The sequence below is a fragment of the Jiulongibacter sediminis genome (assembly GCF_001306455.1).
Classification (GTDB): Bacteria; Bacteroidota; Bacteroidia; order Cytophagales; family Spirosomataceae; genus Jiulongibacter; species Jiulongibacter sediminis.
The window spans coordinates 1-115,343 of sequence record NZ_LGTQ01000006.1 but is presented as its reverse complement, the minus strand read 5'-3'; the positions used below and the strand labels follow the sequence as shown (position 1 = coordinate 115,343).

Genomic DNA, 115,343 nt, shown 5'->3' with positions numbered 1-115,343 from the left:
GATTTATTTCCCGGACTTCAGGGCCGCCGAGCGGGCGTTTCAGATGATTACACAAGTCAGTGGCCGTGCGGGTAGAAAAGAAAAGCCAGGAACGGTGTTTATTCAAACCGGTGGGCCAGATCATAGTGTGCTGAAGTATGTTTTAGAGAATGATTTCATCGGGTTTTATGACAAAGAAATTCATGAGCGTGAAGGCTTCAATTATCCTCCTTTCTCACGTGTGATCAGTATTACCACAAAGCATATCATGCGAAATGTATCGCATCAGGCGGCAGGAAAACTGGCTGCTGTTCTGAAAAAATACCTGGGGCCTCAGCGGGTATTGGGGCCTGAAAAGGCTTTAGTGGAGCGGGTAAGAAACCAATATCTCTTTGAGGTATGGGTAAAGCTGGAAAAAGACAAGCTCAATATGAAGGCTGTAAAGGCTTATATTGCAGAGCAAATCACCGAAATCAACACAGAGAAGGAGTTCAAAAGTGTTAGGTTTGTGGTGAATGTGGATGTGGTCTGATTATTAAGACAAAAGATTTAAGACGCAAGACAAAAGACTCTATCAACAACGAGTGTTTTTTATCTTATGTTGGATTGCTCAAAACATTAACTAAAGATGGGCTTAAAAAATTCTCTTTCTGATTTATTCAAGCTTGGTGAGATCAAGGACAGTGTGATCAAGCTTATTGAGGCGAAATTTGAGTTGAAAAAACTGGAAATTCAGGAGAAAATTGAACGGGCTGTAGCGGATGCCGTATTCCGCTTCATCTTTTTGGTATTAGCCTCGGTAGCCATGGTTTTTCTCCTCATGATTGCCGCCTGGGGGCTGAATCAATGGCTGGGAACTCCTTGGGGATATGTTATTATTTTTGCCGTTCTTTTGATATCTCTGGCAATTATATATTCCAAAAGAGATACTATTAAAACAGCGATCCGGGAGGTCATCCAGAAAGAAATGGATGCAATGGATAGTTAGGTTGGGCCCAAGGGTGTTTCCATTTTCTACGATACAGGCCTCGAAGGTTTCCAAAACTAATCAAGTTCTACGATATACGAAACCCCAAAGGTCTTCAAGAACTTCGGGGTTTAATATTATCGACGAATACGTTTACTCCTTTATTTCCTTCTTTCCCCACCAGCTGGCGAGTAGAGAGCCGGTAACGTTCATCAGCGGTCCGAATATGGCTGAAGCCAGTCCGACGGTTGCCACTTTGCCCATTTCTACGGCCAGTGCAGATGCCAAGCCGCCGTTTTGCATGCCTACTTCAATGGAAATAGTTCGGCTGTCGCGTTCGTCCATGCCTATTCCGCGGGCGGCGAAATAACCGAAAACGTAACCACCGACATTATGAATCAAAACGGCTAGAAACAAAATGGCTCCTACGGTAGAGAGTGAGTCATGACCTGCAGCGGTAACGGTTCCTATTACATAGGCGATACCGGCCATAGAGAACAGCGGTAAAATCTTTTTGATGGAGGCTACAAATTTTGGTGTATAGCGGTTTAAAAGAAAACCAAAAGCTACCGGAATGATCACCATTTTACACATACTCCACATCATGCCCAGAAAGTCAACGTCAATGAACTCACCACCCAGATATTGCATCAATGTAGGAGTCATAATCGGAGCCAGCATGGTAGCGAAAGTAGTCAGCGTAATTGATAAGGCAACATTGGCTTTTGCCAACATGGCTATTACATTAGAAGCCAAACCACTCGGGCTACTACCAATTAAGATAATACCAGCAGCGATTTCAGGCGGAAATCCAAAGGCATAGGCAATTCCAAAGCCCCAGAAAGGCATAACCAAAAACTGCAAAACTACTCCTATGATTACCTTTTTTGGTGTTTTTACGATACCCACGAAATCATTGAGAGTAATGGTGGTGCCCATACCAAACATAATAATCTGTAAGACGGGGGTAATGAGTGAAGTAAGTTTTACATCGCCTACTTCAATGAAGTATTGTGGGAAATTGTACGTAATAATCACCACCAGAATAATGACGATGGTGTAAATGTTATTTCTCATTGGTCAGGGTTAAATTTCAATATGGTTGAGGTCTGAAACCAGGAAAAGCACCCGATTTCAGACCAATTTTATTCATTATTCAATGATTATCAAAAGAATTAGCTCCAGGTTCTGTCCCAGCTGTCAATTTCATTCCATTCTTCGGTTGGAGCAAAATAGAGTGTCCCGTCTTTGAGGTGCTCTTTGACTACTTTTTCGTTGAGATCAATACCCAGACCTGGCGTTTCCGGTACTTTGACGAAACCATCCTTGTAGATTGGCTTTTCAATGCCGGTTACCATGTCTTCCCACCAAGGAACGTCAAAACTATGATGCTCCAGAGCTACGAAATTCTCGGTAGCAGCAGCACAGTGCACGTTTGCCATGAAAGAAACCGGTGTGCCTGCAAAGTGCATGGCCATTGGAATTCCTCTTTCTTCAGCATAATCACCGATTTTTTTGGTTTCAATTAAACCTCCGGAACTCGCCAGGTCAGGTTGTACCATGTCCACTGCACGGGCGTCGATTAACTTGATAAACTCTTCTTTCAGGAAGATATCCTCCCCTGTTAGTGTTGGAGTATTTACAGCTTCTGTGATTTGCTTCCACTGATCTGTGTAAAACCACGGAACCATATCTTCAAGCCAGGCCAGGCGATATTTCTCAATAGCGTTTGCAAGTCTGATAGCGGTATTTACTCCAAAATGCCCGAAATGATCAGCCGCGAGAGGTACCTCATAGCCCACAGACTTTCTAACTTCATGTACGAAATTGGCCATGATCTCAATTCCTTCATCGGTAATTTGAATTCCGCTGAAAGGGTGCTTGGTTTGCGAGTAGCTTCTGGCGTTTCCTTTCATTTTCGGTGGATCTCCCCATTGACGAGTGTAGTCAGTGTTTAATCCTCCCACAACGGTATGTGGATGGTTTTTCAACAGACCAACACCAAAGTCCATTTTCAGGAAGGTCAGTCCCAGGTCTTGTCGCTCCTTCATTTTTTTCGCAAACTCTACCGGATCAGGAAGCGTAGGAGTATCGCCATAAATTCTTACATAGTCGCGGTACTTGCCTCCCAACATTTGATAGGCCGGCACGCCATAGGCTTTGCCGGCCAGGTCCATAAGGGCCATTTCTACACCACAAACACCCCCGGCAGCACGGCCGTGGCCACCAAACTGTTTGATGTCTTTGAAAAGCATTTCAGGGGTACACGGGTTTTTGCCGAGCAATCTGCTTTTTAGGAATAATCCGTACTTCGCTGAAGCTCCATCCCTGATTTCACCATATCCACTGATGCCTTGGTTGGTATCAATTCTAATGATCGGGCAGGTCATTGGGGCTCTTACAACAGTCGCAATTCTGAGGTCAGTAATTTTGAGATCAGAAGGACTACTGGAGCGTTTAACTTTTTGAGAAAGAAATTCTACCTCTTTTGCCGGGTTACCGTTAAACATCATTCCCAACGAGAGTCCACCAAGTGCCGATTTTCTTAGAAAGTCCCGGCGATTATCACCGGTAGCGTTGTGTTCTTTAAGCATCTGCTCACCCTTTTCAGTGAGCTCCGGTTTTACAGGGATTTCCCCTTTATATTTTAATCTGTCAAAAATGTTCTTGTTCATTTTTCAATAGGTTTATTGGTTGAATTTTATTAGTTCAATTGGCTTATAATCAAGTGTATAATGGATTTTCGTGATAAAAAAATCACCAGTTTCTTTCCTTCATATAATCATCAAATTCTTTTGGTGTCATTTGAAGTTTTTCAGGGTGAGCTTTTATCCAGGCTAAGAAATCCTGCTTAATGTTGTCAGTCCATCGGCGATCAATTTCTCCCGGAGTATATTTCCCTTCACGAAGTCGCATATGTCCAAACTCATCACGTAAAGCGACAAATTCGGCGTTCATAATCAGGTCCTGAGCATACATAGCAGGTATGAAAATGACGCCTTCTTTTTTGCCCAAAACCAGATCGCCGGGCATTACCGTGGCTCTGCCAATTCTGATAGGGCAGTTAATACAGGTCATCATCATTCCCTGAATATAACTTGGGTCAAGCCCGCGGACGAAACCGGTAAAACCTTTAATTCTTTCCAGTCCTTCCACATCACGGGCTCCGGCATCAAATACTACTCCGGTTCCAGATTTTGCATAAATGGCGTTACCAAGATTATCACCGATAAGTGTACCATCTACCACTTTCCCGAAACCATCTGCCACATAAACGTCGCCATGAGTAAGTACATCAATAGGCCAGGAGTTTGGAGCTCCTATACGACCCTCCGCTTCTCCCTGAGCTTTTATTTTTTCATCGACATCTGGTCTTAATGGCATGTATTGAGAGGTAACTGCTCTACCGACTAGCACTCCGTCGCCAATAATTGTCCAGCCCGCGTCAAACTGGTTATGGTAGCCTTTGTTTCGTAGGAAACCCCAGGCTTCTTCAATGGAGATATTTGCAAGTCGTTTAATCAGGTTATCCGAGATCATAGGCCGGCCGTCGGCAGATCGCGGACCTGTATAACCTTCGGAGTAGGCTTTAATTTGTTCTGGAGTCCACTCTATTTGTTGAGCTGAAGCAATTGCCGAGCTGCAGAACAGCACGGTTAATAATTGAATAATTTTTCTTTTCATTGGGTTGAAATCTTGATTGAGATGTAAGCTTAAATTCAGCAAAAAAAGGGAATCAATTGGATAGAATAGTCTAGCGATTAGATTGAATCGACCAAAAAAGGCCACCTTTTGAACGTAGGTGGCCTTTAGTGATTTACAGGTCATTTACTATTTATCCCACCATACTTTCGTATCAAGGTTATCTGCCCCCTGTCTTGAGATTGCAGCCTGAACATTCTCTGAATTTACAGAGATTTCAGAGTTCGGATACGTAATCCTGTTGATGAAATCTCCAGAGATATCTTTCAGCGGGAAAGGGTTTGGTGCAAGGTTAGGATAGCCTGTTCTTCTGAAGTTCGCGAATGCTTCCGGTCCGTTCATAAGAGAGGCAATCCAATACTGGGTTCCGATATCGGCCATTGCGTTTGAGCTCAAAGGATTGGCATCAAGAAAAGCCTGAATATCAGCCTCCGCAATTGCAGAGCTTTCACCATAAGAAGCCATTTGCTCCATGTGGGCTCTTATTCCACGGGCATAATAGCCGGCTGCATCACCACTTGTCCATCCTCTTGAGGCAGCCTCAGCAAGAAGAAGTTGTGTTTGAGCATACGTTAAGAAGTACATTGGAGCTGTATTTTTAGCGATACGCGTTCTATCAAGCTGAGAATAGGCATAGAAACTGGCTAGTCCATCCGCATTTGCTGCGGCTACTGCTCCGGCGTTATCATTACCCATCGGTATTCCTATTTGTACTGAAGGGTCACGATTGGCTACGGCTTCGGTTTGACCTGAACCTGAAGCGGCTCCCACGTATCTGACAGCAATGGCAGCCAGCCTTGGGTCATTGGTATTGTTCAGCTGATCAATAAAAGGCTTAGGAATAAAGAAGTTATTTGCCTCAGTTGAGTTTAACATTCCACCAATAGGGTTTTGGTAATTGGCATCATGTCTCAGGACAAAATTGTCGTCATTCGATGTCATCAGTCCACCAGAAACAGCATCTGAAACAGCGGCCTGAGCAGCTGTTGGGTTAGCCTCGCTTAAACGCATACCGGCTCTCAGAAGCAATGAGTAACCCAGTTTTTTCCATTTGGCAACATCTCCACCATACAAGATTTCAGCACCCTCTACTCTGCCACTCGTGCTCAAGGCTGCGGAGGCTTCTTTGAGTTCTTTGATGATATCCTGATAGATAACTTCCTGGCTGTCATACTTTGGTAAAACAACCCCATCGGTAAAGCCAATACCAGCTTCAGAATAAGGGATGTCTCCATATCTGTCAGTTAAAACCATAAAGGCATGAGCCTGAACGATACGTGCCATTTGTAGCAAGTTATTACGGTTCCCGGCCTCTGAAGTCTGAAGAATAACATCCTTGGAGTTACGTATAACATTTTGATAATACTGTGGCCATAGTTGCCCAAAAACAGTGCGGTTTTCCTGATTGAAATTTGCACCGGTCAATACCCCGGAGTTCGGTGAAATTACCTGCTGTACCACACCCATATCAAACACTGCAGTCTCTGTGGGGTATGAGGTACTGATCAGGGCCTGATTGAGAATAAAGACGGGGTCAATAGCCGTTACCGCAATACTGTTCGTATTCAGCTCATCAAAACCATCATCACAAGATGACACTGTAATGACACCTACGGCCAGAAATATATATTTTAGTATTCTTTTCATTTTATTTCTCGATTAGAATTTAACATTTAGGTTAAAGCCAAGGCTTCTTGTAGTGGGTACACCTGTAGACTCCAGACCAACGATGTTATCTGAAGTATAGCCAAATGAATCAGGGTCAATATTTGGCACCCATTTTTTCAACATCGCTACATTATTGGCGACAATGCTCAGCTTAACGGAGTTAATCGGTACGTTTTCAGGTATGTGCTTTGTAAAGTCATACCCAGCGGTAATTTGACGTAATTTCCAGAAGCCTGCATTATAAATAATAGGCTCTACCAAAGCCTGAGAGCGAATAACCTCCCAGTATCTCTGAGATTCGGCAGCTACTGTATTTGGCTCCCCTGATTCGTTAACTCCTTCACCAATTACACCGGTGTCTCTACCTGGTAGGGTCTGCTTATGAAGTCCGTGACGAGTCAGGTTAAAGTTGGTTCCTGACATCATATTTCCACCCAGTTTGAAGTCGATCAAAGCAGAAACACTCACACCTTTATAGTTTAAGGCGTTGTTGATACCACCAATCCAGTTAGGAAGAGCAGAACCGAAACTAATCAGATCCGGAGTTCTTAACGGAATTCCGTTAGCTCCGAAAATCATGCGTCCCTGATCATCTCTGCGGAAACCAAAGCCGTAAAGCTGACCAAGTTCCTCACCTACTACCTGACGAAGTTCACCGTTGAAAACGTGAGTGCCAGTGGTAATTCTTTCACCAGGAGTATCAGTCAAAAGACTAAGAAGTTTGGTTTTATTGTAAGTTCCATTAAATGTAATATCCCATCTGAAATCAGCGGTTCTTACAGGATTAATAGAAAGTAACCATTCTGCACCTCTGGTTTGACTTTCACCGCTGTTAATCAATGTGGTGGTAAAGCCTGAAGCGTCTGAAATCTGAGCAGATACAATCTGATCTGATGTAAGTTTCTCATAGACTGCGAAGTCAAGTCCTACCCGGTTTTGGAAGAGTTTCAATTCTAAACCAGCCTCTTTTTCGGCCACCCTCATTGGCTTAAGGTTAGCGTTTGGCACGGTACCACCCTGAGAAGAACCTACCGGCTGACCATTAAACAAGTTAGCATTGATGCCATAGAAAAGAGCGTTTGAGTACGGAGATACATCGGTATCTGAACCCACTTCGGCATAAGCCAAACGAAGTTTACCAAAAGAGAGCCATGAAGGAGCAGAATTCATAGCTTGTGAGAATACAAAGCTACCCGAAACTGAAGGGTAAAGAATACTTCTGTTTGCCGGAGACAGGGTTGAGAACCAGTCGTTTCTGGCGGTACCATTTACAAAAAGGAATCCTTTGTATGACAATTCTGCCGCACCATAAACTGAGTTGACAGCTCTTTCTGAAAGAGCATAGAACGGATCCTTCACACGTCCATTGGCAATGGTGTATAGGTCTCTTACCACAAAGTCAGTTACCTGAGCAGAGTTAAGGTCTGATCGACGATACATTTGGTTACCTCCAAGGTTTACGTCAAGACCAATATCGCCAAACTCACGGCTTGCAGAGATTAAGATATCTTTATTAAGCTCTCTGAATCTTCTTGATTCCTGAGTGTAAACCCCGTTTACGAAACCTGCTGGTGCCGGACCTCTTGAAGCCTGGCCTGTTGGGAAGTTGTTATAGTCATCGTCTCTTGACCAGTAATCCTGACCGACACGTGCCTGAACAAACATCCAATCTGTCAGATTGTATTTCAAAGCTATATTTCCGAAAATACGATCTCTACGCACGTTACGGAATTGCTCTGCAAGTGTAAAGTAAGGGTTCGTACGGTTTCTGAAGCGGGAGTACACGAACTCGTTTCCGTTAGCGTCGTATTTCTTTTCATCAAGTAAATCCCATGGCATTGAGTTGGCCATGATGGCTACTGAAGTCGGAATCGAGTTGTCCTGGTTAGCAATATTCGGCGGATTTTTATTGTACTCGTTTGAGTAGTTGATATTGGCCGAAACATTAAACTTCTTTGACAAATCATAAGCTACACCCAGGTTGATGGTTTTACGATTGAAAGAGTTATTTGGCACAATACCTTTACTATCAAGGTTTGAGATTGAAAGGTTAAAACCACCTTTAGCATCAGCACCTGAAAGAGATAAGGTGTTTGTCCAGTTCTGACCATTTCTGTAGAAAATATCATAGCGGTTACGAATTGGCTCATAAGGTACTGTTACACCATCAAAAAGTACTTGTGTCATTCCTGGCTCAAATTTCTCACCAAAAGACCACTGACCAGAGGTAGGGTTTGCCGATGTTGGTCTTACGCCGTTCTCGCCTTGTCCGTACTCATATTGATAATCGGTAAAGTCAAGAGGTTGCTCATTTGTATAGTTGGTATTAAAAGTAACACCAATGCCTTTGCCTTCGCCTTTGGTTTTGGTGGTAATCATGATAACGCCATCCTTGGCACGAGAACCATAAAGGGCAGCTGCGGTAGCACCTTTAAGAATGGTCATGCTTTCGATATCATCCGGGTTTACGGAACTAAGACCATCACCACCGTCAGAGAACACACCTCCACCGCGTACGCCAATAGAGTTGTCTGATCCCTGATTGTTCTGATTTGTACCGAAGTTTGTATTATCAATAGGAACACCATTAATTACAATAAGTGGTGAGTTTTGACCTGAAATAGAAGACTGACCACGAATTCTGATTTTGGAGCTACCGCCCGGTCCTGTCCCTAATGATTGAACATTCACCCCTGCAACTTTACCCTGCAAGGCGTTCATAAAGTTAGGTTGCCTGTTTTCTGTTAGGGCTTCAGAGTTTACAGTAGATGTAGCATAGCCAAGTTTCTTTGCGTCTTTCTTAATTCCCAGAGCAGTTACGACTACTTCTTCAAGACTTTGGGAGTCTTCTTCCAGACTAATATTTATGGTACTTCGGTTCCCTATTTGAGTTTCTTGCGAAACGAAGCCTACAAAGCTGAAAACCAATGTAGAACCGGAGTTCGCATTAAGGGTGTATTGGCCGTTTGCATCAGTAGATGTTCCCTGAGTAGTTCCTTTCACAAGAACCGTAACTCCGGGAAGCGGAGAGCTGTCTTTAGCGGCCCTGACGGTACCGCTGATTTGTTGGGCTATGGAGCTAAAACCTAGCAACATAATGCCCAATAAAATGGGTAATTTAATTTTCATATTTCAATAGTTTAAGGTTGAATAAATTAGAAATGGTCAGGCCAAAGATTCTGATTTATGAGTGGATATACTTTCAAATTCATTCGACGAAAGATTTTGTAATTGCTTGAAGTAGAGCAAGTTTTGTATACCAACCATTTTGAAATAATATGCCACCGAAAACCTTCCTGAAGGGAAGCAGTCCTATATTGGATAGCCTCCCGTTTCTACACGGCCTTGAAAGTTTAAGACATAAGGCGAACCTCTGTGCCGAAGAAATCAACACCACTATTACAGAACTTACGTTTATATATATACGTGAAGGAAAATTCACATGGAAAATCAACGGAAAGAGCTTTATCTTACTTACAGAAGACCTTCTGTTTCTCAGACCTGGTGATACTTTTTGTACCCACAAAAGAATGTTGGAACAGGGGCAGTTACAGACCCTTCATTTAGAAGGAGAATGCCTGCAGGATTATCTTGACCTTTACAGCCAGATGGAGGCTTCTGATCGGTCTCTTATCTGCTCCATTTTTCAAACACCCGAGCCTGCGGTGGTGCAGGGTTTTAAAAGTGGAAAGTTTATTTTTGATAATCTGATACATGAGCTTGAAGATCATGAGCTTGGTTATAAGACGAGAATTCTCGGTCTAATTGATGAACTTTTGATTTCTTCGGCCCGGTCGGTAACTTCTCAGGCCGTAAACCCTCACGATTTCCCGAGTTTGTTTGAAAAACTTGATACCAGATTAAGAGAAAACCTCTCTCATCCCTGGACGGTAAAAGAAATGGCTTCCGGTGTTGGGCTTCGTGCCACCGCTTTTACAGAGAAGCTGAAATTTTTCACGGGTTTTGCCCCGTTACAGTACCTGATAAACCTTCGGGTTTCAGAGTCTATGAACCAGCTTGGAGGTACAAATCACTCCTTGACCCAAATCGCCCTCGAAACCGGCTTTTACAGTTCTCAGCACTTTTCATCAACCTTTAAAAAGGTTACGGGTTATTCACCCAGTAAGTTCAGGCTGAAGAAGCATCGGAAAATGTTAAAAAAGCAGGCCTGATTTTTCCCTTTTACTGATCTGCTCCTTAAATTGTTTGCCAAACTAAAAACTCCTAACCCTAAACCATGAAAGAAAGACTTGTATCCGTTGATGTCTTCAGGGGCCTCACCATTATGTTGATGACCATCGTCAATAACCCGGGCGACTGGGGAAATGTTTATGCACCATTATTGCACGCAGATTGGCATGGTTGCACACCAACCGATCTTGTTTTCCCGTTTTTCCTGTTTATTGTTGGTGTTTCTATTGTGTTGGCCTCGCCAAGTGAAGCTGGTCGTCAAACTAGTTTCTCCAAAATTGCCACCCGCTCTTTGCGGATTTTCGGGCTGGGTTTGTTTCTCAATTTCTTCTCAAAAATTCAGCTGTTTGGTTTGGAAGGCTATGCTCTTCTAACCGTCAGGTTATTGATCACGGCCGTGGTGGTTTGGCTTTTGTTGACAAAGTATGATCCGAAAAAACAGTTGATTGCGGCCATAGCCATCGTTGTTTTGATGTTTATTCTGGCCTACTCTACTGAAATGTTCAGTGATGTTCGTATCCCGGGTGTATTACAACGTATCGCTCTGGTTTATTTTGTGGTGGTCTTGCTTTACCAAAAAATGAGTCTGAAAGGGATGATCGCCATGGCAGCCGTGCTTTTGTTAGGGTATTGGGCCGCTATGGCCCTTATCCCCGTGGAAGGTATTACGGGCAACTTTGCGGCTGATGAAAATGTGGCAGCCATGATTGACCGCATTTTTCTGGAAGGGCACATGTGGAGCTCCAGTAAAACCTGGGATCCTGAAGGGCTTTTTAGCACCTTTCCGGCTATCGTAACTGGCATTTTGGGTGTTTTTGCAGGTTTAGCCATCACCGGAAAGTTTGGTCGTGAAAAGGGCTGGCGTTATTTGGTCTATGGTGGAGTCATTTCTGTGGCTTTAGGATTGGTGTGGCATACCATTTTCCCGATTAATAAAGCTTTGTGGACATCTTCGTATGTGCTTCTGGTAGGTGGACTGGCGGCACTTTGTTTGGCTTTGATACAGTATATTTCAGTGCTGGTTAAAGGCGAAAGTTGGACAAAACCATTTGTTATTTTCGGGGTAAACCCGATGCTGGTTTTCTTTTTCTCAGGCATTATTCCGAGGGTATTATCTGATATTAAAGTCGCAGGTCAGGGTCTGCAATCTTACATTTACGAACACATTCTTGGTTTTATTGGTGATCCAAAACTTCATTCGTTCAGCTGGGCCATTTTCTACCTGATCTTCTGGTTTTTGATTCTCGTATGGTTCTGGAGAAAGAAGATCATTGTGAAGGTTTAAATTGTTAAGCCATGAAATTGATTCCACTTTTCGTTTTTGCACTTTTTCCATTTATGACCAGGTCACAAACCAATTTGCTTGAAAACCCACAGATACATTTTCATCTGTGGAAAACGGATAGTTTCTCAAAATGGCAGGTTAAAGACGGAATTTTATTCACTACAGGAGGAAATGCTGATCTGGTCACCAATCAAATGTATGGCGACTTCAGCTTTGAATTTGAGTACAAACTGAACGAAGGAGGCAATAGCGGAGTAATTTATAAGGTCATAGAAGATCCTCAAGATGAGGCCCTTTTTAAAACCCATGCCTCCGGGCCGGAATATCAAATATTGGACGACATTGGTTATCCCGGTAAAGTGGAAGACTATCAAAAATGCGGGTCAAATTACGGGCTTAATGCTCCTTCGGTGAAGAACCTTTCAAAACCTGCCGGTGAATGGAATAGCGGGAAAATTGAAGTGCGGGGAGATCAGGTGAGACATTGGTTGAACGGGGAGTTGATTGTGGAATATACCTATGGCGATGAAGCCTGGAAGAAAGCCGTGGCAGAAACCAAGTTTGCTGAGTGGCCCTATGCCGCTCCGCATCATGAAGGTCATATTGCTTTGCAAGATCATGGAGACCCGGTTTGGTTCAGGAAGCTGGTGGTGACAGAGCTATAATCAACTGGCCAAAACTCCCATCTTTTCTATCAGAGGAATTGGCTCAAGAGCATCTTCACTGATCGAATTTTGGGGAACGATAAACGTCTTTTCCATCATTCGATTTCCTTCAAAGAAAGAGATATTGAACTCATTATTGAGTTTGAAAAGCTCGGGCTGAATCAGCTCAATTTTGGCAAAGGATTTGGCAGGCAGCATGTCAATTTTCTTTCGCATCAAAGAGGTTTTGTCCTTCTCATCATAGCCATGAGAAACAATGATGACCATTTCAAGGCTTTCGTCTTTGTCATTGATAAGGTAGGCGTTCCAGTCTTCGCATTGAAACACTTCATTATATTCCTTAACCACAGCCAGATGAAGGTCCTTTACTTCAGGAATTTCTATGTCTTTTTTCATTTAAAAAGAATTTATTTTGTAGGGCAGATCGTCAATCAACAATATATTTTTGACGTAATCTCCATATGCCAAGATAGTATTTGTACCCCCTTTTGAGTAAACGGTCACTTCTTTAAGTTTACCTTTATCCCAGCTTAAATCAACCTCAAATCCTCCCCGGCAACGCAAGCCCTTCACTGAACCATTTTGCCAGGCTTCTGGCAGAGCGGGGAGCAGATAAATGTGACCTTCATCCGACTGCACCAACATTTCAGCCACGGCCGCTGTACCACCGAAATTACCATCAATCTGGAATGGCGGGTGAGCATCAAATAGGTTCGGGTAGGTGCCTCCGTGGCCCTCATTTCGGGGTCTAATGGCATCAGGTTTAACATAACGGAGCAATTCCCGGTACATTTTATAAGCGTGATTTCCGTCCTGAAGTCGGGCCCAAAGATTAATCCTCCAGCCTTTGCTCCATCCCGTGGTTTCGTCGCCTTTGATTTCCAGCGATTTTTGAGCGGCAGCAGCTAAAGCAGGGGTTTCTTTGATGGTAATATGTCGACCGGGATGAAGCCCATACAAATGCGACTGGTGCCGATGTTGAGGCTCGGCATCTTCCCAATCGTGATACCACTCCTGCAAATTGCCTTTTGCCCCTACTTTATAAGGTCTGAGTCTTATCAAGGCCTTCTCAATTTCAGTCCTGAAATCATTATTAATGTCCAGAGCTTCCATGCTCATGAGCAGATCCAAAAAAAGTTCTTTGATCATCGCGATATCTGCAAACGCTCCGTAAAGTGTAGCTCCTTTGTAGCCTTTATCGGTGATGTAAACATTTTCGGGAGAGGTGGATGGAGCCGTTACCAATGTGCCATCCGGTGCCTCTACCAGCATATCCAGGCAGAATTCGGCCGCTCCTTTCATCAGAGGATAGGCGTAATTTCGAAGCCACTCTTTATCCTGAGAAAACGTATAGTGTTCATATAAGTGAGCTGAAGCCCAGGCCCCGCCCATTGCCCAGTTGGCCCAAACAGGGTTTCCGTCCCCGAAATTGCCAACGGGGTTTGTCATGGCCCAGATGTCAGAATTGTGTGAGGCGGTCCACCCGTTTGCCTCATAAAAAGTTTCAGCCGAAATTTTACCCGTTTTCGAAACGTTGGCTATGAAAGAAAGAAACGAATCATGCATCTCCGGCAGATTGGTTGTTTCTGCCGGCCAGTAATTTTCTTCCACATTGATATTCATCGTGTAATTGCTACTCCATGGCGGCCGCATGTACGGATTCCAGAGGCCTTGCAAATTGGCTGGGATGCCTGTAGTTCTTGAGCTACTGATTAAAAGATACCTACCATATTGAAAATATAAGGTTTCCAGATAAGGGTCCCGGGCTCCTTTTTCATAGCGGAGAAGTCGGTCGTTAGTGGGTAGATCGCTAAGCTCATTTTTACCCAAATTGAGTTTTACTCGTCCATAAAGCTCCTGATAGTCGGCTAAATGAGCACTTTGAAGTTCGTTTGCGGTTTTTGATAACGCGTTCTGTAGTTGTTGAAGAGCAATCGTTTTTTCATCCAAACCCTCAGTAAACGGATCTTTGTCGAAACCGTTAAAACTGGTGGCAATACTCAAAAGTAAAACGGCTTCTTGTGCACCATTGATACTCAAAGTAGAGTCTGTTAAAACAACCTGGCCATCTGTTTCCTGAACCCCAATGATGCTGCTGAAACGGGTTCCGCCATCTTCTTCATAGACAATGGGATCTCTGTCAGAGTTATAATAGCTGGGATCAATGCGAACAGGAGCTTTGCCATTCATGTGCAAAAAATCTCCTTGAGAATTGACTGAATTTTTGAGTTGGCTTTTCAATTTTAGGGTAGCAAAAAAACCTTCTTTTGCATCCGTTTCTAGCTTCATCACCAACACTTTATCAGGATGAGAATAGTAATATTCACGACTGTAATGAGCTCCCTGATGTGTGTATTCTATCCTTACTTTAGCATCGTCAAGGTTAAGTTCACGATAATACTTTTCGGCTGGTTCGTGTCTGAAGTCAATGTAGAAATCACCCAGTGGAGCGTAAGACTGCGAAAAAGAGCCCTGTATAAAGTGCATTAAACTGTCGGCTGCCTTGTAGTTCTCGTTGGCCAGAGCTTCACGAACCAGTGGCATATATTTGAAGGCTTCCGGGTTCATGTAAGGGTCTACGGGCTCTCCAGCCCAAAGGCTGATATCATTCAGGTAAAGATGTTCGGTTGAGGCCCCTCCAAAAACGGTGACTCCGGAGCGGCCATTGCCCAATACCAAAGCTTCTTCAAAATGCTCAGCAGGTTCATCATACCAGAGCTTTAGCGGGTATTGCTGTGCTAAGCTTAGAAAAGGAAGAAAGAGGAAAAGGATTGATTTTTTCATGTAGAGGGTCTGAATGGAGCTGCAATTTAAGTAAAAGCTCCTTTTCCAGAGGCATCGTTAATATTTTGTAAATCTCTTGCGTAACTCAAAAGTTACGCGTTAGTTAGTGTAACTTTTGAGTTACATAAAAATGAGCAGAACAATTCAACATACTTTTTTCATTCCACAACCGCCCGAGGTGGTATGGGAATACCTGACAGATTCAGAGCTATTGAGCCAGTGGCTCATGAAGAATAGCTTCAAACCCAAGCTTGGGTACGAGTTTCAGTTTCACACCAAGCCTATGCCAAAGGTCGGTTTTGATGGCATTGTGTATTGTAAAGTGATAGAACTTAACAAGCCTCATAAACTTTCTTATACCTGGGTGGGAGGCATGCCGGGTAAGAAACCTAACCTGGATAGTGTGGTAACATGGACCCTGAAGGCCATTGAAGGCGGAACCGAGCTGTATTTGGAACACGCAGGATTCAGAGGCGTAAAAAATCTAATTGGTTATCTGGCCATGAACAGTGGATGGAAAAAAATCGGGAAAAGAATTCAGGAACTCATCGAAAATCAAAGCCATGGCAACTCCGCAACTTGATGCCTTCCAAGTCATCGCCGACCCGAGTCGAAGAAAGATCGTCAGTCTGCTTTCAGAAGAAGTATTGACCATAAACAGTTTGACAGAGCATTTTGAGATGAGTAGGCCGGCGGTCTCTAAACATATCAAAATTCTGGAGCAGGCAGGCTTTGTGAAAATTGAGAATCAGGGACGTGAACGTTATTGTCACCTTCATTCAGTTGGTTTTGAGGCTATCAAAGATTGGATCGGATATTATGATGATTTCTGGAAAGAGAAAATTAATAAATTGCAGAAACTCATAGAAACAAACGAAAGCGAATGAACGTAAAAGCGGCCTACAAAGAGTGGTCAAAACAATACGACTCCAACCGAAACCGCACCCGTGATGCCGAAGCATTGGTATTGAAAGAGCTTTTGGGAGATCTGACCTTCAATCATATTCTGGAAGTTGGCTGCGGAACGGGTAAGAATACTTCTTTTTTGCTCGAGAAAGCTGACGCAATGACGGCGGTAGATTTAAGTGAAGAAATGTTAGCGGTGGCAAAGGCCAAAATCACATCCGATTCTGTTCGTTTTGTTAATGCAGATATAACAGAAGATTGGAACTGTATTTCTCAAAAGGCAGATTTAATAACTTTCAGTCTGGTTTTAGAGCATATTGAAAATCTTGAGCCTGTTTTTCAAAAAGTGGCCAAAAACAGTGCCCCAAATGCCTTCATTTATATCGGTGAGCTTCACCCCTTTAAACAATATGGGGGTTCAAAGGCCCGATTTGAAACTGAGGAAGGAACTCAAGTGGTCAGCTGCTTTAATCACAACCTTTCTGATTTTACACGAGCTGCCGAAGCTTCTGGTTTGCAACTCGTGAAACTGACGGAGTATTTTTGATGAGAACGATCGCAAGAGTGTTCCGCGGATTCTGGGACTTCTTTTTCAGAAAATGCCATGCTGAATCTTTTTCCGCCTGATGCTGAGCAAAACCTTTTGCCAAAAGATGGGATTGTCTATTATTTCGGTCGGGTCTATGATGTAGTGGAGTCGTCTCAGATTTTTGACAAACTATGGACCGAAATTGACTGGCGAAATGATGAAGCCTTCATCTATGGAAAGCGAATTGTGACCAAAAGAAAAGTGGCCTGGTATGGTGATGAGCCTTTTGAGTACACGTATTCAAAAACTACGAAAACGGCTTTGCTCTGGACGGAAGAGCTTCTGCAAATCAAACAAAAAACAGAGGAAGTAAGCGGGGAGACCTACAATAGTTGTCTACTCAATTTATACCACGATGGCTCTGAAGGCATGGGCTGGCATGTGGATAATGAGTCTGAAATGAAACCCGAGGGTGCCATAGCCTCCTGGAGTTTCGGGGCTGAGCGGAAGTTTGCCTTTAAGCATAAAGAAAGCAAAGAAACGGTGGAGGTTTGGCTTGAAAACGGGAGCCTGCTATTGATGAAAGGAGCTACGCAAAAACATTGGCTTCACCGGCTCCCGCCAACAAAAAAGGTAAAGACACCTCGTATAAATTTAACTTTTAGAACGATCGTTTGATATATGAATTTTGACTTGCAAAAAACCGTCGAAATTTTGGAAAGGACGCCCCAAACTTTACAAACTCTGCTGGGTGGAATTTCCGAAGATTGGACTCATTCGAATGAAGGGGAAAGTACCTGGTCTGCGAAAGAAATTATTTCACATTTGATTCTCGGCGAGAAGACCGACTGGATTCCGAGATTGAAGATTATTTTCTCAGATAGGCCAGATAAAACCTTCGAGCCTTTTGACATGGAGGCCCATCTCGACTATGCTAAAACGTATTCTTTGGAAAGCCTGCTGGCAGAGTTTCAAAGTCTTAGAAGCCAGAACATTGAAACTTTAAAGTCCTTGAAAATTACAGAGGAGAATCTTGATCAAATAGGTATTCACCCTGCCTTAGGAAAGGCAACAGCCCGGGAACTATTGGCGACCTGGACGGTCCACGATTTAGGGCATATCTCCCAAATTGGTCGGGTAATGGCTAAACAATACAGAACTGAAGTCGGCCCCTGGACCGCCTATGCAGGTATCCTCAAAAAATGAAATACTATGGATTTGACAATCAGAGAAGCAAGGCCTGATGAACTACCCGAGCTTAAGGGTTTTGAACAGGAAATTATAAAAGCTGAGAGACCTTTTGATTCTACCTTGGCTCCTGATCCGATTAGCTATTACAATCTGGCCGAGCTCATGGCTGCGGAGGATTCTATTGTTATAATAGCCGAAGCTGAAGGTCAATTGGTGGGCTCCGGCTTTGCTCAGATACGAAAACCGAAGAACTATTACACCTACAGCGTTTACACCCACCTTGGTTTCATGTTTGTTGATCCTCGTTTTAGAGGTATGGGTGTTAATGCCCGGATCATTGAAGCTTTGACGGCCTGGTCTAAAGAAAGAGGCGTTGATGAAATCCGCCTCACCGTCTATCCCGACAATGCAGCTGCCATTAAGGCCTATGAGAAGGTAGGGTTTAAGTCACAACTCGTTGAAATGCGATTAAACCTGAAGGGCTAACACTAAATTTTCGTTCAAATTATTTGCGAAACCAATCGGTTGCTTATATTTGCAACTGAATGGTTGCAATATAATGAGAAGAGACGTATTTCAGGCGATAGCAGACCCCACCCGTCGGGCAATTTTGACCTTACTGGCTGTTCAGGCCCTTACGCCAAACGCGTTGGCAGAGCATTTTGAAGTGAGTCGGCAGGCGGTTTCGAAGCATATAAAAATTTTAAATGAATGCGAATTGCTGGAAAAAGAGCAGGATGGTCGAGAGATTTATTACCGTTTTGACCCCCTCAAAATGAAGGAAGTGGACGATTGGCTTCAGCCATTTAAACAACTTTGGGAGAGTCGATTTACTCAATTGGATAAGCTGCTGGACAAGCTAAAATCTGAATAAGGATGGAAACAAAATATGAACTGGAACGCGAAAAGCTGCAGTTAAACGTAACTCGTAAGTTTGCAGCAGATATCAACGAAGTATGGAGAGCATGGACTGAAGCCGAAATGCTGGATCAATGGTGGGGACCCCAACCATGGTATGTGATCACCAAATTCATGGACTTCTCTGAAGAGGGCAAATGGCTCTATTCGATGAACGGCCCGGCGGGCGAAAAACATTGGTCTGTCATGGAATATCTGGAAATCAAACCAGAGAAGTTTTTCAGCTCGAACCACTCATTTTGTGATGAAGATGGCTTTGTGATCGACAAACTGAAGACGCCCTTGTGGGAAATAAGCTTTGCCCGTTCTGGAAACAGCACAGTGGTTAAAGTTCAGATAACCTACCAAAGAGAGGAGGATCTGGACACCATCCTTGAAATGGGCTTTAAAGAAGGTTTTGCCATGGGGCATAGCCAATTGGATGAGCTTCTTAAAACAATTTGACACATGACAACAGAGATACTGGCTGAACCCGGGAAATTGGATTTTTATATCAAAAGAATGTTTAGAGCTTCTTTACCCTTGGTGTACAGGACTTTTACAGAAAAAGATCTTTTTGTCAAATGGTTTATGCCCGCGGATGCAGGTCTGACTGCAGAATCTATGAATTGCCGGGAGGGTGGTTCTTTTCATCTCAGCCACTCGGGCCCCGGCGGTATGAAAATGGGTTTCAAAGGTGTTTACCATGAAGTATCTCCTGAAAATGGAATTATTAAAACTTCAGAGTTTATTGGTCTGCCCCAAAAGCTGTTACCTGTTTTGGAAATGACGACCTTCAAACAAATTGATGAAGAGCGTTCTGAGGTGACAATTCACACCATTTGCCCTTCGGTAGCGTATCGCGATAATATGATTTCAGCCGGGATGAAGCCAACGTTGGATATTACCCATTTTCAATTACAAAACCTTCTGGATTCCCTCTCATGAGACTATTGAATACTCTTTTATTTTTGTTAATAACCCTGAATGCTATGAGCCAGACGATCTCCCCCTTGGTCAAAGAAATGATTACTCAAAACAAAGTCACCTGTGGTGTTACCTTGTCAAAAGTATCTCCTGAAAACGCAGAACTCCGGTTGACGGAGGAGGCTAATTCTGTTCGGTTTATTTACCGGCATATTGCAGAAACCACAAATATGTTTGGGTTTTTCTTTGGGCTTCAGCCAGCAATTGAAAACACAACGATGGGTCAGCAGGATACCGGCCAGGGAGCAGATGTGCTTCAAAGCAAAGAGCTGATTGAAACCGGCTACAAACTCTTCGAGGGTTTGGCTGAAAGTGCGGAAGATGAGTTTTGGCTTGAAGAGGTGGATACCCCCTTTTTTGGTAAAGTCAGCAGATTCAGGTTGTTTTCTCATGTGATGTACCATATTGGTCATCACAGTGGACAAATTGCGATGATTTTATCCAAAGCACCGAAGTCACAGGCCGAAGAATAAAAAAAGCGGAACAAACGTCCCGCCCTTTTCGGCTTCATACTGAGTTAAAACATGAGCCTTTATCGTTAGTCATCTTTGCCATTTCCCTTTCCGGATTTGTCGTCCTTTCTGTCATCGTCGTCTCCACTACCTTTCCCAGATTTATCGTCATCTTTTCCTGACTTTTTGTCGTCTTTGCCTTCGTGATCACCCTTATCATCATTAGCGTCTTGATTAGGACCATCATCGCTACCGCCGCCGTTATCGTCGTTTAGATCATGATTTGGGTCACTGGCATGATTTCCGTTGTCGTCGTTTAGATCATGATTTGGGTCATTGGCATGATTTCCGTTGTCGTCATTGGCGTCATAGTTTGGGTCGTTGGCATCATGGTTTGGTCCGTTATCGTTACCTCTGTCATTATCATTACCTGATACCTCAATAAAATTGCCCTCGGCATCAAATTCCAATTTAGTACCATCGCTTAACGTCACCTCAATTTTACCCAAATCACTCTCTGCTTTCACCACATCTATTCCGTTATAATTTGATCTTAGATAGTCACCTATAGCCATGGGTAATTGAACCAGGGGAATGTGGTTTTCATCATCTTCTGCTCCATTTCTACCGGATATTTCCAGAAAATTTCCTTCCAGATCAAACTCTATTTTCATTCCGTTGTCCAATCTTACTTCATATCCATTAGCATAGACCTCCGCCTTAATAATCTGATCTTCCGAGTAATTATTAGCCAGAAATTCCAATACTGCTGCTGGCAATTCAGAGGGAGCAATTTCTACCCCGTCACCGGCGGTAGCAAAAGCTTCAAGAGGTCTGATTCCCAGATCAAGGCTGTCTTCACATGAGGTTAGGGTCATTAATGAAATACCGATAATTGAAGAGATGATTACAATGCGAGTTTTCATACATTTTTTGTTTTAGTTAAACTTCTTTAGGGACTAAGTTTTCCCGATTTCTGATATTGGTTGTAACCAAACAAAAGAATGTAACCACCTGCATCGTTTTTTTTGCAACCTCTGTTGTTTAAGACCGTATCATTAAAAATATATTTTTTGGTTACGTTTACTTTCTGAGCCGCAACTAACCAAGAAACTGAGTTAAGAAATGAGAACAACTTTTGCTATCAAAGCCTTGTTAACCTTTTTCCTTCTGGGGTTAATCAATCTAAGTTGCGATAAAACAGATCTTGGTGCACCTATTGAGATAGATGATAATGGTATTGTCAAATCTGACAGTTCCGAAATAGAGTCTGAAAACGAAGTGGAGCAGGAAACTGAGAACGAAGGGGAAGAAACAAGCACTGCCGATGGGAGCTTTGCCGACCAGTGTAACCTGATAGCCTACCCTGATTCTCTTTACTTTTTTGACGAGGACCAGGATTTGAGAATCGAACCTCTTCAGGAATATGAAGGTGAGTATGGAGCCATTCCCGAGGGTTTGGAGATTGACCATAACACGGGAGAAATACGAATAAATAAAAGTGAGTCTGGTTTGAGATACAAGGTTTACTTTGTCCCTGAAGATACCCGGGATACTTGCTTTACCTATTTGACCGTGTCAGGGGTTGACTATATGTCAAACATTTACATCCTCAATGAAGACGATAGTCTGGCTGTTCCTATTTATAATGGATCGCAGTTAATTGAAGTGCCTGAAGATGACGATCATGAGTTTGATGACGGACCCGATGATGACGACAATGATGGTGAACTTGACGAACCACCATCCGGGTCGGAGGTGATTCCGCAAGGTGTGGCCATCAATAAAAAGAGTGGTAAAATTCGGCTTGACAGAACCGTAAATAATGGTGTTTTTGGAGCCACTCCACTGAACGGATCGCTCCAGAAATTCAGGATATATTATCGATTGAACGACAGTAGCAGAAAGTCACTCAATAAGATTGATGTGCAGTTTCACTATTATGAGACACTGGATGACGTCCCTGCAGATCTGAGGAAACAGGTTGAGGATTTACAGGAATATTATTCTAACTTCAGAACCACTGGCCGTAACCTGAAAGTTATGCGGCTTTTGGCCAAACCAAGGCCGCCTGATATTATCATTGTAGGACGAAGAAGACGATAAAACTATGCATCATGTTTTGAGAACCATGGCTTTTTGGCTATTGTCAGTAGCTACGGTTTTCGGGCAAACGAGTGGCTTATTGCCGTCAAAGCTCAAAGAGGCATTGCGACTGTTTTATTTCGAGAATCCAACAGCAGAATCAGATCGTAAAGCCCTTTTGCTTTTCAATGAACTCTCAAAAGCAACGGTAAAATCTCCTGAGGAAGCCGCTGTAGTCGCTCTTTCCACTCAAAAAGCCGGCGTTCTTTATCAGACATCAGGTCATGAAAAGGAGGCTGTTCAGGCTTTTCAAAAGAGTCTTCAACTTGCGTCCAATTATCACCTGGAAGATTCCATTGGGTTTCATTCGGCCCTTTATTTAGGGGGGCTTTACCATAGCCTATTTGAGTATGATTCGGCCTATCATTATTTACGTCAATCCGAACATCAATACTTTAAAAACAATAGCCTGACACAGGTGGGAAGGCTGTTCAATGTTTTGGGAGTGCTGTATTTTGAAACCGGTGATTTCAGGCAAAGTATCCCCTATTTTCAAAAGTCCATAGAGCTGAGGCAGGAGTCTGGTGAGGACGATTATGTCTTGCGAAATAACCTGGCTTTTGCCTTTCATGAACTTGGTGAGTCAGACAGGGCCTTGAAAATATATCTGACCCTGATTAAAGAATATCCGGATCAGGAAGAACTGCTTCTAAATGCTGCCGTGGTGTATACCGATAAAGGTCAAACCAAAAAAGCGGAAGAGCTTTTGTCAAAAATTAAACGGCCTTATGTGGATGAGGTGCTGGTTCACAAAGCGAAAGGCGAGCTGGAGCTCAAAAAAGGTGCCTTTGACAGGGCAAACACATTCTTTGATCTGGCCTTAAAAGAAAGGGGAGAGACCAAAGGAACCTTGATCGGAGGCCTTTGGCTCAATAGTGGAGAAGCCTCTTTCGAAAAGAAAGATTACACCAAGGCTTTGAACAGTTTTCAAAATGCTTTGATCGCCCTCTCTCCCGAATTCGATAACACGAATGTTTACTCAAACCCCGAAGTTTTTACTGATGGCTATACATCAGATCTGCTGTTTGAAGCTTTAGCTTTTAAGGCAGAAACTTTAATACAATTAAATGCTTCAAAGGCCTCGGAAAAGGTAAAGAAAGCGGCCATTGAAGCGTATGAAAAAGCCTTGGTAAGCTCAATGGTTTTGACAAAAAAATACCGGAACGAAGCCTCTAGAATTGATTTTATCAAAAAGCTGGATGGTCATTACCGCCATTTTACTGAGTTTTTGATTCGGCAAAAGCAATATGAAAAAGCTTTTCAGATTTCAGATCATGGAAAGGCCACCGTCCTGGCCATGAGTATTTCAGAGGGCGAAGTCAGAAAACAAGTACCTGAAAATCTGCTGAATCAGGAAAAAATGTTGCTCCTGCGGGAGTCTGCACTTTTAAGACAGCAGCAGGCAGGCTATGGTGAAAAAGAAGACGAATTAAAAGAGGTTCGACTTAAGCTTTCACAGCTGAAACGGAGCATTGATGAGCAGGTTGGGCATTCATTATCAAAAAGCCGGATGATGGATATTGAGACCATTCAAGATCGATTGCATCGCAAAGAACTGCTGCTGTCCTATTTTGAGGGGTCTGAGACCTCAGGTTTTTTTGTTGTCAGCTCGAAAGACTTTGAGTTTGTAAGTTTGAAAGATGGGCTGTCTGAAAAGAACCAGATCGTTACTCTTAAAAAGAAATTGCGGTCAATGGAAAAACTGAACAAACAGGACAAGGAAAATCTAGCCGTGCTGTATCAATTCCTATTCAAGGATATTGAGAAGCAATTGATCTCCAAAAACAAAATCATTTTCTCCTCTGATGGTGTGCTGAACGGCTTCCCCCTCGAAGTTTTACTAGACAAGCGTGGCCTATATTTGGGTCAGCAGTATGCTGTAGCATATCTATTAAATTCCTTTTTTCTACAGTCTGAGAAAAATCAAAATAGAGAGCGACTGGCGATGGCCCCATTCACCGCACCTTTGACGGCCTACCCTACCTGGCATTTGCCTGCTTCCGGTGAAGAGATTGAAAATACCTCAGCTCATATTTTCAGAAATGAGGAGGCATTGAAAAAGACGTTTTTAGACCATGCAGGTGGCTATGGGCTTATTCATCTGGCCACTCACGCCAAGGCACATGAAACCGACGCCAACCATTCTTACATTCAGTTTTATCCGGCGGATACCATGACCTCAGAGAATCGCCTTTACCTGCACGAGCTTTACCCCGGCAGCTTTCCGGGCTCTTTGGTTTTTCTGAGTGCATGTGAATCTTTCGGTTCTGAGGAGATCAAAGGAGAGGGTATCAGAGGTTTAAGTTATGGTTTTTTGAGAGCCGGAGCTTCTGGTGTAATCTCCTCGCTGTGGAGTGCAGAAGATTTTAGTACTGCGGAGATCAGTCGCTTGTACTATGAATATTTAGGCGAAGGTTTTGATGCGGCTGCAGCCCTTCAAAAGGCCCGGGCTGATTTCCTGAATAATCCGGATTTTGCTCAATTTCATGAACCTCAATACTGGGCTCATTTGGTTTTTACCGGTTATCAGCCACACGAAGAGAGTTCAGTAAATCTAAGGCTTCTGGGTCTCGCCCTTTTTGTTCTTTTTGCTTTGGCTGTCGCCTATTCTTAGTCTCCTTTGGTAAAAGCCAGATAACGTAGTTTTAACAGAAATCCATTACTGATTGACTTGGAGTAAGGGTTTTCAGTGTCTTCTTTGACAGCCTTCAAATGGTCATATGCTTCTTTGTATTTCTCCTGACCTATCAGCGAAAGCCCGGTGTAGTAGGAAATTTCATTTTCATAAATCTCTCTAGAATCAACATCAGAAGCTTCCTTTAGAAGGGTTATTGACTGGTTGAAATCTTTCAATTCATAAGCTGCCATTGCGGTCAGAAAATATTGCTCAGCTGTTGGGTTTTTTATGGTTGAGATGTCCTTCAACAGTTGACCGAAATTTCCCTTTTTATATTGCTCTCTAAAAGCTTTTTGCTCGGCCTCCGTGCTTCTCAAAACCGGCTGGCGGTAAGAAATACCATAATCTGCCCTGAGTGATTCTGAGTTGGTTTGAGCGATTTGATAAAAGCCCCAAAAAGAGAAAATGACAAGTATCGAGGCCGCTATGCGAATGATTCGGGTATTGAACGAAATCTGTCTGGCGGCGGGTTTTCTTTGAGACAGATATTCTTGTTGATGGCTCGTAACAATCTCCCTGATACCGGCTGACTTTATCGCATCCCGCGTTAAACGCATTAGACTGACCTCTTCGGCGAGGTCAGCATTTTCACCCATTTCTTTCTCGAAGGCCTTGATCTCTTCCTGGTTCATTTCACCATCAAGATATTGCTCAATTTTTTCCAGGTTCTCCATAGCTTATCTCAATTTTTGCAAGGCACTTTTAAGGGTTTCTGCCCACACCGGCTTTTGTTTGATTTCGGCCATCAGCGATTTCATACATTTTGTCTTCTTATTTCTCAAAACCTGCTCATTTTCAAAGTTCATTTCTGGCAAAATCTCTTTCATAGAGAGCTCTTTGAAGTAAAAGAGATTGAGTAGTTTTTGACAGGCCTCTCCAAGGTTTTTGAAAATACCTGAGACCAGATCAGTGGCTTCTTTGTATTGCAGCTCTTTTTCCAGATCTACCGATTCCTGCTTTGCTTCTTCACCCCAGTTTTCATGAAGTTTTGCCTGCGATTTGCCTTTGCGAAGCTTCCCTAGCCAGAGATTTCGGGCAATGGATTGAAGGAAAGTATTGACTCCGGACTCACCTCTGAATTTCCCTTGTTGAACGATGTTGATGAAAGCAATCATAGTTTCCTGAATAATGTCTGCGGCATCATCAGCACTTCCGCTATTTCTCAAAATCAGTGTTTCCAATCGGTCGTAATACCGGGCATAGAGCCAAGATACAGCAGAATTGATCTGATGGTTAGATTGGATTCGTAACAGTACCTCTTCCTCTGAGAGAGCAGCGTTTTGCGGCATTAAATCGGGGGACTTTTGGTAAAGTTATAAATCTTTCCTTATCGATTCTGTTTTAAATTATACACTAAATGTTTCTGTCTTTTAGTTGAGTCCCGGGTCTGAAATGTAACCGTACAAGTTCATTTTTTTGAGTTGTAATGAATCAATCAATCGTGAAGCCTCATAAAAGCGGCTTTTATCCCTAAATTTGCACCCCAATTACAATTGATCCTGTTTACTGATGAGTAAGAATCCGAAAAGATATACCGTAACCGCCGCTTTGATTTATGCCAATGGTCCCATACACATCGGGCACCTGGCCGGTTGCTATTTACCTGCAGATATTTACGTCAGATATTTGCGTGCCAAAGGCAAAGACGTGGCCTTTATCAGCGGTACCGATGAGCATGGTGTGCCCATTACCATTCGGGCTAAAAAAGACGGTATTACTCCTCAGGAGCTTGTGGATAAGTACCATGCTCAGATCAAGAAAAGCTTCGCAGATTTTGGGATTGGTTTTGATATTTATTCTCAAACCTCAAAGCCGAAACATCATCAGGTTTCTCAGGATTTTTTCAAAAAACTGTACGATCAGGGCAATTTTGTAGAGGAAGAAACGGAGCAATTGTATGATGAAACTGCAGGTCAGTTTTTGGCCGATCGTTACGTGATAGGTACCTGCCCGAAATGCGGTAATGAAAACGCCTATGGCGATCAATGCGAAAAATGTGGTACTGCTCTTTCACCTACCGAACTGATCAATCCGAGATCTACACTGTCGGGCTCGGCTCCGGTGAAAAAAGTGACCAAAAACTGGTATCTGCCGCTGGACAAAATGCAGCCGGAGATTGAGAAATATGTGTACAGTCATCCTGAATGGAAAACCAACGTGGCCGGTCAGTGCAAGTCATGGTTGAATGATGGTTTGAAACCTCGTGCCATGACGCGTGATCTGGACTGGGGAATCAAAGTTCCCGTAGAAGGGGCCGATGGAAAGGTGCTTTATGTATGGTTTGATGCCCCAATCGGTTACATCACATTTACTCAGGAATGGGCTGAGGCCAATGGTAAAAACTGGAAAGACTACTGGCAAAGCGAAGATACCCAGCTGGTGCATTTCATCGGCAAGGATAATATCGTATTCCACTGTATCATTTTCCCGGCCATGTTGATGGCCCATGGTGATTATACACTAGCCGAAAATGTGCCGGCCAATGAGTTTATGAACCTGGAAGGGGATAAAATCTCAACTTCGAGAAACTGGGCCGTTTGGTTGCATGAATATTTGGAAGAGTTCCCGGGCAAAGAAGACGTACTGCGTTATGCTTTGGCCGCCAATGCTCCGGAAACTAAGGACTCTGAATTTACGTGGAAAGACTGGCAAACCCGCAATAACTCGGAACTGGTAGCTATTCTGGGCAATTTTGTAAACCGCACGATGGTACTAACCAATAAGTACTATGAAGGTGTGGTACCAGCCAAAGGCGAACTGACTGATTTTGACAAAGAAACACTCGACGCTTTGGCTCAGTTGCCTTGCGATGTATCAAAGTCCATGAAGAACTACAAGTTCAGAGACGCTCTTTCGCAAATGATGGAGATTGCCCGTCTCGGCAATAAATATCTTGCGGATACCGAGCCCTGGAAGTTGATCAAAACAGATGAGGAGCGTGTCAAAACCATCATGAATATTGCGGTGCAAATCACCTCAACACTCGGGATAGCTTGTGAGCCGTTTTTACCGTTTACGGCGGCAAAAATCAATGCCATGCTCAATATCGAAAAACGGGAATGGATGTATGCCGGCAAACCTGATGCCATCGCCGATGGTCATCAAATCGGTAAAGCCGAATTATTATTTGAAAAAATAGAAGACAGCGTGGTGGAAGCCCAAGTCAATAAATTACTAGAAACGAAGAAAATGAACGAACTGGAAGGAAAAGCGATCCCGGAATTAAAAGAAGAAATCGTATTTGATGATTTCATGAAACTGGATATCCGAGTGGGTACTATTCTGGAGGCCGAGCCAATCAAAAAAAGTAAGAAGCTTCTCAAGTTCCTAATCGATGACGGAATGGAGAAACGTACCATCCTCAGCGGTATCGCCGAGTATTATAATCCTGAAGAAATGGTGGGTAAGCAAGTCACTTTCATTGCGAATCTGGCTCCCCGGAAAATGATGGGCGTGATGTCGGAAGGTATGATTCTGATGGCCGAAGATAAGGATGGATCACTGGCCTTGATTCAGCCGAATAAAAGTGTCTGGAACGGAGCCGGGGTAAGCTAAACAGTCCGAGAAGAACAGATTCTGGAAGGGAAGCAAGGTGAAAGTGCCGCAGCTTCCTTTTTTGTTTATATTGGTCCATATTTTCTTCAACATGCAAAGACGCTCCTTCCTTTCCTTTTCAGCACTTGGTATGCTGGCACTTCCAAACCTAAGTATCTCCTCAACCGGTCAAAAACCATTCGGAGAACTACCACCCCCGATCTCCGATGCTGAAAGGCAAGATAGATTGGCAAAGGCCCAACGGCTTTTAAATGAAAATGAAATGGCGGCCCTCATCATTGATGCTGGCACCTCCATGGAATATTTCACCGGAATCCGATGGTGGCCTTCTGAGCGATCGCTGCTGATTGTGATTCCTGCCAAGGGCAAGCCGGCGGTGATTTGCCCGGCTTTTGAGGAAGACCGTTTGCGGGAGCAAATGACCCTGGATCTGGAAGTATTGATCTGGCAGGAGCATGAAAATCCGTTTAAGCTGGTAGGCAGTTATTTGACTGATCAGGGTCTGAGAAGTGGAAAAATAGGCATGGAAGAGCGGGTTCGTTTCTTTATTTCGGATGGCATCGCCAAAGCCAACTCAACCTACGAAGTGGTTTCTGGCGACCCTGTTACGATGCCCTGTCGACTCATAAAATCGGCACATGAAATTGCTCTGATGCAGGCAGCTACCGATATCACCACTAAAGCGATTTTGGCCGCGGTGTCAGGGATGAAAGAAGGAATGACGAATTATGAAATCGGGAGAATTGTCAGAAATGTCCATGAAGAAAACGGGGCAGAGCATGACTTCGCTTTAGTGCTGGTGGGGGCAGCCTCTGCCTTGCCTCACGGTACCCGTAAACCTCAGGTTTTGAAAAAGGGCGACATCGTGCTCATGGATTGCGGCTGTCGCGTTCATGGCTACAGTTCTGATGTGACGCGAACTACTGTGTTTGGTACACCTTCGGCCCGTGAAAAAGAAATCTGGGCCCTTGAAAAGAAATCACAGCAAGCGGGGTTTGCGGCTGCTCAACTTGGCAGACCTGCCGGAGACGTAGATTTTGCCGCCCGTAAAGTCATCACTGACGCCGGTTTCGGCCCTGATTATAAAGTACCGGGTCTTCCCCACCGCACCGGCCACGGCATAGGCATGGACGGCCACGAATGGGGCAATATGGTCAAGGATAATCCTCTGAAACTGCAGGAGGGCATGTGTTTTAGCATTGAGCCTACCATTGCCATCCCGGGCGAGTTTGGAGTGCGATTAGAGGATTGTGTTTATATGACAGCCGAAGGGCCGAGATGGTTTTCTAAGACGGCAAGTTCTTTGACAGAACTATTCTGATCTCCTTTAATTGGGGCATCCTCCAATTTCCGCTGAAAAAACAGTTCCAGAATTTGCTATAAAACCGGCATTTAATTCTAAGGATTTTGCCTGGTAAGTAACTTTTGCTGTACCGGTTACTTTATTGCTAGCCACAATTTTGCCATTCGTACTTGAAGCGGTTTTAAAAACAGTATCACTTGAAAAATCATCCGTCGGGCTTGAAAGAGAAACCAATGTTGCATTTGAATTTACGGATACCGTTTTATTCACGGAAGTGGTGCAGCCTAATCCGTAGTCCACACTTGCAGTATATGTGCCTGAAGTGGTAGCTGTAAAACTCGAAGCCGTTGTGTTAAGAGGAGCCCATGAAACGTTTAATTCATTGAATGGAACCGTTATAGCTGTTTGTCGGCTTGCACCGTTCATTAAAACACCATTATTATTGTTGCCGGTAGCGTCAATTACGCTAGTACCCGAAGCTTCATTGAATTTATAATAGGCCACCAACCCAGCACTGTTTACAGGTACACCGATTTTCATACTTGCCTGAATTTCGGCTTGACTTTTGGCCACATTCCAGAGCCTGAGCTCGTCCATACTTCCATTGAAGTGATTACATTGACAAGAGGAAGGCTGTTGGCGACCGATATTCATAGGTAGATTGTCTTGAAAAGCGGAACCAAGAAAGCCATAACCTGATTCAACTCCATTGATATAAAACCGAATAATCCCACTTTGAAGGGAAACCGCCACATGTGTCCAGGTGTTTTCAGGAACAGCGTCATTGGAATACTTCCAACCTATGCCCCGTTCAAAATATCCCAATTTATTGGCATTTCCATTGGCATTTAGCATCCATAAATAGTCGTAATTTCCTTTATCAATAATGGCAACGTTTTCACCAGTATAATTTACCCAGGCTTCCAAAGTAAAACTGGTACTTAAGTTGAGGCTGTTGCTGTGTGGTACTTCAACATATTGATTATTAGCCTTTACTAAACTTAAAGCCTTGTTATTATTGTCTGCGTAAGAATTAAAAGTTACTGAACCTGGTCCACAAAAAGACAAAGGCCCACTTTCGGTAATAACAACAGGGCTTGAATGGAAGACTACCTTCCCAAAAAAACTTCTTGGTGAAATATAGTTGGATGATTCGCAACTAACATAATACTCATCCCCGTCTATGGCGTTATTGTCCGTTATTGAGTTAATACCAAGAGTCACACCGCCAGTTGGAGATTTATACCAATAAGGTTGTGTACCACCAGAGCAAGTTGCTTCTAAAGAAATTGGTTGAATTGCCCCACAAACGTATATGTTTCTGGCAGGGTTTGCATCAGGTAAGTTTCCTAAAACCGGGGGAGGAGGTATAGCCCAGCTGGCATTCAGCACTAAACTGTCTTTGATATCCGGCTCACACTCTGCGTACCATTCAAGCACCAGATTATTGATTTCGGTGGGGACGGTAGCTAAGGTTCTGATAATGTCCAGATCCCGGTTATACAGGCAGGTATTAGGCTCAACAGACAGCGTAATTGGAGAGGATGTAATGTTTGAGCCGCCATTGGCCAGTATGGTCATGTTTGAGGGTAAACTTTCATCTTTTACCTTCAAAACATACGAGCGGGGGAAATTGGAGTCGTTGCAAATATTCAACTTAAAGTTCGCAGGCTGGCCTAAAGTCACATCGTTAACAGTCAGTGTTTTACTGGTGGTACCAGAAAATTTAAGAGCCGGTCTATCCAACTGATAACCCCCTTCAAAAGGACAACTGGATCTATTATTGTTTCCGATTAGATCAAAAACGGGGGTTCCAAACATAGGATCTCGGAAAGTTCTTACTGTAAAATGATCGTCAGTGTCATTATCCTCAAAAGAATAAGAAATTGTGGTGGAATTGCTGGTAGATTCATCCGTTTTACTGCCATAGGTGCTGGTGGTCATAAAATTTATTCCCCCTGAAGCACCTGTACCGCCATATTCTACTAAGAATTCTGCAGCAATGCCGCCACCAAAATAACTTGTGGTCTCAATGCTTCTGGTTAAACTGAAATCTACCGTTTTGTTAAAGGTTTTGGCAGCCACATTTCCGTCCCAGGTTAAGTCATTATGAATGGTGGGGCCGCTTTTAGCTAGTAAAATATTGGCGGCATTTAAATCCAGTACTTTTTGCCATGCATCTGCCTGATTTTGAGCTTTTACTCTAATTTCTTCCGGAGCTGAAGTGTCATTTGCCAATGCTAAATTTTCTGCCATGTCATTTCTAATCCCCCTTTCGGTGAGTTGAAAATCTCTAAGCGGCAGTATTGGAACCATGTAAATACCATAGTAATATTGTATTTGGCCTAAAGAATCAATGTACAGGTTTGTTGCTTTTCCGTATTCGGCGTCAAAACCATAACCAATAAACAGGTCTCCGCCAATGGATCCCTCATCCAGCGATTTTTGTTCAATGCTACTCACTGTTTCAATGCAGGTTTCTTTGGAATTGGTAGAGATTTGAATATCTCCTCCGCCTATGGATCCCGTTACCTGGTAGTAGGCCTCCAGCTCCTGAGTTACTATTATGCCTAACTCTAACTTAGTGCCCCATTTAAATGATGCACGGCCGGACACACTGTTCTCGTATTGATATGTTTCTTCTAAATTTCTACACGTTTTTTGACCTGTAGTAATGGAGGCTTTGCTTAAATCACCCGGGGGACGATGCAGAATCATATGAGGTATTTGTGGTTTGGTAACTACGCCTATTGGCTCAATTTGTCGCTCTAGTGGCCCTTCTACCACAAATGGAATAAAAAGAACGGTTGTATAGGCTATGCCTGTTGGGATTGTACCCGTAACCTCTGTTGTGGTGTATTCTCTTTCTTCAATCCTGAATACGATATAACCTTCTTCACTTCCTTTTGTGAAAACAAACTGATTTTTAAACCCTTCGTAGTTCACCTGCCCCGGGGCATAGTAATTCATGGGAAACTTGGGGTCCCAACTGAAAAAATCAGAATATGTAGAGACTTCACCGCTTTGTCCAAGACCATTGGGTTTGGATTCATTGGCTGAGTTCGCGAAGTAAACGGTGCTGGTATCAGCTGTCCAGAAATTTAAACCAGGGGTAGGGTTTTGAAAATCTGTTGCCGCAAAAGCTGCCGTATGAATATCAATAGTGAACGGTTCCCCAGCCTTAGCTTTCAGGCGTTTTGATAAAGGAACCTGAGCCATGGCTGCCGAAATATTGACATCTTCAATGGCCGGATTCGAAGAGTTAACCTTGACGGCCCAAAAGTCACCTCCATCGACACTTTTTAAACTACTGTAAATAGTGACAAAGCCACCGGAGCCCAAACTGTTTCCATTAAGGGTGTTTCCCCAGGCTGAGTTATTATAGGGGCCGGGAGTTTGAGCCAGTAGGACGGAAGGAGTGCTAAAAAAAAGAGCCAGATAAAGTAACTTTTTCATGATTCGATTTGTGCTAAAAATAAAGGTAGTCTTCGACGGGAAACAGTAATAGGGCATACCATTTCTTTACCTATTTTTTTCATTTCAATGACAGATGAGGAAACTGCTTTTTGTAATCGCTGGAAGTAATCCAGATTGATGATGGTTGATCGGTTGGGTCTGAAAAAGTTATAGTCTTCCAGTCGTTTTTCAATCTTTCCCATGGTAGTTGAGCTAAGGATTTTGCTGCCATCTGTCAGAATGATTTCTGTATAATTCTGATCAGCTTTCAATACCAAAATGGTATGAGGGGCTACGTGAATTCGGCTTCCAAGATGTACATGGTTTTCAATGTCTGTTTTCATGGCTACATGGTTGGGTTTTATCCATTGCAGCAATGAAACTCATGAAATTCGAAAAGTAAGCGAAGGGCGTTAGGACGAACGAGTCGATTTATTTATCAGAAGTACTGATTGACTGACCGAACGATTTTCAAATCTTTTGAAGTCTCTTCAAAAGGTCGTCGCGATACGATTTGCTCACAGGCAATGTTTTTCCGGCGACGCTGATATTGGTGAGCCCCACTTCATCGATATGGTGCAGATTGACGATAAAAGAACGGTGGATTCTCAAAAACGGATTTGAAGGCAGTTTCTCCTCCAGGCTTTTTAGCGTGGTGGTCAGGATATGATCTTTGTTGTTTGAGCAGATTCGGCAGTAGTTTCGCTCGGCTTCAATGTATTGAATGTCCTGAATAGCGATCTTGACAAGTTTTTCGTGGTCTCTGACAAAGATCCGATCAGATACCACTGAACTCTCCTCAGGTTCATCTTTTGTTTCGGCCCTCAGTCGGTTTATGGTCAGCTCAAGAGCCCGCTGTAAATCACGTTTTTTGAAAGGTTTTGAAAGAAAAGCGTAGGGATTGGTTTCCTTAGCCTTGTTAAAATGGGCCTCGTCACTGTTTGCAGTTAAAAAGATGACAGGAACTGGATTAGTCTGCTGAATCACCTCTGCCAGGGCAATCCCATCCATATTTCCTTTAAGTTGAATATCCAGTAATATGATATCAGGCTTATTGCTTTTGATATTCAAAAGGGCATCTTCAGCTCGTGGAACCAGACCGCTGATTTCATAGCCGAGTTCTTCCAGAATCATCGAAATATTGGCTCCGATGAGCATCTCGTCTTCCACGATCAAAATTTTAACTGGAGTATTCATCAGGCCGCCTGGTCTAATTTAAATTCAAAAGAAACGACGGTACCTTTGTGACTTTCTTCCTTCATTGTACCATTGAGCTGTTGGGTGAGTAGTTGAATTAATTGGGAGCCAAATCCTGTACCTTTTGGTTTCACGTCTTTTTGTTTACCTACACCATTATCAGTGACATTCAGTTTCAAAATTTTACCTCCGTCTTTACTTAAACTGATCATAATTTCGCCCTCCTTTCTGTCTGGGAAAGCGTATTTTAAGGCATTTGTCAGCAATTCATTGACAATTAACCCTATAGGTACCGCGGTGTCCACATCCAGTTCCAGTGTATCCATGGCACATTCAATTTTCACTTTCTCATCTGCATTAAAACTATCCAGTATTTCTTCGCTTAGGTTGATGAAGTAATCTTTCATTTCTATGCTCCCCAGATTTTTCCCCTGATATAGTTTCTGATGGATAATCCCCATGCTTTGAACCCTGTTCTGACTGGCGATCATGGCATCTTTCGTTACCGAGTCTTCTAACCTGGCAGACTGCAAGGCAATCAGGCTTTTTACCATTTCAAGATTGTTTTTCACGCGATGGTGAATCTCTTTAAGTAATAACTCGTTTTCGGCATTTTTTGCCGCTATTTCATTTTTAGCTTTCTGATTTTTTCTGAAAGAATAGTACAGGCCTGCCAGTAGGAGAACCAGAATTCCCAGGGCAGTAAAGGTGATGGTTTCTGTACGGTTTTTCTGAGCCAGAAGCTCACTCTGGGCTGCCAAAGCTTCGTCCTTTTTTCCGGTTTCGTATTTGATGACGGCTTCATTTTCCAGGCTTTCTATTTTACTGGCGTAGAGTCGCTGCTGAGCGGCATCGGCCTTATGAGTATAGATCAGAGCATTTTTGTAGTCACCCAAAGCTTCATAGCATTCTGCAATTTTCTGATAGTCCGCTACGATGTTTTCATTATCTTTTTCTTCATAAGCCTTAATTCCTGCCAGCAAATTGTCAATCGCGAGCTGATATTTTCCAAGCTTCTGATAGGCCCAGCCAACCTGTGTAAGCCAGGTGGCAGACCTCTCTTCACCAATCTGAATTACGCAGAGGTCATACGCTTTTTGATAGGCTTTCAGAGCCTCTTCATTTTTGTTAAGCCCCAGATAGGCGTCTCCTTTGAAGTTCCAGGCCCTTACTTCCACGAAAACCTCGTTGGGCACTTTTTCTTTGACAATGCGTAAACACTCATCAGCGGCTTCAAGGGCTTTTTTGTGCTGACCCCCTAAAATGTAAGCATTGATATAACCGAGGTAAGTGTAGGAAAGCGAGGGATAACTCTCAGTGTCCCTGAAAATCGGAGCAGCTAAATCCAGATATTTCAGGGCTTTTTCAGCGTCCTTAGTCACAATATATGAGTTGGCGAGCATTCGGTAAGAGGATGCTATTCCTTCTTGGTCCTCCACTTTTTCAAAGAGCTCAATAGCTTTGAAAATGTGAGACTGAGCTTCGGGGATCTGTCTTTCATTGATGTAGTCGTAAGCGACAGACCGATGAGTTTGTGCCGTTTTTTGCTTATTGCCTGAAAGCTCATAGTTTTTCAAAGCCAGTAGACTATGCTTAATCACCGAGTCACGGGAGTATAAACCATGATAACCGTACCACTCTGCAAAGGCCGAATAAAAGTCACCTATAAGTTCTTTATTATTTGTTTTGGTGGCTCTTTCAATGCCGGCTTTAGCCACGTCAGGGTAAATACCTATTTCGTGGTCGTAATGTTTATTTAGCCAGGCTAAAATGGAGTCAGGCCTTTGAGCCAACACAGACTGTTTTACCTCTTCCGAGAATCTTTCAGATTTTTGAGCCTTGGTCAAGGTGGCGAAAAGAAGGCTAAGAAGTACAAAGAGTAAGGGTGAACTTTTTCGGGTCAAAATGCTGGTTTTCATTCAGGCTATCAATATCCGTTTCTAAACTAATCAATTTTAATCAGCCTTTTATGTTTTGTCAGTTGTCCTTGACTTTCAATAAAAACTATCGCCCGTTTTTTTTAACCCTTTTTAACAAATCTTCAGGCAACAGCTACGAAAGCTTTCGCATCTCTTTCACAGGTTGAAAAAGGGGAGCCGACGCTTCCTTCGAAATCAAAGGTTTTCCGATCATAAAGTTTATTTGCCATACATACTATTATGTATTGCACAGTAGCTATAAATCCAGACCTTTGAATCGTCAAAAGGAAATAAGCAACCCTTTGATTATCTATTACTTATAAAAACAAATAAAACTATTACAATTATGAGAAAGCAAGTAAAAACAATCGCATTAGCACTTTTGGCCGCAATGGCCTTTTCCACTGGTTATGCTAACGAAACGGTAGAAACTGAAGGACCCAAAACCTATGAAGTAGGGATGTATTTTGACCATAACAGTGGTCTGATCAAAACCTTTATTGAGAAAGAAGCTGGTAACAGCCTTACTATTTCATTTGAAGATGAAAAAGGGAATGTGCTGGAGTCAACTTCAGTAAAAAAGAAGGAAGAAAAAGGTATGATTGCCTTTGATGTCAACGCCTTGCCGGATGGCACTTATCAGCTGAAACTGAATGATGGCCAAAACAAGTCTGTTCATTCTTTGGAAATAAGCAGACCTAAGCCCGTGCAGGTAGTTAAGTTTCAATAGGGGTTGAAGCCTAAAACCAAAAAGCCCGCTTTGAATTTTCAAAGCGGGCTTTTTTTTGTGATAATCTTTCTTACATCTCAATAGGCACCACCACCTTGGTGTCATCCCATGCAATCACCATATCGCTTCCTTCAAAATAAATACTGAAAAGCTCAACAGTGCCATTGGTGGCAGAGGCTTTAGCAGGAATATGAGGAAGGTCGGCATCCTTAATTTTTGCATAACCATAAGCTCCCCACTGCCCAAGAGTTGGGTTTAGAATTACGGTCCAGTTGCCATCTTCCTGAGGAATAGTGAATAAGGTGTAAGTCCCGGCTTTAACATTAACTCCGCCAACTTTGCCGTCTTTTGAGAGGGTTAGCTCGGTAGCGTTGTTTGCTCCCGTTCTCCATACTTCTCCATATGGTACCAAACCGCCAAAAATCTCACGGCCTTTTTTAGAAGGGGCACCATAGACTACAGATACTCCATCACCTTCCGCTGTTTTTTTCGGGCTGGCTGGTGCCTGAGCAAAAGCTACAGAGCCTGTGAATAGCAATGCTAAAGAGAGAAATAATAGTTTTTTCATCTTTCGTTTAATTGGTTTTAGAATTTAGGAGACACAGAACCGCTCTGTGTCTTTCCAAATAAACGAAGTTTAAAAGAAGAATGTTTTGTCTGAACTGAAATTGAACCGATTTTGAATCAGTCTTCCTGCTCAGCCGCTAGTTTGGCGGCCATTTCGCGTGGGTTAGTAGGGTTAGGGTTCACAATATCAGACTCAATCAAACCATCTCGAAGGCGGATGATACGATGAGCATATTGAGCAATATCCTCTTCGTGTGTAACCATGATAATGGTATTACCTCCACTGTGAATTTCCTCAAAAAGCTCCATGATCTCATACGAGGTTTTCGTATCAAGGTTACCGGTAGGCTCATCAGCAAGCAGAATTGAGGGGTTGTTCACCAAAGCCCTGGCCACGGCCACACGCTGCCGTTGCCCTCCTGAAAGTTCATTAGGTCGGTGTGTTGATCTATCACCAAGGCCTACGCTTTCCAGTACTTTTTGGGCTTTATCGGTTCTTTCTGATTTGCTGAAACCGGCATAAATCAAAGGCAGGGCCACATTATCTCTTGATGAGATTCTCGGCAAAAGATTAAACGTTTGAAACACGAAGCCAATTTCCTTATTTCTGATTTCGGCGAGCTCGTTTTCTGTCATGTCAGAAACGTCTTTGCCATTCAGCACATAGGAGCCGCCAGTTGGAGAGTCAAGGCAACCAATGATATTCATTAAGGTAGATTTTCCTGAACCTGAAGGCCCCATAAAGGCAACATACTCTCCCTTATTGATGCTGATAGAAATGGATTTCAGGGCGTCAACCACCTCAGTACCCATCACATAACGCTTCGCAATATCTTTGGTTTCAATAATTTTCATGCGTTTCCTTCAGATTAGACTTTAAACCGGTCAATGTGTTTTGACTCCATACAAAGGTAAGTTTTCAAAGCAATTGCCGATATGCTTTTTTATCAAAGTCAAATCGGGCGGATAGGTGGTTTTGAAAAAATTTGAGTGGTTTGGTAAAGGAGGCATTTTATTCAACCCTTTGAACAATTAGAGTGGATCAAAACCAGCTTCAAAGTCTTTTTTGGCCTGCTCATATTGCTCATAAAACTTCCCGAATTCATCGTCAGGTAGCAATGTTTCCAGTTTATCCAGACCATCCAAAGCATAATCATTTACGCCGTTTTTCACAGCCAGCAGAACATATTTTTGCCAGAGTAGGGGAGATTGATCATTGAACTCCAGAGCGTTAAAAACCAAATTGTAAGCCTCATTAACCTTTCCTTTTTCGGCAAGGAATTCGGCGATATCGGCTGTCAGGAATTCGTTAAACGGAGCTCTCTTGTAAATATCTTCATAGGTTTCTTCATTGATTTCCAGCTGGCCGAGTTCGTCAGCTTGTTGAAGTCGTGAGTCGAGCAAATGACTTCTGAAATTGTTAGCTTCCAGTACTTCTACCGAAGAGAGATCACCCGACTTTCTAAAGTTGTCGACAGCACGATTATATAGTCCTTCATTCAAATACCATAGTCCGAGCGTTCTTCGGTTTCTCACGCCGGTTTCTGTGCTGTCTTGTGCCAGATAACTCAGTTGTTTTACTGCTGAAATTATCTCCTGATTTTTATAATCCTGATTGGCTTTGAGGAACAAGATTTCATTATTAAGCCCGGCTCCGACGGTATTTTCCACCAAATTAGCCCAAACGCTATCAGGCAGTTCGATGCTTACTTGGGGCAAGCTTAATTGATTATAAAAGGCGGCAAATTCTCCAGTATTTGGGGATGTGCCTTTGTACAATTCAGGTAAAGGTTCTGGATTGACGCCGCTTATTCTGGAAATGGCCAGTTGATTAGCAATATTGCTCATGCTTTCAGCTTTGAGTTCAGAGGTCACTGAATCCAGCTTGGCGACTTGTGCATTTTCAATCCAGAAGGCCTGAAGATTAGTTTTCTGAACCTCGCATTTGCCGCAGTTTTCCAAAGCCTGATTGAGATAAATAAAGACGCTATCACGAGCACTGGCTTTTTCCAATGTACGTGCCATATTGGTTTGTAAAACGGAACTTTGGGGAAACTTCTGAAGACCTTCACGTAAATTGAAAAGTGATTCAAAATACAAGTCTTCAGTTTCAAGGTTTTGGCTCAAAGCCGCATAGGCGTACTCAGTCGGGTTCTTTTGAATTGCCCTTTTAAAATAATAAGAAGCTGTAATTCTGTCGCCCACCTGAAAGGCCATTTGAGCCAGAGCGTAGTTGCCTTTGTGGTTATAAAAATCATTTTCGATAGATTCCTTGTAATAAGTTTCGGCTGCGGTAAGTTCGTTTTCGGCCAGATAATAGTCTCCCAAAGCATTGGAAAGACCAGCTTTTAATTGCTGGTAACTGTAAATATTTTTTTGAATCAACAGGAAGCCAATAGCTGCAATACCTGCTACTTTGGCCAAAATTAGACGACTGAATTTAGGCTTGTATAAAACTTTATCAACCTCATAGCCGCCCCGGAAAAGCTGCGTAAAATTGATAAGCACATGCACAAAAAAGGCCAGTCCCATGATCAGATGGCAGATAGCAATGTAGTCGATCAGTAACTCAAAAAGGGGGTCGTTGCCGGAGGCAAAAGCGAAGGCCAGAACGCCAACGGAGATAAGAGCCATCCCAAAATATAGCCAGGCTCCGGTTTGTCGGAAACTAAACCATCCGAGATCTTCAGATTGTTTTCTGAAACCCCAGACTCCCGCAATGGATGAAAACAAAAACAACCAAACAGGGCTAATGATAAAGCTGCTTTGATCTATAATCTTAACATTTTCGAGGTAAATGAGTAGGCAATTAAGCAGATAAAAAGTGGAGAGGATCAGGTAGGAATTAAACGAACTTCGGCCTTTTTGCGAGCTATTGGTAGCTGACCAAACCACGAGCCCAATTCCTTCATGAGCGATGGTAAAGACAAAAACCGAGAAAATAATGATGGGGAAAATGAGGCCGTAATGAGTAAAAGCCAACAGTGGTTCATTGATATTCTTTCGGTATGTGGCAAAGACTAAAATGGCAAGGGTGGTGAGCAAAACTGATAAAACACGCGTCAGTAAACCTGTTTTTCTCAAAAAAGCATTGAAAACGAAAAGGAGCCCGCCAAGTAGAGCAAATGCCACAAGAAACGGCAGATTTGAAGTTTGCTGAAACAGTACTTCAAAACGTCCGGTAAGCAGAAAAGCCGCAGCGGCAATAATGGCCGGTAAAAACCATTTGGTATTCTCAAAACTCAGGGAGCCGGTGATAAGACTAACGCCCAAAACGGTGAGGCCAAGGAGAAACATGGCCGGTATTCGGTTCATTTGTTGGTGGGAAGGAATAAACCATTCTTTGACGTAATAGACCACCTCGTTCTGCGTAAACTGAAGTCCTTTCTCCACAAATGCAGGTACGGCAATGTCTTTTTGAAGAAGCTCGGTAGCAATATTCCATTTCAGCACGTTTTCGTAAGTGTTAAAATGCCAGTAAAGCATAAAAGCCGAAGCTGTTACAAACAAAATTGCGAGCAGTAAGAAAAGATTTTTCAGCGGCTTTGGCCATGATAGCCAGAAGCGGGTGTTTGAGATCATACGGGTTTTAAGATCATTTTGGAAAGTACTTCACAAATAACGCCATTTTTCCTGGCGTTCGTGTAAATCATGCAGACCCTGTTATATTTGTCCCTTAGATCATACCCTGTTTTTATGACGCTTCACAAAGAAGGCAAGGCCACCATACTAATTGCTCTAACGGGCGTAGTGGCCATTTACATTATTCTACGCTATTTTTTGCCGGAAAACGATATTATTCACGTTCTTTGGCTGCTCGCCAGTTTGGTGATCATGGGTTTGGTTCTTCAGTTCTTTAGAAAGCCGTCGCGTTCGCTGGTACAGAACGAAAATCAGATTCTGGCACCGGCCGATGGCAAAGTGGTGGTAATAGAAGAAATCGTAGAAACTGAATATTTCAACGGCCCCAGAAGGCAGATCAGCATTTTCATGTCGCCGGTGAATGTGCATATCAACTTCAACCCGATCTCCGGAGTTGTCAAATACTTTAAATACCACCCGGGCAAATACCTGGTAGCCTGGCACCCTAAATCAAGCACGGATAACGAACGCAGCACCATTGTGGTAGAACACAAAAGCGGAAAGGAAATCCTCTTCCGTCAGGTGGCCGGAGCATTGGCTCGTCGCCTTTGCTGGTACGTAGAAGAAGGCAAAGCAGTAGAGCAAGGCACCGAATTCGGCTTCATCAAATTCGGCTCCCGCATTGATATTTACCTGCCTCTAGACGCCAAAATCCACTGCAAAATTGATGACAAAACGGTCGGGGGACAGACTTTGGTGGCGGAGTGGTAAGTTAATGCCCCTCCAAAAAGTTAATCAGATACTCCCGGTAATTATAATATTCAGGGTGTTCCAGAACTTCTTTGCGGTTTCTTGGTCTTGGGATTTCAATTTGTAGGGTATCGCCAATGGTAGCTCTCGGGCCGCTGGTCATCATGATCACCCGGTCTGCTAGAAAAATGGATTCATCGACGTCGTGGGTGATGATCATCGCGGTAATTTTTTCTTTGTTTAGGACCTCAAGAAGCAAATCCTGAAGCTCACCGCGGGTAAGAGAATCCAGCATTCCGAAAGGCTCATCCAGCAGAAGCATTTTAGGCTTCAAAGCGAAGGCTCGGGCTATACCTACCCGCTGCTGCATCCCTTGCGACAGATCTCTTGCTTTTTTGTCGAATGAGTCGCCAAGTCCTACTTTAGAGAGATAGTATTTACAGATATCGGCCTGTTGCTTTTTTGTGGCATGCGGGAACACTTCTTTCACCCCTAGCATCACATTTTCGAGGGCGGTCATCCAAGGCAAAAGGCTCGGAGACTGAAAGATCACACCTCTGTCTGGTCCCGGTCCTTTGATCGGTGAGCCATTCAGAGCGATTTCGCCACCGGAGATGGGGTTGAGCCCAGCAATCATGGAGAGTAGCGTCGTTTTACCACAGCCAGAGTGCCCGATCACAGAGATGATTTCCTCGTTTTTGATATTGAGATTCAGGCCATCCAGTACCACATATTCGCCTTTAGGTGTTGGGTAGATTTTGACCAGTTCTTTGATCTCAAGCATGTTTTCATTGCTCACACTTTCGGCTATATCGACTTCGTATTTCTCTAAAACTTCCATATTGAGTACTGTTTAGGCTACTTTTTTTAATGATGATCCTTTTATAATCGGCTGAAGATCAGGCAAAATGAATTCCTCGGTTTCGGTTGATTTACGTCCTTCTCCGATGTCCATCAGATATTCGATAATATTATTTCTGATTTGCTTGAAACGCGGGTCATGATTCATGGCCGTTTTATCGCGTGGCCTTTCTAAATCAATTTTGAACTCAGGCCCAAAGGTGGCGTTTGGTCCTGGATCAAGCGGAATAATACGGTCAGCCATCAAAATGCCTTCATCCACATCATTCGTGATGAGTATGGCGGTTCGCTTGTTTTTGCTCCAGATGTTCAGGATTTCGTCCTGAAGATTTCCTCTGGTCAGGGCATCCAGTGCACTCAGGGGTTCATCCATCAATAATAATTCAGGGTCAACCGCCAGTGCTCTGGCCACGGAAACACGCTGACGCATCCCACCTGAAAGCTCTTTGGGCTTTTTATTGATGGCCGGGGTTAGGTTAACCATTTCAACACTTTCACGAATGATGCGGTCCTTGATGACTTTGCTTTTGTCTTTATAAATGGCATTGACAGATAAGGCGACATTTTCATACACGGTCAGCCAGGGCAGGAGTGAATAGTTTTGAAATATCATTCCTCTTTCTGCAGACGGTCCGGTTACTTTTTCGCCTTTGAAGATGATTTCTCCACGATCAGGTTGAACTAGGCCGGCCAGCATCTGCATCAATGTGGTTTTTCCACTTCCTGAGAAACCGACAATGGCCAGAAATTCACCGTTTTCCACCTCCAGATTGATGTTTTTCAGCACATCGACCTTGCTGCTTCCGCTGCCGTAGCTTTTTGAGACGTTATTGATTGAAAGTATTGACATAGTTTTCTTATTTAAAGCTCATTGCGTTTTGCAGATACATCATAATTCTATCCAGGGCAAAACCGATAAAGCCGATAACAAACATGGCTACGATGATTTTGGCATTGGAGTCATTGGCTCCGTTTTGAAACTCTTCCCATACGAACGAACCCAAGCCCGGACTTTGAGCCAAAAGCTCAATAGCGATCAGTACCATCCAGGCCACTGAAACAGTAATTCTTAATCCTGTAAAAATCATAGGCAAAGAGGCGGGAAGAATCACCTTAAAAACCTTTTTGAAAGTGCTAAGCTGCAGTACACTGGCTACGTTGAGATAGTCTTTTTCAACAGAAGAAACGCCTACGGAGGTATTCACAAGTGTAGCCCACATGGAGCAAAGTCCAACGCTAATGAATGAGATAATGAAAGACTTATCCATATCAGCATTTGATATTGCAGTTTTTACAATCATAAAAACCAACAGGAGCCAAACTACCGGAGAAACCGGCTTAAAAACCTGGATAATCCAGTTCAGTGATGACTTTAGTCTGGTGCTGAGTCCAAGAACTATTCCGGCAGGAACAGCAAGCAACAGGGCAAGAAGGACGCCTGCAAGAACGGTCTTTATGCTGGTACCGATCTGATCAACAAAAGAAGGTCGACCTGTATATGCGATTGGAGAAAGGCCTTTGGCCTCACGGCTGGCATTTACTTTTGCCGTTTTTTGAGCAAAGGCTTTTTTGTCAGCTGAAATAACCTTGTGATCTAGCCACAATGTATTAAAGCCAGCCAGCACTTGGTTTGGCGTAGGTAAGGTGTTTGGTTTACACTTTACGGCTCCAGAGGCAATACATTCCTCCATTTTCAGTGCAGCTTCAGTACCTTGCTCGGTTAAAGCTTTTTGAATTTTTCTGTCGGCCTCAATATTGAAAAGCCAGGTGGCTCCCAGATGCCAGACACCCAGAAAAACCAGAATAGATGCAATTGTAAAAAGCGAGTTTTTCAGCCCTCCTTCCTTTAGAAATTTTGGCTTGAGAAATGACAAGTCAATTGGTTTTTTTAGTGTCGCTGTCGTTTTCATTATTGAGAATATTTGAATTGAAAAAGTCCCCTTCTGACAACCAGAAGGGGATGTCAGTCATTAGTCCTTGTTTCCTATTTTGAAGCTATTGATATAGCCGATTGGGTCCTTACCGTCATATAAGGTGCCATCAATAAAGTCTTTTGTCGGCTCTTTGTAGCCGTCGGTTTCTGGGATATCTTCAGCTGGGATTTTTCCTTCGGCCACTAGCTCCTGAGCAGCATTAAGCCAAACATCAGGGCGATAAATGTTTTTGATAGTGTTTTCATACCACTCTTTTGGCTTAGACTCAGGAATTTGACCCCATCTTCTCATTTGAGTTAAGAACCAAATACCGTCAGAAAAGAATGGATAGGTGGCGTTATACTTGTAGAAAACATTGAAATCAGGCATTTCTCTCTTGTCTCCTTTCTCAAATTCGAAGGTTCCGGTCATCGAATTGGCAATCACTACTGAGTCAGCACCCACGTAATCTGGCATTGAAAGAATACCCACAGCTTTCGGGCGATTGGCGGGATCATCCAACCACTTACCCGCACGAATCAAGGCTTTGGTCACGGCCTTTGCAGTGTTAGGGTTCTCCTCAACAAACTTCTTGGTCATCACAAAGACCTTCTCCGGGTTGTTTTTCCAGATATCATAGTTCGTTGTTACGGGCACACCAATACCCTTAAAAACTGCTTGCTGATTCCAAGGCTCACCTACACAATAGCCATAGATGGTTCCGGCTTCCAGCGTTGCAGGCATTTGAGGCGGAGGTGTAACAGAGAGCAATACATCAGCATCAATCTGTCCCTGAATATTATCAGCAGTATAAAAACCAGGGTTAATACCAGCAGCAGCCAGCCAGTATCTGATTTCATAGTTATGGGTTGAAACCGGGAATACCATACCCATTTTGAAAGGGTTTCCGGCGTTTTTATATTCCGCAATTACGGGCTTAAGAGCATCCGCTTTTATTGGGTGTATTGGTTTTCCGTCGGGGCCTTTGGGAACATTTGGTTTCATTTTGGCCCAAACATCGTTTGATACGGTAATACCGTTTCCGTTTAGATCCATAGAGAATGGAGTAACCAATTCAGCCTGACGGCCAAAACCTGCTCCGGCGGCAATCGGCTGACCAGCCAACATATGAGAGCCGTCTAGCTGACCGTCAATAACTCTGTCCAAAACGTTTTTCCAGTTCGACTGAGCTTCTATGGTCACGTAAAGTCCTTCATCCTCAAAATATCCCAACTCTTTAGCGATGGCCAGAGGTGCCATATCGGTAAGCTTGATGAAGCCGAAGGTCAATTGAGGTTTTTCTATATCTGCTCCTATGGTAGCGTCTTCGCCACTTTCAGAGCTTTCAGTAGAGCCTCCGCAAGATTGCAAAAGGATCATTCCGAAGGCAAGAACAGGTAAAATCCAATTTAAATATCTTTTATTCATGATTTTATGTTTATGACAGTGTTAATTATTTCTCTGATTTGAAAAGTGTTGGCTTAAACGTGATCATAGCCCATGCCCAGTTGTTTGACTTTGAATTTCCGGGTCTCAGGGCAAGCATGGTGTCGGTGGCCAGTAGCTCCGAAAAGCCAATATTCAATGTGATATCTGAGCCTATTTTCTGAGCGTAGACAAGGTCTATTTCAGTACCCATGCTGCTGTTTAGTTTACCGCCTGATTCTGTAAGTTGTTCAGACCCGGTAAGAAACTGGTGAGCATGAGCCATTAGAGCCCCTTTGCCGAGTTTGAATTTTGTTTTCAGGTATATATCCTGTACTCCGACGCTTCCATTGGCAGGTCCTACAAAGAAGTAATCCATGAAGCCATTGTGGGCATGATTGGTACCAAAGTCAGGGCTGAAGTTTGTGACCTTTCCTGATACATCTGAATCATCCTTACCAGAGATATACTCATAGCCGAGTGTTACAGGAGTAAGTTTGGTTTGGATGGTGGCGTTTATACTGGCTAAGAGTGCACTAACATCATTTTTGCCCAGTTTGCCGGTTTGGTAATAGTTTTCAGTCTCAAAGGTGATTTTGCCAACCTTTTTTGAGAGTACCATTCCTACAGTTTGCTTGTTAGACACAGTGCTGTCCGCATTTTGAAGACCATTATTTAATGCTACCAGAGATAGACCCCCGTCTTTAAAGTCTTTATGATACCATGCATATTGCATGCTTTTATAGCTTCCACCTACAGAGTAAAAATTAGCGGCTGGTCGTTGAAGAAATGCAGGCTCGGCAATATCCTGGTCAGAATTAAAAGCGAAACCCAAATGAAGCTTGGATGCCTTAGAGCCATCTTCAAATTTCAATAGAATAGCGTCATGCCTTCTTCCTTGCTGAGCCCATTCAAGACCTCCAATAAATCGTTGATTGTCATAGGAAATAATCTGACGACCGGCTTTAACCGAGACTTTTTCAGAGAGGTTAAGTTCTCCCCAGGCTTCGCTTAGAAAAGTGGTTCCGGTTTCACGCTTAAAGATTTGAGTAGTTTCACCCCAAAATCTGACATCCTGAAAGGCAAGTTTCATTTGATACTTGTCTTGCTTGTAATCAACATAAAGGCGGCTACGTTGCTCCGTGAAGACAGCTGGTTTAAAACCTTCAGATGTGGGTGTTTTAAAACCATTTCTAACTTCAGTTCTGGGTCTTACTTCTGCCGACAGGGTAAATTGACCCAGAGACTTTTCTGCACATAACCCTGAAAGAAAGAGGGCTGCCAGATACTTCAATCCAACTAATTTTTTCATACTTTTGAAACAGTTTAAGTTTTACTTATTCTACCTTTTAGCCCCTCTCGGACCACGAATCCATTGGGGCTTTTTTGTTTATAAATGAGTAATAATACTCAATTATTTGATGATTCGAATTAAGTATAATACCAATGTTGTTGCAAAGTATTTTAGATATAAATGCTTCTTTTGTAGCCAAATTCTTTATTGTATGCAATGTTTTTATAGAATAGTATAAACGATAAAATTCTGTATAAACACAGTATAAGTGAATTGAAAAATGTAAATGATTTAACAAGCGAAATAAAAGATGGCAAAAATGAATTAAGGCATTATATAATAATGATGTCGTTAGTTTTCGGTTTGAAATGCTAGTAATAATTGAGTATTAATACAAAAGAGATGTGGGTAAATGTTAATGCTAAAATGTTAGAAGGCGATTTTTACAACATCATATTAATTCCAGTACAAAATATCTCTCTTTAGTTCTGTGAGAGATATTAGTTGGAGCAGATTTCGTCTCCTTTAGAGAGTTTGGTGGAGAGTTGAAGACTTCAGTCTTTGGAGGAAACTAACTAAAAAAAATGCGGAGGGTAATTACTCCGCATTTAGACCATACTCAAATGCTCTTTCAATGAATCTTTAACCTTTCTTATGATCAGCCTGTAAAAAGGCCTTTGATCGTTATTGAGCTGCACATCTTCCAAGGCCTTATAATACTCAAGCCTTGATTCTGCGTCGCCTTTGAGAATAGCTAGTGTGTAGCCATGTTTAAGTAGAATAAAATTCATGACGAGCCTGGCTGTTCGGCCATTCCCATCTAAGAACGGATGAATACTCACCAGCCGCTCATGCATCTCAGCTGCCAGTAAAACCGGGTGCATTTTGAGCTTTTGTTCCTGATAAAACCGGAAGAAATCATCCATTAATTCAGGAACCTGAAGTGCGTCTGGTGGCATATACTGGCTACCCGAAATACGAACTCCCACTTTACGGTACGCACCGGCATTTTCTTTGTCAATAGACTTCAAAACTAAGCGATGAATATCAAGGACATTCCTTTTGGTGATGTCTTCATTGCCGGTTACCATATCCCTGATAAACCCTATGGCCTCCATATGATTGATGGCCTCCAGATGCTCTTTCATGCTTTTTCCACTGATGGTAATGCCTTCATTGACTACCAAATGTGTCTCCTGAAGAGTCAGGGTATTACCCTCGATCCGGTTACTGTCAAAGGTGTAATTGACATTAAAATATTCCTGCAGTTTTGAAAGTTGCAGAGCATTCAAAGGCTTTTTGCCTGTCCAGTCTTTGTGCAAATCATCAAGCTCGCTTAATCGGTCTTTGGTGTATTCGTCTACATCTTGCAGCTGCAACGCTTTTTGAGATGTCAGATATTCTACACGACTCTCAGCCAACGTAAGGACGGCCAAAGGATCGTCATAATCTCCTAATAATTGTAAAATGCGATCTGCAATCCATTCTTTTTTTAAAGAATGAACCGGTACATCAAGTGCTGAAGCAAGACAAAGTAAGTGCTTATCGGACGGAAAGCGTTTGCTACTTTCATATTTTGAAATCAGAGCCTGATCAATACCGGATAAAGCCGATAACTGCTGCATGGTCTGGCCTTTTTCTACCCTCGATTGCTTTAAAAACTCTCCGAATCTCATTATTACAAAATATAACATGACAAAAATGGTCATAATTTTTGAAATTAAAAAGCCGAACATCACGCTCGGCTTTCAATGGCTTAAACTCCGGTATAATTAAACGGAGAAATCGCCTTCAATTCGTATTTCACTTTGTCTGAAACATCAAGAGTTTCAATAAACTCTTTGATAGATTTCTCTGTGATTTTCTCGTTTTTCCGCGTCAAAGCTTTCAATGCCTCATAAGGTTTCGGGAAACCTTCTCTTCTTAGCACTGTTTGAATAGCTTCAGCTACCACGGCCCAGTTCTCCTCTAAATCACGCTGAATAGCAGCTTCGTTCAATTGTAATTTGCCAATTCCTTTTTCGAGAGATTTCAAGGCTATTAATACATGAGCTAGTGGTACACCAATGTTTCTCAAAACAGTGGAGTCCGTCAAATCACGCTGCAATCTGGAGATGGGCAATTTAGCCGCAAAGTGCTCGAGTAAAGCATTCGCCACGCCAAGGTTACCCTCGGCATTTTCAAAGTCAATCGGGTTTACTTTATGTGGCATAGCCGAAGAGCCAACCTCACCTTCTTTAATTTTCTGTTTGAAATACTCCATCATCACGTATGTCCAGATGTCACGGGAGAAATCAATCAAGATAGTATTGATGCGTTTCATGGCATCAGAATAAGCAGCAAGATTATCGTAATGCTCAATTTGAGTGGTTTTCTGGCTGCGGTGAATACCAAGAATATCATTGACAAAATGATTCCCGAAGGCCACCCAGTCATGCTCTTTATAAGCTACATGATGAGCATTGAAATTACCTGTAGCTCCCCCAAATTTTGCCGAGAAAGGGATATCCTTTAATTGGTCGAACTGCACTTGCAATCTTTCGGCAAAAACTGCGATTTCTTTCCCTAAGCGAGTGGGAGAGGCTGGTTGACCATGCGTTTTGGCGAGCATTGAAATATCTTTCCAGTCTTCAGAAAGTTTATTCAAGGTATCCAGGATCAATTGCAAAGTTGGAAAGATAACTTGCTCGGAGCCCTCCTTTAGAGAAAGTGGAATGGAAGTATTATTGATGTCTTGAGATGTAAGACCGAAATGGACAAACTCTGATTGCTCAGCGATACCCAGTTTGGCAAACTTTTCTTTGATGAAGTACTCAACCGCCTTTACGTCATGATTCGTCGTTTTTTCAATCTCTTTGATGGCCTGAGCGTCTTCTTCAGAAAAATTCTCATAAATTTTTCTAACGGCTGGTATTAATGATGGATCAAAACCCTCAAGCTGAGGAAGTGGAATCTGGCAAAGAGCAATGAAATATTCAATTTCAACCCTTACCCGATAGTGAATCAATCCGAATTCTGAGAAAAATGGAGCCAGCGATTCGGTATGGCGACGATACCTACCATCAACTGGCGAAATGGCCGTGAGTGTGTTTAAAGACATCTGATTATAATTAAGCCGCAAAATTACTAAATTGCCCAAACAAAACCCTATACCCTTAGAAAATGGAAACAACAAACTTCATTGGTGAGCTGGTCGGTACCTTTATGCTCATCTTGTTAGGTGGAGGCGTGAACGCCAATACTTCTCTTTCAAAAACGTACGGAAACAGTTCAGGCTGGATAGTCACAGCCACAGGCTGGGGTTTTGCGGTGGCAATGGCTGTTTTTGTGGCTCAGAAGTTTGGAAGTGACGGAGCTCATCTAAACCCTGCCGTAACCATTGGTTTAGCTGTACATGCGGGTGATTTTACTAATGCAGGGTCGTTTATTCTTGCTCAGTTTATCGGAGCCTTTCTGGGAGCCACTACGGTTTGGCTAATGTATTTCCCACACTGGGCTGCCACTGAAGATCAGGGAACTAAACTAGGAGTTTTCTGCACCGGCCCGGCTATAAAAAATACACCCGCCAATATCGTAAGCGAGGTCATCGGCACATTTGCGTTGATTGTAGGGGTTATGGCCATTTATGCTGAAGCCAGCAGCGGTTTGAAACCCTTTCTTGTTGGGGTTTTAGTTTGGTCTATTGGTTTATCATTGGGTGGTACTACCGGCTATGCCATTAACCCGGCAAGAGATTTGGGACCAAGAATTGCCCACGCTGTGTGGCCAATTGCGGGTAAGGGAGGAAACAATTGGGGCTATGCCTGGATACCGGTAGTCGGACCCATCTTAGGCTCAATAATAGCCGGTTTCTTCATGCTGGCGTTTGGACTTTGACAAATATTTGAGTGTTCAAAAGTACAACCTAAAATATTAATTGTATATTTGACACTTAATCTGAAATAATAACCTTTACAAAAAACAATATGAGCCATTTGAACCTCACTTTAGGTGATAAGGAGTTCTTCCCATTTATCAAAGAGCCTATCAAATTTGAAGGACGTGAGTCTGATAACCCGATGGCATTTAAGTATTACGACGAAAACCGTGTGGTAGCTGGTAAAACCATGCGTGATCACCTGCGTTTTGCCGTAGCCTACTGGCATACCTTCTGTGGTACAGGTGGTGATCCTTTCGGCCCTGGAACCCACATTTTTCCATGGGATTCTCAGAAAGATGCTTTAGGTGCTGCCCATGATAAAATGGATGCTGCTTTTGAATTTTTCACCAAATTAGGAGCCGGCTGGTGGTGTTTCCACGATGTGGATATGTCTCCTGAAGGCAATTCGGTGAAAGAGTACGAGAGCAACCTTCGAAAAATGGTGGATTATGCCAAGCAAAAGCAGGCTGCTTCAGGCGTTAAGCTTCTTTGGGGAACAGCGAACGTTTTCACTAATCCCCGTTATATGAATGGAGCTTCTACCAATCCTAATTTTGATGTGGTAGCACATGCAGGTCTTCAGGTGAAAAATGCTATTGATGCCACTATTGAGTTGGGCGGAGAAGGCTACACATTCTGGGGTGGTAGAGAAGGTTATATGTCTCTTTTAAATACCAATACTAAAGCTGAGCTTGCTCACCTTGGTCAATTCCTGAAAATTGCTTCTGAATACGGTCGTAAAAACGGCTTTGAAGGTAAGTACTATATTGAGCCAAAACCTGCTGAGCCTACAAAACATCAGTATGATTTTGACTCTCAAACAGTGATTGGTTTCCTTCGTGAGCATGGACTTGAAAATGATTTCGCAATCAATGCCGAGGTAAACCATGCTACTTTGGCGGGTCATACTTTTGCTCATGAACTTCAAATGGCAGCTGATGCCGGCATGCTGGGTTCTATTGATGCTAACCGTGGTGACTATCAGAATGGCTGGGATACTGACCAATTCCCGGTTGATCTTTATGAAGTAACTGAGGCGATGTTGGTTATTCTTGAAGCTGGTGGTTTTAAAACCGGTGGTGTAAACTTTGATGCCAAAACCAGAAGAAACTCAACAGATCTTGAAGATATCTTCATTGCTCATATTGGCGGTATGGATGTTTTTGCAAGAGCTCTTTTGGTAGCCAATGATATTTTGACAAAGTCGCCGTACAAAAAACTTAGAGCAGATCGTTATGCTTCTTTCAATTCTGGTAACGGAGCTAAGTTTGAGAAAGGAGAACTTACACTTGAAGATTTGAGGAACATTGCTCATGAATTGGGTGAACCAGCTCAAATTAGTGGTAAGCAAGAGTACTACGAAATGATTTTGAATCAGTACATTTGATGTACTCTTTTTGCGAAAGCAAACTGAGTACAACAAAACAAAAACCCCGGCCATTGGTCGGGGTTTTACTTTATCTGAAGCTTTTATTTTACCAGATATTTTCGAGGTCTTTGCCTGTATACTGATGATTTCTTTCAGCGTAATTACTGCCTTGCGGCTTTTTCAGAGTTAGCTCATCCCCTTTTTTGAAAACCCTCATTAAGAAAGCAATGGGAGTAAGGAAGATGAAGAAAATCAGGGTGAGCAAAATGCTACCGTTAATTCTACCGAGTATTTCTGCGAATTTTAGCCAGCCTTTGGTAACAAGACTTGCAAATGCATCAGAAAGTAAACCCAATACTCCAATTACGAGAGATACCCAAAGTAGCCAGAGAGCTTTAAAAATGGTAAAAAGCACCAAAAAGCCCACGACAATAGATAGTATAACTTGCGATTTGTTTTGTTTTTCCATCTTAGAAAAGCGTGTAAATAAATGGAGCAATAGCCGAGCCTCCACCCAAAACAATTACCACACCAATAAGAAGCAAAACGATGATAACGGGAGTTAACCACCACTTTTTACGCTCCTTCATGAAATTCCATAAGTCTTTTAAAAAGTCCATAGCTGTATTTTAATCAAGCACAAATTCTTCCTGCCAGTTGTCTTTTTCCAACCATTCAGGCTGTTCTTTTTTGTCAAATAAATAATTCCCGATGACCAGATAATCCATCTCCGTTCTCATAAGACATCGGTAGGCGTCTTCAGGTGTGCATACGATGGGTTCTCCTCTTACATTGAAACTTGTATTCACCACCACACCAACGCCGGTTTTGTCTTTGAAGTCTGAAATCAATTGATAATACCTGGGGTTGGTTTCTTTATGAACCGTTTGAATTCTGGCCGAATAATCGATGTGTGTTATCGAAGGTAAATCAGATCTCAGGAAATAAAGTTTGTCTAAGATAGGAAGCGATTCGTAATTATCCGGTGTTTGGTTTCTTCTTTTCTGCTGAACCCCATGCACTAAGAGCATGTAAGGAGAAGATGTTTTACACTCAAAATACTCTTCAACATCCTCAGCCAAAACCGATGGAGCAAAAGGTCGGAAACCTTCGCGGTACTTAATCTTCAAATTGAGTTTCTTCTGCATTTCAGGGTTTCTGGGGTCTCCCAAAATACTTCTGGCCCCCAAAGCTCTCGGGCCAAACTCCATTCTTCCCTGAAACCAACCGATAACATTACCATCGGCTATCAGACTGGCTGTTTCTTTTGAGAGTTCTTCAAAACTCTCAAATCGTGTGTATTTTGCTTTGTACTTTTTTGAGGTCAATTCAGTCTCCAGATCTGAGAACATCGGACCTAAATAAGAGCCTGACATCTCATCCATTTTTTGAGAGTCAACTTTCCGCTCCTGATCAAAAACAAGATAATTTGCTGCCAAAGCGGCCCCTAATGCCCCGCCGGCATCACCAGCAGCCGGTTGAATATAGACATTCTCAAAAATACCGGCATTCTGAAGTTTACCATTGGCCACACAGTTGAGAGCCACTCCTCCGGCCATAACAAGGTTTTTACTTCCTGTAATTTTCTGAGCTTCTTTGGCCATGAGAATCACAATTTCCTCTGTGATTTCCTGAATGGCAAGACCTAGATCACAATGCTTTTGCTCTAATTGGCTTTCTGCAGGTCGGGTAGGGAATCCAAATAACTTTTCCCACTTGTCGTCATAGACCATTCTAAGACCTGTAGCGTAATTGAAATAATTCTGATTTAACCAGATAGAGCCATCATCATAAATCTCAATAAGCTCTTCCTTGATAATTCTTTTGTATTCGTCGACTTCTTTAGAACCGTGCCGGCCATATGGAGCCAGACCCATCAACTTATATTCGCCGGAGTTTACTCTGAAACCAAGAAAATAGGTGAAAGCAGAATACAGCAAGCCAAGTGAGTGAGGAAACTTAAGCTCTTTTAATATCGTCAGGTTTTTACCTTGTCCATGACCAATGGAGGCTGTTGCCCATTCGCCCACACCATCTAAGGTCAATATCGCTGCATCTTCATACGGAGACGGGTAAAAGGCGGAGGCGGCGTGTGAAAGGTGATGCTCCGGGAATAAAAGTTTGACCTTCTTCTTGTCAAATTTCTCAATCTCAAAAAGCTCAGTATAAAGCATTTTTTTGAGAAACATTTTTTCCTTTAACCAGACAGGAATGGCGGTTAAAAAAGAACGAAGTCCTTTAGGTGAAAATGCGTAGTAGGTCTCCAGCAACCTCTCCATTTTAAGAAGAGGCTTGTCATAGAAAACAATAGCATCCAACTCACTTAACGAAAGGCCAGCGTATTTGAGACAAAATTCCACAGCATTTTTGGGAAAGCCGGGGTCATGTTTTTTTCTTGTAAAGCGTTCTTCCTGAGCAGCCGCAATAATTTCTCCATTTTCAATTATGGCGGCGGCAGAATCGTGATAGAAAGCGGAAATTCCGAGTATCTTCAAAGGTACAGCGAGTTAAAGGCTAATTATCGCTCAATATTAGCCACGGAACGTTTAATAACCAAGGCAATTTTATTTACCGAAAGGTTTAAACAGACATTTGGCTGAAATGAAACGATTAAGAGAAATGGGTTTGTCTAACTGATTTTGCTCCAGTTAAGGTGTTCTGCTTTTCCAGATTTCAGGTGCCGGTTAATCATTTGGTTTTCCGGTTTTTCAAGTTTAGGATCGTCATCCAGAATGGAGAGAGCCGCTTCTCTGGCAAAAGTGAGGATTTTGCTATCTGTGGCCAGACTGGCTATTTTAAGATCAACCAGTCCGCTTTGTTGGGTCCCGGCCATATCTCCAGGTCCTCTGAGTTCCAAATCTACTTCCGAAATTCTGAAGCCGTCATTGGTTTCCACCATCGTTTGAATTCGTTTGCGTGAATCGCTACTCAGTTTTACCCCGGACATCAGGATGCAGTAAGATTGCTCAGCACCGCGACCCACTCGACCACGAAGCTGATGTAGCTGAGCTAGCCCGAAACGTTCTGCATTTTCAATGATCATGAGGCTGGCATTGGGAACGTTTACGCCAACCTCAATCACAGTGGTGGCCACCATAATTGAGGTTTCGCCTTTGACAAAACGCTGCATTTCAAACTCCTTATCCTGTGGCTTCATTTTCCCATGAACAATGCTCAGTGCCTCATTCGGGAAAGCCCGGGCCACACTTTCGTAGCCATCCATGAGGTTTTTGTAATCCATCTGTTCAGATTCTTCAATAAGTGGATAAACAATGTAAACCTGTCGTCCTTTTTTGATTTCATCTCTGACAAACTGGAAAACCTCAAGTCTTTTGGAATCGTACCGATGAACGGTTTTGACGGGTTTTCGACCGGCGGGTAATTCGTCAATTACAGAAACGTCCAAATCGCCGTATAGTGTCATGGCCAGTGTTCTGGGAATTGGCGTTGCGGTCATTACCAAAATATGGGGGTGCTTTTCTTTGTTCTTATTCCACAATTTTGCCCGCTGGGCTACGCCAAAACGATGTTGTTCGTCAATGACACAAAGTCCGAGATTTTGAAACTGAACCACATCTTCAAGTAAAGCATGGGTGCCTACAATAATCTTGCAGCTTCCATCCCGTAGACCTATGTGAATCAATTCGCGTTCTTTCTTTTTTGTGGAACCGGTAAGTATTTCAATTTTTAGGTCTAGTGCTTCCGCAAATTCGCGAAGCCCATGAAAATGTTGAGTAGCCAAGATCTCAGTTGGTGCCATGATACAGCATTGTGCACCTGAGTCAATGGCCATCAGCATACAAATGAAACTAACAATGGTTTTACCCGAACCCACATCACCCTGCAGAAGGCGATTCATTTGCCTGCCTGATTTGAAATCAAAGAAAATTTCTTTAATCACTTTCTTTTGAGCTCCGGTTAGTTCAAAAGGTAAGTGGTTTTCATAAAAGGTGGTGAGTAGTTCTGTTTTGGTGAACAGGTGGCCTTCATTCTCACTTTTTTTAACCAGTTTTTGGTTGATCAGATTTAACTGATTGTAGAATAACTCCTCAAATTTTAATCGCCTTGTGGCATGTTTAACATGACTGAAATCTTTCGGATGATGAATCAGATGAAAGGCCTGATATCTTGGAATGAGCTTAAATTTCTCAATTAAACTATGAGGCAAGTTTTCCGGGATTTGTTTGCCCAAATCCTGAAGGGCGTTGAAGGTGATTTGGCCCAAGACTTTACTATCCACAAACTTTTTGCGAAGTTTATCAGTAAGAGAATAAATAGGTTTAAAACCACCTGTTTTGCTATTGGCCGGGGTTAGAAGATCAATTTCAGGGTGAGTGATATTGTATTTACTGCCGAATCTGACGGGCTTTCCATAAACCAGATATTCTCCACCAATTCTCAATTTCTTTTCAACCCATTTTATGCCCTGAAACCAGACCAACTCGAGCGTGCCGGTGTGGTCTGAGAATTCGGCTACAAGTCTTTGTTTTCTGGCAGAGCCGATTTTCTGAAGACTGACCAGCCGACCCTTAATTTGTGCAGCTTCCATGTCTTCATGAATACCCTTAATAGTATGGAAAGTACTGCGGTCCTCATACCTGAACGGATAATGCTGAAGCAAATCAGCATAGGTGAATATCCCCAATTCTGTTTTCAACAGATCGGCACGTTGTGTACCGACTCCACGCAGGTAATCAATGGGCTTATTTAAAGGGGAGGACATGAAACAAAAATAGAAAGGCTTTGGTAATTTCACGCAAAATGAAGGACATGGTAGAGAAGTATTATGAAAAGAGGCTTGCTGAAGCCAAAGAGGAGCTGAATCTTTTGCAAAAGAAGGTCAATGACGTTTCTACTTACAGACTTCTGGCCATTGTGGCAGCTGCGGTTTTGTTCTATTTTCTGCTAAAGACCTCTCTTTTTATCACGCTTGCGGTTGGCATTGGGGTCTTACTTGGTTTTTATCAACTAGTCAAATATCATGACTCGGTTACAGACCAGTTTAACCTTCAAAAGGTGATGCTGGATGTCATTGAAAATGAAATCAACATTCTCAATTGTGGCAGCTCGGTTTATGATGGTGGAGAACGTTTTGAAAATCCTAAACACCGGTACTCGGGCGATCTTGATGTTTTCGGAGACTTTTCTTTGTATCACAAAATCAACCGGGCAAAAACGGAAGAGGGAACTACTGCACTTGCCCGTAAATTTCTAGAAAGTCCGCGTGCGAGTGACATTTCAGAAGCTCAGGAATCTGTCAAAGAGTTGGCTGAAAAAGATGAATGGCGTCAGCAGTTTCAGGCTTCTTTATTTGAACTCAAAAAAACTGAAACAGAAGGCCTGACGGGATTAGAGCAACCTCCTGTTTTGAAAATGGAATGGCTGATCTCTCTTTATCCGGTTATCAAATGGATTTTCCCTTTGTTTTTGGTTGCTGCCTTTTATTTCGGCTCGGTAACAGCCGGCACAATCTGTCTTTTTGCTTTTCTGGGTCTGCATTTTGGTCTATCGGGAATGAATAAGGAGCTGACAGAATCTTATTATCATAAACTCAAAGGAATCAGTCGTGAGCTGGGTTATTATCATCAGGCCTCGTTGTTGATTCTCAAAGAAAACTGGGAATCCAAGGTTTTAAAGGAGGCTTTTGAGCTTATGCCAATTGACACGGGCGAAAAAGATCCGATTCTTTCCTTTCAACGGATTACCAAGAAAATTGAGATGAAAGACAATCAGCTCTCTGCTTTCTTTCTATATCTCTTTTCGCCTTTCGATCTTGTTGAAATGATTCGTTTGAGAAAATGGGTGAATGCTCACCCTGACTTTTTCAAACGCATTTTTGAAGCCATTGGTCAGTTTGAAGTTTATACCAGTCTGAGCACCTTGGCCTTTAATGAAAAAGAATGGACGTACCCGGAAATAAAAACCGGAGATCGGGTTGCCATAAAAGCAAAAAGTGCTGGCCACCCATTAATGAAGAATGCGGTTTGTAATGATTTTGACCTTACAGAAAACAATCGACTTACACTGATCACCGGCTCCAACATGTCGGGGAAAAGTACCTTTTTAAGAACAATTGGCTGTAATATTTTATTAGCCTATGCCGGTGCCCCGGTTTTTGTAAAGCAGTTTGAACTGACGGATCAAATTCAGCTATTCGCTTACATGCGGATCAAAGATTCATTGCAGGAAAACGCTTCTACATTTAAAGCTGAGATTGACAGAATTCGTCTGCTGCTGGATGCCATGAAAAACGAGCCAAAGACCCTGATTCTGGTAGATGAAATGCTGCGGGGGACTAACTCCGAAGATAAATTAAAAGGGTCAATTGCCTTTTTGGAGGAGGTTATTGCGGCGAATGCTTTTGCTATGGTGGCCACCCACGATTTGAGAACTACCGAAATGACCACCAAATACCCTGATTCAGTCAATAATTTTTATTTTGAGTATGACTCAAAAGATGGAGAGCTTTCGTTCGATTATCAACTCAAAGAAGGTGTTTGTAAAAGCTTCAATGCCAGTGAACTGCTAAGAAGTGTTGGCTTAAAAGTTTAGGGCAAAAACTGTTTTACATAGTTTCTGCTGGTCAGAATGGCTTTTCTGACATCTTCTTCACTTCCTTCAAAGGCTTTGTCCTCCACTTCAATGACCACCGGGCCGCGGTAACGGATGTCTGTTAAAGCTGCAAAGAAAGCTCTCCAATTAACATCTCCCAGTCCGGGTAGTTTGGGCGAATGATACTCCAGCGGATTAGCGAAAATGCCCACTCGGTCCAGTTTTTCTTTATAAACCTTCACGTCTTTGATATGAATGTGATGCAGACGGTCTTTATAATCGTAGATCGGTTTAATCTCATCCATGTGCTGGAAAATCATATGAGAGGGGTCGTAGTTCAAACCGAATAAAGGGGTAGGGAAAGCCTCAAACATTTGATCCCAAACCGCCGGGCTGATCGCGAGATTTTTGCCTCCCGGCCATTCGTCGTTTGTGAAAAACATCGGACAGTTCTCAATGCCTATTTTAACGCCTTCCTGCTCAGCCACTGCAATGATCGGAGCCCACAGTTTCCGGAAAAGTTTCAGGTTTTCTTCCATGTTTAGCTTTTGATTCCGACCAATAAAGGTATTCATCACGGGAATTTCGAGAGCATTGCAAGCTCTGATGACCTTTTTGATATGCTCTATATAATACTCAGATTTGGCTGAGTCTGAATCCAAAGGGTTTGGGTAGTAGCCCAATCCGGAAATGACGACACCGTTTTTACTAAGAGTATTCTGAATCATGGTTTTATCAAAATTCTCAACATCAATATGCGTTACTCCGGCATAACGACGGTTGTCGCCACTACCACCTGGCCAGCACATAATTTCCACACTTTCAAAACCATTCTGACCGGCAAAGCCGATCACTTCATCAAAACTTTTGCCATCTAAAATGGCTGAAACAAAACCGAGTTGGAACATAATTCTTTACTGCTTTAAACACGAAGATAGTTAAATCTGAAGGGCTGATTGAAAAATTTAAAGAATTGACTTGGCTAATGAGCCATTAAATTTTCCTACGATAAAATTGATCTAAATTTGCTCAGCATGAAACCAAAAGTAAGCCGGTATTTATTGTCGTTTGACACCATCAAAGGTCTGGTGCTCACCTTTGCTTTGGTGGTTCCGGTGTTTGTCGGTTTTCAGCTGGACGCTTTCTACCAAGGTTTTGCTTTTGCACTGGGTACTCTTTTCACTTTTTTGCCCAATACCGACGGTAGCAACCGGCACCGCTTCTGGGGAATTCTGGCTGCTTTAACCCTTGGTTTACTCATAGTGGGGCTGGGCGGGCTTTTTAGAATGTGGCATCCCACGGCTTTTTTGGTGTTTTTTGCCTTTGCCTGTTTTTCAGTGGCCATGTTTGCGGTTTATGGTTTCAGAGGTTCTATGGTGGGTTTCTCCGGGCAAATGGCCATTGTCATGAGTTTTGCTTTGCAAAAAAGCGTGATTCCATTGCCCGAGCAACTGCTTTTAATTGCTGGTGGCGGCTTTTGGTATTTGCTTTTAGCGGGTGTTTCCCACCGAATTTTTGAAAATAAAAACACCGCACTTAACCTGGCCGACTGCATAGAGTCTACTGCTGAATACCTGAAAATTAATTATCAGTTGCTCTGGAATGATCCGGAAAACGCCATGGAGCTGGAGCAAAAACTCCTCAAAAAGCAAATAGAAATCAATACACAACATGAATTGCTCAGAGAGCTTTTGTACAAAGACCGCAAAACTCAGGGGCAGTCGAATCAAACCAACCGTTACCTCCTGATTTTTATAGAAATTCTTGATATCTATGAGCTTTCACTTGCAGCAGGAGTGGAGCGGGAGTTAGTAAAAGATATTTTTGCAACGCATCAAAAGGCCCTTAAGCCGGTTAAAGACCTTTCAGCTAAGTCAATTGTTCATTTGTACGCTTTGGCTGAGGCCTTACAAAATGGTGAGGAGTTACAACTTTTGCAGGAAGATTATTCGCATCTGGAAGCTTGCGAGGCTGGTCTGGGCGAGTATGTCAATGAAGTGGGCTTGCCTGCAGCACGCGAAGGTGTTTTGTTGCTTCGCAATATCATTGATGCCGAATCAAAAAAATGGCAGAAAATTACGATTGCCAAGAGGGTTTACGGGCGATTGCTCGAAAACGGCTCGGTGACTACCAACCGGGCCGACAGAAAGCTTTTTATCACCACTCAGGATTACAGTTTCAAAACATTACGTGAAAACCTGAGTTTTGAATCCGGGACGTTTAAACACGCTTTGCGATTTACAACGGCGATGTTGATTGGCTATTTTACAGGTCAATTCTTGCAGCATCAAAATGCCTACTGGATTTTGCTGACCATCAGTGTGATTTTGCGTCCCAACTTCGGATTAACCAAACAACGGGCTGTGCATCGCATTTTCGGGACCTTGTTAGGGGCGGCCATTGGGTTTGTCATTGTTTATGTGACAGACTCACGGCTGGTATATGGTCTACTGGCCATACCGGTCACTTTTATTGGGTTTAGTTTTCTTCAGAAGAATTATAAAATCGCCGCCACTTTTATTACCCTGGTGGTGGTGTTGCTGTATTCATTACTGGTCGATAAAACGTATGAGATCATTCTTTACCGGGTAGTGGATACTCTCGTGGGGGCGGTAATTTCCTTTTTGGCTATTTATCTGCTCTGGCCTTCCTGGGAGGGGAAGAACATCAAAACCAGTATCTCAAAATCTCTGGAATCGGTAGCGGAGTATTTTAGAGAAATTGACCGGCTGTATCATACCAAGTCGGTGCCTGACACCGGCTATCGTCTATCAAGAAAAAGGGCATTTATTGACACAGGAAACCTGCTGGCGGCATTTCAACGATTAACAGAGGAACCCAAATCTCAACGAGATCATGTTTCGCAAGTGCAGGCCATAGTGGTGCTGATTCAGACGTTTTTAAACGCTACTGCTGCCATGGGTACTTATATACAGAATCATGAGACTACTCCGGCTTCAGAGGCTTACGAAACAATGATGAGGCATATACTGCTTAACCTGCAAAATGTGCAGGAGATACTGCGTACCGGAGAAGAAACGACAATGCACGATACCGGAGAAACTGAGGACGCCAGTAAAATACTGGAAGACAAATACAAGAAGCTGGAGGAAGTACGTGCCGAAGAGCTTTCGCAGGGTTTTGTACCTCTAAAACCCGAAATGCGAAACCGCCTTCAGGAAGGCAAGCTCATCACCGAACAACTCAAATGGCTTTATGGCCTGAGCGACAGCATGAAGCAGGTGGTGGTGTATTTGTGAGTTAACCCTGAAAAGCCGCCAAAAGCTCCTCCCGGTCATCAAAATGCTGCTTTACTCCTTTGATTTCCTGATAATCTTCGTGGCCTTTGCCGGCTACTAAAATGATGTCGCCTTCATTGGCCAGCATGACGGCGGTTTTGATGGCTTCGCGGCGATCCACAATGCTTAATACCTTTTTTCTTTTGGTGATGCTGATGCCTTCCTGCATGTCTTTGAGAATGGCCTCGGGTTCTTCATTGCGGGGGTTATCGGAAGTCATGATTACCTTATGACTCAGTTCGGCCGCGATTTTAGCCATTTGCGGGCGTTTACCTTTGTCGCGGTTACCACCACAGCCAACTACGGTAATTACCTGCTGAATATCTTCCCGTAGGTCATTGATGGTTTCCAGTACATTCTGAAGGGCGTCAGGAGTATGGGCGTAGTCCACAATCCCTACCTTACCATCGGCAGAATGTATTTGCTGAAAACGGCCCGGAGGTGGAGTCAGCTGTGATAATTCCGTCAGAATGTCCTCTGGTTTTTCCTCCAGCAAAATAGCGGCACCGTACACGGCCAGCAAATTATAGGCATTAAAACGACCAATCAGTTTAAACCAAACCTCCTGCTCATCAATAGTCATTTGAATACCGAAAAGACCGGAGTCCAGAATTTTGCCTTTGAAGGTACCCACACCACGAAGGCTATAGGACTCTTTGGTGGCTTTGGTGTTTTGCAGCATCACCTTGCCATTCTTGTCATCCGTATTCGTCAGGGCAAAAGCCGTTTTTGGCAATTGATCAAAGAAGCCCTTTTTGGCGGCTATATAATTCTTAAAAGTCTCGTGGAAGTCTAGATGATCCTGCGTGATGTTGGTGAAAATGCCTCCGGCAAAATGAAGGCCGGCGATCCGTTCCATCACCACGGCATGAGAGCTGACTTCCATAAAAACGAAGCCACAACCCTTATTGACCATCTCCTGAAGCAGTTTATTGATGCTTACAGAGTCTGGTGTAGTGTGGGTTGAATCGATGATTTCATCCTCAATTTGATTCTGAACAGTTGACAAGAGTCCGCATTTATAGCCCAGTTTTCGGAAGAGGTTAAACAAAAGCGTCGCCACCGAGGTTTTTCCATTCGTACCGGTGATGCCTACCAATTGTAACTGTTGAGAAGGCTGTTCATAGAAATTGGCAGCAGCGAGTCCCATAGCCTTCGCCGAATTCTCGACCTGAATGTAGGTGACCTGTTCTTTTAAAGTTTCAGGAAGCCGCTCACATAAAATGGCCGATGCACCAAGATCGATTGCTTTTTCAATATACTGATGACCGTCCACCTGAGTGCCCGGAATGGCCACAAAAAGATGGCCCTTTTGTACTTTCCGGGAGTCGAATTCTATGGCACTGATTTCCAGATCGGTTTTCCCTGAAACGGTCTGTAATGAAATTTTATAGAGGATGTCGCTGAGCAGCATAAATCGTTAAATGGCTTTAAACTTTGAAAAGTTCTTCTTTTCCAGAAAATAGATAAAGACCAGAAAAAGCAGACATTGAAGCAGATGAAGAGAAACTCCCAAGGCCAGATTTTCAAATCTCACATACGAATTTAGCAGAATCAATCCTCCGGCTACAAGAAGGTAAAGCAGAATTCTCTGAGTTTCATAAGGAACCGGAAAGTGAATCTGACCAAAATAATAACAGGCCGCTACCATCAGAAATGAACTGATTACAAAAGTGATGGCACAGCCAATATAGCCCATTTGAGGAATCAAAATAAGATTGAGAACTACTGTAATCAACATACCACCGATGGTGATATAGGTGCCGTAGTGGGTTTTGTCAGTCAGTTTGTACCAGATTGAGGTATTTCCATAAATTCCGATGAAGAGGTTGGCCAGGAGCAAAATGGGAACAACCGGCAAGCCGTCACGATACGTTGAGCCAATTAAAAGACCAATCCAGTCAAGATTGAGACTTACCACAAGCCAGAGTACCACACAGGCAATCGTAAACCATTTGGTGCTTAGGGCAATCATTCCCGGAGAGTTTTTGTCACCCATTTTTGAGAAGAAAAACGGGTCGGCGGCATAGCGATAGGCCTGCACCACCAGTGTCATAAAAATGGAAAGCTTATACACATTGGCATAAATACTGAAGGCGTCATCAGTCGATTGACCAGTGTAGAAGCCATCCGGCAAAAGCTCTCTAAACATCAGTCGGTCAGCGGTCAAATTGATGGCACCGGCTAAACCCATAATGAGCAGGGGGTAAGCGTATTTCAAAACCACTTTCAGCTTTTCCCAATTGAAGGCAAAACGATAGCCCACAAACTCTTTCCAAAGTAGTAAAAGGGTAATCATGCTGGCCACATAATTGGCCCAGATGATATAGTCTGGTCCTATGGATGGATTGTAGAATCGGGCAGCAAACTCTTTCCAATCAGGCAGGAAAACGCCATTTAAAATGTTATGGCAAAAGATCAGATAAAAGGCATTCAGACCAATATTGATGAAAATGCTGGCAAGTTTAATTTTCACGAAACGTCGGGCTTTATTCTGAGCACGAAGCTTCACAAAAGCTATGGCACAAATGGCGTCTACAGCAATGATGATGGCTAGCCAAACGATCAGTCTTTCTTTGCCGGGGTAGCCTAAAGCTTCGATCAAAGGTGTGGCTCCAAGAATAAAAAGCGTCGAGAGAGTGCCCCCAAGAAGTATAATGAAGGTCAGAATGATATTGAAATACTCATTCTGGTTTTCCTTTTTGGATCCGTATCGGAAGAAAGCCGTCTCCATGCCGAAAGTATAAAGTACATTCAGCGGAATTACCCAGGAGTAAAGCTGAGCATTATCTGAAAGTAAACGTGGTTGCTCAAAAACTCGGGTATGTACCACCACCAGCAGCCAGTTAAGCAGCCTGCCCACGATGCTGCTTAGCCCGTAGAGTACCGTATCGCCTGCCAGTTTTTTGAGGAAAGACATATTGCCGATTGCTAAATCCGGTACAATGTTACGATTTTATTCAGAAGTCTTTTTCAAAACCATCAAGACATCATCGTTTCGGGCGATAAGGTAATGGGTTTCTCCTTTAATTTTGATAGGAACAATAGCTCTGACCTGACCGTAAATCTTTAAATCCGGCAAAGGCTGGTGTTTAGCTGTGCCTGAATCAAAAGAAAGTAAACCGCCGTAATCAGCATCATAGCGACCAAACTGAATATTGCTTTCAAAGAAGTTGCCCATGATGAGGTAATCAGACGGAGTTCCCTCAATTTTCTGAAAGGATGCTTTTGGACCAAATTGCGTAGACTTCGGAAGAGACTTTGTTTCAAAATTTCCTTTACCGTCATTGATCAATACCGCATTGTCAAAATAATTGGCCTCATAAACTTTAGCCTCGTCAATTTTATCCCGACCAAAAACATCTTTGAAATAGGCGTTTGAGAAATCTCTGGAGAGATTATATTTCTTTCGAATAAAGGGCATCTGTTTTTCAAGCTCTTTCTTGTCCGCAAAAATGACTTCCTCATGATTCATATAATGCGTCAGAATTTGATCCAGTCGGCCGTTTTCGTCGATGTCATTCACATAGAGACGAACCGGCTCCGTTTCAGAGGCTGAAATTCGACTGTTTTCACCAAGATTTCCGAGTAGAAAATCCAGGTCGCCGTCGTTATCCAGGTCTGTCGGGTAAAGGGTATTCCACCACCCTTTTTTATTCGTCAAAACATTTTTTTTGAATTCACCACTTTCATTCATGAAAGCGAAAACCCCATCCCATTGGCAGGCCAGAATCAGGTCTTCAGAACCGTTTTGGTCAAGATCAACCCATTCGGCCGAGTGTACCATCCCGATGTATTTTAACTCTTCCGGTGTTTTGTCTTTGAAATTTGCCTGACCGTCATTGATGAGTAAGTAGGAGCGAGGAATCTCACCGTATTTCCAGGAGACTGTTTTCCCACCAATAAATAGATCGAGGTCTCCATCCTGATCAACGTCTGAGGCTTTTATACAAGCCTGAGTGTCAAAAATATCAGGGAGGGCATTTTCTTTTAATTCAAATTGAGCCTTTCCGTTATTGAGGTAAATCCGAGGCTTTAGATAAGGCGTTTTGCCGTAATATTCATTTCCGCCTGAGGCCAGAAGTAAATCAAGCTGACCGTCTCCGTTCACATCAGCCCATTCGGCCGCAGACTCTTCAAAAGTGCTGTCGGCTTCCAGGCTTGGTTGAGAAGTTTGCTGAAAAGTACCCGACGAAGTCTGAATCATCACTCTCGCTTTCTCCCATTTTGAGGAACCCATAAAGATGTCGTCCAGTCCGTCTAAATTGATATCTGCAACAGAGATAGCCGGACCCGCCGTAGAGTGCATGGCAGGAATGAGAGCCTCCCGGTCAAATTCATTGAATTGGTTTTCTTTGTGACAGATGTCAAGGTTTAATTGCTCTGCAATATCTTCAAAATGGTAATCTTTACCCGATTTCCGTTTGAGGGATTGATAATCAAAAAGCGGGAGACCTTCCTTATAAATAACCTCAATCTGATTCGTTTGAGGGTTTGTCAAGGTTGAATAATGATTATCAGGCCAAATGATCACCAAAGAATCTATCTTAACAGAGTCTTTCACCCCAAAATGCAAGGGAGTTTCTGAGCTGGACTGAAACCCTTTAACCGGAAACTTCTCGGCATATTGAGTGCCTTCACTTGTGTATAAAATGGCCTTGGCTCCTATTGCGTTTCGGTTGCCTTTTTTGCCCTTAAAGCCAATTGATAAGCCACTGTTTTGCCCATTGAGGTTCTCATAAATAAAAACCGGATCATTGATGTTATTCGTTACCAAATCCAGATCACCGTCATTGTCGAGATCTGCCTGAATGGCCCCGTTTGAGAATGAAATTGTATTTTGATCTACCAGATCATTTATTTCCTTGAATTGGACATTTCCGGTATTGAGGAAAAATTTATTCGGGATTTTTACTTCGGGCAATAAGTCCGTCAATAGCTCATCGGACTCATCGAATTCTTTGTTATTGATCTTCTCCTGAATGGCATCGTTCGACACATAATTCATGTAGTCCGTATCATTCATACGTTTATTGATGCCATTAGAAATGAAGAGGTCTTTCAGTCCGTCATTATTGAAGTCACCAAAAAGAGAGCTCCAGGACCAGTCTGTGGCATGTATGCCCGCCATCATAGCCACCTCGCTAAAGGTGCCATTTCCGTTATTGACCTGCAGGGCATTTCTTGAAAACTGAAAATTATAGCCCTGCTTCAGCTTGAAATTGAAATTGTAAAAGACATCCTCTCCATCTGCCTGCTTGATGAGTTTATAATCCCATGGTAGCATATCCAGAGAAACGAGATCAGGGAAAATGTCATTATTAATATCAGCAATATCAACGCCCATACTGAAGCGGCTGGTATGGCTCATGTACTGGTCGGTTTGATCAGAAAAAACGCCCCCTCCCTGATTGATATACAGGTAGTCGTTTTCATGAAAATCATTCCCGATATACAAGTCCGGTTTGCCATCTAAGTCGATATCGCCGGTTGCTATGCCAAGACCATAGCCTAAAGCATTTGAATGTATGGCTGAAGCTTTTGTTTTGTCAACAAAATGGCCATCAATATTTTCAAAGTACCGATCTCCGGAAAGGGGATGGTATGAATTCAAAAAGTTTCCCCGCTCCCCGAAGGTTCCGTTACTGTGAACAGAATGATTTAACTGAAAGAAATCAAGATCACCATCAAGATCAAAGTCAGCGAACGTGGCCTGTGTACCAAAACCGACTAAATCAAGACCGTATTTAGCCCCTTTTTCTTGATAAATGGGGATGCCATCTTCTATTTTCTGGCAAATGAAAAGCTGATTTTTGCCGTGCAGATTTTGATATTCACCAACCTGTGAAATATAGAAATCAAGCATTCCATCATCATTGATGTCGACAATAGAAATTCCGTTTGACCAGCCTCCGCCGGTATCAAAACCACTTTTTTGAGTGATATCTTCAAATTTCAAATCTCCTCGATTCAGGTATATTTTACTTTTTTCAAGATTTGAAGTGAAAATAAGGTCAATCAGTCCGTCATTGTTCAAATCTCCGGCCCCGGCACCTCCACCATTATAAAAATAGAGATAGCTAAAGATGTTGAGGTCTTTGGTGGGTTCAATACCGTTTTGAAAATCAACTCCTGTTTGTTCCGGCTTTAAAAGACGAAACAGAGGCTCTTCCTGTTTTTCATTTTTGCAGGAAAACAAAAGAAAGGTCAGGCCAACAAGCATCAATACCTTTCTCATGGGAGCTGATAGGTTTTGGGTTTTTGATTATTGATGAGTACTAAAAGCAAGTCATCATTGAGCAGACTGAGCTGTCTTACATTACCCTTTAAGTTCAGACCCGAGTTTTTTGCGGTTTGAAAGCCCTTCCCTCCCGTATTCAGTAAGACATTTCCCCGGCAAGCGTCCAATGTACCGAACTGTGGAATCATGTGCGTGTTATTGCCGGCAAGTATTAAATCGTTAAAGCCGTCTTTGTTGACATCATGGCTGATGATATCATTTACACAGCTAAACTGAATTTCTATCGGCATCTCTTCGACAGAGAAAGAGCCGTCACCATTATTCCGGGCGACAATGCTTTTGAGGTAATTGACCTCTTTGACAATAGACTGTTCAATGCTATTTTTCTCAAATAAATCCTGAATGGTTTTACTGGCATAATCGGCATGTTTCAGACTGGCATTTTTGAGCGACGGAAACTGATCTGTAATATCTCTTTTCAGAAATACCGGCTTGTCTTCACCATCAATAGTTTTGCTAAAGACCTTGTCAATTGTGTTATTATGGTCAAAGTCAGCCACCCACACTTTGAAAGGCTTGTCTGAGTCCACTTCAAAAGAGAAATTCTCACCCATGTTGCCAAGCAGTAGATCGGGGTCACCGTCATTATCAATATCTGTTATGTTTAGGGCAGACCAGAATCCTTTAAGGTTCACCAAGCCGGTGTTGTTTTTTGCAACAAATTGGCCGTCTTGGTTAGCAAAAACCATGGTTTCCATCCATTCACCTGTAATGATAAGTTCAGAAGACTTATCACCGTCCAGGTCGGCCCAAGCCGCTTCTGTAACCATGCCCAGGGTGAGAAAAGTTTGCTGTATACTAAATTTGCCTTTGCCATCATTTTTAAGCAAATAGGAGTTAGGGAAAAGGCCATACTGCAAAGGCATGTTACGACTGCCTACAAAAAGATCAAGGTCTCCGTCTTTATCAAAATCATTGGCTTTTACGACCGAGGTGTTCAGGCTGATATTTGGTAAACCACCTGTTTTGATCTCAAAGTTACCTTTGCCGTCATTCATAAAAAGGCGATCCATAAGCTCTCGGTTTCCCTGAGAAACCTCATTTCCGCCAGAACCCAGATAGACATCGAGATCGCCGTCTCCATCAGCATCGAAAAGTTCGATGGCCGTGTCTTCAAAAGAAATAAAGCGTTCAAAAGCCGGCTGGTCAAGAGTTTGAAAAGAGCCGTTTGAAGAGAGGTAAACTTTTGTTACCTGATCTTTTGCTCCGGCTATAATGACATCATTTTTACCATCGCCATTAATATCTCCGACAGCCGCCTTTGGTCCTTCAGTAGAAAGCTTAAAGGCGATGTTTTTCTCGTTATAGTAATCGGAATATTCGTTTTCAAGATGGGGGTCGAAGCGATTCTCTTTTTCTACGAGAATGGGTCTGCCATCAGTTTTTTCGGGCGACCATTTCTTATTGGCGTTTTTGATATCAAAGATTAGCGTAGTATCAGCATAAAAAAGGCCTGAAAAGCTCATCTGATCATTTGGCCAGATAACCTGAAGAGAGTCTATCTCAGAATCGCCGCCTAATCCAAAGTTTAAGGCGTAATCTGTGCTGGATTGAAAGCCTCTTGTAGGAATCATTTGTTGACTGAAGACTTTACCTTTTTGATAAACCAGTACTTTGGCTCCAATGGCCCTTGGGTTTTTATTTTCTCCTTTGAGCTTAATCTTCAAAAAGTGGTTATCTTTTTTGGATTGATTCTCATAGACAAAGCAGGTCTGATTTACATTATTTACGACCAGGTCGAGATCGCCGTCATTGTCCAGATCAGCATAAACGGCTCCATTTGAGAAGGATTCTTCTTTAAAACCGACCTGCTCAGATTCAAATTCGAATTTAAGGTTACCCGTATTCTTAAAAAAACTGTTGACTACGGGAACGCTTGGCATCTTTTCAAGAATTTTTTCAATGCTCTCTTTTTTACCACTAATGGCCATTTTCTGGCTTAATTCATCAGCAAAGAAGTCAATGAAATCCTGATCAATCACATCGTGGCGAATACCGTTTGAAACGTAAATGTCTGTGAGACCATCGTTGTCTGCATCAAACATCAGAGCTCCCCAGCTCCAGTCACTTTTAGCTACACCAGAGAATTGAGCAATCTCAGAAAAATCACCATTCCCATTATTTAGTTGTAATGAGTTCTGCATGAACTGATGATAGAAGCCCCGTTCCTGCTTAAGGTTATAGATGTAGTGATTTTCATAAGAGGCCGTTGTTTTTAGTCTTTGCTCAGTTTGCGGAAGCATGTCGGTTACAAAGATTTCGGGTTGTCCGTCATTATTGATGTCAGCCATATCAGCACCCATAGAGGCAAGACTCGTGTGCTGAATCCGGTCTTCCAGTTCTTCTTTAAAAGTGCCGTCTTTTTGATTAATGTAGAGGTAATCTTTTTCAAAAAAATCATTGCTTACATACATATCAGGCCAGTTGTCATTATTGACATCGCCTACGGTTATACCAAGGCCAAAACCAATAAGGCTACCGTAAATACCAGCCTCTTCACTGACATCAACAAATTGGCCATCATCATTTCTTAAAAGCTTATCTCCTCCGCCTTTTAGAAAATCTCTGACTGGCCAATCTTTAGCCCTCATTTCGCGGTTATTGGCATAATTAAGCGTATTAACCGGGATGAAGCTGTTATTGAGAATATAGGCATCCAGATCGCCATCTTTGTCATAATCAAAAAAGGCGGTGTGGGTGGTGTAGCCATCGTCATTAAGACCATATTCTGAGGCTTTTTCTGTAAAAGTAAGGTTACCGTTATTAATAAAAAGGGCGTTTTCGGTACTTACTCCTTTCTGATACCCTGCGTTACAGATATAGATATCCAGCAGGCCATCGTAATTAATGTCAACCATAACTACGCCCGTACTCCACTTGTCAGCTTCGGCTATTCCAGCCTTTTCGGTGATATCTTCAAACTGGAAGTTGCCCTTATTGAGATAGAGCTTATTGCTACCCATATTGGCTGTAAAAAGGAGATCGGTGAGTCCATCATTATTGATGTCACCAGCCGCTACTCCTCCACCGTTGTAGAAATTGCGGTAATTGAAAATATTAAATGTCTCAGTGTTGCGGATATCGTTGCTGAAGTTAATTCCTGTTTCATCAGCTGTCATTAGCCTGAAAAGGGAGTCGTTATTGTCTTCTTTGCAGGATACTAATAGCAAAGTGAAAACTAGAATGGCAGGAAAGAGTTTCTGCATCGTTTTTAGTTAAAAAAGTAAGCTCCCGTAGTTTTAGGGTCTAGTGAAGGTGGTTTTTTCCAGACGATATAACCGTTAATGGGTTTTGTGATCTCATCATTAAAGGGATTTTTCAAAACTCCATTGATTGTAATAATACAGGCTTCCTGATTCATTTGTTTTATCTCAAAATAACCTTCTTTCAAAAGATAGCCTTCCCCATCAGTGTTTGTTCTTCGGCCAACTAACAGAGAGCCATACAGGTGACCAGAAAGCGGCATGGCTTCTTCAAACTGTATCTTTTTGCTTTCTGCCTTATACCAATCTTCATCTTCTATACTGATGACGATATTGCCACCTTCGGGGTTTCTCAAGTTGACAAAAAATGCCAACTCGTTAATCGTAATGGAACCTTTAAAAGGTAAATCCAAAGGATAAAACTTTTTACCATCAATTTCAATATCAACGATCATTGAGCCGGCATCGAGCTTTTGAAGGGCTTCGAAAATTCTGGTATCAGTACCAGAGCCCGAACCGCAACCGGCCAGCATTACAACGAAGAGAATAGAATAGATATATCTCATTATGCAATTAAATAAATCAAAAATGCCCGAAACGAGTTCGAGCATTTTTGAATAATATCAAAGACAGGTCTTGTCTTAGTAACCCTCGTTTTGAGTTAAATTCGGGTTAGACACAATCGCCGGTGAAGGGATTGGGTATAGAACGGTGTAATCGTCCTGAATAAGTGCACCGGTACCGGTTGTAAACTTACCAAAACGAACTTCCGTAGTTCTTTTACCACCTTCCCAGTACATTTCACGACCGATTTCGTCGAAAAGGCTATTCTCATCAAGTGAACTCAAAGCAGAAGCTTGTCTTTTCGCTCTCAAATCATTGATCATTGCAAGAGCACCTGCAGTATCACCTGAACGCATCATGGCTTCAGCTTTCATTAAGTAAGCTTCAGCAAAACGCATAAGGATATACTTACCAGCCATAGCCGGGTGATACTTGATTACTCTGATACCTTTATCTGTTGGCGTACCAGCCAAGCTTACATCTCTTGTAAATTTCAAGAGTTGCTGAGATCTTGAGTCAGTGATTGGAGTTCCATCATCTTTGTACTGCTGACCAATCAGGAATCCATGACCGATACCAGACATATTGCTGCCATCTGCAGCTGCAGGAATACCTTTACGGATATCCTCGTCGCTAAAAGTATCGTAGAAGTCAGCCAAAGTGGTGAAACCATTCCATCCAGATGGGTTCTGATCATAGTGAAGAGTCATCATCCAACGGTTCTGAGGAGTACCTTCAGCAGAGTTAAGGATAGTCTCAGTTGTTGCATCAGCAGTAAAGTTACCGAAGAAATCATCACTGATTTCGTAACCATCTGCAATGATAGCGTCTACGTAAGAAATTACCTTCGCCATATCACCATTATCAAACGAGTAAGGACCAGCAGGTGAAGCTGCTGTGTAAACGGCCTTATTCAGATAAAGTTTAGCTAAAAGGAAATTAGCAGCAGCCTTAGATGCTGTAGCCTGCAAAGGAGCAGGTCCACGGTTCTCTAGACCAGGCAAGGCAGCTTCAAGATCACTTACAATGAAATCAAAAGCCTCAGAACGAGTCAACACCTTAGGGTTTACATCTACACCGTCAGTTACCTCTCTGAAGGGAACCTGACCCCAGTAATCCATTACGTGGAACATGTTCAAAGCTCTCAAAAACTGAGCTTCTGCTTTCTCAGCAGCAGACGGGTTAGAAGCGATGATCTCGTTACACTTATAGACACGTTGGTTAAGCTGGTTCCAGGCATTGATGATACCACTGTGAGTGGCATCCCATGTATGCTGGTCAAGCGTACGCCATACACCATTATCACCCCAGTCAACACCTCTGGTAGGAGGAATCATTTCAGCAGTAGGGTGCTGACCAAGAGCGTAAATGTTCGCCTGATCTGTGTAAGCACTCAAATCTTTATATGCTGAAACCAATAGTTCAGTTGGGTTACCGGGAGTAAATCCTCCGCCACCCTCATTTGCTCTAACGATGGAATCTTTTTCATCGTTAACGAGGTCTGTACAAGAAGCCATGAACATTACGCTCAAGCCACCTATTAATACTTTTTTGAAATTTATTGTTTTCATTTTCAATTCTTTTAAATCTTTAATTAGAATGAAACATTTGCTCCGATTGTCCACGTCTTAGCTCTTGGATAAGCCGTATAGTCAATACCGAAAGAAGGAATACCATTCAAAGATTTGTTGGTACTAACCTCCGGATCCTGACCACTGTATTTCGTAAACGTTGCCAGGTTTTGACCTGTAATGAAAAGACGGATACCAGAAATGGCATTGCTACCACTCATAGGTACGCGATATCCAAGATTAAGGTTCTGCAGACGTACAAAGTCACCTTTCTCAAGGAATCTTGAAGATACGTCAGGAGCGTTCCATGGACCTTCATCTGTGCCTACCACATCTCTGGTTACGTTACGACCGTTGTTCAATGCACCTTTTGTAAAGTAAGCATTAGCGGTGTTATTGTAAATGTAGTTTCCAAATACGCCGTTGAAGAAGAAGCTTGCATCAAAGTTTCCGAAGCGGAAGCTGTTGTTCAAACCAGCTGTGAAAGTTGGGTTCGGGCTTGCACCGTTAAACTGCTGGAAGTCACCGTTAGGGTAGATTGAGTTTCCTTGATCATCATATCCACCAAACTCTCTAACAAAGTAAGCAAACATTGGCTGACCCTCAGCCAGACGCTGGGCAAACGCACCCGTTAGACCCTGTCCGTTGATTTGACCTGTATCATAAACACCAGAAAGGTTTTTGATGATGTTCTTGTTATAAGCACCGTTTAAGTTAACCTCCCATGTAAAGTTTGTATTGTCAACAGCGATAACATTCAAACCTAGTTCCACACCACGGTTTTGAATATCAGTATCAAGGTTTCTCCAAACGAAAGGTGTTGGAGCCGGCTGAGCAGATACTACCTGGAATAACAGGTCTTTAGTGTGCTTATCATAGAATTCGATGTTACCACTCACTTTGTTGTTCATGATACCGAAGTCTAAACCAATGTTCAGGGTTGAAGTCGACTCCCATTTCAAATCAGGGTTATTAAATGCAACGGCATTTAAACCACCACCTGAGATATCAGTAGCACCTTGGTTTGCACCCCAGCCAGAGTAGCGGTCACGTCTGTCATAAAGGTTGTGAGGGATGTTCTGGTTACCAACCAAACCATAACCTACACGAAGAGCAAGATCAGAGAATACGTTTCTAGGAACGAAATCTTCCTCAATCAACTTCCATTTGAAAGCTCCTGAAGGGAAGTAACCGTACTTATTATTACCACCAAACTTAGTAGAACCATCAATACGTAATGTACCAGTTAGCAAGTATTTATTACCCATGTTTAGGTTAACACGAGTGAAGTAAGACTGAAGCTCATCTTTTTCAGATGAAGAGTTGTTTACTACGTTACTTGGAGCCTTAGATGCATCTGCAGAAGCAAGGTTATTGATCATTACGTCAAGATCAGAAGTTGCAAAGTTGGCAAGGCTTGAAGATTTATAGTAACCATCAAAGCTCTGGTATGAGTAACCTAACAAAGCATTCAATGAAGTGCTACCAAATTCTTTGTCATACGTAAAGTAGTTTTCCCAAAGGTTGTTGTCAGCTTCAATGTCTGTGATGTACAAACGACCGATACCACTCACACCGTCAAGAACAAGGTCCGAAGAGAACGCATTCTTTCTACTTGAAAGAGACTTGTCAAAACCTAAAACAGTTTTGAATTTCAAACCTTCAAGAAGCTCAAGCTCTGCGGCAATGTTACCAAGAGCTCTTAGCGTGTTGGTTCTGTCTTTGTTATAGTTAACGATAGCCAATGGGTTTGGCTCAGTTATACCTGGCTGAGTAAATTCGCCACCTGTGTAAACAGGCATTGTAGGGTTTGACTTGATAATAGCAGCCAAAAGGTCACCAGTGTAACCTGAGTTTTCAGAGATACCAACACCTCTATCCTGAGTATTCGCAAGGTTTACAGAAGAGGTAATGTTCAATTTGTTATTGATGAACTTCTTACCACCGTTGAAACCGATAGAATATCTTTTGATACCTGATGTAAGTACGATACCCTCCTGATCAAGATAACCTAAAGAGAAACGGTAGTTTCCTGTGGCATCACCTCCACCGTAAGAAAGGTTATGCTGCTGAGTAATGCCGGTCTGGAACAACTCATTCTGCCAATCAACATCAGCACCTCTGTCCTGTGATGGGTTTGCAGATGCAAACTCATCAGCGTTCAATAAGTCATACTTTTTTGTGATGTTACTTGCTCCAAGAGAGAAACCATAAGAAAGTGTTCCTTTACCAGAACCTTTTTTGGTTGTGATTAAAACAACACCCTGAGCACCACGAGCACCATAAATAGCCGTTGCAGAAGCATCTTTCAGGATGTCAATGCTAAGGATATCTTCTGGGTTAAGGAAGTTCAAAGGGTTTTTGGCCGGCTGGCGTCCAAGACCCTGAGAGTCTCCACCAGCAGAAGTGTTATCACCACTAAGAGGTACTCCGTCAATTACAAAAAGTGGGTTATTACCACCATACACTGAAGATGTTCCACGAATACGGATGTTAATTCCACCACCTGGCTCACCAGAGCTTTGCGTGATTTGAACACCCGCTACTTTACCTTGCATTAGCTGCTCAGGTGAAGTCACGATACCCTTCTGGAAATCTTTTGTACCGATAGCGTTAACAGCACCGGTAGCATCTTTTTTCTTCACGGTACCATATCCTACTACTACTACTTCTTCAAGAACCTGATCGTCGTTTGCAAGAGAAACGTTGATCACTGTTTGGCCTTGAACCGCAATTTCCTGAGGTTGCATACCCACGAAACTGTAAACGATTGTACCATTACCTGGTACGTTTGATAAACTGTAAGTACCGTCGATACCTGTTGAGGTTCCGTTAGTAGTACCTTTAACCTGTACAGTTACACCAGGTAGCTCCATCCCGTCTGTGTCAGTGACCTTACCGGAAACTGAAATACTTTGAGAAAAAGCTGAAATGGAAATGAATGAAAGTACGAAAGCCAAAGCTGCAAATGTGCTGCCTGACTTCTTACCAACCTTGGACACTTTTTGGCCCAGTAGGTAGAGCGAATTCATCATAGGTTTAAGTTTAAGTTAAAAAATTTGGCGTTAATTCAGAGAGTTTAGAACGTGTCACTTAAGACCGAAATTCTTGCACTATCTGCTGAATCAGGGCGTAAACCTACAAAAACATATAGGCATAATCCAAAATTGAGATGCCCAAAAATGTGTTATCGGTAGAAGTTTTTTATTTCAATCGTTTGCGGAAAAAATCGCAATCGTTTGCGAAAATTGAGCATCTTATTTTTTACCAATATCTTTGATCACTTTTTTATAAAACTCAATTCAACTCGAATGGACTTCGGCCGATTAAAAAGCAAATTCAATGGTGAATTTCTTGATGATAAAATCACCAAAACTCTATATGCAACGGATGCTTCAGCATACCGCGAAGTTCCATTAGCAGTGGCCTTTCCCAAGGACGAATCTGATATAAGAGAACTGATTCTTTTTGCCAATAAAAAGAAGGTGACTTTGATTCCCCGGACAGCAGGTACTTCGCTTGCCGGCCAAGTGGTGGGTAAGGGTATTGTGGTAGATGTTTCCAGAACCTTTACCTCTATTCTAGAGGTGAATGAAGAGGAATCCTGGGTGAGACTACAGCCGGGTGTGGTGAGAGATGAGCTTAATATGCACCTAAAGCCATTTGGTCTATATTTTGGCCCTGAAACAAGCACAGCTAATCGGGCAATGATAGGTGGGATGGTCGGTAACAACTCCTGCGGAAGTAACTCTGTGGTATATGGAAGTACTCGCGATCATTTATTAGAAGTAAAAGGGTTTTTAAGTGATGGCTCTCCCGTTACATTTTCTAAACTTTCTGAAGAAGAATTTGAGGAAAAGCTGGAAAGTTTGAGAACCAAGAAGGAATTGACCCTTGAAGACAGAGTTTATCTTCAGGTGGCTGAAATGCTTTCAAATGCTGAAAACGCTAAGGAAATCAGAGATCAATTTCCGAAAAGGTCTATACGTAGACGAAATACCGGTTACGCTATTGATGAGCTTCTTGAAACCAAGCCTTTTACTCCTGAAGCGGCAGAAGATTTTAATTTCTGTAAACTGATTGCGGGCTCTGAGGGAACATTAATGTTCATTACCGAAATCAAAATTCATGTTAATGACCTGCCTCCTAAGTTTCTGGCGGTAGTGGCTTCGCATCATCAATCCATAAAGGAGTCATTAAAGGCAAACCTTGTCTCTTTGAAATACAAACCAACAGCTGTGGAGCTGATGGATCATCATATTCTGGAGTGTACCAAAGCCAATAAGGAGCAAATGGCGAATCGCTTTTTTGTGGAGGGTGATCCTGTAGCCTTATTAGTAACTGAGTTCTCAGAGCATTCGCAGGAGGAACTTGATAAGAAAATTGAGGCTTTAATAGCCGATATGAAATCACAGGAAATGGGTTATCATTTTCCGGTACTTTATGGAGATGACGTTAAAAAAGTTTGGACACTTCGGAAAGCTGGTCTGGGCTTATTGGGGAATATTCCAGGTGATGAAAAGGCGGTACCAGTTATAGAAGATACCGCTGTAGATGTTGAGGATTTGCCGGCTTATATTGAAGAATTTGATGCTACCATGGCTGAAAAAGGTTATGATATGGTGCATTATGCACACGCCGGTTCTGGCGAATTGCATCTAAGACCTATCATAAACCTGAAAACCACAGAAGGGAAAGAGCAATTCAGAGAGGTAGCTCAGGATATCTCTGATCTGGTCAAAAAATACAAAGGCTCACTGAGTGGGGAGCATGGTGATGGTCGTCTACGAGCTGAGTTTATTCCTCAACAGATAGGAGAGAAAAACTATCTGCTTCTCAAAAAACTGAAATATACCTGGGACCCCAATGGTGTTTTTAATGCCAATAAAATAGTGGATACACCGGCCATGAACGAGATGCTACGGTATGAGCCGGGTCAGCAAACCCCAGAATTTGAGACCATATTTAAATTCAAAAACCAGAATATTCTTCAACATGCCGAGCAATGTAACGGTAGTGGGGACTGTCGTAAAACAAGTTTGAGCGGAGGAACCATGTGTCCGAGCTACCAGGCTACAAAAAACGAAAAAGATACCACGCGTGCTCGTGCCAATATGCTTCGCGAGGCTCTAACACGGAAAGACGGAATAGTTTCCTTTGATCCTGTGGCCGGTAACGGTCATGATCGTTTTGATAATAAAGAGGCCAAAGAGGTGCTTGACCTTTGTTTACTTTGCAAAGGCTGTAAATCTGAATGTCCGAGTAATGTAGATATGGCTAAACTCAAAATGGAGTTTCTATATCATTACCAGAAGAAAAATGGGGTGCCCGTACGTTCAAAATTGATTGCCAACTTCTCAAAAATGAGCAAGTTGGGCTCTATTGCTCCTGGTTTTTATAATTTCCTTTTCAAAACAGATAGCCTTAGAAGAATCGGCAATAAAATGGTGGGTTTTCACCCGGATAGAACCATGCCTTTGCTTCACAACACAACACTCAAAAAGTGGTATGATAAAAATGCGGCTGAGTTTCAACAGGGTGAAAAAGGTAAGGTCTATTTCTTCTGCGATGAATTCACCAATTATAATGATGTGCCTATCGGTCAAAAAGCCATTCAATTGCTGAACAGACTTGGGTATTCTGTCTATATTCCTGAACATGTGGATAGTGGAAGGCCTTATCTTTCAAAAGGAATGTTAGATGAAGGCAAGGAACGGGCAACGCAAAACGTACAAATGCTGGCAGACCTGATTTCTGCAGAAACCCCACTCATAGGTGTAGAGCCTAGCTGTATTCTGGCTTTCCGTGATGATTACCCTGAGTTAGTCAATGATGAGTTGGTTGCCAAATCTGAAGCCTTGGGTAAAAATGCTTTGATGATTGACGAGTTCATCGCCCGCGAAATGGATGCGAAGAGAATTGACAAATCCGTATTCAAGGCTGAGAAACGACTAATCAAATTGCATGGACATTGTCAGCAAAAAGCAGTGAGTTCACTCGTTCCTACCAAGAAAATGCTTTCGTTGCCAGAAGGGTATGAAGTGCAACTGATCCCTAGCGGCTGCTGCGGTATGAGTGGTTCTTTCGGATACGAGAAAGAGCATTATGACCTCTCAATGAAAATAGGAGAATTAGTGCTATTCCCGACCGTTCGGCAGCAACCTGAAGAAGTGATTATAGCAGCACCAGGCACCAGCTGCCGTCACCAGATTCATGACGGAACGGGTCGTGAGGCCAAGCACCCGGTAGAGGTACTTTGGGAGGCTTTGAGGTAAGATATAGATCAAGAAACCTTAAAAGATGATCTATAAAATTCAATTTATAGATCATTATTCGTCAAAATGTGGTCTAAAAGCCAAACGAGTAAGAAACTCCGGCGGAGCTAATAAGAAAATATTGACCGGGGTCAAAAATGCTTTCTTGTCTTGAAACTGATAAACTAAGGCCTACGACATGGTTTACGCTTTTAATTTTGAAGTTATTGGCAATGCCTAGCTTTTGAGATTTCAGGTTAATGATGGGCAATGTTTCGGCGTTGATTCCAAAACGGTTAATCTCCGGTGAAAATCCGGCTCCGGCGGTTATGGCCCAGAAAATGTCTTCATTCTCACCGTAATTTCGGAAGGTAATGTTCCCTGATTTACTCCAACCTTCATCAGAAGGAATCAAATACGGTGTGAAGAAAAAGAATGAGTTCCCAACGTATTTTCCCAATGATCCTGTCAAAATATGCGTGAAGCTGTCCCCAAACTTCAAAGACCTTATACCTGCCGAAGCTTCAAAACTCTTTGGTAAAGATTTGTACAGCTGAAATCCGTAACGCCAGCCTGGAAATATAGACGATTGCGAATACCCCACGTTTACATAGGCATAAAGTCCGTCTGCAATACTTGGGTATGAATCTATTTCAAACTGCGTTCCGGTGGTTTCAAACTTCTGATTCACGTTCATCTTTCCGATGATACTTCCAAATGGAGTATCCCGGTTATATGAAACAGTGTAATAATGCATGGGGTCGTAAATGTCACTGAAATGATCAATCGAGTACGATGCAGATATCTGATTCAGTACAAAGCCTTCTCTTAGGGAAGAATAAAACTCCTGCATCTTTTCATTTTCGGGATACTTGCTTAAAAACTTTTTACAGGTTTGTATGGCTCTGGTTAGTTCCCGGTTATCCCTTTCTGTCTTTGCCTTGAAAATCACAAAATCAGGATCGTCAGGGAAAATTTCAAGTGCTTTTCTGCTGAGCTCTTTGACATTGGAATATTGCTCTGCCCACATTTCATTTTTTATATAACTCACCCAGTATTCCTTCTCCTGAGGTTCCTGGTCAAGCAATATCTGAAACTCCTTTCGGGCTAACTTATACTGCTCTTCCCATCCGTACAGGACAGCCAGAAATAGCCGAACATCTCCATAAGTTGGATAATTGTTAGTAATCCTTGTCAATAGCTCTTTCGACTCTTGTCTTTTCGAATCAAAGGCCATTTCTCTGGCAATGGAAAAAGCCTCGTCAGGATCCATATTGAGTTCCTGAGACGTTACTTTTCCAGAGAAGAGTAGGATGAGAAAGAAAGTCAAAATCTTTTTCATGGCGTCGTTTGATTAAATGATAGTTGATCGGAAACGGGAAGAACCTTTTCTTCAAAATCCGCCGGATCAAATCTGGCCATTTTTGAGGCCACGGTATTTAAGAAGTCGCGGTTGTTAGCGAATCTCTCTCTTGCAAGGGCGGCTACCTCTTTTGCCTTATTCCCGAGACTGTTCCACCAATAAAGATCGAGCAGGGCAGAATATGCATCACTGTACAATGGGCTTCGATTGATTACATATTTGAGTTCCTGTTCAGCCTGTTCGGTTCTGTCGCTCCATCCATAAATTCTGCCGCGTAGAGTTCGGCCATCGTAATGGTTAAAATTCAGGTTATTAAGATGGTCAAGTAAAAGAAGAGCGATTTCATAGTTCTTATTATGTGCCGAATCTCTGGCCATATAATAGATTTCGCCCTGACTCAAGTTTTTGGTGAGTTCGTCAATACGCTTCTGATCTTCTTTGCTGATTTTGATTAGATTTGAAATATTCATTTTCAAATTTTCAGGAATGATCTTGTTATTCGTCGTGGTATATCTTCCGCTTTTTTTTGCGAGTTCAAATGCCTGAAGTGTTTGGTTGGTCTCTCCCTTTTCTACTCCAACAGAAAGGCTAAGGTTCTTACCTATTTTATAGGACTTTCCCTGTGCAATGAAGGTGTCTCCTTTGATGAAGTCTGTAAATGAGCCTTTATATTTCATCAGCGGAATTTCTCTATCACTGTTTGGTGATAAACCCAGGCCCAGCCATGGTACATTTTCCGGAGTTTTCATCGTATATCCTTTAGCCAGCATTCCGGTAATCGCTGGTGCGATATCCATGTGTGAGGCAATGGTCCCGATCTCTTTAGGTTCTTTAACCAGTGGACTGTAAACCAGAAGAGGTACATGGTATCTGCAAATCTGATTTTTCATTGAAACAGGAATTAATCGGTGATCACCGGTTATGAGTACAATGGTATTCTCAAAATCTGACCTCTTTTTCAGTCCGTCTATAAAGGATCGAATACTGGCGTCGGTATAAAGTAAGCTTGCAAAAACCTCTGGATTTTCTTCAATGGTTTTCCTTTTACCAGCCAGCTCAGGCCTTGACTTCATCAGCTGGTTAACCTGATTCAGGTATTCTTCTTTACCCGGAAACTGAAAAGGCTCGTGGTTTGATATCGATAGAACAATGTCTAACCTTGGCTGACCATTTTCCGGAAGAGAAGCGAGTGTTTTCCTGTATATTTCAGAATCAGGATATCCCCAACTAAAGCCGTCTTTGGTTGACTTTGTTTTTACATAGTTCTGATCAAAACTTGTTTCGTCTATCAGGTTATCAATACCCTCATTGACCAGATAACGGTTTTTATTGTCAAAGGAAGAGTTACCTCCTTCATAATACGAAGTGATGTATCCGTTTTGCTTTAAAACGGAAATAAGCGACATATGATCAGGTAGAGTTTCCAGATCAAGGAACCCGTTTTTCCCGAACGGAGCAGAACCAAGAATGGATGGCAAGGCCCCGAAAGATCTACCTGTATTACTTAGAAAGCGGCTGAAATAGAGAGAGTTGTCACTCAGTGAATCAAGGAAAGGTGTAAAGCCTGGGTATTGTGCACTTTTGCCCATAAAGTCACTCCCTAAACCTTCAACAATCAAAAGAACTATATTAGGCTTGTTTTCGGTGAGATTGAGGTGTTCTGTGAGTCCGTTTTCTGCTGCATTGAAAGGATGCATTAAAGGGAATTCATCACCGTTTGCCAGAAACTCTTGGTCATCTCCTTTTTGATTGTCCTTCAGATATTGTCTGGTATCATTGAGAAAATAAGCGGTTTTAGATGCATCGGTCAGATCAGTTAAAAGAAGTGGTACTGATGCGATAGACGTAATCAGTATCACTAATGAAACAATACCGATCACCTTGTTTTGGTAAATCTTTAAGAATGCAAGTGTAGCGTAAATGGCCGGTATTAGAAGAAACATCAGAATAGCTCTAAGACTAAACTCTGCACTGGAGCCGGTGATAAAAAGAATGTCATCAAAACTGTACCCATAAAGGTCACTGCCAAGAGGCAAATTGGTTTGGGCAGCATATTGATTTAATCCAATAGTGGAAAGGAGAATGATTATTCCGGTGAGGACCAGAAAAGTTTTGGAGGCACGACTGCTTATCATGCTCATTAGCAAAAATGGCAGGGCCAAAAGCATTGTTATTCCGGCTGCAAACACAAAGTTAAATGAGATTATCTGAGCGATAGTCAGAGCGATATTTTCCAAATGACTATGCTGGAAAAAGAATTTATAAGCAAGCTCAGTAATACTCAGTAAACTGCCCATAGTAAGGGCGTTAAGTAGCAGAAATTGGAAATTGGTTTTGTTATAGGTTTTCATTTTCAAGTGCTTTTTAGTCCAACACGGGTCATTTCTCCCCATGATTTTTTTCCTTTTATTTTATCGACGTGACCTTTCATGGCTGACCAAACGAGAAATGGGTGATAAACGAAAGGTTCCATAAGGCCGGCCCCTACGAGTTTCCAGATGTCACGACTGTTTTTGTACTGATAAAACGTAATCTCCTCTGCGAGAATAGCTAACATACTTAGCATGACAGCAAAGGTGTAAACGCAGGCAGTTATAGCTATGAAATAAGGCCAGTTTACGAGATTAAAAATGGTGGCAAAAATCATCCATACTATCCCTATAAATTCAAGAATAGGTGCCAGAAACTCAAAGAAGAACCAATAGGGATAACTCAAAAGCCCCATAATGCCATATTTCGGATTAAAGAACATTTTGCGGTGTAGCCATAGGGTTTCTACTGTTCCACGAGTCCAGCGATTTCGTTGTCTGCCAAGAATTTGGGTGTTTTCAGGGGCTTCAGTCCAGCAGAGGGGGTCAGGGATGAATTTTACACAATAGGGAATTTCTTTTTCAACCATGTAGCGTCTCATACGTACCACGAGCTCCATATCTTCACCTACGGTGGTAGAATCATACCCTCCGACAGCTTTTACAATTTCCTTATCAAACATGCCAAAGGCACCCGAAATAATGAGTAAACCACTCAGGTTTCCCCAGGCCATTCTTCCAAGTAAAAAAGCTCTTAGGTACTCCAGTACCTGCATTCTTGCAATAAGATTTTTGGGTACATTGATTTGAGTAATTGAACCATTCTTTATTTCACAGGAGTTAATAATCCTGATCACCCCACCCGTCGCAATCACTCTCTTTTCAGAGTCAATAAAGGGCTTTACCAGTTTTAAAAGGGAGTCTTGTTCCAGAATACAATCTACATCGATGCAGGTGATATAATCAGCCGTAGAAACATTGACTCCTGCATTTAAGGCATCTGCTTTGCCTCCATTGAGCTTATCTACCAGTAATAGGTTTGAAAATTCAGGAAGGCTTGATTTGTAAACGGTTCTTATTGCCTTACATGGGATGTCATTACTGACAATGAAGTCTGTTGGCACCATCTTGTATGCTTCAATCGCTTTGATCAAGGTATCGTCTTTGCTGCCATCATTGATGATGATTACCTCAAAATCTGAATAGTGAAGAGATAATAATGATCTGATGTTTTCCACAATGGTGAGCCCCTCATTATAAGCCGGAGCAAGAAGTGATATTTTGGGGCTGATGTCAGAGGGTAGTAAATCCTTATGGTCGGTGTACTCCGCAATTCTCAGGTATTTATACAAAGCCTGAATGGAAATAACAGACAAGATGAGATAAGAACTCATCAGGAAAATGGCATAGAAAATTATTCCATACTGAACATAAAGCGATATATAGTGCAGTGTTTGATCCATGCTAAACAGCTCTTTGTAAGGTGGGTGTGAATAAATGAATAATGGGAGCATTTACTCCTAGTCGTATTTCCTCCGGAGTCAATCTTCTCAGAGCCTCTTTTGCTACTCGCTGAATTTCACTATCATCGCTTTTTGCACATAATCTTATAAAGGCAAGGTTCTGTTTGTAATTCAGTACCTCCAATGTTCTGATGATCTCACATTTATTACGCGTGGGTTCATTGTAATACCTAAGAATCAGGGTAAAAGATATTTCGTCGTACTCTAGTGTCCTGAACGCCTTTATGGTTTCCAGTCTTAATTTATCATTCTCATGATTGAGTAAAGAACTTAGTTCATCCATTTGGTCCATTGCTCCCGAAAAAATCAGCAGACGAAGACCCATTAACGCATGTGATGTACTTTTTTTAGTCCATTTAACCAGCGGTGGGATTTCATAGACTTTACCTTCATCGAGTATCTTAATCACTTGTAACTGAAACCAGTCTGAGAGGTAAATGTCCTGTTCTATTATTCTGTTAAGCCCTAGTTTATAATCAAGTTTAGTGAGTGCGATAAGGGCATTTGAGACAAGCTCAGGGCTCTTTTCTTTGTGGATAAATTGCAATAAACTACGAGTTGCTCCCAGATAGTTCATGTCCATGATCTCGTTGATGGCTACTATTTTTTGATGTTGTTTTGTCGAATATAATTTGTTGAGGCTGAGCTTATAAAGCCTGTTCTTTGTGTAGTATTCTTCAATGTAACTGGCGGCTTCTCCCTGAAAATATTTTCTGATTTTAATCAGCTCATTCAGAATTATCCATTTTCCATTGTTTGTGCTTCTCAATTGTTTCTCCAGATCTCTGTATTCTTCAGGTATTGTTCCTTCAAAAGCGAGTTCGGTGAGGAAGGGTTGGCATTTGGCACTGATTTCCTGCAGCTGAGCGGCATGTAGATTTTTCCGTTTTCGGCTGACCAATACGAAGGCAATGAAGCCTGTACCCGCCACGGCAAAGCACAATGCGAGACCCCAAAAAAAGGGTACGATTCCAAGGAGTAAAATGTTTAATATTAGGTTGAGCGTAAGCATTAGGAAAGGCGTTGAGGGTATTACATAACGGATATCTTTATACGATGTGACATTTTCTTGATTCTGATAAGTAATTCATTCGGGCTGAAAGGCTTGGAAACGAAATCATCGGCTCCCAGATTAAAAGCCTCTAAAACTGTTTTTTCCAACCCGGCAGCACTTAGAACAATGATTGGAACCTGAGATTTCAGATCATTTCTGACAAAACTGATCAGTTCAAGACCATTGAGAAATGGCATCATGATATCGGTGATGATCAGGTCAGGCAGTTCTTCCTGAAGCTTTTGTTTAGCTTCAAGACCGTTGCTAAAACAATTAACATCATAACCTTCTTTACTTAACCGAAACTCCAATGATTTTAACAGGAGAGCCTCATCTTCAAATACATATATTTTCATTTCCTTAAAATTTAGATGGTGTTCAATCAGTAGTTGATCTCAAGTTCAGCCATGACGGCCTTTCTGGATCGGGCATATTTCTCTTTAACTGAATAGTAGATTTCTTCCAGTATTTTATATTCCGCAATGTCTTCATATTCAAGCTGATGTAGCTCCTCGTTGGCATCCATTCCGATGGTCATAAACGAAGATTTAAGCTTATGGGCGATCGCCTTGATCTCATTATACTCAAAATTCTGAATGGCATCCTGCAACTTATTCATGTCCTCAGGAATGGTGATCAATGAAGTTTCGAGTATTTCTTTTTCAAAGTCTTTGTCGCGATTACTCAAAGAATACAAATAGCTCAGGTCAAGTTTTTCAGCGATAACTTCTTCTTTTTCCGGAATTTCTCTTTCTGTCAGTTCTTTGATCTTTCTGAAGAGTACTTTAGGATCAAAAGGCTTGGTGATATAATCATTCATACCAAATTTCAGACACTTTTCTTTTTCACCGACCAGCGAGTGAGCTGTCATGGCCATGATCGGAGTATTAATTTGAAGCTCATTTCTTAGAGTATGAGAGGTTTGATACCCATCCATTTCCGGCATTTGTAAATCCATCAGAATGAGATCGTACGACTTACTCTGAAGTTTTTCCAGAGCTACCAGACCATTTTCTGCCAGATCGACAACAAAACCCTTATTGGATAAGACCTTAATCGCGAGTTTCTGATTCAGTATATTGTCTTCAACAAGCAGAATTTGATTTTTGCAGTTGAACTCAATTTCCTGATTTTCTTTTTTCTCGTCTTCCAGTTGAATAACACTTGGAGTAATAAACGGAATACTGAACCGGAAAACAGAACCTTTTCCTACTGTACTTTCAATTTCAATTTGGCCTCCCTGCATTTCTATCAAAGACTTTGAAATGCTAAGGCCTAGTCCTGTTCCGCCGTATTTTCTGGTCGTATTGGTATTGGCTTGTGTAAAGCGGTCAAATATGGCTTCCTTTTTGTCTTCAGGAATACCTATACCGGTGTCTTTGATTTCAAATTCTATCAGATTTATACCGTTCTCATTCTTAATGGCCTGAACGGAAAGCTGTATATAACCCTCTTCAGTGAACTTAATCGCATTATTGATCAGATTTACCAGTACCTGATTTAATCGGGTGGGGTCACCCTGAACCACCTCAGGTATAGTGAAGTCTACCATGCATTTGAACCTCAGTCCTTTTTTCTCAGCGGCAGGAGTCAAAATTTTCCGGACATAATTGATTTGATCCTGAAGTTTGAACTGAATGCTTTCAAGTTCAAGTTGACCCGATTCGATTTTGGAAAAATCAAGAATGTCATTGATTAGCGTAAGAAGGTTTGAGGAAGCAATATTTATGGACTCAACATAATCTTTTTGTTCTTCACTCAGGTTTGGGCTTTCATGAAGAAGTCGCCCAAAACCCGTGATCGCATTCATAGGAGTCCTTATTTCATGACTCATATTAGCAAGAAACAGGTTCTTCATCTGAGCGTTTTTCTCTGCAGTTCTCTTTGCCTCCAGAAGGTCATTCTCTAATTCTATCCGATCGGTGATATCAACAACATTACCGATGACATACTTTGTGCCATCAGCGTATTCAGCAAGCACGTTATGGTACATCCAGGTTATTTTATTGTCATTTTTATCAACGATCTGCATAAGTCCCTTAGACTTACCATTTTCTATGATTTCATTCAGATACTCGGGTAAGCTTTTCTTTGACTCCAGAGGTACAATTTCCAGAATGTTCTTGTTTATAATTTCTTCCTCGGTATAGCCAAGAAGGGTAGTTCCTCTTGAGTTCATACTCAGGAACTTGCCTTCAAGGTCATGAGTGTATAAAACCACATGAGAAGAGTTGAAGAAGATTCTGAATTGATTTTCGCTATCAATGATTCTTCTTTCTCTTTCTTTTTTCTCCGTAACATCGAGGCCAATACTTACATAACCAATGATGTTATCATGACTATTCTTTATTGGTGTAATTGAAACCTCAACCTCCATTCTGGAATCGTCACGGCTTATGAAAGTGTATTCCTGCGTATCTACAATTCCTTTTTTGGAAAGAAAGGTTAAGCAATCAATGTCGGGTTGTACCTTTTGTCCATACTTTTTAGAAAGCCGGTTTGCTTTCTCTATTAATGTTTGAGGGTCAATAAAGTCCAAAGGCTTCTTTTGTGCGACCATTTCATTGGCTGTATAACCAAGAAGCATTTCGGCTCCGGAATTAAAAAACATTATTGTTCCGGTACTATCCAGAGCTATAATAGCGGCCTCAGTGCTCGCTTCCATAATGGCTTGCAGGTGAGAGTTGACCCTTCTCAGGTTGAACTCACTTTCCTTTTCCCTGCTAATATCCTGTATCGTTCCTATCAGTTTAATACACTCATTTCCTTCGAAAACGGGCTCGCCTTTTACTCTTACCCATTTTCTACGCCCCTTGAGAGTGATAATTTCCAACTCTGTTTCATATGGGATATTATCGTTCAGTGCGGAGCTTACCAGCTCTTCTATCTTATTTCTATTTTGCCCCTCTGGGAAAAAGCTAATTGCATTTTCCAGAGTGACTTTATAATCTTCATCTACCTCATGAATCTCGCGTGTAGTGGAGCTCCATGTTATCTCTTTCGTCTTGTTTTCTAATTGCCAACCACCTACCAGAGCAATTCTGTTAGTCTCTTCCAGCATCGTTTTGGCGAGCTGAAGCTCCGACTTTGCCTTTTCAAGAGGGGTTAAATTTTGTCCGGTAGCATAAATAAGAGCGTTTTTATAGTCGACTTTAAAGGACCAGTGAAGAAGGACATATTCATTTTTCTTTGTTCTTAATCTGGCTTTAAATGAAAGTGCTCTTTTTGAACCGTTTATTTTACTTATTTCCTGTTTAACGATAGAAAGGTCATCCGGGTGAATAAACTCAATCGCCTTGGTTTGGAGCAAATCATTTTCTCCCCAAAGCAGGGTTCTTCGAAATGACGGATTTACCGATTTGAGGTAACCATCAAATCCAAGAACCCCTATAAGATCTGAGATATTCTTAAAAATACTCTCGTAGTAATCCAAACTGCCGGATTTGACGATGGAGAAAGGTGTGGATCGAACGTTTTTCGAATATAAAGAATGACTTGCTTCCATAATGAAGAGTTTTTACCTGAATAATGAATCTGAAACCGATCTGCCCGGTCAGTTTTTTATATGAAATGCCTATAATGACAGCGTAACAGCTGTAAAGACTGATTTTCTTTTATGGTTGTATCCCTCTGGTCTGATTGATGACGTTTCTAAAGCTTTAAATAGAAATTGGAAGGGATATTTCAGAGCATCTTTTACTATTGTATTTGCACTCTCATTCTCCTCAGCTTTTTTGTCCTCCAGAGCTTCACTTTGATTGGTGTCATCCAATTTTTTGGAATTAAAATTGGCTATGATCCTGGTTCTGGTTTCTTCATTAGACATGTGCTGGAGACTGTTAAGATTGTAAAAAGTTTTTTTCATATGAATTAGATTTTGCCTTGTAGTCGGTTTATGAGTTTACTCAAATCCGACATTTAGAAATTCTCAATATTCGTACCATTTGGTCGGCAAAAATTCTTGAAAATGGTTTTTTACTATCTTAAAACCAGCAAGTTATGTTTTATGGGTAGGCCTGTTTTGCTAACTGGTATTTCCCATATTCTTTTTCGTATATCGAATTACGGTTTTCGTAAAAAACACCTTGTCGCGGCCATGCTTTAAATTTTTTTTTCAGCTGAATCAAAAAAAAATTCAAAGAGGAGAATCTGAATTACTGGCATGCCACTCCTCTGGAGTAATTGATTCAGACTTTTTACGGCGTTTCGTCGGGATACCTTGAGTTTTAACAATAATTTTGCTCATAAAGCAATTGAAAAGAAATGGAGATCAACATAATCTTAAAACCCGTTAGCACGAAGACCCTGATAGTGCCAATTTATAAAGGTGATAGTCAGCTTGAGAAATGGTCTACGGAAACCGGAATTGCTATCAGTGAAAGCTTTAATGGCGAAAAGAAGGAAACGTTCAGGGTATCTCTTGAAAAGGGTGATTTTAAGAGCCTTGTTTTCCTTGGATTAGGAAGCCAGCCTTCAGATAGCGATATAATTTATACGTTCAGGTCATTCTTTTTCAAGAATAAGAAAAAGTTAAACGGAGAGATCGTTATTGACCTGAGAGCGTGTAAAGAAAAGGCTGAATTTATAGCTAATGGTATCTCTCTTGCGTCCTATGAACTTGGGATGCTAAAAACCCGTGATGAAGAGGAGAAGAATGTTTTCAACAATGATGCGAAATTCTTTTTCTGGACAACAGCGAATCAGAAGGAGAAAGTAAAGGCGGGTGTCGATGCCGGTCTAAAAACGGCCGAGAGTCAGATGAACATCATGGCCCTGGTAGATGCTCCATCAAATTACAAAACGCCTGAAATGATGGCTGATTACGTAAAAAAATCGGGCAGGGCGAACGATTTCAAGGTCAAAGTGTATGATGAGAAAGAGTGTGAGAAAAAGGGCTTTCATGCTTTGCTGGCTGTAGGTAGAGGTTCAGTTGATCGGCCTGCTCGCCTTGTGGTGATGGAATATAATGGTGGAGGGAAGAAAATAGGATTAGTAGGCAAAGGTGTCACTTTTGATACCGGTGGCGTTTCGCTTAAGCCGGGCAGCGGTATGGAAGATATGAAAATGGATATGGGGGGCTCTGCAGCGGTCATTGGAGCTGTGGAACTGGCGGCAAAGCTGAAGTTGAAAGTTAACCTTACCGGTATTGTTGCCTTTACAGAAAACTGCATTGATGCCCTGGCCATTAAGCCGGGGGATGTGATCAACTCTTACTCTGGCAAAACCATTGAAGTCATCAACACCGATGCTGAAGGGCGATTGATTTTGGCTGATGCCATTCATTTAATGGCCACTAAATATGAGCCGGAAATGATGATTGATCTGGCCACGCTCACAGGTAGTTGTATCCGTACACTTGGTCATGTTTCGGCAGGTCTGATGACTAATAATGATTCTTTGGCCCAGGCTATCGAAAAGGCTGGTATTAAAACCGGGGAGAAAGTTTGGCGACTACCACTAACTGATGATTATAAAGACGAACTCAATTCTGATGTAGCGGATATAAAAAACCTTGGAGGGCCTTATGCGGGAGCCACTACAGCGGGTAAGTTTTTGGAGTATTTTACGGATAAGCACCCCAACTGGGCTCATTTAGACATTGCCGGTACAGCTTTCAAAAAGTCGGAATTTTCGAAAGGTGGATCTGCGACAGCGTATGGGGTGAGGCTTTTGAGAGAGGTGATGGAGAATTATTAAAACAATTCCAACACCCCATTTGCCACTCTATTCTCCAGATCAAGCAGGAAATGTTTATTAGGTAAACCCCCGGCATAGCCCACCAGGCTGCCGTTTTTACCAATTACCCGGTGACAGGGAATCAGGATACCGATAGGGTTTTTACCATTCGCCGAGGCCGCTGCACGGATCACTTTAGGGTCGCCTAGTTTTCGGGCGAGCTCATCATAAGAAATGGTTTTACCGTATGGAATTTGACAAAGCTCTTCCCATACCCGCTTCTGGAAATCGGTCCCTTCTGGCTCTAAATTAAGGTTAAAGTTCTGTAAATCTTCTTCAAAATACGATTTGAGTTGCTCTTTAAGACTCCGCAGAATTGCGGGCTGTTCTAATGATTTTTCTCCTACTTCTTTGACAAAGGTTACTTCTTTTACTCCTGTTTCAGAACTGACCAATTCAATTGGCCCGCGGGGAGAGTGATAATATGCTTTGTATAATGTCATAGAAACTTGAAATTAGAAAAATAAGGCGAACTTTGCGGGCAAAAATTGTAGCAATTGAGCATGAGCATTGAAGAAATCTATCAGCGGTTCCGAAACTCGAATAAGGTTTGTACAGACACCCGTAAAATTGAGAAACATGACCTCTTTTTTGCCCTGAAAGGAGATAATTTCAATGGGAATAAATTTGCTCAGCAGGCCATTGATTCCGGTGCTAATTACGCCATTATCGACGAAGAAGAGTTCTATTCAGGACCTCAATGTATTCTTGTCAACGATGTTTTGGAAACGCTGCAACAGCTTGCAACTCATCACCGACGTCAATTTGACATTCCGGTAATTGGCCTGACAGGCTCAAACGGTAAAACCACAAATAAAGAACTGCTGAAAACGGTGCTTTCTAAAAAGTACAAAGTGCAAGCCACGCAGGGTAATCTCAATAACCATATCGGAGTGCCGCTGACCTTGCTTTCCATGCCTACTGATACAGAAATGGCGATTATTGAGATGGGAGCAAATCATCAGAAGGAGATTGAGATGCTGTGCAAAATTGCCGAGCCGTCGCACGGTTTTATTACCAATATCGGGAAAGCTCATCTGGAAGGTTTTGGTGGAGTGGAGGGCGTTAAAAAAGGGAAAGGAGAGTTACTTGATTTTCTTAAAGCTAGTGAAGGCTATGTTTTTGTCAATGAGAAAAATGAAACGCTGACTTCAATGGTGAAAGAACGTCAGATGGTTCGGGCCGTTTATTATGGAAAAGATGAGAGGGCTTTGAAAATGCTTTCTGAAAGTCCGCAAGTGGTTTTTGAAAATCCAGAAGGTCAGAAATTCACTGCACATATCTCAGGGGCCTATAATTTTGAAAATATGCAAACCGCTTATAATATCGGTTTGTATTTCAATGTCCATTCAGAAGATGCCTGCGAGGCTCTGGCCAGTTACGCTCCTGATAATAATCGCTCCCAGCTGGTAAAGAAAGGCTCCAATGAGATTTTTTTAGATGCTTATAATGCGAACCCATCTTCCATGGAGGCCTCGCTGAAAAACTTCATGTCTTATGAGACGGAGAAAGGGAAAGTCGTGATTTTGGGGGATATGTTTGAGCTTGGGGAAGATAGTGAAAAGGAACACGAGTCTTTAGGCCAATTAATTGCGGAAGGGAATTTTGAAACCGTTGTTCTCTATGGTGAAAATATGAAAGCGGCGTTGAAGCATTTACCTATGGCCTTCTATTTTACTGATAAGTTTTCTATTCATAATTGGGTCAAAGACAAAGCCTTTGATAATAAGGCTTTTCTGATCAAAGGTAGTCGTGGAGTTAGCCTGGAGACGATAGTGCAGTTTATCGGGTAAGGGTGATATTACCGGTCCTTATTTCTTCAGGTACCGTTTTGTCTACCTGATTTCTGATTTTGAGAACATAAAAATATAGACCTGAGGGTGCTGGTTCTTTATCAATGGTTCCGTCCCAAAGAGTCATTTCATCTGAGTCAAAAATGGCATTGTCAATTTCTTTCAAAATTTGATTATTGCGATCTATCAACTCAAAATCTATTTCAAAAAAACCTTTGCCAAAAATCTTGAATTCCTCATTGAGGCCGTCACCGTTTGGGCTGAAGGCGGTCGGAAGAAAAAGTTTAAGGCAACCGTCTTCAATCAGTATACTGTCTTCTGCTTCACAGCGATTATCAGCCCTCTTAACGGTGTAATTTCCATAGGTAAAAATCAGCGGAGAATCTTCATTGCTGAAAAGTTGACCGTCTTTGTACCACACAAGCTCCCCCGGGAAATCATAAACCAGTTCTGGTTTAATGCCGTTATTACCGGTAAAGCACTCTTTCAGCAATGAGTCTACAAATTCAATGGGGGTATTGTCAATAACCTGAAAAGTTATTTTCGCTGCTTCGCTTTCACATCCATTTTGAGTTTGCGTCAGATAAAAACTATGTGTTTGAGGAACATTATAATCGAGTGGAATATCGAAGTCATTTTCCTGACTAATCAGTGTTGTTAATGCCTCGTCATTATACCATTTTAGGTTTTGGCCATTGACCCTGAATCGCTCTAATTCCACAAAAGCACAAGAAGTAATAAGAGTGTCTTTACGGGGAGGTGGAACATCGCCACCGGTAGTAATGATCTGAACATTTGTCTTAATTTCATGACAAGCATCTTTTATGATGGCAGAGTAATTACCGGGCCCCACGGTTTTCAGCGTTTCTTTTTTCTGAACATTCAGTAGTGAATCACCGATATACCAAGCATAAGTGGTTTGAGCATCACTAAAGCCATCGGCCTCTACCTTTAGAATGGGTCTACAGACGCCTTTTTCGCCCTGAAAAACAAGTTTGGCGTCGACTGCTTTATAGTCAGGAGATATGGTAGCCGGGAGTTGAGTCCCCGACTTTCGGTTGCCTAAATCAAGTCCATATTCCTCAAAATTGCAGTTAATCCCTTCTTCGTTTGGCAAATGAATGACAGACAATTTCGTGGTATCCTTATGAGCCATGTAAATCTTGGCATCCGGCCCTAGCTTCAGGTTGCCAAATGACCCGGATTCTATCATGGGAGTGTTACCGTTTTTACCAACAAAGCCATCTGTGAATATGGTTTTATCATAGGCCGGGTCTTCTGTAGTTTTGAATTGCCGTACCTCGTAATTGTCCTGAAAAGCATCAGTGTCGAAACTTGATGGGGTTCGACCAATGAATCTGGAGATATAAACTAGTTTACCGTCCGGTGAAATAGCCATTCCTTTGATTTGGCCCAGGTTTCTAATAGTAGCCAGCTTTTGAGTGATTTCCCCGGAAGAATTATCAAAAGCAAATGTTTCTAAGAATCCGCCCTCCGGTTCAATCGGCTTTGTGATCGCCAAAACAGAACCATCTTCTGAGCTGAGAATTTCTTGCTGAAGCCCTTGAGAAGAACCCACGAAAGTAGTTCCCAATTTATACTCACTGACCTCATCTTTATGAATTCCGTCTTTATCAATCAGGTACACCAGAAAACCATTAGTATCTCCTTTATGAATGATAAGCCAATAGTCTACATTATTGCAATGCTTTACGGTAGTCATGCCAAAAGAAGTCTCAGGCCACAAGGGTAAAGATTGTTCAACGAGCTTTCCCAAGCCGCCATTGGCCTGCATATCAATTTTTGATATATATATGGGGAACGAAATCACATTTGGCGAAGAGCTTCCTTGTGAATCATCAACAGCCAAAACGTAATACTGACCTTTATTTTCTGGAATTGGGATGATCAGTCCCGGATATTTTGGGTCATTGGATGGAACGAGGTTATCAGCTCCCTCAATTACAGCTCCCAGATTATTCCATACTTTTTGTCCGTTAGAGTACATCACAAGATTTCCGTTTTTATCGGAAATAATGGAACTGCTGCTTCGGGAAGTCATATTGTTCCCACTAATAACCGCAGGGTTTTGGCCACCCCGAAATTGAAGTGGTACTCCATCGCCAAAAAACCAGATATCAGCTTTGCGGTCTGGCCTCTGAGCAGAAATGGTAATGCTCAATAAAAGCAATATGATGATATATAGATTCCTCAATTCTTATCAACTGTAAGGCTTTTTCACTTCTAAACTACGAAAAGTGCCATTGCCTTAGTCTGTTTGGCTTCCGTATTATTCTTACAAAAATGGTGCTATGATAGTCAATATTCCGGGAGACCTAATTCGTTCAAGTCAATTTCGGTACAGATAAAATGTTTAGAAATCTTTTAAATCAAAGATAGAATTTTGTAATTTTGGCACCGTTTTAGATAAATTCTATATCGAATTCAAAAAATTGTAGATAAAATAACTTTTCAAATGTCAACAGAAACGAAAACGTATCTTCCTTATAAAGTAAAAGACATTTCTCTGGCAGACTGGGGCCGTAAAGAGATTACTCTTGCTGAGTCTGAAATGCCGGGTCTGATGGAAATCAGAAAAGAGTACGGGCCTTCTAAGCCGCTAAAAGGTGCTCGTATAGCTGGTTGTTTGCACATGACTATTCAAACAGCCGTTTTAATTGAAACTTTAGTAGAGCTGGGTGCAGAGGTAACCTGGTCTTCTTGTAATATATTTTCTACACAAGATCACGCCGCGGCTGCCATTGCAGATGCTGGTATTCAAGTGTACGCCTGGAAAGGAATGACAGAAGAGGAGTTTGACTGGTGTATAGAGCAGACCCTTTTCTTTGGTGAAGAGCAGCAGCCATTGAACCTTATTCTGGATGATGGTGGTGATTTGACCAATATGGTTCTTGATCAATACCCTGAGTTGGTAGCTGGTATCAAAGGGCTTTCTGAAGAAACTACCACGGGTGTTCACCGTCTGTATGAAAGAATGAAGAAAGGAACATTGACGCTTCCTGCCATCAACGTGAACGATTCTGTTACGAAATCGAAATTTGATAATAAATATGGTTGTCGTGAGTCTTTAGTAGATGCTATCCGCAGAGCTACTGACCTGATGCTAGCTGGTAAAGTGGCTGTAGTAGCGGGTTATGGTGATGTAGGTAAAGGTTCTGCTGAGTCGCTACGTGGAGCGGGCTGTAGAGTAATGGTGACTGAGGTAGATCCTATCTGTGCACTTCAGGCTGCTATGGACGGCTACGAGGTAGTAACTATGGATGAGGCAGCTCCAAGAGCTCAAATCTTTGTAACCGCAACAGGTAACTATAATATCATTCAGGAGAAGCATTTCCTGAAAATGAGAGATAAAGCAGTCGTTTGTAATATCGGTCACTTCGATAATGAAATCGACATGGCGTGGTTGAACAAAAACTACGGCAGCACAAAATCAACCATTAAGCCACAAGTAGACATGTATAATATCAATGGAAACGATATTATCATTTTGGCCGAAGGTCGTCTGGTAAACCTTGGCTGTGCCATGGGTCACCCGTCTTTTGTGATGTCTTGCTCATTCTCAAACCAAACACTTGCTCAACTTGAGCTTTGGAACAATACTGACGCTTACGAAAACAAAGTGTATGTATTGCCTAAGCATTTAGATGAGAAAGTAGCTGCTTTCCACCTTTCACATGTGGGAGCTACGCTAGAGAAAATGACGCCTGAGCAGGCAGAATATATCGGTGTTTCTGTAGAAGGACCTTATAAGTCTGAGATGTACAGATATTAAGAATCAAAGATTTTATGTTTTGAAGCCTCTGCTCCATTGGAGCGGGGGCTTTTTGCTTTTCGTAGAATTCCATCCTCAATTCATCAGTTTTAAATCTGAAAATACAATCAAAAAGACTCAATTAGAAAGGTATGAGGTTTTATGGGTGAATGAAAAATCAACTACATAAAATGAAAAAGTTCATCCCATCCATCGCACTAATTCTACCTCTTATGGCTTTACTCTCCAGTTGTGAATTTGTAGGAGGAGTTTTTAAAGCCGGGGTAAATGTTGGCGTTTTCCTTGTTTTGTTGGTAATAGGTGTAATAGCCTATTTCGTAATTAAAGTTAGGAAAGGTTAATATTCACCCCTCACGTCTGAATCACCCCTAGCTTATACTCCTCCCGAATGGGAGCATGATTTGCCGCTTCAATGCCCATGGAGATAATTTTACGGGTTTCTAAAGGGTCAATTACCCCATCGGTCCAAAGGCGGGCGGCAGCGTAGTAAGGGCTGAGCTGGTCTTCGTAGTTCTTTTTGATGCTTTCCAGATCACGGCCTTTTTTGTTTTTATTGGCTTGCTCTATCTGAAAAAGCGTTTGGGTAGCGGCACTTCCACTCATCACTGCCATTTGAGAGCCCGGCCAGGCGTAAATGAGCCGTGGATCATAAGCCTTTCCGCACATGGCGTAATTACCTGCTCCGTAGCTATTACCTACAATAAAAGTGAATTTTGGTACTACGGAATTGGACATGGCGGTGACTAGTTTAGCTCCGTCTTTGATGATCCCGCCCTGTTCGCTGCGGCTTCCCACCATAAAGCCGGTTACATCCTGAAGGAAAACCAAAGGAATTCGCTGTTGATTACAGTTCATGATAAACCGTGCAGCTTTGTCGGCCGAGTCGCTGTAAATCACACCGCCCACCTGCATTTCTTTGGCATTGCCGGGCTTATTGGCTTTGACAATCATCCGTTGATTGGCAACAATACCTACTGACCAACCGTCAATTCTGCCCCAGCCGCAGATAATAGTTTTGCCGTACTCCTCTTTGTATTGCTCAAAATCGGAGTTGTCCACCAGTCGCTCTATGATTTCCACCATATCGTATGGGCGACTTTTGTCCGAGGGTAAAATGCTGTAAATCTCTTTTTCGTCTTTTTGAGGCTTGACAGCTTCTTTTCGGTTGAATCCGGCTTTTTCATAGTGCCCCATTTTATCCATAATACCTTTGATAGCATTTAGACAACTTTCGTCATCAGGGTACATATTGTCAGTCACACCTGAAATGGCCGATTGTGAAAAAGCACCACCCAAGGTTTCGGCATCAACATCTTCACCAATGGAAGATTTTACCAGATAAGGACCTGCCAGAAAAACGGATCCAGTGCCTTCTACGATCATGGCATAATCGGACATGATGGGCAGATAAGCCCCGCCAGCCACGCAGCTTCCCATGATGGCTGAAATTTGGGGAACGCCCATGGCGGAGAGTTTTGCATTATTCCTGAAAACACGTCCGAAATGCTCCTTGTCTGCGAAAATATCAGATTGCAAAGGCAAATAAATACCGGCTGAATCTACTAAATAGATGATGGGCAAATGGTTTTCCATGGCTATTTCCTGAGCTCTCAGGCACTTTTTCCCCGTTATCGGAAACCAGGCTCCGGCCTTTACCGTGGCGTCATTGCTTAAAATGATACATAGGCGATTAGAAACATAGCCCATGACACAAACAACACCGCCGTTGGGGCAGCCAGCTTCTTCTTCATACATGCCATCGCCCGCAAAAAGACCGATTTCTATAAATTCTTTACCTTCATCCAGTAGGTGTTGAATTCGCTCAAAGGCCGTAAGCTTTCCTTTGGCTTTGTGTTTCGCAATCTTCTCGAGACCGCCGCCTAGCCGTATGCCTTCATGTTTTTCTTTTAGTTCGTCAAGCAAAGCTTTCATTGTACTCATTTCATAGGTTGTTTAAGCGATTTCAATAGAATTTACGTTTATGTTGTAAGAGCAGTTCATTCCCGGGAGCTATTGAAAATCAGGGAATAAATGCCTACATTATCGTCATCAACAAACACTACAATTTAAGCTATGAATATCTTAGAGACAAACGCGTCTGATCAGGAAATGATCAGAGAAAGTGCAATAGATTTTGCCAAAAGGGAAATAGAACCCAATAAAATGAAATGGGACGAAGCTCAGGAGTTTCCGATAGAAGTCTTCAAAAAAATGGGGCACATGGGTTTCATGGGTGTGCTGGTTCCGGAAATCTACGGTGGTTCCGGTCTTGGCTATCAGGAGTACATCACCATCATTGATGAGATTTCTCAGGTATGTGGAGGAATTGGCCTTTCGCTTGCGGCTCATAACTCATTATGCACCAATCACATTCTGAGCTTTGGCAATGAAGAACAAAAACATCTTTACCTCCCAAAATTGGCTTCGGGCGAATGGATAGGAGCCTGGGGGCTCACCGAAACCGGCTCGGGTTCTGATGCCGGTGGGATGCAAACCACTGCCCGGAAAGAGGGAGAATATTATATTATCAATGGCTCAAAAAACTTTATTACCCACGCTATTTCGGGAGATGTTACGGTTTTGATGGCCAGAACAGGAGACGAAGGCGACAGCCACTCCATGAGTGCTTTTATCATTGAAAAAGGTACGCCAGGATTTAGCTCGGGTAAAAAAGAAGATAAGCTGGGCATGAGGGCGTCTGAAACGGCCGGACTTTTTCTTGACGATTGCAGGGTACATGAATCGCAACGTATTGGAGAAGAAGGGCAAGGTTTTATTCAGGCTCTCAAATTATTGGAAGGTGGCCGTATTTCTATCGGTGCTTTATCACTTGGTATCGCAAAAGGAGCATTGAAGAGTGCTTTGGCCTATACTCAGGAACGAAAGCAGTTTAAAAAGCCAATTGCCAAGTTTCAGGCGGTACGTTTTGATCTGTCGGATATGGCGACGGAAATTGAAGCCTCAGAATTGCTGATCAGAAATGCAGCAAAATTAAAAATGGAAGGCAAAAGCACAGCCAAACAATCGGCCATGGCGAAACTCTATGCCTCTGAAACGGCAGTTAAAGTGAGTACAAAGGCTCTTCAATTGTTTGGGGGATATGGCTATTCAAAAGAATACCCGGTTGAAAAATATTATCGAGACGCTATGTTATGTACCATTGGAGAGGGTACCTCAAATATCCAGAAAATGGTAATTGCTAAAGAGCTTTTGAAGTAAATATTCCTCGAAACAATTTAGACAAGTTTGAGATAAAATTAATGAAAACCGCTGAGCCAAAACACTGTTTAAAGTACGGTCAATTTTCAAAAGAAATGGGAAGGAATATACCTTTTAGAAGAGAAAATTGACTGTACGAGTTTGTTTTGGCAATGTTTTTTTGGCGGTCCGCGGCTGCGGTTACTTTTTTTCGAAAAAAAAAGTAATGTCCGTCCGGCAAGGACAGCCACGATTCGGTATTTCAAAATGTTTCAAATTGAAGAGAAAATTTATTTGGGTCTTTCCTTAATGACTTATGCATATTATCCAAATCACAGACTGCCCCAGAGACGCTATCCAAGGGCTAAAAAAGCAAATTCCGTCGGAGCCGAAGTCTGCTTATATTCAGAAGGCTTTGGACTCTGGTTTATTTCATTCCATTGATTTTGGTAGTTTTGTTTCTCCCAAGGCCGTTCCTCAAATGGCGGATACTGAGGAGGTTTTGAAGAGACTCAAAAAGCCAAAGAATGATACTCAATTACTAGCCATCATCGCTAACGAAAGAGGGGCTGAGCGGGCATCTCAATTTGATCTCGTTGACATTTTGGGTTTTCCTTTTTCTATTTCTGAAGAATTTCAACAACGGAATACCGGAGCCAGTAGGGAAGAGGCTCTTTTACGCATTGCTCGCATTCAGGAGATTGCTGAAACGGCCGGTCAACGGGTCAGAATTTACCTTTCCATGGCTTTTGGGAACCCTTATGGCGAACCGTGGTTTGCAGAGGAAGTTTTGATTTGGGCACAGAAACTCATTGAGATGGGTATTAATTCATTAGCCTTATCAGATACCATTGGCGTTGCCCGGCAGGACTCGGTAAAGGAGCTATTTGCCAAGTTCAATAGGAATTTTCCGGAAATAGAATTGAGTGCCCATTTTCACGCCGCTCCGGGTCAATGGCAAGAATTGGTAGAGATTGCTTTTGAATTGGGTTGCACGCACTTCGATGGAGCTTTTCAAGGCTTTGGAGGCTGCCCGATGGCCAAAGATGAGCTTGTTGGGAATATTCCTACTGAAGGACTTTTACAATGGAAAGGAATTGATGAGAATCAGATAGAAGAGTTAAATTCAGCTTTTCAAAAACTCGTTTCCTATGCCTGAATATTTCTCAAATACTGCAGATTATTTGGATGTAAGCTATCGCTACCTTCTCCTGGAGAAAAAGGAAGGCATACTGAAGTTGACCCTCAACAGGCCTGAAAAGCGAAATGCCTTTAGTCCGTTGATGATTCATGAACTCGCCTATGCCATTCAGGGTGCAAATGCTGATATGGAAATAAAGGCGGTTCAACTGGAAGCCGCTCCACCTGTTTTTTGTGCCGGCATGGATCTCAAAATTTTCAGAGGTGAGGTTCATGAGGACATTCCTGAAAAATTCAAAGCTGAAGGACTGACCATGGCTTTAGCTTTGCGACAACTGGAAAAACCTTTGATTGCCGTGGTGGAAGGGCCCGTAATTGCCGGTGGCTTTTTGATTCTCAATGAGTGCCATATGGTTCTTGCCAGAGAAGATGTTTGGTTCCGTTTGCCTGAGATAGAAATAGGACTTTTCCCTTTTCAGGTGATGGAGAAACTTCCTGAAATCGTCGGAGAAAGAACGGCTCTCGACTGGGCCTTGACAGGCAAAAAAATTACATCGGGTGAAGCTCTTTCCACGGGTCTTGTCAATCGGGCCTTCACAAAAGAAACCAGAGATGAGGTTGTTCAGGAAACTGTTTCAGGAATTCAGAAAGCAGAGGTCAAATTGCTAAAAGCAGCTATTTCAATGATGAGAAAACTCAAAACCATACCCGATGGCGATAGGGCTTCGGAGCTCAAAAAGGTTTTGGATCAATTTTCCGGTCGGAAATAAGTTTCAGAATCCTATCGCTTCTCCTATTTTTGAGGCTTTCAAAGAAGCACATGTCTGAACCCATCATCACCAAAGCTAAAACCGAAGTGGATCTTCAGGGAATTCTCAACCTGCAATCAGCCAATCTTCGTAAAAACCTGACTGAGGAGGAGAGAAGTACTCAGGGTTTTGTGACTCTGGAGTATGATATGGAATTCCTGAAAATAATGCCGGCGGGAAATCACCATATTGTCGCCAAAGACGGAGAAAAAGTCGTGGGTTACGTGCTTCTGATGGATAGGTCTACCAATCACCTGATGAAAGAAGGCGGAGGTATTTTCCCTATTTTCGATGAGTTGGAATACAGAGGCCGAAAATTCAAAGACTGGAATTACTGCTCGGTAGGCCAGGTTTGTGTAGATAAAAACTACGCCGGTAAAGGACTTTTGGGGAAAATGTATGCCTCTTACAGGGAGAGCTACCAAAGCCTCTACGAACTCGCAATGACAGATGTTTCTTATCGCAATCATCGATCATTAAAAGCCCATTTGAAAGCGGGCTTTGAGGTCATCATCCGTTTTGATGAACCTGATCAGGGGGAGCCTTGGGATATTATTGTTTGGGATTGGACAGTCTAAATATCAACCAAATTGAACCGATAATCCAGCGGATCAAAAGCCGCAATAAGTACCTCAATCAAGTCAGGCCTTTGTTCCAGGAATTGAGTGATATTGACTTTTCGCTCCTGAAGGCCACCGCCAGGGAAAAGTAGATTTTTGAGGTTTTCCAGCTGATTCATTGCTTCGGCATGTTTTCTTTTTTCCGCTCTTCTGATTTTCTTTTCCAGTCGCTCCAGCAGATCTACAGATTTGGTTTCAAAAGCCTCTGCGGTTCTGTTAAGCGTAGCATCTATTTGAGAAGTTTTTTGCTCTATTCGCTCAAATAGAGCCTTCAGCTCACCAATTTCCCCATTGAGAGCTAAGTTATGCTCGCAGTGTTTTTCCACCCAATCTTTCTGAAGATCATGCAGTGGTTTGAATAAATCTTCGGCTGAAATACGGAGTTTCTCACATTTGTCCAGATGCTTATCACTCAAAATCATCCCGAAATTGCGGGGCATTAATGCCGGGAAGGCCTCTCCGTAATGGTCAAAAACAGGTTTAAGCTGAAGCCAGTAAGGCACCTCAGAGGGTCCACCGATATAGGCCAGATTCGGCAATATCATTTCTTCATACAGAGGTCTTAACACCACATTCGGGCTAAATCTTTCCGGCTCTTCGTCGACGATTTTTAAAAGTTCTTCCTCTGAGAATTCGAGGTCCGTATTGAGAACCTGAAACTTTCCGTTTTCTGAAACGATTCTTTCTCTCAAGCCTTCAGCTAAATAGAAAAAGTTGATTTCTCTTGCGGTTATTTGTGTTTTGTAATCAAGATAAGCCAGCTTTTGACTTTGCTTAGCAACCAATTGCTCAGCAGAATGTTTTATAAGGTCATCTTTGATAACATCTTTAAAAAGCCCTTTCAACTCACGGTCATCAGCGTCAAGTGTAACCAATCCATATGAGCCGAAAAGTTCGTGCATGTATGCTCTTACTGCATCACCCAGCAACTCATTTTCGCTGTAAGCTTTTTTGAATAGTTCACCTGTCTTGCCTAATCGCTCTGCCAGTTCTTGAAGGCCGGTAGTTTTCATTCGTCCGACGGCTCCTTGTTGGTGGGTATCCCAGAGGATTTTCTGGTCAAATGCCTTGGTTGACTGAATTTCCTCCAGGTCATGATCCTCGGTAGCCATCCAATACACCGGAACAAAATTATATTCGGGATAAGCCTTTTTCAGGTCTCTGGCCAGATTGATAATTGTGATGATTTTGAAAGGAATATAAAGTGGACCACTGAAAATATTGAGCTGATGCCCCGTAGTTACCGTAAACGTCTTTTCAGAAAGTAAAAGGTCAAAATTCGGTTGATTCTCAAGGCCTTCGTATTGCTTTTTAAGCGTTGAAACTAAAACCGCCCTCTTTGCTTTTGAAAAACTCTTATTGTCAATGAGTTTTTTAAAATTCTCAATCGCCGGATATTCTGAATAAAAAGACTTCAAGGCGTCTTTTTGATTCATATAATCAATGAAAAGATCGGAGAAAGCTCCGGTGGCTGAAAGAGGTAGACGTTGACAGGTATATTCCACAGAAATATTGATACGCGGTTAAAAAAGGTTGGTCATTTAACGTACTGAAACAGACAAGGGTTCGAAAATTACGTTGCTTTTTACAGAATACACCAACAGGGGCATGGCTTTCGTTAGGATAATAGATTCTGAATCTAAATTTATCGATCTCTGTGCAACTTTTTCAATCGAATACTATCCGTTTTCTCACAAATATGAGGTGATTTAGCACCATTTGTGACAATTTTGCATCAACATTCATTTCAAACATTAACCAATGCGACAAAAATTAATATTGGCTTTGCTGATTTTTATAGCAGGCCAAGGCTTTGCACAGAAATATCAATATTCGATTGACCTCAATCAGACGGTGGATGACAAACTTCAAGTGGAGCTTGTCAGTCCTAAAATCAGCGGGAAAAGCGTAGTATTTTATCTGCCGAAAACGGTGCCTGGTACCTACTCAACAGACAATTACGGGCGATACGTTGAAAATCTGGAGGCTTTTGATAAAAACGGCAGAAATCTGAAAGTTAGAAGACTTGACGACAATTCCTGGAGAATTTTCAAAGCCAAAAGAATTGAAAAAATAACCTATTGGGTCAATGACTCCTTTGATGAAGTCAGAACGGGTGGAGCCATTTTTGAGCCCGCAGGTAGCAATATTGAGAAGGACGAAAATTATGTTCTTAATACTCATTGCTTCTTTGGTTATTTTCAGGATAGAAAGCAAATGCCTTTTGAGCTGACTATCAAACATCAGGATGACCTGGTGGCAACCACTTCCCTGATTGATGAAGATGCCTCCTCAACCATCGATCAGTTTGAGGCCACAACTTACAATCGACTGGTAGACAGCCCGATCATGTATGCCAAAGAGAATAATGCCAGCATCAAAATTGGAGACAGTGAAGTTGTTATTGGTGTTTATTCGCCTAATGGCGTCGTGAAGGCTGATTATCTTGCTGAAAACCTCAAAAAACTACTCGATGCTCAGGTAGCTTATATCGGAGAAATGCCGGTGAAGAAATATGCTTTCATTATCTATTTGACAGATAAGGCCCCACTCTCAGGTTCTCAGGGGGCATTGGAGCATAGTTTTTCGTCACTTTATTTTCTGCCCGAGGTAGCAGGTGACCGTGCTCTGCCTTTCATTATGGATGTTTCTGCTCATGAGTTTTTTCACATCCTGACACCGCTGAACACACACTCTGAGGAAATCCATTATTTTGATTTCAATGATCCTCAAATGAGTAAGCATTTATGGCTTTATGAGGGTTCCACCGAGTACCATGCTCACCTTGCCCAGACACGATATGGCCTCAAATCAAAGGAAGACTTTTATGAGGAGATGTCAAATAAGATCACAGCGTCAAGAACTCGTTACAAAGATGATCTGCCTTTTACCATCATGAGTGAGCGGGTTTTAGAGGAGGAATATGAGCCTGAGTACGGTAATGTGTACCAAAAAGGAGCCTTAATTTCCATGTGTCTTGATTTAATGTTAAGAAAGGACTCTGACGGAGGGTATGGTATTATAGATTTGGTAAACGACCTATCAGATGTCTATGGTTCAGATAAACCATTTAAAGATGATGAGCTTTTTGATCAGATCGAAAAGATGACAAGTCCCGAAGTGAGAGCATTTCTTGATAATCATGTGGCCGGGCCTCAGCCATTACCTCTTGAGGAGGTTTTAAGTTGGGTTGGCGTTGACTTTATTCCTGAAATGCAAACGGGAGATAGTACAGTTTCTCTTGGGTCCATCAGTATCGGGGTTAACGAAGATCGTCAGATCATTGTGGCCGATAATTCCAATATGAATGAATTCGGGAAAGAAATGGGTTATCAGCAAGGCGATATTCTTCTTGAAATGAACGGTCAGGAAGTGGGTATTGCTACTTTTCGTTCTTTAGTAGCAGATTTGCAGGAAGATGGTAAGACCGGGGAGCAGTTAACCATGAAAATAAAGCGTGAAGAAGATGGGGTTTTCAATGAAAAGGAGCTTTCTGCTCCTATAATGAAAATTGCTGTGGTGGCTAAAAATGTTCTTCAGGATAACCCTAACGCCACAGAAGATCAAGTTAAGTTAAGAAACGCCTGGCTGAGTGCGGAGTAAAGACGAACAGCATATTAAAATAACAGCTGACGGCAGCACTACCGTTTACAGCAAATGTTTTGATCAGCATTACCACTCCATTTTTGGAGCCGAAAAGGAGTCTGAGGTCGTGTTTATCGACCTCGGGCTCTGTTTTGCTTTCGAGCGTTTTGAGGAGATAAACCTATTGGAAATGGGTTTTGGCACGGGGTTGAATGCCCTATTGACAAAAAACTTTGCTGAAAGCCAGTCAAAAAAAGTGAATTACACCGGGCTTGAAGCTTTTCCAATCACCGAAGAAATGATAGGTGAACTCAATTTTGATGCTTCGCAATTACATGCTCTCCCGTGGGGAGAAAAGGTAGAGGTCAATGACATATTTAGTTTTATAAAGTACAATACCCCACTTCAAAATTTTCAAACCGATCAAAAATTCAATTTGGTCTATTACGACGCCTTTGCACCGGAGTCTCAACCGGAACTATGGACACTGGAGATTTTTGAGAAACTCTATTCCCTCATGGAGGAGGGAGGAGTTTTGACAACCTATTGCTCAAAAGGCTACGTTCAGCGAAACCTAAAAGCTGCTGGATTCATGGTTGAAAAACACCCAGGCCCACCACGGAAACGGGAAATATTAAGAGCTATCAAATTATCGTGGCACGACTAACCACGACGAAATCGGTCGTGCCACGGTTAAATTCCTCAATTGAATAGGCTTCATCAAACTCCAGGATCAGGGTAGACCGTCTTCTTTAGAGTATTGTCGTGGCACGACTAACCACGACTTTCCATGACAATAAGCGGTTGGCGGCTAGGCTAAATATATTTGCAAATGTTATGCAAGCATACTATTTTTGATTAATTCAATTCAGTACGATCTATGAGCGAAACAATGCCTTTTTCTGTACCTACAATGGCCGATCTGATGGCACAAAATAAAGAACCTGAAATTCTTTTTTGGGTGGGCTGTGCCGGCAGTTTTGACGACCGATATAAGAAAGTTACCATTGCTTTTGCGAAAATTCTGAACCAGTTGAATATCAATTATGCCGTTCTCGGCACAGAAGAAAGTTGTACAGGTGACCCGGCAAGAAGAGCTGGCAACGAATTTACCTTTCAGATGCTGGCCATGCAGAACATTGAGGTGTTAAATGGTTATGGTGTCAAGAAAATCGTAACAGCCTGCCCACACTGTTTTAATACGCTCAAAAATGAATACCCTGAACTGGGTGGGAATTATGAAGTGATTCATCATTCTCAATACTTGCAACAACTTATTTCTGAAGGCAAACTTAAGGTTAAGGGAGGAGAGTTTAAAGGTCAAAAAATCACATTTCATGATTCCTGTTATCTGGGCCGAGCCAATGAGGTTTATGAAGCTCCCAGAGAAGTAATTAGGGCATTGGATGCTGAATTGGTTGAGATGAAAAGGTGTAAGTCAAAAGGCTTATGCTGTGGTGCCGGTGGTGGTCAAATGTTCAAAGAACCAGAGGCCGGTAAGAAAGACGTAAACATAGAACGTATTGAAGAGGCTCTGGAAACGGGTGCTAAGACCGTTGCGGTAAGCTGCCCTTTCTGCATGACGATGATGTCTGACGGGGTAAAGAACAAAGAAAAGGAAGCGGAGGTGAAGGTTTATGATCTTGCTGAATTGCTGCTCCAGCAAATGTAAAAATGGTCGCCCGTGAAGGCGACCAAAAGTCGGGGTGACTGGATTCGAACCAGCGGCCACACGCCCCCCAGACGTGTACTCTAACCGGACTGAGCTACACCCCGAACATTCCAAAATTACTAATTGGGTACAGATCACAAAAAATAGAACAGAGACTAACTTATCCACAATTCCCAACCTTTCTAAAATTTTTAGACTCCTCTGCTGAATGAAAGGCTTTACTTTTACGTTAAGCTAATTACTCATATCAACTCAAAAAAGTATGTTTAAAGACTTTGATCAAATGACCGTCCACTCCAGAGTTTGGGTATACCAGTCTGACCGTTTAATGACGGCAAAAGAAGAGAATATGGTCGCTTATGCGTTAAAAACTACTCTGGAACAGTGGAATGCTCACGGAGAGGATTTGTTAGGCTCGGTAAAGGTACAGGATGGTCACTTTGTGATTATTGCGGTTGATGAGTCTCACAAACTGCCCAGCGGATGCTCAATTGATAGTTCAGTGGCCTGGTTAAAGAAACTGGGAGAGGAGATGAATATCAATTTCTTTGATCGTTCCTGGGCTTTTCTTTCGGATAATGAGATCAAAACCATTCCACCTTTTGAGTTGAAGAAGGCTGTAGAAAATGGTTTAATAAAGCCTGATACTTTGATTTATAACAGCAATGCTGTTCAAACCATTGCCCAGCTTCATAGCAACTGGAAAATTCCTGCGGCAAAAAGTCCATTTCTTGCCAGATACTTCAGAGTGGAAGCGGCATAGAACAATAAGAGACTAAAGAAAAAGGCTACCAAAAGGCAGCCTTTTTCTTTGTTCTTATATCCTAAGGTTTAATCCATCATCAAATAAGCCTTGATGAAGTCATCGAGGTTTCCATCCATCACTCCCTGAATGTCTGATGTCTCGTGTCCTGTTCGGGCATCTTTGACTAATTTGTATGGGTGAAATACATAATTTCTAATTTGAGAGCCCCACTCAATAGCTTTTTTGGATGCTTCAATATCAGCCCTCGCCGCATTTCGTTTTTCCATCTCAATCTGGTAGAGACGAGACTTCAACATGTTCATGGCGTGTTCTTTATTAGCCAACTGACTTCGTTCCATCTGACAAACGATAACGATTCCCGTGGGCTTGTGAGTTAGCTGAACCTTGGTTTCCACCTTGTTTACGTTCTGTCCACCTGCACCTCCTGATCTTGACGTTTGCCACTCAATATCGGCATCTTTCACCTCTACCTCAATGGAGTCATCAATCACGGGATAGGCATATACCGAGGCGAAAGAAGTATGTCTCCTTGCGTTACTATCGAACGGAGAAATACGAACTAAACGGTGTACACCATTCTCAGATTTGAGATAGCCATAGGCTTGCGGACCGTCAATTTGCATTGAAGCTGATTTTATACCAGCTCCGTCGCCATCCTGCCAGTCGACTTGAGTTACTTTATATCCGTTTTTTTGAGCCCACATCAGGTACATACGGTAAAGCATACTGGCCCAGTCCTGGCTTTCAGTACCACCAGCTCCTGAATTGATTTCTACAATCGCAGAGAACTGATCTTCTTCGCCTGAAAGCATCTTTTTCAATTCCAGCTCTTCTATCAGCACCTCTGTTTTGGCACCTTCTGAATCAATTTCCTCTTCCGAAACCTCACCCATTTCATGGAACTCATAAAGAGTTTCCAGATCGCTCATGCTGGTATCCATCTTTTCGTAAGATTCTGTCCAGTTTTTGATAGTCTGTATTTCTTTCATTACGCTCTGAGCATGGTCAGAGTCGTTCCAGAATTCAGGCTGAGCCTGCTGATTTTCTAAATCTCCTAGTTTTTCTTTTCGGCTATCGTAGTCAAAGATACCTCCTCAAGGCCGTCACTCTGGCCCTCAAATCTTTCAACGCTTCTGTTGTCATGATTTCCTTATGGGTTAAACATTATTTAAATATCAAAGAAAAGCCCTTCTTAACGAATTAAGAAGGGCTCAGAGTCCCTGAAAAGGGAAATTATGGGCTTAGCTGTCTTTTAGTGCTTCAGCTCCACCTACAATTTCAAGAATTTCTTTCGTAATAGCCGCCTGACGCGAACGGTTGTATTGAATCTTAAGATCTTTCAATAGTTCACCGCCGTTTTCAGTGGCCTTATCCATAGCTGTCATACGAGCTCCGTGCTCAGAGGCATTGGATTCCAATACAGCTTTGTACAAATGCATTTTGATAGCCTTTGGCATCAGGTCAAGGATAATCTCCTCTTCTGAAGGCTCAAAGATGTAGTCAGTGTTACTCACCGCAGCATTCTCATCAACGTCTGCAGTCAGTGGAAGCATCGTCTCAGTTCTTATGATTTGAGTCGCAACGTTTTTGAATTCATTGAAAACAAGAACAACTTCGTCATAAACTCCAACTTTGAAAGCTTCCATAGCCTCTTCAGCAGCTTTTCTTGCTTCTTCAAAGCTCAGTTTCAAAAAGATTTCAGAATGATTTTTATTGACAGCAAATCCTCTCTTTGAAAAAGCTTCAAGGCCTTTTTTACCAAGAGCTTTGATGGTAACATTACCTGCTTTTTGCTGAGAAGCGTACTTATCATTAATCAATGCCTGGGTAGCCTTAATGATATTAGAATTAAAACCACCACACAAGCCTCTGTCAGACGTCACCACAATTAGCAATACTTTGTCTACCGGCCTTACGGCGGTGTAGGGACTTTGTGCCCCCACCTCGGTATTGGCCGAAACCGTTGCAATAAGCTCGTTGAGTTTATTTGCGTATGGTCGCATCTGGAGAATAGCATCCTGAGCTCTTCTAAGCTTAGCAGCCGCCACCATTTTCATGGCTTTGGTGATCTGCATCGTCGAGTTAACAGATGTTATTCGGTTTCTTACTTCTTTTAATGAAGCCATTTTTTATAATCTGAATTAAAGATTACCCCGGGGTAATTTCGAATTGATTAAGCGTATTTCTCAGCAAGGCTTTTACCTTCTTTCACGATCCAGGCAGTAACCTCATCGTCAAGCTTACCTGAGGCAAGCGTGGCAATATATTCAGGCTTGCTGGCACGCATTAGAGAAAGGAATTCGTTTTCGAACTCTTTTGCTCTTTCCACAGGTACTTTGTCCATGATACCGTTAATAGACCCGTAGATGATAGCCACCTGCTCACCCACTGGGGCTGGCTGGAACTGACCCTGCTTAAGGATCTCCTGGTTTCTTCTACCTCTTTCAATTACCAGTTTGGTAGCAGCATCAAGGTCTGACCCGAACTTAGCAAAAGCTTCAAGCTCACGGAACTGAGCTTGGTCGAGCTTCAATGTACCAGATACCTTTTTCATTGATTTTACCTGAGCATTACCACCCACACGTGATACCGAAATACCCACGTTAATAGCAGGACGGATACCGGCGTTGAAAAGGTTTGACTCAAGGAAGATCTGACCATCCGTAATCGAAATTACGTTTGTTGGAATATAGGCAGACACGTCACCGGCCTGAGTTTCAATGATCGGAAGGGCAGTCAATGAACCACCACCTTTTACTTTATCTTTCAGTGAAGGCGGTAAGTCGTTCATTTGAGATGCAATCTCATCTGAAGAGTTAACTTTTGCAGCTCTTTCCAATAATCTTGAGTGAAGGTAGAAAACGTCACCAGGATAGGCCTCACGTCCCGGAGGTCTTCTTAGAAGAAGAGAAACCTCACGGTAAGCAACAGCCTGCTTTGACAGGTCATCATAAATAACCAATGCAGGACGACCTGTGTCTCTGAAGTATTCACCGATGGCTGCACCTGTAAACGGAGCAAAGAATTGCATTGGAGAAGGATCAGAGGCATTGGCGGCAACGATTACCGTGTAATCCATTGCACCGTAGCGTCTCAATGTCTGCTCTACAGCTTTAACTGTAGAAGCTTTCTGACCACAGGCTACATATATACAATATACTGGCTCTCCTTTGTCGTAGAATTCCTTCTGATTAATAATGGTATCAATACAAACAGCAGTTTTACCGGTCTGTCTGTCACCAATTACAAGCTCACGTTGACCACGGCCAATTGGAATCATCGCATCAACTGCCTTGATACCAGTTTGAAGAGGCTCAGTTACGGGTTCTCTGTAAATAACACCAGGGGCCTTACGCTCCATTGGCATATCATAAGTTTCACCTTGTAGTGGTCCGTTACCGTCGATTGGCTCAGCCAGAGTGTTTACTACACGTCCAACAATACCTTCTCCTACTTTTACTGAAGCAATTTCACCAGTTCTTTTAACAGTAGCACCTTCTTTGATGTCGGCTGAATCACCAAGAAGTACCGCACCCACGTTATCCTCTTCAAGGTTAAGTGCCAAGGCTTTCAATCCGTTCTCAAAAGCAAGTAACTCACCCGCCTGAACTTTAGATAATCCATAAATACGAGCTACACCGTCACCGATCTGCAGTACCGTTCCTACTTCTTCCAGCTCTGCCTCGGTTTTTGCTCCGGCAAGCTGCTCTCTTAATATGGCCGAAACTTCATCTGGTCTTACTGATGCCATGTCTTATTGAATGTTGTTTTTACGTAAAATTTGATATTTGGCCCTGTTTTGGAGGAATTGACCCGTCCAGAGGGGGCTTTTCAGGCTGCGAAATAACTAAGAAAATTTCATAATTCCCATATAAATCTGAAAAAAGGATACCATTTCTTGCACTTTTCTTAGATCGTTTGCAGGTATCTTGGTCCATTTATTTCTGCTCTACCGTTAACCGCTGGTTGTTTTTAGTCAACAGGTAATTGCAAACGCGTTTTATACTGGTTTCTAAAGGAATAAACTCCATTTGCAAGTCTTCTTTGATTCTTGAGTTGTCAAAGTGAATTTTTGCTCTTGCTGTAACTGCCGTTTCTTTTGTGATTAAAGGGGATGTTCTGAAAATGAAAGCCCTAATGGCTTCAAGCCTCCAAAGGATTTCTATGGCAAACGGTTTCAGTTTGTATTTAGGTGGTGCTACGCCAAAACCTTTGGCCATTAGGCCAAAAAACTTGGCATATGTAACAGAGCCTGCATTCATAATGTATCTTTTGTCTTCTATGTCCGAGTCAATTAATTGAATGACTGCATTTGCTACATCCTGTACATCTACATAATTAATCACCCCATCCGTATAAAATCTGTTTCTTTGATAAACATAATTAAAGAGCTGGGTACTGCTTTGTTTCCAGTCAGCTTCGCCCAATATTACCGAAGGGTTTAGAATTACGGTTTGAAGTCCCTCGGCCTGCCCCCGCCAAACCTCTTGTTCAGCTCTGTACTTGCTTTTAGCATATTCGGAGTTAATCGGGCTGTCTTCCCATTTATTACTTTCGTTAATGGAGATGGGCTGTTTTGTATCCGTATCCTTTTCGGGTCTTCCAATTGCTGCCACTGAACTTATATATATAAGACGTTTTACACCTTTCTCCAGGCAAGCGTTTACCACATTTGCCGTACCGTCAACATTCGCTTCAAAAAGCTCAGCTTTTTCTTTCGGCGAGAAGCTAACTTTTGCTGCGGCGTGAATCACAATATTGATACCTTCAAACGCTTCAAGTAGAGAAGGGTAATCTAGGATATCTCCTAATTGTGGGTTATCGAACTGGTCAAGCTGATCTTGGTTCCTTACAAATGAAACAAAACCATTTCCAGGGTAGTCTTTCAATTGTCGAACAATCTCTGAACCCAAAAGACCCGTGGCCCCGGTAATTAAAAGCTTCATACTTTATGATCTTTTAAAAGATGAGCCGCAAAAGTAAAGGATCAAAACGGATATGACATCGTATTCTGTAGTGGCCAATTGCATTATTTAAAGAACTATTTGAAAGCTCAAAAATATTTCAATCTCTAATTAGTTGATATTCAGTAGCGATATCAATGAGGGGTAAAATTATTTAAAAGGTGGGTTGTGATATTTCAAATTCTTCCTCTACATTTGCACTCCCGTTTCGAACGAAGGGCGGGATTTAGTTCTAAGAAATGCTTCAAGATAAACAACTCGAAAAAATAATTAAAAAATTATTTGGAGTTTCGAAATGATCGGTTGTACCTTTGCAATCCGTTTCGCCAAAAAACAATGAAGCGAAATAGCTGAAAAGCACAAGCCTGAAACACGAAAGTGTGGACGGATAAAGTTCATAGACTTATTG

The 115,343-nt window shown here is 42.3% G+C and carries 89 protein-coding genes and 1 tRNA gene (1 of these 90 running past the window's edge); 38 read left to right on the top strand and 52 right to left on the bottom strand.

The annotated features are described in order from the left end of the window. Together priA and AFM12_RS06325 are read left to right on the top strand one after the other, a co-directional pair. Positions 1 to 511, top strand: partial view of a replication restart helicase PriA gene (priA, locus tag AFM12_RS06330; RefSeq protein ID WP_055145455.1) — the end only. 1,976 nt of this gene lie to the left of the window's left edge; the window shows 511 of its 2,487 coding nt (coding positions 1,977–2,487); its start codon lies off the left edge, out of view; the stop codon is at positions 509 to 511. Between the two features lie 96 nt (positions 512 to 607). After that, positions 608 to 967: a phage holin family protein gene (locus AFM12_RS06325; protein ID WP_055145452.1), complete on the top strand. Its 360-nt coding sequence runs from the start codon at positions 608 to 610 to the stop codon at positions 965 to 967. A gap of 132 nt (positions 968 to 1,099) precedes the next feature. Here AFM12_RS06325 and AFM12_RS06320 read toward each other — a convergent pair whose 3' ends face one another. The 5 genes from AFM12_RS06320 to AFM12_RS06300 all read right to left on the bottom strand — a co-directional run bounded on the left by AFM12_RS06320 (position 1,100) and on the right by AFM12_RS06300 (position 9,445). After that, a complete protein-coding gene (locus tag AFM12_RS06320) occupies positions 1,100 to 2,023 on the bottom strand; it encodes a bile acid:sodium symporter family protein (RefSeq protein WP_055145449.1) in 924 nt (307 codons plus the stop codon). 98 nt (positions 2,024 to 2,121) lie between these two features. Continuing rightward, positions 2,122 to 3,540: a mandelate racemase/muconate lactonizing enzyme family protein gene (locus tag AFM12_RS06315; protein WP_055147764.1), complete on the bottom strand. Its 1,419-nt coding sequence runs from the start codon at positions 3,538 to 3,540 to the stop codon at positions 2,122 to 2,124. Between the two features lie 163 nt (positions 3,541 to 3,703). After that, complete coding sequence (locus tag AFM12_RS06310; protein ID WP_055147761.1) at positions 3,704 to 4,630, bottom strand: RraA family protein; 927 nt, start codon at positions 4,628 to 4,630, stop codon at positions 3,704 to 3,706. Between the two features lie 147 nt (positions 4,631 to 4,777). Further along, a complete protein-coding gene (locus AFM12_RS06305; RefSeq protein ID WP_055145445.1) occupies positions 4,778 to 6,295 on the bottom strand; it encodes a SusD/RagB family nutrient-binding outer membrane lipoprotein in 1,518 nt (505 codons plus the stop codon). A 12-nt stretch (positions 6,296 to 6,307) separates the two neighbouring features. Next, on the bottom strand, positions 6,308 to 9,445 hold the full coding sequence (locus AFM12_RS06300) for a SusC/RagA family TonB-linked outer membrane protein (protein ID WP_055145443.1): 3,138 nt from the start codon (positions 9,443 to 9,445) through the stop codon (positions 6,308 to 6,310). Positions 9,446 to 9,594: 149 nt separating this feature from the next. Here AFM12_RS06300 and AFM12_RS06295 point away from each other — a divergent pair, with 149 nt between their 5' ends. From AFM12_RS06295 to AFM12_RS06285, 3 genes are all read left to right on the top strand, one after another. Continuing rightward, positions 9,595 to 10,488: a helix-turn-helix transcriptional regulator gene (locus tag AFM12_RS06295; RefSeq protein ID WP_055145440.1), complete on the top strand. Its 894-nt coding sequence runs from the start codon at positions 9,595 to 9,597 to the stop codon at positions 10,486 to 10,488. 65 nt (positions 10,489 to 10,553) lie between these two features. Continuing rightward, on the top strand, positions 10,554 to 11,792 hold the full coding sequence (locus AFM12_RS06290; protein WP_055145437.1) for an acyltransferase family protein: 1,239 nt from the start codon (positions 10,554 to 10,556) through the stop codon (positions 11,790 to 11,792). Between the two features lie 11 nt (positions 11,793 to 11,803). After that, positions 11,804 to 12,457, top strand: coding sequence for a 3-keto-disaccharide hydrolase (locus tag AFM12_RS06285; protein WP_055145434.1), 654 nt, complete (start codon positions 11,804 to 11,806; stop codon positions 12,455 to 12,457). Here AFM12_RS06285 and AFM12_RS06280 read toward each other — a convergent pair whose 3' ends face one another. Together AFM12_RS06280 and AFM12_RS06275 are read right to left on the bottom strand one after the other, a co-directional pair. Further along, the gene (locus AFM12_RS06280; protein ID WP_055145431.1) at positions 12,458 to 12,853 is read right to left on the bottom strand and encodes a hypothetical protein; all 396 of its coding nucleotides are present in this window, start codon (positions 12,851 to 12,853) and stop codon (positions 12,458 to 12,460) included. Then, on the bottom strand, positions 12,854 to 15,241 hold the full coding sequence (locus AFM12_RS06275) for a glycoside hydrolase family 95 protein (protein WP_055145428.1): 2,388 nt from the start codon (positions 15,239 to 15,241) through the stop codon (positions 12,854 to 12,856). A gap of 130 nt (positions 15,242 to 15,371) precedes the next feature. Between AFM12_RS06275 and AFM12_RS06270 the strand changes: the two genes are divergently transcribed. The 10 genes from AFM12_RS06270 (at position 15,372) to AFM12_RS06225 (ending at position 20,224) form a co-directional block, all read left to right on the top strand. Further along, on the top strand, positions 15,372 to 15,824 hold the full coding sequence (locus AFM12_RS06270; protein WP_055145425.1) for an SRPBCC family protein: 453 nt from the start codon (positions 15,372 to 15,374) through the stop codon (positions 15,822 to 15,824). Beyond that, on the top strand, positions 15,805 to 16,128 hold the full coding sequence (locus AFM12_RS06265) for an ArsR/SmtB family transcription factor (RefSeq protein ID WP_055145422.1): 324 nt from the start codon (positions 15,805 to 15,807) through the stop codon (positions 16,126 to 16,128). Before AFM12_RS06270 ends, AFM12_RS06265 begins: the two co-directional genes overlap by 20 nt. Next, on the top strand, positions 16,125 to 16,694 hold the full coding sequence (locus AFM12_RS06260; RefSeq protein WP_229308468.1) for a class I SAM-dependent DNA methyltransferase: 570 nt from the start codon (positions 16,125 to 16,127) through the stop codon (positions 16,692 to 16,694). Before AFM12_RS06265 ends, AFM12_RS06260 begins: the two co-directional genes overlap by 4 nt. Positions 16,695 to 16,751: 57 nt before the next feature. Beyond that, on the top strand, positions 16,752 to 17,354 hold the full coding sequence (locus tag AFM12_RS06255) for an alpha-ketoglutarate-dependent dioxygenase AlkB family protein (RefSeq protein ID WP_055145418.1): 603 nt from the start codon (positions 16,752 to 16,754) through the stop codon (positions 17,352 to 17,354). Between the two features lie 3 nt (positions 17,355 to 17,357). Beyond that, positions 17,358 to 17,882, top strand: coding sequence for a DinB family protein (locus AFM12_RS06250; RefSeq protein WP_055145416.1), 525 nt, complete (start codon positions 17,358 to 17,360; stop codon positions 17,880 to 17,882). 6 nt (positions 17,883 to 17,888) lie between these two features. Then, entirely contained in the window at positions 17,889 to 18,353 is a 465-nt protein-coding gene (locus tag AFM12_RS06245) for a GNAT family N-acetyltransferase (RefSeq protein ID WP_055145413.1), read from the top strand. 73 nt (positions 18,354 to 18,426) lie between these two features. After that, positions 18,427 to 18,741: an ArsR/SmtB family transcription factor gene (locus AFM12_RS06240; RefSeq protein ID WP_055145410.1), complete on the top strand. Its 315-nt coding sequence runs from the start codon at positions 18,427 to 18,429 to the stop codon at positions 18,739 to 18,741. Between the two features lie 2 nt (positions 18,742 to 18,743). Then, positions 18,744 to 19,229, top strand: a complete 486-nt coding sequence (locus tag AFM12_RS06235; RefSeq protein ID WP_055145407.1) for an SRPBCC family protein — start codon at positions 18,744 to 18,746, stop codon at positions 19,227 to 19,229. Positions 19,230 to 19,232: 3 nt separating this feature from the next. Beyond that, the gene (locus AFM12_RS06230; protein WP_055145404.1) at positions 19,233 to 19,712 is read left to right on the top strand and encodes an SRPBCC domain-containing protein; all 480 of its coding nucleotides are present in this window, start codon (positions 19,233 to 19,235) and stop codon (positions 19,710 to 19,712) included. Positions 19,713 to 19,756: 44 nt separating this feature from the next. Continuing rightward, positions 19,757 to 20,224 (top strand): DinB family protein, encoded by a 468-nt coding sequence (locus tag AFM12_RS06225; protein WP_157687303.1) that lies wholly within the window; start codon positions 19,757 to 19,759, stop codon positions 20,222 to 20,224. Between the two features lie 65 nt (positions 20,225 to 20,289). Here the strand turns inward: AFM12_RS06225 and AFM12_RS06220 are convergent, their stop codons facing one another. Further along, the gene (locus AFM12_RS06220) at positions 20,290 to 21,129 is read right to left on the bottom strand and encodes a PepSY-like domain-containing protein (protein ID WP_082391221.1); all 840 of its coding nucleotides are present in this window, start codon (positions 21,127 to 21,129) and stop codon (positions 20,290 to 20,292) included. 199 nt (positions 21,130 to 21,328) lie between these two features. Between AFM12_RS06220 and AFM12_RS06210 the strand changes: the two genes are divergently transcribed. Continuing rightward, positions 21,329 to 22,309 (top strand): hypothetical protein, encoded by a 981-nt coding sequence (locus AFM12_RS06210; protein WP_131458226.1) that lies wholly within the window; start codon positions 21,329 to 21,331, stop codon positions 22,307 to 22,309. 4 nt (positions 22,310 to 22,313) lie between these two features. Beyond that, the gene (locus AFM12_RS06205; RefSeq protein WP_055145389.1) at positions 22,314 to 24,962 is read left to right on the top strand and encodes a CHAT domain-containing protein; all 2,649 of its coding nucleotides are present in this window, start codon (positions 22,314 to 22,316) and stop codon (positions 24,960 to 24,962) included. On the opposite strand, the gene AFM12_RS06200 is transcribed toward AFM12_RS06205, so the two are convergent. Together AFM12_RS06200 and AFM12_RS06195 are read right to left on the bottom strand one after the other, a co-directional pair. Further along, a complete protein-coding gene (locus AFM12_RS06200; RefSeq protein WP_055145386.1) occupies positions 24,959 to 25,699 on the bottom strand; it encodes an anti-sigma factor family protein in 741 nt (246 codons plus the stop codon). The genes AFM12_RS06205 and AFM12_RS06200 overlap by 4 nt on opposite strands. A gap of 3 nt (positions 25,700 to 25,702) precedes the next feature. Further along, positions 25,703 to 26,314, bottom strand: a complete 612-nt coding sequence (locus tag AFM12_RS06195) for an RNA polymerase sigma factor (RefSeq protein ID WP_055145383.1) — start codon at positions 26,312 to 26,314, stop codon at positions 25,703 to 25,705. A gap of 220 nt (positions 26,315 to 26,534) precedes the next feature. Here AFM12_RS06195 and metG point away from each other — a divergent pair, with 220 nt between their 5' ends. Beyond that, a complete protein-coding gene (gene metG / locus AFM12_RS06190) occupies positions 26,535 to 28,580 on the top strand; it encodes a methionine--tRNA ligase (protein WP_055145380.1) in 2,046 nt (681 codons plus the stop codon). A 91-nt stretch (positions 28,581 to 28,671) separates the two neighbouring features. Further along, on the top strand, positions 28,672 to 29,901 hold the full coding sequence (locus AFM12_RS06185) for a M24 family metallopeptidase (RefSeq protein WP_055145377.1): 1,230 nt from the start codon (positions 28,672 to 28,674) through the stop codon (positions 29,899 to 29,901). A gap of 6 nt (positions 29,902 to 29,907) precedes the next feature. Here the strand turns inward: AFM12_RS06185 and AFM12_RS06180 are convergent, their stop codons facing one another. From AFM12_RS06180 to AFM12_RS19895, 4 genes are all read right to left on the bottom strand, one after another. Beyond that, entirely contained in the window at positions 29,908 to 33,339 is a 3,432-nt protein-coding gene (locus tag AFM12_RS06180) for a LamG domain-containing protein (RefSeq protein ID WP_055145374.1), read from the bottom strand. After that, positions 33,336 to 33,683: a LytR/AlgR family response regulator transcription factor gene (locus tag AFM12_RS06175; protein WP_055145371.1), complete on the bottom strand. Its 348-nt coding sequence runs from the start codon at positions 33,681 to 33,683 to the stop codon at positions 33,336 to 33,338. The genes AFM12_RS06180 and AFM12_RS06175 overlap by 4 nt, the downstream gene beginning before the upstream one ends. A gap of 127 nt (positions 33,684 to 33,810) precedes the next feature. Then, positions 33,811 to 34,536 (bottom strand): LytR/AlgR family response regulator transcription factor, encoded by a 726-nt coding sequence (locus AFM12_RS06170; RefSeq protein WP_055145368.1) that lies wholly within the window; start codon positions 34,534 to 34,536, stop codon positions 33,811 to 33,813. After that, complete coding sequence (locus tag AFM12_RS19895; RefSeq protein ID WP_055145365.1) at positions 34,536 to 36,455, bottom strand: tetratricopeptide repeat-containing sensor histidine kinase; 1,920 nt, start codon at positions 36,453 to 36,455, stop codon at positions 34,536 to 34,538. Before AFM12_RS19895 ends, AFM12_RS06170 begins: the two co-directional genes overlap by 1 nt. A 346-nt stretch (positions 36,456 to 36,801) precedes the next feature. Between AFM12_RS19895 and AFM12_RS06160 the strand changes: the two genes are divergently transcribed. After that, entirely contained in the window at positions 36,802 to 37,185 is a 384-nt protein-coding gene (locus tag AFM12_RS06160; protein ID WP_055145362.1) for a T9SS type A sorting domain-containing protein, read from the top strand. A 70-nt stretch (positions 37,186 to 37,255) separates the two neighbouring features. Here the strand turns inward: AFM12_RS06160 and AFM12_RS06155 are convergent, their stop codons facing one another. The 3 genes from AFM12_RS06155 to AFM12_RS06145 all read right to left on the bottom strand — a co-directional run bounded on the left by AFM12_RS06155 (position 37,256) and on the right by AFM12_RS06145 (position 41,334). Continuing rightward, on the bottom strand, positions 37,256 to 37,753 hold the full coding sequence (locus tag AFM12_RS06155; protein WP_055145359.1) for a DUF2911 domain-containing protein: 498 nt from the start codon (positions 37,751 to 37,753) through the stop codon (positions 37,256 to 37,258). Positions 37,754 to 37,869: 116 nt separating this feature from the next. Beyond that, positions 37,870 to 38,607, bottom strand: a complete 738-nt coding sequence (locus AFM12_RS06150; protein ID WP_055145356.1) for an ABC transporter ATP-binding protein — start codon at positions 38,605 to 38,607, stop codon at positions 37,870 to 37,872. Between the two features lie 177 nt (positions 38,608 to 38,784). Further along, entirely contained in the window at positions 38,785 to 41,334 is a 2,550-nt protein-coding gene (locus tag AFM12_RS06145; RefSeq protein WP_055145353.1) for a tetratricopeptide repeat protein, read from the bottom strand. A gap of 114 nt (positions 41,335 to 41,448) precedes the next feature. Between AFM12_RS06145 and AFM12_RS06140 the strand changes: the two genes are divergently transcribed. Further along, positions 41,449 to 42,105, top strand: a complete 657-nt coding sequence (locus tag AFM12_RS06140; RefSeq protein ID WP_055145350.1) for a phosphatidylserine decarboxylase family protein — start codon at positions 41,449 to 41,451, stop codon at positions 42,103 to 42,105. A 1-nt stretch (position 42,106) separates the two neighbouring features. Here the strand turns inward: AFM12_RS06140 and AFM12_RS06135 are convergent, their stop codons facing one another. The 7 genes from AFM12_RS06135 to purB all read right to left on the bottom strand — a co-directional run bounded on the left by AFM12_RS06135 (position 42,107) and on the right by purB (position 50,677). Beyond that, a complete protein-coding gene (locus AFM12_RS06135) occupies positions 42,107 to 42,925 on the bottom strand; it encodes an ABC transporter ATP-binding protein (protein ID WP_055145348.1) in 819 nt (272 codons plus the stop codon). Positions 42,926 to 42,937: 12 nt separating this feature from the next. Next, positions 42,938 to 43,795: an ABC transporter ATP-binding protein gene (locus AFM12_RS06130; protein WP_055145345.1), complete on the bottom strand. Its 858-nt coding sequence runs from the start codon at positions 43,793 to 43,795 to the stop codon at positions 42,938 to 42,940. A 7-nt stretch (positions 43,796 to 43,802) separates the two neighbouring features. After that, on the bottom strand, positions 43,803 to 44,855 hold the full coding sequence (locus AFM12_RS06125; RefSeq protein WP_055145342.1) for an ABC transporter permease: 1,053 nt from the start codon (positions 44,853 to 44,855) through the stop codon (positions 43,803 to 43,805). A gap of 60 nt (positions 44,856 to 44,915) precedes the next feature. Then, on the bottom strand, positions 44,916 to 46,286 hold the full coding sequence (locus tag AFM12_RS06120) for a CmpA/NrtA family ABC transporter substrate-binding protein (RefSeq protein WP_055145340.1): 1,371 nt from the start codon (positions 46,284 to 46,286) through the stop codon (positions 44,916 to 44,918). A gap of 25 nt (positions 46,287 to 46,311) precedes the next feature. Then, the gene (locus AFM12_RS06115; RefSeq protein WP_055145337.1) at positions 46,312 to 47,595 is read right to left on the bottom strand and encodes an alginate export family protein; all 1,284 of its coding nucleotides are present in this window, start codon (positions 47,593 to 47,595) and stop codon (positions 46,312 to 46,314) included. A gap of 590 nt (positions 47,596 to 48,185) precedes the next feature. Next, positions 48,186 to 49,253, bottom strand: a complete 1,068-nt coding sequence (locus AFM12_RS06110) for a Fic family protein (RefSeq protein ID WP_055147758.1) — start codon at positions 49,251 to 49,253, stop codon at positions 48,186 to 48,188. Between the two features lie 80 nt (positions 49,254 to 49,333). Beyond that, on the bottom strand, positions 49,334 to 50,677 hold the full coding sequence (purB, locus tag AFM12_RS06105) for an adenylosuccinate lyase (protein ID WP_055145334.1): 1,344 nt from the start codon (positions 50,675 to 50,677) through the stop codon (positions 49,334 to 49,336). 62 nt (positions 50,678 to 50,739) lie between these two features. Here purB and AFM12_RS06100 point away from each other — a divergent pair, with 62 nt between their 5' ends. Next, positions 50,740 to 51,453 (top strand): MIP/aquaporin family protein, encoded by a 714-nt coding sequence (locus AFM12_RS06100; RefSeq protein ID WP_055145331.1) that lies wholly within the window; start codon positions 50,740 to 50,742, stop codon positions 51,451 to 51,453. 89 nt (positions 51,454 to 51,542) lie between these two features. Further along, a complete protein-coding gene (gene xylA, locus AFM12_RS06095) occupies positions 51,543 to 52,883 on the top strand; it encodes a xylose isomerase (protein ID WP_172678810.1) in 1,341 nt (446 codons plus the stop codon). A gap of 88 nt (positions 52,884 to 52,971) precedes the next feature. Here the strand turns inward: xylA and AFM12_RS06090 are convergent, their stop codons facing one another. The 4 genes from AFM12_RS06090 to recG all read right to left on the bottom strand — a co-directional run bounded on the left by AFM12_RS06090 (position 52,972) and on the right by recG (position 57,588). Next, entirely contained in the window at positions 52,972 to 53,334 is a 363-nt protein-coding gene (locus AFM12_RS06090; RefSeq protein ID WP_055145328.1) for an SxtJ family membrane protein, read from the bottom strand. A 1-nt stretch (position 53,335) separates the two neighbouring features. Beyond that, a complete protein-coding gene (locus tag AFM12_RS19815; protein WP_165492337.1) occupies positions 53,336 to 53,485 on the bottom strand; it encodes a DUF5989 family protein in 150 nt (49 codons plus the stop codon). Positions 53,486 to 53,494: 9 nt separating this feature from the next. Then, complete coding sequence (locus AFM12_RS06085; protein WP_055145325.1) at positions 53,495 to 55,360, bottom strand: carbamoyltransferase family protein; 1,866 nt, start codon at positions 55,358 to 55,360, stop codon at positions 53,495 to 53,497. A gap of 134 nt (positions 55,361 to 55,494) precedes the next feature. Further along, complete coding sequence (gene recG / locus AFM12_RS06080) at positions 55,495 to 57,588, bottom strand: ATP-dependent DNA helicase RecG (RefSeq protein WP_055145322.1); 2,094 nt, start codon at positions 57,586 to 57,588, stop codon at positions 55,495 to 55,497. A 38-nt stretch (positions 57,589 to 57,626) separates the two neighbouring features. Between recG and AFM12_RS06075 the strand changes: the two genes are divergently transcribed. After that, positions 57,627 to 59,417, top strand: coding sequence for a MutS-related protein (locus AFM12_RS06075; RefSeq protein WP_055145319.1), 1,791 nt, complete (start codon positions 57,627 to 57,629; stop codon positions 59,415 to 59,417). Here the strand turns inward: AFM12_RS06075 and AFM12_RS06070 are convergent. Next, a complete protein-coding gene (locus AFM12_RS06070; protein WP_055145316.1) occupies positions 59,414 to 60,325 on the bottom strand; it encodes a sugar phosphate isomerase/epimerase family protein in 912 nt (303 codons plus the stop codon). The genes AFM12_RS06075 and AFM12_RS06070 overlap by 4 nt on opposite strands. Positions 60,326 to 60,451: 126 nt before the next feature. On the opposite strand from AFM12_RS06070, the gene AFM12_RS06065 reads away from it, so the two are divergent. Further along, positions 60,452 to 62,677, top strand: coding sequence for an FUSC family protein (locus AFM12_RS06065; protein ID WP_055145313.1), 2,226 nt, complete (start codon positions 60,452 to 60,454; stop codon positions 62,675 to 62,677). A gap of 1 nt (position 62,678) precedes the next feature. Here the strand turns inward: AFM12_RS06065 and AFM12_RS06060 are convergent, their stop codons facing one another. The 7 genes from AFM12_RS06060 to AFM12_RS06030 form a co-directional block, all read right to left on the bottom strand. Further along, the gene (locus tag AFM12_RS06060; protein ID WP_055145310.1) at positions 62,679 to 64,130 is read right to left on the bottom strand and encodes a UDP-N-acetylmuramoyl-L-alanyl-D-glutamate--2,6-diaminopimelate ligase; all 1,452 of its coding nucleotides are present in this window, start codon (positions 64,128 to 64,130) and stop codon (positions 62,679 to 62,681) included. A gap of 6 nt (positions 64,131 to 64,136) precedes the next feature. Next, complete coding sequence (locus tag AFM12_RS06055) at positions 64,137 to 65,636, bottom strand: lipopolysaccharide biosynthesis protein (RefSeq protein WP_055145307.1); 1,500 nt, start codon at positions 65,634 to 65,636, stop codon at positions 64,137 to 64,139. 36 nt (positions 65,637 to 65,672) lie between these two features. Further along, on the bottom strand, positions 65,673 to 68,954 hold the full coding sequence (locus AFM12_RS06050) for a VCBS repeat-containing protein (RefSeq protein ID WP_055145304.1): 3,282 nt from the start codon (positions 68,952 to 68,954) through the stop codon (positions 65,673 to 65,675). Then, positions 68,951 to 72,223 (bottom strand): VCBS repeat-containing protein, encoded by a 3,273-nt coding sequence (locus tag AFM12_RS06045; RefSeq protein ID WP_055145301.1) that lies wholly within the window; start codon positions 72,221 to 72,223, stop codon positions 68,951 to 68,953. Before AFM12_RS06045 ends, AFM12_RS06050 begins: the two co-directional genes overlap by 4 nt. 5 nt (positions 72,224 to 72,228) lie before the next feature. Continuing rightward, entirely contained in the window at positions 72,229 to 72,786 is a 558-nt protein-coding gene (locus AFM12_RS06040) for a hypothetical protein (RefSeq protein WP_055145298.1), read from the bottom strand. Between the two features lie 75 nt (positions 72,787 to 72,861). Further along, positions 72,862 to 74,355: a RagB/SusD family nutrient uptake outer membrane protein gene (locus AFM12_RS06035; RefSeq protein WP_055147752.1), complete on the bottom strand. Its 1,494-nt coding sequence runs from the start codon at positions 74,353 to 74,355 to the stop codon at positions 72,862 to 72,864. A gap of 23 nt (positions 74,356 to 74,378) precedes the next feature. Then, positions 74,379 to 77,390, bottom strand: a complete 3,012-nt coding sequence (locus AFM12_RS06030) for a SusC/RagA family TonB-linked outer membrane protein (RefSeq protein ID WP_055145295.1) — start codon at positions 77,388 to 77,390, stop codon at positions 74,379 to 74,381. A gap of 276 nt (positions 77,391 to 77,666) precedes the next feature. On the opposite strand from AFM12_RS06030, the gene AFM12_RS06025 reads away from it, so the two are divergent. After that, a complete protein-coding gene (locus AFM12_RS06025; RefSeq protein ID WP_055145292.1) occupies positions 77,667 to 80,630 on the top strand; it encodes an FAD-binding and (Fe-S)-binding domain-containing protein in 2,964 nt (987 codons plus the stop codon). A gap of 73 nt (positions 80,631 to 80,703) precedes the next feature. Here the strand turns inward: AFM12_RS06025 and AFM12_RS06020 are convergent, their stop codons facing one another. From AFM12_RS06020 to AFM12_RS05990, 7 genes are all read right to left on the bottom strand, one after another. Further along, positions 80,704 to 81,951, bottom strand: coding sequence for a YaiO family outer membrane beta-barrel protein (locus tag AFM12_RS06020; protein WP_055145290.1), 1,248 nt, complete (start codon positions 81,949 to 81,951; stop codon positions 80,704 to 80,706). After that, positions 81,948 to 84,323, bottom strand: coding sequence for an LTA synthase family protein (locus AFM12_RS06015; protein ID WP_055145287.1), 2,376 nt, complete (start codon positions 84,321 to 84,323; stop codon positions 81,948 to 81,950). The genes AFM12_RS06020 and AFM12_RS06015 overlap by 4 nt, the downstream gene beginning before the upstream one ends. Before the next feature lie 2 nt (positions 84,324 to 84,325). Continuing rightward, complete coding sequence (locus tag AFM12_RS06010; RefSeq protein WP_055145284.1) at positions 84,326 to 85,744, bottom strand: glycosyltransferase family 2 protein; 1,419 nt, start codon at positions 85,742 to 85,744, stop codon at positions 84,326 to 84,328. A 1-nt stretch (position 85,745) separates the two neighbouring features. Continuing rightward, positions 85,746 to 86,816, bottom strand: a complete 1,071-nt coding sequence (locus AFM12_RS06005) for a hypothetical protein (protein ID WP_131458222.1) — start codon at positions 86,814 to 86,816, stop codon at positions 85,746 to 85,748. A gap of 20 nt (positions 86,817 to 86,836) precedes the next feature. Beyond that, a complete protein-coding gene (locus AFM12_RS06000; RefSeq protein ID WP_055145278.1) occupies positions 86,837 to 87,214 on the bottom strand; it encodes a response regulator transcription factor in 378 nt (125 codons plus the stop codon). A gap of 26 nt (positions 87,215 to 87,240) precedes the next feature. Next, a complete protein-coding gene (locus tag AFM12_RS05995) occupies positions 87,241 to 90,363 on the bottom strand; it encodes a PAS domain S-box protein (protein ID WP_055145275.1) in 3,123 nt (1,040 codons plus the stop codon). Positions 90,364 to 90,432: 69 nt separating this feature from the next. After that, the gene (locus AFM12_RS05990; RefSeq protein WP_131458220.1) at positions 90,433 to 90,723 is read right to left on the bottom strand and encodes a hypothetical protein; all 291 of its coding nucleotides are present in this window, start codon (positions 90,721 to 90,723) and stop codon (positions 90,433 to 90,435) included. A gap of 398 nt (positions 90,724 to 91,121) precedes the next feature. Here AFM12_RS05990 and AFM12_RS05985 point away from each other — a divergent pair, with 398 nt between their 5' ends. Continuing rightward, positions 91,122 to 92,555: a leucyl aminopeptidase family protein gene (locus AFM12_RS05985; protein WP_055145269.1), complete on the top strand. Its 1,434-nt coding sequence runs from the start codon at positions 91,122 to 91,124 to the stop codon at positions 92,553 to 92,555. Here the strand turns inward: AFM12_RS05985 and AFM12_RS05980 are convergent. Beyond that, positions 92,552 to 93,037, bottom strand: coding sequence for a methylated-DNA--[protein]-cysteine S-methyltransferase (locus tag AFM12_RS05980; protein ID WP_055145266.1), 486 nt, complete (start codon positions 93,035 to 93,037; stop codon positions 92,552 to 92,554). The two genes, AFM12_RS05985 and AFM12_RS05980, sit on opposite strands and share 4 nt — an antisense overlap. 60 nt (positions 93,038 to 93,097) lie before the next feature. On the opposite strand from AFM12_RS05980, the gene AFM12_RS05975 reads away from it, so the two are divergent. Further along, positions 93,098 to 94,387 carry a UDP-N-acetylmuramoyl-tripeptide--D-alanyl-D-alanine ligase gene (locus AFM12_RS05975; RefSeq protein ID WP_055145263.1) on the top strand — a complete coding sequence of 430 codons (1,290 nt, stop codon included), beginning with the start codon at positions 93,098 to 93,100 and terminating at the stop codon, positions 94,385 to 94,387. Here AFM12_RS05975 and AFM12_RS05970 read toward each other — a convergent pair. Further along, positions 94,377 to 96,602, bottom strand: coding sequence for a T9SS type B sorting domain-containing protein (locus tag AFM12_RS05970; protein ID WP_131458218.1), 2,226 nt, complete (start codon positions 96,600 to 96,602; stop codon positions 94,377 to 94,379). The genes AFM12_RS05975 and AFM12_RS05970 overlap by 11 nt on opposite strands. 261 nt (positions 96,603 to 96,863) lie before the next feature. Here AFM12_RS05970 and ahcY point away from each other — a divergent pair, with 261 nt between their 5' ends. Next, positions 96,864 to 98,180, top strand: a complete 1,317-nt coding sequence (gene ahcY, locus AFM12_RS05965) for an adenosylhomocysteinase (protein ID WP_055145257.1) — start codon at positions 96,864 to 96,866, stop codon at positions 98,178 to 98,180. 170 nt (positions 98,181 to 98,350) lie between these two features. After that, positions 98,351 to 98,521: a hypothetical protein gene (locus AFM12_RS19810; protein ID WP_165492336.1), complete on the top strand. Its 171-nt coding sequence runs from the start codon at positions 98,351 to 98,353 to the stop codon at positions 98,519 to 98,521. Between the two features lie 10 nt (positions 98,522 to 98,531). Here the strand turns inward: AFM12_RS19810 and AFM12_RS05960 are convergent, their stop codons facing one another. Then, positions 98,532 to 100,112: an acyl-CoA carboxylase subunit beta gene (locus AFM12_RS05960; RefSeq protein WP_055145254.1), complete on the bottom strand. Its 1,581-nt coding sequence runs from the start codon at positions 100,110 to 100,112 to the stop codon at positions 98,532 to 98,534. 141 nt (positions 100,113 to 100,253) lie between these two features. On the opposite strand from AFM12_RS05960, the gene AFM12_RS05955 reads away from it, so the two are divergent. From AFM12_RS05955 to AFM12_RS05940, 4 genes are all read left to right on the top strand, one after another. Then, positions 100,254 to 101,399: an acyl-CoA dehydrogenase family protein gene (locus AFM12_RS05955; protein WP_055145251.1), complete on the top strand. Its 1,146-nt coding sequence runs from the start codon at positions 100,254 to 100,256 to the stop codon at positions 101,397 to 101,399. 295 nt (positions 101,400 to 101,694) lie between these two features. Beyond that, positions 101,695 to 102,537 (top strand): hydroxymethylglutaryl-CoA lyase-like TIM-barrel protein, encoded by an 843-nt coding sequence (locus AFM12_RS05950; protein ID WP_055145248.1) that lies wholly within the window; start codon positions 101,695 to 101,697, stop codon positions 102,535 to 102,537. Further along, positions 102,530 to 103,288 carry an enoyl-CoA hydratase/isomerase family protein gene (locus tag AFM12_RS05945; RefSeq protein ID WP_055145245.1) on the top strand — a complete coding sequence of 253 codons (759 nt, stop codon included), beginning with the start codon at positions 102,530 to 102,532 and terminating at the stop codon, positions 103,286 to 103,288. The genes AFM12_RS05950 and AFM12_RS05945 overlap by 8 nt, the downstream gene beginning before the upstream one ends. Positions 103,289 to 103,338: 50 nt before the next feature. Further along, positions 103,339 to 103,905 (top strand): GNAT family N-acetyltransferase, encoded by a 567-nt coding sequence (locus AFM12_RS05940; protein WP_055145242.1) that lies wholly within the window; start codon positions 103,339 to 103,341, stop codon positions 103,903 to 103,905. On the opposite strand, the gene bshC is transcribed toward AFM12_RS05940, so the two are convergent. Further along, positions 103,902 to 105,452, bottom strand: coding sequence for a bacillithiol biosynthesis cysteine-adding enzyme BshC (gene bshC / locus AFM12_RS05935; protein ID WP_055145239.1), 1,551 nt, complete (start codon positions 105,450 to 105,452; stop codon positions 103,902 to 103,904). The genes AFM12_RS05940 and bshC overlap by 4 nt on opposite strands. 256 nt (positions 105,453 to 105,708) lie before the next feature. On the opposite strand from bshC, the gene AFM12_RS05930 reads away from it, so the two are divergent. The 3 genes from AFM12_RS05930 to AFM12_RS05920 all read left to right on the top strand — a co-directional run bounded on the left by AFM12_RS05930 (position 105,709) and on the right by AFM12_RS05920 (position 109,204). Beyond that, positions 105,709 to 107,550, top strand: a complete 1,842-nt coding sequence (locus tag AFM12_RS05930; RefSeq protein WP_055145236.1) for a M61 family metallopeptidase — start codon at positions 105,709 to 105,711, stop codon at positions 107,548 to 107,550. Further along, a complete protein-coding gene (gene mnmC2, locus AFM12_RS05925; RefSeq protein WP_055145233.1) occupies positions 107,540 to 108,199 on the top strand; it encodes a tRNA (5-methylaminomethyl-2-thiouridine)(34)-methyltransferase MnmC2 in 660 nt (219 codons plus the stop codon). The genes AFM12_RS05930 and mnmC2 overlap by 11 nt, the downstream gene beginning before the upstream one ends. 213 nt (positions 108,200 to 108,412) lie before the next feature. Beyond that, positions 108,413 to 109,204, top strand: a complete 792-nt coding sequence (locus AFM12_RS05920; protein ID WP_082391218.1) for a (Fe-S)-binding protein — start codon at positions 108,413 to 108,415, stop codon at positions 109,202 to 109,204. Between the two features lie 29 nt (positions 109,205 to 109,233). Here the strand turns inward: AFM12_RS05920 and AFM12_RS05915 are convergent. After that, a tRNA-Pro gene (locus AFM12_RS05915) sits at positions 109,234 to 109,308 on the bottom strand. 158 nt (positions 109,309 to 109,466) lie between these two features. Here AFM12_RS05915 and AFM12_RS05910 point away from each other — a divergent pair. Then, positions 109,467 to 109,967 (top strand): hypothetical protein, encoded by a 501-nt coding sequence (locus tag AFM12_RS05910; RefSeq protein WP_055145230.1) that lies wholly within the window; start codon positions 109,467 to 109,469, stop codon positions 109,965 to 109,967. A 68-nt stretch (positions 109,968 to 110,035) separates the two neighbouring features. On the opposite strand, the gene prfB is transcribed toward AFM12_RS05910, so the two are convergent. From prfB to AFM12_RS05890, 4 genes are all read right to left on the bottom strand, one after another. Further along, positions 110,036 to 111,113 (bottom strand): peptide chain release factor 2 gene (gene prfB, locus AFM12_RS05905; RefSeq protein WP_131458216.1). Its coding sequence is split into 2 segments (ribosomal slippage): positions 110,036 to 111,061 and positions 111,063 to 111,113, totalling 1,077 coding nucleotides; the frame shifts between segments, so codons are not numbered across the junction. A gap of 98 nt (positions 111,114 to 111,211) precedes the next feature. After that, on the bottom strand, positions 111,212 to 112,096 hold the full coding sequence (gene atpG, locus AFM12_RS05900; protein WP_055145224.1) for an ATP synthase F1 subunit gamma: 885 nt from the start codon (positions 112,094 to 112,096) through the stop codon (positions 111,212 to 111,214). 47 nt (positions 112,097 to 112,143) lie between these two features. After that, the gene (atpA, locus tag AFM12_RS05895) at positions 112,144 to 113,721 is read right to left on the bottom strand and encodes a F0F1 ATP synthase subunit alpha (RefSeq protein ID WP_055145221.1); all 1,578 of its coding nucleotides are present in this window, start codon (positions 113,719 to 113,721) and stop codon (positions 112,144 to 112,146) included. Between the two features lie 187 nt (positions 113,722 to 113,908). Continuing rightward, a complete protein-coding gene (locus tag AFM12_RS05890) occupies positions 113,909 to 114,916 on the bottom strand; it encodes an NAD-dependent epimerase/dehydratase family protein (protein ID WP_055145218.1) in 1,008 nt (335 codons plus the stop codon). Positions 114,917 to 115,343: the final 427 nt, after the last annotated feature.

Coding starts and splice junctions, on each gene's coding strand:
- AFM12_RS06180 (WP_055145374.1), bottom strand. CDS start 33,339: ATGAAAAAGTTACTTTATCTGGCTCTTTTTTTTAGCACTCCTTCCGTC.
- AFM12_RS06185 (WP_055145377.1), top strand. CDS start 28,672: ATGCAAAGACGCTCCTTCCTTTCCTTTTCAGCACTTGGTATGCTGGCA.
- AFM12_RS05975 (WP_055145263.1), top strand. CDS start 93,098: ATGAGCATTGAAGAAATCTATCAGCGGTTCCGAAACTCGAATAAGGTT.
- AFM12_RS06140 (WP_055145350.1), top strand. CDS start 41,449: ATGACGCTTCACAAAGAAGGCAAGGCCACCATACTAATTGCTCTAACG.
- AFM12_RS06200 (WP_055145386.1), bottom strand. CDS start 25,699: ATGGAGAACCTGGAAAAAATTGAGCAATATCTTGATGGTGAAATGAAC.
- AFM12_RS05955 (WP_055145251.1), top strand. CDS start 100,254: ATGAATATCTTAGAGACAAACGCGTCTGATCAGGAAATGATCAGAGAA.
- AFM12_RS05940 (WP_055145242.1), top strand. CDS start 103,339: ATGTCTGAACCCATCATCACCAAAGCTAAAACCGAAGTGGATCTTCAG.
- ahcY (WP_055145257.1), top strand. CDS start 96,864: ATGTCAACAGAAACGAAAACGTATCTTCCTTATAAAGTAAAAGACATT.
- AFM12_RS06230 (WP_055145404.1), top strand. CDS start 19,233: ATGACAACAGAGATACTGGCTGAACCCGGGAAATTGGATTTTTATATC.
- AFM12_RS06010 (WP_055145284.1), bottom strand. CDS start 85,744: ATGGATCAAACACTGCACTATATATCGCTTTATGTTCAGTATGGAATA.
- AFM12_RS06075 (WP_055145319.1), top strand. CDS start 57,627: ATGAAGGACATGGTAGAGAAGTATTATGAAAAGAGGCTTGCTGAAGCC.
- AFM12_RS05945 (WP_055145245.1), top strand. CDS start 102,530: ATGCCTGAATATTTCTCAAATACTGCAGATTATTTGGATGTAAGCTAT.
- AFM12_RS06290 (WP_055145437.1), top strand. CDS start 10,554: ATGAAAGAAAGACTTGTATCCGTTGATGTCTTCAGGGGCCTCACCATT.
- AFM12_RS06145 (WP_055145353.1), bottom strand. CDS start 41,334: ATGATCTCAAACACCCGCTTCTGGCTATCATGGCCAAAGCCGCTGAAA.
- AFM12_RS06320 (WP_055145449.1), bottom strand. CDS start 2,023: ATGAGAAATAACATTTACACCATCGTCATTATTCTGGTGGTGATTATT.
- AFM12_RS06260 (WP_229308468.1), top strand. CDS start 16,125: ATGAACGTAAAAGCGGCCTACAAAGAGTGGTCAAAACAATACGACTCC.
- AFM12_RS06025 (WP_055145292.1), top strand. CDS start 77,667: ATGGACTTCGGCCGATTAAAAAGCAAATTCAATGGTGAATTTCTTGAT.
- AFM12_RS06125 (WP_055145342.1), bottom strand. CDS start 44,855: ATGAAAACGACAGCGACACTAAAAAAACCAATTGACTTGTCATTTCTC.
- AFM12_RS06265 (WP_055145422.1), top strand. CDS start 15,805: ATGGCAACTCCGCAACTTGATGCCTTCCAAGTCATCGCCGACCCGAGT.
- AFM12_RS06155 (WP_055145359.1), bottom strand. CDS start 37,753: ATGAAAAAACTATTATTTCTCTCTTTAGCATTGCTATTCACAGGCTCT.
- AFM12_RS06285 (WP_055145434.1), top strand. CDS start 11,804: ATGAAATTGATTCCACTTTTCGTTTTTGCACTTTTTCCATTTATGACC.
- AFM12_RS06205 (WP_055145389.1), top strand. CDS start 22,314: ATGCATCATGTTTTGAGAACCATGGCTTTTTGGCTATTGTCAGTAGCT.
- AFM12_RS06020 (WP_055145290.1), bottom strand. CDS start 81,951: ATGAAAAAGATTTTGACTTTCTTTCTCATCCTACTCTTCTCTGGAAAA.
- AFM12_RS06120 (WP_055145340.1), bottom strand. CDS start 46,286: ATGAATAAAAGATATTTAAATTGGATTTTACCTGTTCTTGCCTTCGGA.
- AFM12_RS05890 (WP_055145218.1), bottom strand. CDS start 114,916: ATGAAGCTTTTAATTACCGGGGCCACGGGTCTTTTGGGTTCAGAGATT.
- AFM12_RS05950 (WP_055145248.1), top strand. CDS start 101,695: ATGCATATTATCCAAATCACAGACTGCCCCAGAGACGCTATCCAAGGG.
- AFM12_RS06055 (WP_055145307.1), bottom strand. CDS start 65,636: ATGTCTTTCCTCAAAAAACTGGCAGGCGATACGGTACTCTACGGGCTA.
- AFM12_RS06100 (WP_055145331.1), top strand. CDS start 50,740: ATGGAAACAACAAACTTCATTGGTGAGCTGGTCGGTACCTTTATGCTC.
- AFM12_RS06310 (WP_055147761.1), bottom strand. CDS start 4,630: ATGAAAAGAAAAATTATTCAATTATTAACCGTGCTGTTCTGCAGCTCG.
- AFM12_RS06275 (WP_055145428.1), bottom strand. CDS start 15,241: ATGAAAAAATCAATCCTTTTCCTCTTTCTTCCTTTTCTAAGCTTAGCA.
- AFM12_RS06255 (WP_055145418.1), top strand. CDS start 16,752: ATGCTGAATCTTTTTCCGCCTGATGCTGAGCAAAACCTTTTGCCAAAA.
- AFM12_RS06315 (WP_055147764.1), bottom strand. CDS start 3,540: ATGCTTAAAGAACACAACGCTACCGGTGATAATCGCCGGGACTTTCTA.
- AFM12_RS19815 (WP_165492337.1), bottom strand. CDS start 53,485: ATGGACTTTTTAAAAGACTTATGGAATTTCATGAAGGAGCGTAAAAAG.
- AFM12_RS06115 (WP_055145337.1), bottom strand. CDS start 47,595: ATGAAAAAATTAGTTGGATTGAAGTATCTGGCAGCCCTCTTTCTTTCA.
- AFM12_RS06245 (WP_055145413.1), top strand. CDS start 17,889: ATGGATTTGACAATCAGAGAAGCAAGGCCTGATGAACTACCCGAGCTT.
- AFM12_RS05930 (WP_055145236.1), top strand. CDS start 105,709: ATGCGACAAAAATTAATATTGGCTTTGCTGATTTTTATAGCAGGCCAA.
- AFM12_RS05985 (WP_055145269.1), top strand. CDS start 91,122: ATGGAGATCAACATAATCTTAAAACCCGTTAGCACGAAGACCCTGATA.
- AFM12_RS06135 (WP_055145348.1), bottom strand. CDS start 42,925: ATGGAAGTTTTAGAGAAATACGAAGTCGATATAGCCGAAAGTGTGAGC.
- AFM12_RS06240 (WP_055145410.1), top strand. CDS start 18,427: ATGAGAAGAGACGTATTTCAGGCGATAGCAGACCCCACCCGTCGGGCA.
- AFM12_RS06175 (WP_055145371.1), bottom strand. CDS start 33,683: ATGAAAACAGACATTGAAAACCATGTACATCTTGGAAGCCGAATTCAC.
- AFM12_RS06300 (WP_055145443.1), bottom strand. CDS start 9,445: ATGAAAATTAAATTACCCATTTTATTGGGCATTATGTTGCTAGGTTTT.
- AFM12_RS19810 (WP_165492336.1), top strand. CDS start 98,351: ATGAAAAAGTTCATCCCATCCATCGCACTAATTCTACCTCTTATGGCT.
- AFM12_RS06225 (WP_157687303.1), top strand. CDS start 19,757: ATGAGCCAGACGATCTCCCCCTTGGTCAAAGAAATGATTACTCAAAAC.
- AFM12_RS19895 (WP_055145365.1), bottom strand. CDS start 36,455: ATGAAAACCAGCATTTTGACCCGAAAAAGTTCACCCTTACTCTTTGTA.
- AFM12_RS06305 (WP_055145445.1), bottom strand. CDS start 6,295: ATGAAAAGAATACTAAAATATATATTTCTGGCCGTAGGTGTCATTACA.
- AFM12_RS06005 (WP_131458222.1), bottom strand. CDS start 86,816: ATGCTTACGCTCAACCTAATATTAAACATTTTACTCCTTGGAATCGTA.
- metG (WP_055145380.1), top strand. CDS start 26,535: ATGAGTAAGAATCCGAAAAGATATACCGTAACCGCCGCTTTGATTTAT.
- AFM12_RS05910 (WP_055145230.1), top strand. CDS start 109,467: ATGTTTAAAGACTTTGATCAAATGACCGTCCACTCCAGAGTTTGGGTA.
- recG (WP_055145322.1), bottom strand. CDS start 57,588: ATGTCCTCCCCTTTAAATAAGCCCATTGATTACCTGCGTGGAGTCGGT.
- AFM12_RS06195 (WP_055145383.1), bottom strand. CDS start 26,314: ATGCCGCAAAACGCTGCTCTCTCAGAGGAAGAGGTACTGTTACGAATC.
- atpG (WP_055145224.1), bottom strand. CDS start 112,096: ATGGCTTCATTAAAAGAAGTAAGAAACCGAATAACATCTGTTAACTCG.
- AFM12_RS06150 (WP_055145356.1), bottom strand. CDS start 38,607: ATGAAAATTATTGAAACCAAAGATATTGCGAAGCGTTATGTGATGGGT.
- AFM12_RS06040 (WP_055145298.1), bottom strand. CDS start 72,786: ATGAGATATATCTATTCTATTCTCTTCGTTGTAATGCTGGCCGGTTGC.
- atpA (WP_055145221.1), bottom strand. CDS start 113,721: ATGGCATCAGTAAGACCAGATGAAGTTTCGGCCATATTAAGAGAGCAG.
- AFM12_RS06065 (WP_055145313.1), top strand. CDS start 60,452: ATGAAACCAAAAGTAAGCCGGTATTTATTGTCGTTTGACACCATCAAA.
- AFM12_RS06295 (WP_055145440.1), top strand. CDS start 9,595: ATGCCACCGAAAACCTTCCTGAAGGGAAGCAGTCCTATATTGGATAGC.
- purB (WP_055145334.1), bottom strand. CDS start 50,677: ATGTCTTTAAACACACTCACGGCCATTTCGCCAGTTGATGGTAGGTAT.
- AFM12_RS06270 (WP_055145425.1), top strand. CDS start 15,372: ATGAGCAGAACAATTCAACATACTTTTTTCATTCCACAACCGCCCGAG.
- xylA (WP_172678810.1), top strand. CDS start 51,543: ATGAGCCATTTGAACCTCACTTTAGGTGATAAGGAGTTCTTCCCATTT.
- AFM12_RS06160 (WP_055145362.1), top strand. CDS start 36,802: ATGAGAAAGCAAGTAAAAACAATCGCATTAGCACTTTTGGCCGCAATG.
- AFM12_RS06110 (WP_055147758.1), bottom strand. CDS start 49,253: ATGAGATTCGGAGAGTTTTTAAAGCAATCGAGGGTAGAAAAAGGCCAG.
- AFM12_RS05995 (WP_055145275.1), bottom strand. CDS start 90,363: ATGGAAGCAAGTCATTCTTTATATTCGAAAAACGTTCGATCCACACCT.
- AFM12_RS06170 (WP_055145368.1), bottom strand. CDS start 34,536: ATGAATACTCCAGTTAAAATTTTGATCGTGGAAGACGAGATGCTCATC.
- AFM12_RS06030 (WP_055145295.1), bottom strand. CDS start 77,390: ATGATGAATTCGCTCTACCTACTGGGCCAAAAAGTGTCCAAGGTTGGT.
- AFM12_RS06325 (WP_055145452.1), top strand. CDS start 608: ATGGGCTTAAAAAATTCTCTTTCTGATTTATTCAAGCTTGGTGAGATC.
- AFM12_RS06015 (WP_055145287.1), bottom strand. CDS start 84,323: ATGAAAACCTATAACAAAACCAATTTCCAATTTCTGCTACTTAACGCC.
- AFM12_RS05960 (WP_055145254.1), bottom strand. CDS start 100,112: ATGAAAGCTTTGCTTGACGAACTAAAAGAAAAACATGAAGGCATACGG.
- AFM12_RS06035 (WP_055147752.1), bottom strand. CDS start 74,355: ATGAAAACAATAAATTTCAAAAAAGTATTAATAGGTGGCTTGAGCGTA.
- AFM12_RS06050 (WP_055145304.1), bottom strand. CDS start 68,954: ATGAGAAAGGTATTGATGCTTGTTGGCCTGACCTTTCTTTTGTTTTCC.
- AFM12_RS06000 (WP_055145278.1), bottom strand. CDS start 87,214: ATGAAAATATATGTATTTGAAGATGAGGCTCTCCTGTTAAAATCATTG.
- AFM12_RS06280 (WP_055145431.1), bottom strand. CDS start 12,853: ATGAAAAAAGACATAGAAATTCCTGAAGTAAAGGACCTTCATCTGGCT.
- AFM12_RS06235 (WP_055145407.1), top strand. CDS start 18,744: ATGGAAACAAAATATGAACTGGAACGCGAAAAGCTGCAGTTAAACGTA.
- AFM12_RS06130 (WP_055145345.1), bottom strand. CDS start 43,795: ATGTCAATACTTTCAATCAATAACGTCTCAAAAAGCTACGGCAGCGGA.
- AFM12_RS05920 (WP_082391218.1), top strand. CDS start 108,413: ATGAGCGAAACAATGCCTTTTTCTGTACCTACAATGGCCGATCTGATG.
- AFM12_RS06045 (WP_055145301.1), bottom strand. CDS start 72,223: ATGCAGAAACTCTTTCCTGCCATTCTAGTTTTCACTTTGCTATTAGTA.
- AFM12_RS05980 (WP_055145266.1), bottom strand. CDS start 93,037: ATGACATTATACAAAGCATATTATCACTCTCCCCGCGGGCCAATTGAA.
- AFM12_RS05990 (WP_131458220.1), bottom strand. CDS start 90,723: ATGAAAAAAACTTTTTACAATCTTAACAGTCTCCAGCACATGTCTAAT.
- AFM12_RS06090 (WP_055145328.1), bottom strand. CDS start 53,334: ATGGAAAAACAAAACAAATCGCAAGTTATACTATCTATTGTCGTGGGC.
- AFM12_RS06220 (WP_082391221.1), bottom strand. CDS start 21,129: ATGAAAACTCGCATTGTAATCATCTCTTCAATTATCGGTATTTCATTA.
- AFM12_RS06250 (WP_055145416.1), top strand. CDS start 17,358: ATGAATTTTGACTTGCAAAAAACCGTCGAAATTTTGGAAAGGACGCCC.
- AFM12_RS06060 (WP_055145310.1), bottom strand. CDS start 64,130: ATGCTGCTCAGCGACATCCTCTATAAAATTTCATTACAGACCGTTTCA.
- AFM12_RS06210 (WP_131458226.1), top strand. CDS start 21,329: ATGAGAACAACTTTTGCTATCAAAGCCTTGTTAACCTTTTTCCTTCTG.
- AFM12_RS06070 (WP_055145316.1), bottom strand. CDS start 60,325: ATGTTCCAACTCGGTTTTGTTTCAGCCATTTTAGATGGCAAAAGTTTT.